Source organism: Arthrobacter sp. Y3225209, from assembly GCF_059090685.1.
Genome location: NZ_JBNHFW010000002.1, coordinates 56,318 through 169,488 on the forward strand (window position 1 = coordinate 56,318; position 113,171 = coordinate 169,488).

109 protein-coding genes (1 of these 109 cut by a window edge) are annotated in these 113,171 nt (G+C 65.5%); 35 read left to right on the forward strand and 74 right to left on the reverse strand.

Features of this window, described 5'->3' with window-relative positions; genetic code table 11:
• A protein-coding gene (locus tag AC5RVB_RS01725; RefSeq protein ID WP_227903011.1) for a formate/nitrite transporter family protein crosses the window boundary here: on the forward strand, positions 1-228 show its 3' end. Its footprint begins 612 nt before the window's first position; only the last 228 of its 840 coding nucleotides appear in the window; the start codon falls outside the window, past its left edge; its stop codon occupies positions 226-228.
• Here AC5RVB_RS01725 and AC5RVB_RS01730 read toward each other — a convergent pair.
• Positions 225-1,388 carry an MFS transporter gene (locus AC5RVB_RS01730; protein WP_494141793.1) on the reverse strand — a complete coding sequence of 388 codons (1,164 nt, stop codon included), beginning with the start codon at positions 1,386-1,388 and terminating at the stop codon, positions 225-227. The genes AC5RVB_RS01725 and AC5RVB_RS01730 overlap by 4 nt on opposite strands.
• 50 nt (positions 1,389-1,438) lie before the next feature.
• Here AC5RVB_RS01730 and AC5RVB_RS01735 point away from each other — a divergent pair, with 50 nt between their 5' ends.
• From AC5RVB_RS01735 to AC5RVB_RS01750, 4 genes are all read left to right on the forward strand, one after another.
• Entirely contained in the window at positions 1,439-2,017 is a 579-nt protein-coding gene (locus tag AC5RVB_RS01735; protein ID WP_290243569.1) for a TetR/AcrR family transcriptional regulator, read from the forward strand.
• Positions 2,018-2,298: 281 nt separating this feature from the next.
• Positions 2,299-2,811, forward strand: a complete 513-nt coding sequence (locus AC5RVB_RS01740) for a CarD family transcriptional regulator (RefSeq protein WP_494141794.1) — start codon at positions 2,299-2,301, stop codon at positions 2,809-2,811.
• Between the two features lie 551 nt (positions 2,812-3,362).
• Positions 3,363-4,724 carry a hemolysin family protein gene (locus tag AC5RVB_RS01745; protein WP_227903015.1) on the forward strand — a complete coding sequence of 454 codons (1,362 nt, stop codon included), beginning with the start codon at positions 3,363-3,365 and terminating at the stop codon, positions 4,722-4,724.
• Positions 4,717-5,757: a hemolysin family protein gene (locus AC5RVB_RS01750; protein WP_290243564.1), complete on the forward strand. Its 1,041-nt coding sequence runs from the start codon at positions 4,717-4,719 to the stop codon at positions 5,755-5,757. Before AC5RVB_RS01745 ends, AC5RVB_RS01750 begins: the two co-directional genes overlap by 8 nt.
• Before the next feature lie 3 nt (positions 5,758-5,760).
• Here AC5RVB_RS01750 and AC5RVB_RS01755 read toward each other — a convergent pair whose 3' ends face one another.
• From AC5RVB_RS01755 to AC5RVB_RS01765, 3 genes are all read right to left on the reverse strand, one after another.
• The gene (locus AC5RVB_RS01755; protein ID WP_494141795.1) at positions 5,761-6,351 is read right to left on the reverse strand and encodes a DnaJ family domain-containing protein; all 591 of its coding nucleotides are present in this window, start codon (positions 6,349-6,351) and stop codon (positions 5,761-5,763) included.
• A 90-nt stretch (positions 6,352-6,441) separates the two neighbouring features.
• Positions 6,442-7,017, reverse strand: a complete 576-nt coding sequence (locus tag AC5RVB_RS01760) for a hypothetical protein (protein WP_227903018.1) — start codon at positions 7,015-7,017, stop codon at positions 6,442-6,444.
• Positions 7,018-7,032: 15 nt separating this feature from the next.
• Positions 7,033-8,178, reverse strand: coding sequence for a zinc-dependent alcohol dehydrogenase (locus tag AC5RVB_RS01765; protein WP_227903019.1), 1,146 nt, complete (start codon positions 8,176-8,178; stop codon positions 7,033-7,035).
• Positions 8,179-8,640: 462 nt separating this feature from the next.
• On the opposite strand from AC5RVB_RS01765, the gene AC5RVB_RS01770 reads away from it, so the two are divergent.
• On the forward strand, positions 8,641-9,591 hold the full coding sequence (locus AC5RVB_RS01770) for a lantibiotic dehydratase C-terminal domain-containing protein (RefSeq protein WP_227903020.1): 951 nt from the start codon (positions 8,641-8,643) through the stop codon (positions 9,589-9,591).
• 61 nt (positions 9,592-9,652) lie between these two features.
• Positions 9,653-10,384 carry a GAF and ANTAR domain-containing protein gene (locus tag AC5RVB_RS01775; protein ID WP_227928218.1) on the forward strand — a complete coding sequence of 244 codons (732 nt, stop codon included), beginning with the start codon at positions 9,653-9,655 and terminating at the stop codon, positions 10,382-10,384.
• A 20-nt stretch (positions 10,385-10,404) separates the two neighbouring features.
• On the opposite strand, the gene AC5RVB_RS01780 is transcribed toward AC5RVB_RS01775, so the two are convergent.
• Entirely contained in the window at positions 10,405-10,605 is a 201-nt protein-coding gene (locus tag AC5RVB_RS01780) for a hypothetical protein (protein ID WP_227903022.1), read from the reverse strand.
• Between the two features lie 123 nt (positions 10,606-10,728).
• Positions 10,729-11,844, reverse strand: a complete 1,116-nt coding sequence (pstS, locus tag AC5RVB_RS01785) for a phosphate ABC transporter substrate-binding protein PstS (RefSeq protein ID WP_227928216.1) — start codon at positions 11,842-11,844, stop codon at positions 10,729-10,731.
• Positions 11,845-12,079: 235 nt separating this feature from the next.
• Here pstS and AC5RVB_RS01790 point away from each other — a divergent pair, with 235 nt between their 5' ends.
• Complete coding sequence (locus tag AC5RVB_RS01790; RefSeq protein WP_494141796.1) at positions 12,080-12,463, forward strand: DUF1304 domain-containing protein; 384 nt, start codon at positions 12,080-12,082, stop codon at positions 12,461-12,463.
• On the opposite strand, the gene AC5RVB_RS01795 is transcribed toward AC5RVB_RS01790, so the two are convergent.
• From AC5RVB_RS01795 to AC5RVB_RS01810, 4 genes are read right to left on the reverse strand one after another with little or no spacing between them, the layout of a single operon-like run.
• The gene (locus AC5RVB_RS01795) at positions 12,460-13,467 is read right to left on the reverse strand and encodes a DNA-3-methyladenine glycosylase family protein (protein ID WP_494141797.1); all 1,008 of its coding nucleotides are present in this window, start codon (positions 13,465-13,467) and stop codon (positions 12,460-12,462) included. The genes AC5RVB_RS01790 and AC5RVB_RS01795 overlap by 4 nt on opposite strands.
• Positions 13,464-14,150, reverse strand: coding sequence for an alpha-ketoglutarate-dependent dioxygenase AlkB family protein (locus AC5RVB_RS01800; RefSeq protein ID WP_494141798.1), 687 nt, complete (start codon positions 14,148-14,150; stop codon positions 13,464-13,466). Before AC5RVB_RS01800 ends, AC5RVB_RS01795 begins: the two co-directional genes overlap by 4 nt.
• On the reverse strand, positions 14,147-14,770 hold the full coding sequence (locus tag AC5RVB_RS01805; protein ID WP_227903027.1) for a methylated-DNA--[protein]-cysteine S-methyltransferase: 624 nt from the start codon (positions 14,768-14,770) through the stop codon (positions 14,147-14,149). The genes AC5RVB_RS01800 and AC5RVB_RS01805 overlap by 4 nt, the downstream gene beginning before the upstream one ends.
• Complete coding sequence (locus AC5RVB_RS01810) at positions 14,757-15,233, reverse strand: RNA polymerase sigma factor (RefSeq protein ID WP_494141799.1); 477 nt, start codon at positions 15,231-15,233, stop codon at positions 14,757-14,759. The genes AC5RVB_RS01805 and AC5RVB_RS01810 overlap by 14 nt, the downstream gene beginning before the upstream one ends.
• A 123-nt stretch (positions 15,234-15,356) precedes the next feature.
• Between AC5RVB_RS01810 and AC5RVB_RS01815 the strand changes: the two genes are divergently transcribed.
• Positions 15,357-16,907 carry a long-chain-fatty-acid--CoA ligase gene (locus AC5RVB_RS01815; RefSeq protein ID WP_494141800.1) on the forward strand — a complete coding sequence of 517 codons (1,551 nt, stop codon included), beginning with the start codon at positions 15,357-15,359 and terminating at the stop codon, positions 16,905-16,907.
• Between the two features lie 24 nt (positions 16,908-16,931).
• Here AC5RVB_RS01815 and AC5RVB_RS01820 read toward each other — a convergent pair whose 3' ends face one another.
• Entirely contained in the window at positions 16,932-17,912 is a 981-nt protein-coding gene (locus AC5RVB_RS01820) for an EamA family transporter (protein ID WP_494141801.1), read from the reverse strand.
• 392 nt (positions 17,913-18,304) lie between these two features.
• Between AC5RVB_RS01820 and AC5RVB_RS01825 the strand changes: the two genes are divergently transcribed.
• The 3 genes from AC5RVB_RS01825 to AC5RVB_RS01835 all read left to right on the forward strand — a co-directional run bounded on the left by AC5RVB_RS01825 (position 18,305) and on the right by AC5RVB_RS01835 (position 21,971).
• Positions 18,305-20,743: a trypsin-like serine protease gene (locus AC5RVB_RS01825; protein ID WP_494141802.1), complete on the forward strand. Its 2,439-nt coding sequence runs from the start codon at positions 18,305-18,307 to the stop codon at positions 20,741-20,743.
• 85 nt (positions 20,744-20,828) lie between these two features.
• Complete coding sequence (locus AC5RVB_RS01830; protein WP_227903032.1) at positions 20,829-21,473, forward strand: hypothetical protein; 645 nt, start codon at positions 20,829-20,831, stop codon at positions 21,471-21,473.
• Positions 21,474-21,572: 99 nt separating this feature from the next.
• Complete coding sequence (locus AC5RVB_RS01835; protein WP_494141803.1) at positions 21,573-21,971, forward strand: hypothetical protein; 399 nt, start codon at positions 21,573-21,575, stop codon at positions 21,969-21,971.
• On the opposite strand, the gene AC5RVB_RS01840 is transcribed toward AC5RVB_RS01835, so the two are convergent.
• From AC5RVB_RS01840 to gap, 3 genes are all read right to left on the reverse strand, one after another.
• On the reverse strand, positions 21,918-22,232 hold the full coding sequence (locus tag AC5RVB_RS01840) for a helix-turn-helix domain-containing protein (RefSeq protein ID WP_227903034.1): 315 nt from the start codon (positions 22,230-22,232) through the stop codon (positions 21,918-21,920). The two genes, AC5RVB_RS01835 and AC5RVB_RS01840, sit on opposite strands and share 54 nt — an antisense overlap.
• Positions 22,232-22,723, reverse strand: a complete 492-nt coding sequence (locus tag AC5RVB_RS01845) for a DUF2975 domain-containing protein (protein ID WP_494141804.1) — start codon at positions 22,721-22,723, stop codon at positions 22,232-22,234. Before AC5RVB_RS01845 ends, AC5RVB_RS01840 begins: the two co-directional genes overlap by 1 nt.
• A 513-nt stretch (positions 22,724-23,236) precedes the next feature.
• Positions 23,237-24,244 carry a type I glyceraldehyde-3-phosphate dehydrogenase gene (gap, locus tag AC5RVB_RS01850; protein ID WP_494141805.1) on the reverse strand — a complete coding sequence of 336 codons (1,008 nt, stop codon included), beginning with the start codon at positions 24,242-24,244 and terminating at the stop codon, positions 23,237-23,239.
• Positions 24,245-24,339: 95 nt separating this feature from the next.
• On the opposite strand from gap, the gene AC5RVB_RS01855 reads away from it, so the two are divergent.
• Positions 24,340-25,542 (forward strand): ROK family protein, encoded by a 1,203-nt coding sequence (locus tag AC5RVB_RS01855; RefSeq protein WP_494141806.1) that lies wholly within the window; start codon positions 24,340-24,342, stop codon positions 25,540-25,542.
• 133 nt (positions 25,543-25,675) lie between these two features.
• Here the strand turns inward: AC5RVB_RS01855 and AC5RVB_RS01860 are convergent, their stop codons facing one another.
• The 4 genes from AC5RVB_RS01860 to AC5RVB_RS01875 all read right to left on the reverse strand — a co-directional run bounded on the left by AC5RVB_RS01860 (position 25,676) and on the right by AC5RVB_RS01875 (position 28,526).
• Positions 25,676-26,173 carry a hypothetical protein gene (locus tag AC5RVB_RS01860; RefSeq protein ID WP_494141807.1) on the reverse strand — a complete coding sequence of 166 codons (498 nt, stop codon included), beginning with the start codon at positions 26,171-26,173 and terminating at the stop codon, positions 25,676-25,678.
• Between the two features lie 75 nt (positions 26,174-26,248).
• On the reverse strand, positions 26,249-27,541 hold the full coding sequence (locus AC5RVB_RS01865; RefSeq protein ID WP_494141808.1) for a sensor histidine kinase: 1,293 nt from the start codon (positions 27,539-27,541) through the stop codon (positions 26,249-26,251).
• On the reverse strand, positions 27,538-28,206 hold the full coding sequence (locus AC5RVB_RS01870) for a response regulator transcription factor (protein WP_290243531.1): 669 nt from the start codon (positions 28,204-28,206) through the stop codon (positions 27,538-27,540). Before AC5RVB_RS01870 ends, AC5RVB_RS01865 begins: the two co-directional genes overlap by 4 nt.
• 92 nt (positions 28,207-28,298) lie before the next feature.
• Positions 28,299-28,526: a hexameric tyrosine-coordinated heme protein gene (locus AC5RVB_RS01875; protein ID WP_227903041.1), complete on the reverse strand. Its 228-nt coding sequence runs from the start codon at positions 28,524-28,526 to the stop codon at positions 28,299-28,301.
• Between the two features lie 198 nt (positions 28,527-28,724).
• On the opposite strand from AC5RVB_RS01875, the gene AC5RVB_RS01880 reads away from it, so the two are divergent.
• Both AC5RVB_RS01880 and AC5RVB_RS01885 read left to right on the forward strand, forming a co-directional pair.
• Complete coding sequence (locus AC5RVB_RS01880; RefSeq protein WP_494141809.1) at positions 28,725-30,230, forward strand: acyl-CoA synthetase; 1,506 nt, start codon at positions 28,725-28,727, stop codon at positions 30,228-30,230.
• 36 nt (positions 30,231-30,266) lie between these two features.
• Complete coding sequence (locus AC5RVB_RS01885) at positions 30,267-31,610, forward strand: MFS transporter (RefSeq protein WP_227928195.1); 1,344 nt, start codon at positions 30,267-30,269, stop codon at positions 31,608-31,610.
• 63 nt (positions 31,611-31,673) lie between these two features.
• Here AC5RVB_RS01885 and AC5RVB_RS01890 read toward each other — a convergent pair whose 3' ends face one another.
• Complete coding sequence (locus tag AC5RVB_RS01890; protein ID WP_227928194.1) at positions 31,674-32,126, reverse strand: MarR family winged helix-turn-helix transcriptional regulator; 453 nt, start codon at positions 32,124-32,126, stop codon at positions 31,674-31,676.
• 172 nt (positions 32,127-32,298) lie between these two features.
• On the opposite strand from AC5RVB_RS01890, the gene AC5RVB_RS01895 reads away from it, so the two are divergent.
• Genes AC5RVB_RS01895 through AC5RVB_RS01910 form a run of 4 tightly spaced genes read left to right on the forward strand, consistent with a single transcriptional unit; the run spans position 32,299 to position 35,917 of the window.
• Positions 32,299-33,249 (forward strand): SDR family NAD(P)-dependent oxidoreductase, encoded by a 951-nt coding sequence (locus AC5RVB_RS01895; RefSeq protein ID WP_494141810.1) that lies wholly within the window; start codon positions 32,299-32,301, stop codon positions 33,247-33,249.
• A 17-nt stretch (positions 33,250-33,266) separates the two neighbouring features.
• Entirely contained in the window at positions 33,267-34,208 is a 942-nt protein-coding gene (locus tag AC5RVB_RS01900; RefSeq protein ID WP_494141811.1) for an amidohydrolase family protein, read from the forward strand.
• Complete coding sequence (locus tag AC5RVB_RS01905) at positions 34,205-35,401, forward strand: acyl-CoA dehydrogenase family protein (protein ID WP_494141812.1); 1,197 nt, start codon at positions 34,205-34,207, stop codon at positions 35,399-35,401. Before AC5RVB_RS01900 ends, AC5RVB_RS01905 begins: the two co-directional genes overlap by 4 nt.
• Before the next feature lie 39 nt (positions 35,402-35,440).
• Entirely contained in the window at positions 35,441-35,917 is a 477-nt protein-coding gene (locus AC5RVB_RS01910; protein ID WP_494141813.1) for a MaoC family dehydratase, read from the forward strand.
• A 40-nt stretch (positions 35,918-35,957) separates the two neighbouring features.
• Here the strand turns inward: AC5RVB_RS01910 and AC5RVB_RS01915 are convergent, their stop codons facing one another.
• A complete protein-coding gene (locus AC5RVB_RS01915; protein WP_494141814.1) occupies positions 35,958-36,518 on the reverse strand; it encodes a hypothetical protein in 561 nt (186 codons plus the stop codon).
• Positions 36,519-36,634: 116 nt separating this feature from the next.
• Here AC5RVB_RS01915 and AC5RVB_RS01920 point away from each other — a divergent pair, with 116 nt between their 5' ends.
• The 3 genes from AC5RVB_RS01920 (at position 36,635) to AC5RVB_RS01930 (ending at position 41,003) form a co-directional block, all read left to right on the forward strand.
• Complete coding sequence (locus AC5RVB_RS01920) at positions 36,635-37,504, forward strand: SDR family NAD(P)-dependent oxidoreductase (RefSeq protein ID WP_494141815.1); 870 nt, start codon at positions 36,635-36,637, stop codon at positions 37,502-37,504.
• 62 nt (positions 37,505-37,566) lie between these two features.
• Positions 37,567-38,736, forward strand: a complete 1,170-nt coding sequence (locus AC5RVB_RS01925; protein ID WP_290243524.1) for a serine hydrolase domain-containing protein — start codon at positions 37,567-37,569, stop codon at positions 38,734-38,736.
• Positions 38,737-38,759: 23 nt separating this feature from the next.
• Positions 38,760-41,003, forward strand: coding sequence for a cytochrome P450 (locus AC5RVB_RS01930; RefSeq protein WP_494141816.1), 2,244 nt, complete (start codon positions 38,760-38,762; stop codon positions 41,001-41,003).
• 38 nt (positions 41,004-41,041) lie between these two features.
• Here the strand turns inward: AC5RVB_RS01930 and AC5RVB_RS01935 are convergent, their stop codons facing one another.
• The 10 genes from AC5RVB_RS01935 to AC5RVB_RS01980 form a co-directional block, all read right to left on the reverse strand.
• A complete protein-coding gene (locus tag AC5RVB_RS01935) occupies positions 41,042-41,626 on the reverse strand; it encodes a TetR family transcriptional regulator (RefSeq protein WP_244802801.1) in 585 nt (194 codons plus the stop codon).
• 104 nt (positions 41,627-41,730) lie between these two features.
• Positions 41,731-42,513, reverse strand: coding sequence for an ABC transporter permease (locus AC5RVB_RS01940; RefSeq protein ID WP_494141817.1), 783 nt, complete (start codon positions 42,511-42,513; stop codon positions 41,731-41,733).
• Positions 42,513-43,316: an ABC transporter permease gene (locus AC5RVB_RS01945; protein WP_494141818.1), complete on the reverse strand. Its 804-nt coding sequence runs from the start codon at positions 43,314-43,316 to the stop codon at positions 42,513-42,515. The genes AC5RVB_RS01940 and AC5RVB_RS01945 overlap by 1 nt, the downstream gene beginning before the upstream one ends.
• 11 nt (positions 43,317-43,327) lie before the next feature.
• A complete protein-coding gene (locus tag AC5RVB_RS01950) occupies positions 43,328-44,143 on the reverse strand; it encodes an ABC transporter ATP-binding protein (protein WP_227903062.1) in 816 nt (271 codons plus the stop codon).
• Complete coding sequence (locus AC5RVB_RS01955; protein ID WP_494141819.1) at positions 44,144-45,217, reverse strand: ABC transporter substrate-binding protein; 1,074 nt, start codon at positions 45,215-45,217, stop codon at positions 44,144-44,146.
• Between the two features lie 131 nt (positions 45,218-45,348).
• Complete coding sequence (locus tag AC5RVB_RS01960) at positions 45,349-45,720, reverse strand: hypothetical protein (RefSeq protein ID WP_227903064.1); 372 nt, start codon at positions 45,718-45,720, stop codon at positions 45,349-45,351.
• Positions 45,721-45,780: 60 nt separating this feature from the next.
• The gene (locus AC5RVB_RS01965) at positions 45,781-46,356 is read right to left on the reverse strand and encodes a DUF308 domain-containing protein (protein WP_494141820.1); all 576 of its coding nucleotides are present in this window, start codon (positions 46,354-46,356) and stop codon (positions 45,781-45,783) included.
• A gap of 58 nt (positions 46,357-46,414) precedes the next feature.
• A complete protein-coding gene (locus AC5RVB_RS01970) occupies positions 46,415-47,782 on the reverse strand; it encodes an MATE family efflux transporter (protein WP_494141897.1) in 1,368 nt (455 codons plus the stop codon).
• Between the two features lies 1 nt (position 47,783).
• On the reverse strand, positions 47,784-49,046 hold the full coding sequence (locus AC5RVB_RS01975) for an MFS transporter (protein ID WP_227903067.1): 1,263 nt from the start codon (positions 49,044-49,046) through the stop codon (positions 47,784-47,786).
• A complete protein-coding gene (locus AC5RVB_RS01980) occupies positions 49,043-49,987 on the reverse strand; it encodes a DUF4031 domain-containing protein (protein ID WP_494141821.1) in 945 nt (314 codons plus the stop codon). The genes AC5RVB_RS01975 and AC5RVB_RS01980 overlap by 4 nt, the downstream gene beginning before the upstream one ends.
• A 178-nt stretch (positions 49,988-50,165) precedes the next feature.
• Here AC5RVB_RS01980 and AC5RVB_RS01985 point away from each other — a divergent pair, with 178 nt between their 5' ends.
• Complete coding sequence (locus tag AC5RVB_RS01985) at positions 50,166-51,269, forward strand: WD40/YVTN/BNR-like repeat-containing protein (RefSeq protein ID WP_494141822.1); 1,104 nt, start codon at positions 50,166-50,168, stop codon at positions 51,267-51,269.
• Complete coding sequence (locus AC5RVB_RS01990) at positions 51,259-51,636, forward strand: MoaD/ThiS family protein (protein WP_227903070.1); 378 nt, start codon at positions 51,259-51,261, stop codon at positions 51,634-51,636. Before AC5RVB_RS01985 ends, AC5RVB_RS01990 begins: the two co-directional genes overlap by 11 nt.
• Positions 51,637-51,738: 102 nt before the next feature.
• On the opposite strand, the gene AC5RVB_RS01995 is transcribed toward AC5RVB_RS01990, so the two are convergent.
• The 8 genes from AC5RVB_RS01995 to AC5RVB_RS02030 form a co-directional block, all read right to left on the reverse strand.
• Positions 51,739-52,467, reverse strand: coding sequence for a transglycosylase family protein (locus AC5RVB_RS01995; protein WP_494141823.1), 729 nt, complete (start codon positions 52,465-52,467; stop codon positions 51,739-51,741).
• 487 nt (positions 52,468-52,954) lie between these two features.
• The gene (gene mmsB, locus AC5RVB_RS02000) at positions 52,955-54,205 is read right to left on the reverse strand and encodes a multiple monosaccharide ABC transporter permease (RefSeq protein ID WP_494141824.1); all 1,251 of its coding nucleotides are present in this window, start codon (positions 54,203-54,205) and stop codon (positions 52,955-52,957) included.
• Between the two features lie 2 nt (positions 54,206-54,207).
• On the reverse strand, positions 54,208-55,716 hold the full coding sequence (mmsA, locus tag AC5RVB_RS02005; protein ID WP_231715999.1) for a multiple monosaccharide ABC transporter ATP-binding protein: 1,509 nt from the start codon (positions 55,714-55,716) through the stop codon (positions 54,208-54,210).
• 94 nt (positions 55,717-55,810) lie between these two features.
• Positions 55,811-56,932 (reverse strand): multiple monosaccharide ABC transporter substrate-binding protein, encoded by a 1,122-nt coding sequence (gene chvE / locus AC5RVB_RS02010; protein WP_227903074.1) that lies wholly within the window; start codon positions 56,930-56,932, stop codon positions 55,811-55,813.
• A gap of 41 nt (positions 56,933-56,973) precedes the next feature.
• A complete protein-coding gene (araA, locus tag AC5RVB_RS02015; protein ID WP_494141825.1) occupies positions 56,974-58,488 on the reverse strand; it encodes an L-arabinose isomerase in 1,515 nt (504 codons plus the stop codon).
• A gap of 1 nt (position 58,489) precedes the next feature.
• A complete protein-coding gene (locus AC5RVB_RS02020) occupies positions 58,490-59,215 on the reverse strand; it encodes an L-ribulose-5-phosphate 4-epimerase (RefSeq protein WP_494141826.1) in 726 nt (241 codons plus the stop codon).
• Entirely contained in the window at positions 59,212-60,897 is a 1,686-nt protein-coding gene (gene araB / locus AC5RVB_RS02025) for a ribulokinase (protein WP_494141827.1), read from the reverse strand. The genes AC5RVB_RS02020 and araB overlap by 4 nt, the downstream gene beginning before the upstream one ends.
• 158 nt (positions 60,898-61,055) lie before the next feature.
• Positions 61,056-62,096 carry a LacI family DNA-binding transcriptional regulator gene (locus AC5RVB_RS02030; protein ID WP_494141828.1) on the reverse strand — a complete coding sequence of 347 codons (1,041 nt, stop codon included), beginning with the start codon at positions 62,094-62,096 and terminating at the stop codon, positions 61,056-61,058.
• Between the two features lie 201 nt (positions 62,097-62,297).
• Here AC5RVB_RS02030 and AC5RVB_RS02035 point away from each other — a divergent pair, with 201 nt between their 5' ends.
• Complete coding sequence (locus AC5RVB_RS02035; RefSeq protein ID WP_227903079.1) at positions 62,298-64,301, forward strand: APC family permease; 2,004 nt, start codon at positions 62,298-62,300, stop codon at positions 64,299-64,301.
• Positions 64,302-64,465: 164 nt separating this feature from the next.
• Here AC5RVB_RS02035 and AC5RVB_RS02040 read toward each other — a convergent pair whose 3' ends face one another.
• From AC5RVB_RS02040 to AC5RVB_RS02105, 14 genes are all read right to left on the reverse strand, one after another.
• Complete coding sequence (locus AC5RVB_RS02040) at positions 64,466-65,107, reverse strand: hypothetical protein (RefSeq protein WP_494141829.1); 642 nt, start codon at positions 65,105-65,107, stop codon at positions 64,466-64,468.
• Between the two features lie 52 nt (positions 65,108-65,159).
• The gene (gene dnaB / locus AC5RVB_RS02045) at positions 65,160-66,542 is read right to left on the reverse strand and encodes a replicative DNA helicase (protein ID WP_227903081.1); all 1,383 of its coding nucleotides are present in this window, start codon (positions 66,540-66,542) and stop codon (positions 65,160-65,162) included.
• 608 nt (positions 66,543-67,150) lie between these two features.
• Positions 67,151-67,600 (reverse strand): 50S ribosomal protein L9, encoded by a 450-nt coding sequence (gene rplI / locus AC5RVB_RS02050; protein WP_227903082.1) that lies wholly within the window; start codon positions 67,598-67,600, stop codon positions 67,151-67,153.
• An 18-nt stretch (positions 67,601-67,618) separates the two neighbouring features.
• Entirely contained in the window at positions 67,619-67,858 is a 240-nt protein-coding gene (gene rpsR, locus AC5RVB_RS02055; protein ID WP_007269381.1) for a 30S ribosomal protein S18, read from the reverse strand.
• Between the two features lie 149 nt (positions 67,859-68,007).
• Positions 68,008-68,568: a single-stranded DNA-binding protein gene (locus AC5RVB_RS02060; protein WP_227903083.1), complete on the reverse strand. Its 561-nt coding sequence runs from the start codon at positions 68,566-68,568 to the stop codon at positions 68,008-68,010.
• A 36-nt stretch (positions 68,569-68,604) separates the two neighbouring features.
• Entirely contained in the window at positions 68,605-68,955 is a 351-nt protein-coding gene (gene rpsF, locus AC5RVB_RS02065; protein ID WP_227903084.1) for a 30S ribosomal protein S6, read from the reverse strand.
• 201 nt (positions 68,956-69,156) lie between these two features.
• Positions 69,157-70,437 carry a M18 family aminopeptidase gene (locus AC5RVB_RS02070; RefSeq protein ID WP_227903085.1) on the reverse strand — a complete coding sequence of 427 codons (1,281 nt, stop codon included), beginning with the start codon at positions 70,435-70,437 and terminating at the stop codon, positions 69,157-69,159.
• A 157-nt stretch (positions 70,438-70,594) separates the two neighbouring features.
• Positions 70,595-71,470, reverse strand: coding sequence for an ABC-2 transporter permease (locus AC5RVB_RS02075; RefSeq protein WP_494141830.1), 876 nt, complete (start codon positions 71,468-71,470; stop codon positions 70,595-70,597).
• A 4-nt stretch (positions 71,471-71,474) separates the two neighbouring features.
• Positions 71,475-72,428 (reverse strand): ABC transporter ATP-binding protein, encoded by a 954-nt coding sequence (locus AC5RVB_RS02080; protein WP_227903087.1) that lies wholly within the window; start codon positions 72,426-72,428, stop codon positions 71,475-71,477.
• Positions 72,429-72,543: 115 nt separating this feature from the next.
• A complete protein-coding gene (locus AC5RVB_RS02085; RefSeq protein WP_227903088.1) occupies positions 72,544-73,533 on the reverse strand; it encodes an ABC transporter ATP-binding protein in 990 nt (329 codons plus the stop codon).
• Between the two features lie 15 nt (positions 73,534-73,548).
• On the reverse strand, positions 73,549-74,394 hold the full coding sequence (locus AC5RVB_RS02090) for an ABC transporter permease (RefSeq protein WP_227903089.1): 846 nt from the start codon (positions 74,392-74,394) through the stop codon (positions 73,549-73,551).
• Positions 74,391-75,458 (reverse strand): ATP-binding cassette domain-containing protein, encoded by a 1,068-nt coding sequence (locus AC5RVB_RS02095; RefSeq protein ID WP_227928155.1) that lies wholly within the window; start codon positions 75,456-75,458, stop codon positions 74,391-74,393. Before AC5RVB_RS02095 ends, AC5RVB_RS02090 begins: the two co-directional genes overlap by 4 nt.
• Positions 75,459-75,525: 67 nt before the next feature.
• Positions 75,526-76,743, reverse strand: a complete 1,218-nt coding sequence (locus AC5RVB_RS02100; RefSeq protein WP_494141831.1) for an MFS transporter — start codon at positions 76,741-76,743, stop codon at positions 75,526-75,528.
• A gap of 14 nt (positions 76,744-76,757) precedes the next feature.
• Positions 76,758-78,440: an ABC-F family ATP-binding cassette domain-containing protein gene (locus AC5RVB_RS02105; protein ID WP_494141832.1), complete on the reverse strand. Its 1,683-nt coding sequence runs from the start codon at positions 78,438-78,440 to the stop codon at positions 76,758-76,760.
• Positions 78,441-78,525: 85 nt separating this feature from the next.
• On the opposite strand from AC5RVB_RS02105, the gene AC5RVB_RS02110 reads away from it, so the two are divergent.
• Positions 78,526-78,846 carry a putative quinol monooxygenase gene (locus AC5RVB_RS02110; protein ID WP_227903093.1) on the forward strand — a complete coding sequence of 107 codons (321 nt, stop codon included), beginning with the start codon at positions 78,526-78,528 and terminating at the stop codon, positions 78,844-78,846.
• A gap of 2 nt (positions 78,847-78,848) precedes the next feature.
• On the opposite strand, the gene AC5RVB_RS02115 is transcribed toward AC5RVB_RS02110, so the two are convergent.
• The 6 genes from AC5RVB_RS02115 to AC5RVB_RS02140 form a co-directional block, all read right to left on the reverse strand.
• The gene (locus AC5RVB_RS02115) at positions 78,849-79,118 is read right to left on the reverse strand and encodes a hypothetical protein (RefSeq protein ID WP_227903094.1); all 270 of its coding nucleotides are present in this window, start codon (positions 79,116-79,118) and stop codon (positions 78,849-78,851) included.
• 61 nt (positions 79,119-79,179) lie between these two features.
• Positions 79,180-80,415: a hypothetical protein gene (locus AC5RVB_RS02120; RefSeq protein WP_494141833.1), complete on the reverse strand. Its 1,236-nt coding sequence runs from the start codon at positions 80,413-80,415 to the stop codon at positions 79,180-79,182.
• Positions 80,416-80,504: 89 nt separating this feature from the next.
• The gene (locus AC5RVB_RS02125; protein ID WP_494141834.1) at positions 80,505-81,959 is read right to left on the reverse strand and encodes a phytoene desaturase family protein; all 1,455 of its coding nucleotides are present in this window, start codon (positions 81,957-81,959) and stop codon (positions 80,505-80,507) included.
• Positions 81,956-83,050 carry a lipid II:glycine glycyltransferase FemX gene (locus tag AC5RVB_RS02130; RefSeq protein WP_494141835.1) on the reverse strand — a complete coding sequence of 365 codons (1,095 nt, stop codon included), beginning with the start codon at positions 83,048-83,050 and terminating at the stop codon, positions 81,956-81,958. Before AC5RVB_RS02130 ends, AC5RVB_RS02125 begins: the two co-directional genes overlap by 4 nt.
• Positions 83,047-84,519 carry a glycosyltransferase family 87 protein gene (locus tag AC5RVB_RS02135; RefSeq protein WP_494141836.1) on the reverse strand — a complete coding sequence of 491 codons (1,473 nt, stop codon included), beginning with the start codon at positions 84,517-84,519 and terminating at the stop codon, positions 83,047-83,049. Before AC5RVB_RS02135 ends, AC5RVB_RS02130 begins: the two co-directional genes overlap by 4 nt.
• 88 nt (positions 84,520-84,607) lie before the next feature.
• A complete protein-coding gene (locus AC5RVB_RS02140) occupies positions 84,608-85,975 on the reverse strand; it encodes a hypothetical protein (protein WP_494141837.1) in 1,368 nt (455 codons plus the stop codon).
• A 209-nt stretch (positions 85,976-86,184) separates the two neighbouring features.
• On the opposite strand from AC5RVB_RS02140, the gene AC5RVB_RS02145 reads away from it, so the two are divergent.
• Positions 86,185-87,270, forward strand: a complete 1,086-nt coding sequence (locus AC5RVB_RS02145) for an inositol-3-phosphate synthase (protein WP_227903100.1) — start codon at positions 86,185-86,187, stop codon at positions 87,268-87,270.
• An 87-nt stretch (positions 87,271-87,357) separates the two neighbouring features.
• On the opposite strand, the gene AC5RVB_RS02150 is transcribed toward AC5RVB_RS02145, so the two are convergent.
• The 5 genes from AC5RVB_RS02150 to AC5RVB_RS02170 all read right to left on the reverse strand — a co-directional run bounded on the left by AC5RVB_RS02150 (position 87,358) and on the right by AC5RVB_RS02170 (position 93,627).
• Positions 87,358-89,037, reverse strand: a complete 1,680-nt coding sequence (locus AC5RVB_RS02150) for a formate--tetrahydrofolate ligase (protein ID WP_494141838.1) — start codon at positions 89,035-89,037, stop codon at positions 87,358-87,360.
• A 104-nt stretch (positions 89,038-89,141) separates the two neighbouring features.
• A complete protein-coding gene (gene mshA / locus AC5RVB_RS02155) occupies positions 89,142-90,386 on the reverse strand; it encodes a D-inositol-3-phosphate glycosyltransferase (protein ID WP_227903253.1) in 1,245 nt (414 codons plus the stop codon).
• A 152-nt stretch (positions 90,387-90,538) separates the two neighbouring features.
• Positions 90,539-90,661 carry a hypothetical protein gene (locus AC5RVB_RS02160; protein ID WP_494141839.1) on the reverse strand — a complete coding sequence of 41 codons (123 nt, stop codon included), beginning with the start codon at positions 90,659-90,661 and terminating at the stop codon, positions 90,539-90,541.
• A gap of 788 nt (positions 90,662-91,449) precedes the next feature.
• Complete coding sequence (locus tag AC5RVB_RS02165) at positions 91,450-92,106, reverse strand: histidine phosphatase family protein (RefSeq protein WP_227903103.1); 657 nt, start codon at positions 92,104-92,106, stop codon at positions 91,450-91,452.
• Complete coding sequence (locus AC5RVB_RS02170) at positions 92,107-93,627, reverse strand: CCA tRNA nucleotidyltransferase (protein WP_227903104.1); 1,521 nt, start codon at positions 93,625-93,627, stop codon at positions 92,107-92,109. It abuts the gene before it with no gap.
• A 194-nt stretch (positions 93,628-93,821) separates the two neighbouring features.
• Here AC5RVB_RS02170 and AC5RVB_RS02175 point away from each other — a divergent pair, with 194 nt between their 5' ends.
• The 6 genes from AC5RVB_RS02175 (at position 93,822) to AC5RVB_RS02200 (ending at position 100,464) form a co-directional block, all read left to right on the forward strand.
• On the forward strand, positions 93,822-94,301 hold the full coding sequence (locus AC5RVB_RS02175) for an NUDIX hydrolase (protein ID WP_227903254.1): 480 nt from the start codon (positions 93,822-93,824) through the stop codon (positions 94,299-94,301).
• A gap of 64 nt (positions 94,302-94,365) precedes the next feature.
• Positions 94,366-96,027 (forward strand): murein biosynthesis integral membrane protein MurJ, encoded by a 1,662-nt coding sequence (gene murJ / locus AC5RVB_RS02180; protein ID WP_227903105.1) that lies wholly within the window; start codon positions 94,366-94,368, stop codon positions 96,025-96,027.
• A gap of 165 nt (positions 96,028-96,192) precedes the next feature.
• The gene (locus AC5RVB_RS02185; RefSeq protein ID WP_227903106.1) at positions 96,193-97,695 is read left to right on the forward strand and encodes an ABC transporter substrate-binding protein; all 1,503 of its coding nucleotides are present in this window, start codon (positions 96,193-96,195) and stop codon (positions 97,693-97,695) included.
• A 173-nt stretch (positions 97,696-97,868) separates the two neighbouring features.
• Positions 97,869-98,909: a thioredoxin-disulfide reductase gene (gene trxB, locus AC5RVB_RS02190; RefSeq protein WP_227903107.1), complete on the forward strand. Its 1,041-nt coding sequence runs from the start codon at positions 97,869-97,871 to the stop codon at positions 98,907-98,909.
• A 25-nt stretch (positions 98,910-98,934) separates the two neighbouring features.
• A complete protein-coding gene (gene trxA / locus AC5RVB_RS02195; protein ID WP_227903108.1) occupies positions 98,935-99,261 on the forward strand; it encodes a thioredoxin in 327 nt (108 codons plus the stop codon).
• Positions 99,262-99,273: 12 nt separating this feature from the next.
• On the forward strand, positions 99,274-100,464 hold the full coding sequence (locus AC5RVB_RS02200; RefSeq protein WP_227928134.1) for a peptidoglycan-binding protein: 1,191 nt from the start codon (positions 99,274-99,276) through the stop codon (positions 100,462-100,464).
• 40 nt (positions 100,465-100,504) lie between these two features.
• Here the strand turns inward: AC5RVB_RS02200 and AC5RVB_RS02205 are convergent, their stop codons facing one another.
• Positions 100,505-101,401, reverse strand: a complete 897-nt coding sequence (locus AC5RVB_RS02205; RefSeq protein WP_494141840.1) for a LysR family transcriptional regulator — start codon at positions 101,399-101,401, stop codon at positions 100,505-100,507.
• Positions 101,402-101,473: 72 nt separating this feature from the next.
• On the opposite strand from AC5RVB_RS02205, the gene AC5RVB_RS02210 reads away from it, so the two are divergent.
• A complete protein-coding gene (locus AC5RVB_RS02210) occupies positions 101,474-102,529 on the forward strand; it encodes a DMT family transporter (protein ID WP_494141841.1) in 1,056 nt (351 codons plus the stop codon).
• Positions 102,530-102,537: 8 nt separating this feature from the next.
• On the opposite strand, the gene AC5RVB_RS02215 is transcribed toward AC5RVB_RS02210, so the two are convergent.
• A complete protein-coding gene (locus tag AC5RVB_RS02215; RefSeq protein ID WP_494141842.1) occupies positions 102,538-102,789 on the reverse strand; it encodes a hypothetical protein in 252 nt (83 codons plus the stop codon).
• A 109-nt stretch (positions 102,790-102,898) separates the two neighbouring features.
• Between AC5RVB_RS02215 and AC5RVB_RS02220 the strand changes: the two genes are divergently transcribed.
• The gene (locus AC5RVB_RS02220; RefSeq protein WP_494141843.1) at positions 102,899-103,879 is read left to right on the forward strand and encodes a hypothetical protein; all 981 of its coding nucleotides are present in this window, start codon (positions 102,899-102,901) and stop codon (positions 103,877-103,879) included.
• A 541-nt stretch (positions 103,880-104,420) separates the two neighbouring features.
• Here AC5RVB_RS02220 and AC5RVB_RS02225 read toward each other — a convergent pair.
• From AC5RVB_RS02225 to rpmH, 9 genes are all read right to left on the reverse strand, one after another.
• Positions 104,421-104,906 carry an immunity protein CdiI family protein gene (locus AC5RVB_RS02225; RefSeq protein ID WP_494141844.1) on the reverse strand — a complete coding sequence of 162 codons (486 nt, stop codon included), beginning with the start codon at positions 104,904-104,906 and terminating at the stop codon, positions 104,421-104,423.
• 2,157 nt (positions 104,907-107,063) lie between these two features.
• Positions 107,064-108,215, reverse strand: a complete 1,152-nt coding sequence (locus tag AC5RVB_RS02230) for a ParB/RepB/Spo0J family partition protein (protein WP_494141845.1) — start codon at positions 108,213-108,215, stop codon at positions 107,064-107,066.
• A 346-nt stretch (positions 108,216-108,561) separates the two neighbouring features.
• Positions 108,562-109,506, reverse strand: a complete 945-nt coding sequence (locus tag AC5RVB_RS02235) for a ParA family protein (protein ID WP_227903255.1) — start codon at positions 109,504-109,506, stop codon at positions 108,562-108,564.
• Positions 109,507-109,903: 397 nt separating this feature from the next.
• Positions 109,904-110,536, reverse strand: coding sequence for a 16S rRNA (guanine(527)-N(7))-methyltransferase RsmG (rsmG, locus tag AC5RVB_RS02240; protein ID WP_494141846.1), 633 nt, complete (start codon positions 110,534-110,536; stop codon positions 109,904-109,906).
• A 39-nt stretch (positions 110,537-110,575) separates the two neighbouring features.
• Complete coding sequence (locus AC5RVB_RS02245; RefSeq protein ID WP_227903117.1) at positions 110,576-111,121, reverse strand: Jag family protein; 546 nt, start codon at positions 111,119-111,121, stop codon at positions 110,576-110,578.
• Entirely contained in the window at positions 111,118-112,080 is a 963-nt protein-coding gene (gene yidC / locus AC5RVB_RS02250; RefSeq protein WP_227903118.1) for a membrane protein insertase YidC, read from the reverse strand. Before yidC ends, AC5RVB_RS02245 begins: the two co-directional genes overlap by 4 nt.
• 9 nt (positions 112,081-112,089) lie before the next feature.
• Complete coding sequence (gene yidD / locus AC5RVB_RS02255) at positions 112,090-112,461, reverse strand: membrane protein insertion efficiency factor YidD (RefSeq protein ID WP_227903119.1); 372 nt, start codon at positions 112,459-112,461, stop codon at positions 112,090-112,092.
• Between the two features lie 7 nt (positions 112,462-112,468).
• Positions 112,469-112,834 carry a ribonuclease P protein component gene (rnpA, locus tag AC5RVB_RS02260; protein ID WP_227903120.1) on the reverse strand — a complete coding sequence of 122 codons (366 nt, stop codon included), beginning with the start codon at positions 112,832-112,834 and terminating at the stop codon, positions 112,469-112,471.
• A gap of 63 nt (positions 112,835-112,897) precedes the next feature.
• A complete protein-coding gene (gene rpmH / locus AC5RVB_RS02265) occupies positions 112,898-113,035 on the reverse strand; it encodes a 50S ribosomal protein L34 (RefSeq protein ID WP_022892375.1) in 138 nt (45 codons plus the stop codon).
• Between the last annotated feature and the right edge of the window lie 136 nt (positions 113,036-113,171).

The window sequence follows — 113,171 nt, forward strand, 5'->3', positions numbered from 1 at the left end:
CTGTTCCACTCAATCCTGGATTCCCTGCTCGTGTTCGGCGCCATCCAGTCCGGCGCCGGGATCAGTTACCTGCAATGGCTGGGGTGGTTCGGATACACCCTGCTGTTCAACATGATCGGCGGCCTGGTCCTGGTGACGGCGCTGCGTCTGCTGCGCACCAAGGAACTGGTGGCCCAGCGGCGCAGGGAGGCACCTGATGACCCGGACGCCGCCCGCAAGGATGCCTAGGGACTCCGACGGGCCAGGCCGGCCAGGCCACCGGCGGCACACAGGGCGGCAGCCAGAGCCGCCGGGAGCGCCGGACCCCAGAGGTCCAGTGCCACGCCGAAGCCCGCCGATCCGGCAGCCTGCCCGGTAGCCAGGGCAATAAAGAGCATGGAAGTGCCCGCCCCGGCATGGTACGGCCAGACGGACCGTGCCCATAGGATGAGCACGGCCGACATACCCATGTATCCGGCGCCGAAGACGGCCAGCCCGGCATAGGCGGCCCAGGGATTGCCCGTTACGGCGGATAATCCGACGGCGGCTGTCGCCACGGCCAGAGACCCGGCGCAGAGGACCCATCCCGCCCGGAGGCCAATGCGGTTCACCAGCTTCCCGGTCAGCGTGCCAAACAGGCCGCCGGCCCCGAGCACGATCCAGAGCCACCCCACTTGCCCCCCGGCCACCGCTCCACCCTGGCTGACCAGCAGCGGACCGAAGGTCCACGCAAGGGCGGAGCCGGCACCGACAACCACCGCAGCAGCACTGGGAATACCCAGAAGCTTCCAGGAAGCAGCATCCGGGGACCGGGCGGCTGGGCGACGGGCGCCGGAGAGTGCGGCCGGATGGCGGACGGGGTACCAGGCAGCAGCTGCGGCCGCGGCACAGATCAACGCCATGAGCAGCCAGGCGAAACCGACCGAGGGCGCCGCGAAGGCTATGCCGCCGGCTCCGATGACTCCCACCGCGGTCCCGGCATTGGCAACGGACTGTGCCGTGCCCGCGGATCCCGGGTCCGTCACCGCGTCAATGACCGGCACCAGGGCCGGGGAGGCAAAGCCGCCGCCCATGCCACCGATCAGGACGGCCAGCACGAACATCAGCGGTTCTGTTGCCACGGCCACCCCGATACAGCCAGCCGTTGCCGTGGCCCCGGCCAGCAGCAGTCCGGTACGCGGGTGCCGATCCACGAGCCGGGCGGCGGCAAACGCCGCCAGGGAATAGGACGTGAACTGCGCCGCTGCGCCCCAACCCAGGGCACCGACCAGCTCCGGACGGACGGCCGCCAGCGCGGGGGCAAACAGACCCACCCCAAACCGGGCCATCCCGTACGTGGCGGCGATGAGCAGCATGCCGGCAACAGCGATCCCCGGGCCTGCGGCGGAGCTGAGGCGTGTCTGGCTCATGGGCACCTGCTTAACGATCGTTTCACTGTAACGAACGTTAAACTATAGGCATGGCATCCCCGCAGGACACCCAAACCCGGCTGCTCGACTCGGCGGAAAAGCTGTTTTTCCAGAACGGCATTGCCGTTTCGGGGGTGGACTCCGTGGCGGCCGACGCCGGCGTCTCGGTGGTGACCCTCTATAAACACTTCAAGTCCAAGGACAACCTCCTCCGCGAAGTCCTCGCGCGCAGGCTCAGCGACTGGACGGGACACTGGGATGCCGCCATAGCCGCTGCCCCGTCGCCCGCCGACCGCCTGCTGGCGGTTTTCGATGCGGTTGAGACCTTCCGCGCGGCATCCGGTCCCACCCAGTGGTGTTGCTTCCTTGCCACCGCATCCGAGCGTCCCATCCCGGCCGTGGGGGCATCCGACCCGGTGCAGGCACTGCTGGAGACGGACAGCCGGCTGGTCAGTGAACGGCTCGGGGAACTGGCCCGGGCGGCTGGCTGCCGGCAGCCTGCTGCCACTGCCTCAGCCCTGCTGCTGATCTACAACGGCGTTCTGGCCAGCCTGCTGCGCGGCCTGCCGGCGGACCCGATTGTCAGCGCCCGTGCAGCGGCCCGGGCGCTCCTGCGGGCCGAAGCATAGGGACTCTCCGGCCCCGTTCACGGACCGCACGCCGTGGCGGAGCCGGGAGCACTTGCCCCGGGAGGATATGCTGACGGCACAGCGTGGGACTGCGGAACCGCTGGCGGCGGTTAGTACCGGCGCCAGGCACTATCCACACACCCCGCGCCTGGGACTTGACTCCTTCTCTATTGCCCGCGGTCCAAGCTGCCACGGCCGTGTGTGAGCGGCCGGTGCAGGTCAGTGCGGTCTTTGGGAGCCCCGCTTCCGAAGCATGCCTACCTGAACAGAGGGACGTCATTTTGAATTTCACCGTCGGCCAGACCCTGGTATATCCGCACCACGGCGCCGTCACAGTCACAGATATCTCCCCCATGACCATCAAGGGGGTTGAACGGGAAACCCTTACCTTCCGCGTGCACGCCACGGAGCTGACCATCAAGCTCCCCGCGGACAACGCCGAGGACGTGGGGGTGCGCAGCGTCATTAACGACGACGGCGTTCAGGCCGTGTTCTCCGTGCTGCGCGGCCCGGCCGGCCTCGAACCGGACAACTGGTCCCGCAGGTTCAAAGCCAATGAGGGCAAGATGAGCACCGGCGAGCTCCACCTGATTGCCGAAGTTGTCCGCGACCTGTGGTCCCGCGAACGGACCCATCCGCTGTCCACCGGCGAAAAACGGATGCTCCTCAAAGCCCGGCAGCTGCTGGTTTCCGAACTTGCCCTGGCCCGCCAGGCCACGGCGGAAGAGGCAGGTGAACTCCTGGACGCGGTCCTTATGGAGGCTGCCGGGGAACCGGAGCTGGCCAGCAGCTGACCCCGCCGCCGGGTTCCCTGCCGACCGCAGCGGCGCAGGGAATCCGGGGGTCCCGGCAGGCCCGTTTCGGCCCCGGTGCACCGTTTTGAAACCGGGCAGCCCTGCGTTGTATCACGGTATATAGGACGGTTCCCGCCCCCGGGGCAGGCACCGTCCAACGGATCAAAGAGAACTTCGAGGGCCTTGATGCCTGGGCCCGGAAAGGCGCCCGTGAACTTCCCCTGCACCTGCTTTTACCAGCCTGTGCCCGGAACGGGCCGGCTGGGCATTGAAATGTATGATCCGTTCTGCCTGGTGCGGCAGCACCGGGTCGCCGGGTCCACTAACCGTGAACCCACCTATGGGCACGGCAGACGCTAATCCGTCCGGGCAACAGGCCGGCCGTTTCAGGCTGGGAGAATCCTTGGAATCCACTTCAGGGAGATCATGTATTATCTCTTGGACTATGGATGACCCTCCCTCACATAAACCCTTGCCCCTCCCCGTCCTGACCGACGTGCAGTCCGTGTTTACTCCGGCTGCACCGGCTATCACGAGAGAGGGGCAGCCCCATGTATGAATGGCTCATGGTCGGCGTAGGCTTGCTCCTCACCGTCGGCACCGGACTGTTCGTCGCCTCCGAGTTTTCACTCGTCAACCTGGACCGCACGGAGCTTGAAGCCCGGCGTGACCGTGGTGAGAAGCGGCTGAACCCCACGATCAACGCACTGAAGATCACGTCCACGCATCTTTCCAGTGCCCAGCTCGGCATTACGCTAACCACGCTGCTGACCGGCTACACCTTTGAACCCGCGATCAGCTCAATGCTGAGTTCCCCGCTTACCGCCCTGGGCGTTCCCGAGGCAGTAGTGCCGGGCGTCGGCGCGGTGATCGGCATCTTCCTGGCAACCATCTTCTCCATGATCATCGGTGAACTGGTTCCGAAGAACTTTGCCCTGGCCCTCCCCCTGGCCACCGCCAAACTGGTGGTTCCCTTCCAGTCGGTGTTCACCACCGTGTTCAAACCCGTCATTCTGCTGTTCAACAACACGGCCAACGCGATCATCCGGTCCTTCGGCATTGAGCCCAAGGAAGAGCTTTCCGGTGCCCGCAGCGCAGAGGAACTCAGTTCCCTCGTACGCCGCTCCGCACTGGAAGGCCTGCTGGATCTGGACCACGCGGTCCTCCTGAACCGCACCCTGCGGTTCGCTGACCATTCGGCCGCAGACGTTATGACGCCCCGTGTGCGGATGAAGACCGTCCATGAGGCGGATACTTCCGAACAGGTGGTGGCCCTGGCCACCTCCACCGGCTATTCCCGGTTCCCTGTGATCGGCCGGGATTCCGATGACATCCTGGGTGTCCTGCACGTCAAGCAGGCCTTTGCAGTGCCTTTGGCCTCCCGCGGCTCAGTAACCGCTGCCGAGCTGATGGTTGAACCGCTGCACGTGCCCGAGTCCATGGGCGTGGATACCCTGCTGGGACTGCTGCGCGCCCAGGGCCTGCAGGTGGCCATTGTCTCCGACGAGCACGGCGGCACAGCGGGCATCGTCACCCTCGAAGACCTCGTGGAAGAGATTGTGGGCGAGCTGGAGGACGAGCATGACCGCGCCCGGGTGGGTGTGGTCCGCACAGGCCGCGCCATCACCTTCGACGCCGCACTGCGGCCCGACGAACTCCTGGACCGCACGGGCGTAACCGTTCCGGACGGCGAGGAATATGACACCATTGCCGGGTTTGTCACCGACGAGCTGGACCGCATTCCGGAACTGGGCGACGAGGTGGAGATCAACGGCGGCACGCTCCGGGTGGAGCGTGTGGTCCGCAACCACATTGAACGCCTCCGGTTCACACCTTCCGGCACCTCGGAAGCTCCGAAGAGCGCCCATGACCGCATTGTTGACTCTCTGACCAAGGAACTGACCCATGAGTGAATACCTGCCCGGAATCATCTGGCTCGTAGTGCTGCTGGCGGTCAACGCGTTTTTTGTCGGCGCTGAATTCGCGGTCATCTCGGCCCGGCGGTCACAGATTGAGCCGAAGGCGGAAGCCGGAAGCAAGGCTGCGAAAACCACACTGTGGGCCATGGAACACGCCACGCTGATGCTGGCCACGGCCCAGCTGGGTATTACTGTCTGCTCGCTGGTCATCCTGAATGTCTCGGAGCCGGCCATCCACCACCTGCTCGAGATACCACTGGCACTGACGCCGCTGTCTCCGGACGCCATTGGTGTTATTGCCTTTATCGTGGCCCTGTTGCTGGTGACCTTCCTTCACGTGGTGGTGGGCGAAATGGTGCCGAAGAATATTTCCTTCTCGGTGCCCACCCGCGCCGCCCTGCTGCTTGCACCGCCCCTGGTGCTGGTTTCCCGTATTGTCCGTCCGGTGATCTGGTCCCTGAACGGGATAGCGAACGGCGTACTGCGCCTGTTCAAGGTGGAACCCAAGGACGAGGCGACCAGCGCGTACACCCTGGACGAAGTGGCCACCATTGTTGAGCAGTCCACCCGTGAGGGTGTACTGACCGACCGCAGCGGAACACTGACGGCCGCTTTCGAATTCACCGAGAAGAGAGTGGCCGACGTCGAGGTTCCCATTGCCCGGATGGTGCTGTTGCCGGAAACCGCCTCGCCGGCGGACCTGCAGCAGGCCGTGGATATCCATGGCTACTCGCGGTACATCCTGACCAACGAGGCCGGGGATCCCGACGGTTACCTGCACCTGAAGGACGTTATGGACCTGACTTCCCCGGATGAGTTCACCGCATCCGTGCCGGCCAAGCGCATCCGCCGCCTGGCCTCGGCCTACCGCGAAAGCGAACTGGAGGATGCACTGGCCACCATGCGCCGCACCGGCGCCCACGTGGCACGGGTCTTCGATGCCGAAGGCAATACCACCGGCGTGCTGTTCCTCGAGGACATCATCGAAGAGCTGGTGGGCGAAGTCCAGGACGCCACTACCGTCTAGGGCCTAGCGCTTCCGTCTCCACCATGGCCGCCGCCGCTCCTCTTCCGGGGCGGCGGCGGCTGTGCTTTGCGCCGCCGCTTTCCGTTCCCGCCAGCGCTGCAGCTCCAGTTCCACGTCCCGGGTGGGGGTGGTGACCGGAGGGCCGCCCTCAAGCTGGCGGCGGGCGTCGATCACCCGGGCATTGAAGTCCTCGAGGATTTCGCGAACCTGACTCTCGCTCCACCGGGTGTCCAATCTGGCATCCAGTTCCGCGTCCTCGGTACGCAACAGGATGGCCCTGGGACCCAGGCCGGTGACGTTTTCCCGCTGGAGCAGGCCCTTGATCCACCAGTCCGGATCGTGGGCGTCACCCAGTCCGGGAATCGGTTTGCCGGCATACTTCAGGTTGTCGAACTCGCCGCGGGCCATCGCATCACGGACAAGGTAATCCGCCCGCGCGGCGTCGTCGAACTGGCGGCGCTTGTGCTGCAGCTCTTCCTCCGCCGCCACGGCCCTGGCATCTTCAGCGTCGAGTTCCCCGCCAGCCGCGGCCGCCCTGAGCCGGGCTGCCCGTTCCATCCGGCGCCGATACTGCTCCACTCCGCTGCCGTCCATGCCCGGCCACCGCCTTACCTGCCTTGCTTTCGCATCCGACTCCACCAGTATTCCCACCGCCTGCGGCGGCCTGCAACGCACTCACGGTTTTTACTTCCGCAGCCGCCGGGCCGCTGCGCCAATGGCCGTGGCCAGGCCCGCACCGGCAAGCAGCCACGGGCCGCCCACCAGGAGGGGATCAATCCACTGGTGATTGGTGTCCGCCCGTTTCCTGCCGGCGCGGGACGCGTACCCGTGCCGGGAGAATTCGCTGAGCACCCCTGTCTCGGTGACCGGATTGTCCGGACGCAGGCTCACGAAGGATGCCAGGTGGCTTTCCACCGCATCCACCCGGTCCGCCGCCAGCAGGATCAGCCAGTGCGCAGCGCGGGCTTCGCTGTAACGGCTGTAGGCATAGCGCCGCATGACGCCTGATAATCCCTTCGGCGGACAGGAGGTGCCGAAAACGGGAGTGAGGAACTTGTGCTCCATGGACCGTTCCCGCGGGTACTTTTCCTCCTGGCGTTCCGGAAACTCCCAGTGGGCGCCGCTGAGCGTCGGATCGAACTGCAGTTTGGGCACTGCGGGCCGGTCCTTCGGGTCCAGGTCCGCGCCCCATCCCGGGATCCGTGCACGCAGCTCCTCACTGCTCGGCGTCAGGGCGGGCTTCTGCGGTGTGTAGGCCATGACTGTGTCCTTTCTTTAGGATCCGGGGACAATGACGGGCTTGATGCAGTTATCCAGCTTCGCCGAGAACATGTGATAGCCCTCCGCGATGTGTTCCAGGGGGATCCGGTGCGTGATGATTTCACTGGGCTTCAGGTACCCGGCACGGATATGTTCAAAGAGCCGCGGCCACTGCCGCTTCATCGGAGCCTGGTTCATATTCAGGGTCAGGCCCTTATTCATTGCGTCGCCGAACTTCACGGCACTGAACATGGGCCCGTAGGCGCCCATCACCGAGACAGTCCCCGCCTTGCGTACCGAGTCGATAGCCCAGTTCAGGGCCACCGGGGACCCGCCCTGCAGCTTGAGCTTGGCCCCGGTGACGTGCTGCAGGAAATTACCGTCAGCTTCCGCCCCCACCGCGTCGATGGCTACGTCGGCACCGAGATGGTCGGTGATCTGCTTCATGTGCACCACGATGTCCTGATGCTCGGTGAAGTTGTAGGTTTCCGCGTGTGCGAAGGTGCGCGCCTTTTCGAGCCGGTAATCCAGGTGGTCTATCACGATGACCCGCCCGGCACCCATCAGCCAGGCCGACTTGGCGGCGTACAGGCCCACTGGGCCCGCTCCAAAGACCACCACGGTGTCGCCCTCGACAATGTCTCCGAGCTGCGCGCCAAAGTATCCCGTCGCCAGGGCATCGGTGCACATCAGTGCGTCTTCCTCGTCCATCCAGTCAGGGATCACGGAGGGCCCGACGTCGGCAAACGGCACGCGCACGTACTCGGCCTGGCCGCCGTCGTACCCGCCGGTGGTGTGCGAATACCCGTACAGGCTCCCGACGGCGGTGGCGTTCGGGTTCACGTTGTGGCAGTTCGAGTACATTCCGCGGGCGCAGAAGTAACAGGAACCGCAGTAAATGTTGGCGGGAACCATCACCCGGTCCCCGACCTTCAGGTTCTGTACCGAGGGGCCTACCTCTTCCACCACTCCAATGAATTCGTGGCCGAAGGTGTGCCCGATCCGGGTGTCCGGCATCAGCCCGTGGTACAGGTGCAGGTCGGAGCCGCAGATCGCAGCCAGGGTGACCCGGATGATGGCATCGTTGGGATGCTCTATGGGCGGGCGGTCCTTTTCCTCAACCCGCACCTTGTAGGGTCCTCGGTACACCATCGCTCGCACAGGCCTGCCTCCTCGTCTCCGCGGATTCCGGGTCCGGGCGGGGCCCCCGGACGACACTGCCCGGCGAGGCCCTCACCCCAAGTCCCTTAACCATAAGCAGACTTAGTAACTTTGCAAATGTTGCAGGTCCGGCGGGTGCGCCGATCAGCGGCGCAATCGGCGCCGATTATGGCACTGCCCGGACCATTGCGGAAGTGCCGCAGCAGGCCTGGATCCCCTCCAAGGGAACCCTCCCGGGACGGGCCGAATGCCAAGGGATAGTACTCCACTTCGGCAGGATGGCGAGGTCTTCCGACAACCTTTCCGAACAGGTTCCGGGGACGGTGGACACGGCCGTTTGACTGGGGAAGACTTCCTACCCGGGACGCCCTGAAAAAGGGCATTCCGGACGGGGTGGTCCAGCATGAGCAGTCCTGAGTGGAATCACGAGTTATCCCGCACAGACAGCACGAAAGGATGGCTATGAGCCAGCCAACCACACTTCGCACCCCGTTCCGTTCCGCCCCGCATCCGGTGTGGTGGAACCTGTCCGTAGAGGCCGGCGGTTTTGAGCTGGCGGACCGCATTATCGGGGAATTGGTCACCCCGCTTGTTGCACAGGCTCGCAGATGGGGGGCCCAGCGATGGTTCTATACCCGGCGAATGCAGCCCGCGAACGCCCAGGTGCGGCTCAGGGTCCTCGCCCCGTCGGAAACCCTGGACAGGCTTAAACCCCTGCTGGGGGCGCTGCAGGACCAGTCCGGGGACCCGGTGCGCAGCATGCCGGTGGGGCATGAGTTCAGCGACCCGGTCCTGGACCGCACTGTGGGAACCGATCCGCTGCTGCCCTGGGTCGAAGCCGACCTGGCGCGGTATGGCGGCGTGGAAGGCCTGAGCCTCGCGGAAGAGGTCTTCGAGCTTTCCTCTGATTTGTGCCTGTGGGCAACAGCCCGGTTTCCCAAGGCACAAAACCGGTCCGCGCTGGCCTCGCTGCTGCTCTTCGATTCCGCCTACGCGATGATGAAGGGGCCGCGCGCCTCCACCTGGCCGGACCGGCGCCGGGTGTCCTGGGAATACTACTGGGACAGCCACCTGCACAGCTGCACCGCCTCGGATCCCCGGGCGGCCGGCGTGCAGAAAGCCACCGGCGCACAGGCACAGGCCCAGCTGATGCCGGTCCACCGCCTGATGATGGCCACCGCCTCCGAGTCGGCGGTAGCAAACTGGCGACGGCGCTGGCTGCGGGCCATAGACACCTATTTGTACCGGGCGGACAAGGCAGGGGCGAGCCGCAGCGCACAGCACCTCACCGTCTACCAGGCGCACGGATTGCTCAACCGGCTCGGGTTCACGCTCCGGCAGGAAGCCCTGATCGGGGTCTACGCCAGGACGTGGAGCCGGGAGAAGGAAGCGGAGCTCACAGACTCGCTTTAAGCCCGTCCGGCCGGCGCCGCCGAACCAGCGGGAACGGCGGCGTCGGCGATAGACTCGCATCATGAAACTTGCCCCGCAGCAGCATTCGGTCGCAGCCGAACTGCAGGCGTTAATCCTCGAGACCGAATCGATGGAGTACTTCCTGGAGGCGTTTGCGGCCCGTGCCGCCGAGCTTTTCAGTACGGACGCAGACATCCTGGTGGGCGTGACCCTGCTCCGCAATAAGCAGGGCGCCACGGTCGCCAGCAGCAGTGACGCCGCCAGGGTGCTGGATGAGGTCCAGTACGGTTACGGCGACGGCCCGTGCCTGCGTGCGGCGCGAACGGGAAAAACGGTGCTGATCCAGGATGTGAGCACCGACCCCCGCTGGCCGGAATACGCGGATGTCATTCGCGACCGCGGTTTCCATTCCATCCTCGGCGTACCCCTGGTTCTTGGAAACGACGGCGGGGCGGGGCTAAATCTCTATGCCCCTGAAGCGGAGTACTTCACCGAAGAGCGGATCGCGGCGGCGGAAGCCTTTGCCGGTGAGGCCAGCTCAGCACTGCAGCTGGCCGTGGAGATTGCCCGGCACAAGAACACGGCAGAGCACCTGCGGGCGGCCATGGAGGCTCGAACCACCATCGACCTTGCCGTGGGCATTGTTATGGCGCAAAACAAGTGCAGCCAGGACGCGGCCTTCGAGATCCTGCGGCGGGCCTCCAGCAACCGGAACGTGAAGCTGCGGGACCTCGCGGAGCGTGTGGTGGGCTCGATTACCTCGGAGTCCGTGGAAACGCATTTCGTTAACTAGTCGCGTTCACGGAGGTTCGATCACTCGACAGTCTGGGAGTCCAACTCGATGAAGGCCCAGTCGGGTTCGTTCAGAATGGGATCCATGACCGGCCCGCCGGCCTCCGCAATCCGGTCCTGCACCCTGGGCGGCAGACCGTCCTGGCGCAGGTTGTGCCTCAGCCAATCCTTGGCCGAACCGTCCAGGTACGGCCACCATCGTTCGATTCGGATAGGTTCCACAGCAGCCCCCTTCAGCGTCGCGTAAATCCACGGTGACACCGGTGTGCAGGCGGCGCAAGAGTGCGCCCAAAGAGCGGCGACGGAAGATACAGCTAACTGCAGACCGCCTCGATTGCAGTACGCCTAGTCGCGCACGGTAATGGATTTCACTGCGGCGAGGGTATCTTCGGCAAGTGCCGGCGGGATCGGTGCGCTCTTCGCGGCATCGGCGGAGGCGGCCTGTCCGGCCTCGCTGACCACGTACTCCCCGAAGGCCTTGACGCGTTCCACCAGGGCGGCGTCGTCGTAGGAGCTGCAGTAGATCTGGTAGGAGACCAGGACCAGCGGGTAGGCACCGGGTTCGGTGGTCTTCCGGTCCAGGTGCAGCGCAATATCGTGCTCGCTGCGCCCCGGTACCCGGGTGGACTGTTCGACGGCGGTGCTCGCCGCTTCGGCGCTGATCGGGACGAATTCCTCCCCGACCAGCAGGTTGGCGGTGCCCATGGATTCGTCGATCACCGAATCATCGGCGTAGGTCACGGCGCCTTCGGTCCGCGTGACGGTGCTGACTACACCGGAGTTACCCTGTGCGTTCTCACCTTCGAGGCCTCCCGGCCAGGTTCCCGACGGCGCATCGGGCCATGCGTCCGGTGCCACCTCGTGCAGGTACTCAGTGAAGTTTTCCGTGGTGCCCGAGTCATCGGCGCGGCTCACGGGGGTGACGCGGGTGGATGGCAACGCGACCCCGGGATTCAGGGCAGCAATGGCCGGATCATCCCAGGTTTCAATGCTGCCGCGGAAAATGGCCGCAATGGTCGCAGCGTCCAGATTCAGCGATTCGAAGCCTGGCAGATTAAACGCCACGGCAATCGGTGAAATGTAGGCCGGGATGTCCAGTGCGCCCTCCGGTCCGCAGACTTCCCGGGCAGCAGCCATTTCCTCTTCCTGCAGGTACGCATCCGACCCGGCGAAATCCACGGCGCCGGCCAGCAGCGCGCTGCGCCCGGCACCCGATCCGTCCGGAGAGTACTGCAGCTGCACCTTCGGATGCAGCGTCCCGAACCCGGCGATCCACGCGTCCATGGCGGGACCCTGGGCACTTGATCCGGCCCCGGACAGCACACCGCTGAGGGTCGAGTTGCTGTTTTCGGCGGCCTCGCGCTGGGCGTCGCCAAGAGGATAGTCGGATCCGCAGGCGGTGAGGGCAAGGGATGCCAGCACCACCATGGCCAGGGAACGGGCGGGGCGGATTGGGCGCAATGGGTTTCCTTCCGGGAAAGCGGCAGCGGCGTCCAACGCCGGTGGGGTGAGGGCCGGTACAACGGCCGCTCATTCAAGGCTAGCTCGCTTTTGGCCGCGCCCGCCAACCGAAACAGACACGCGGCCTTGAGGGCGGGACCGTGGGCTGTCAGGATTGACCGCACCGGCGGAGGTTACCGTCCCCGGCGCGGCAGTGCCGGACGGCTCTGCCCGGGCAATGCCAAGGGAGCCCCCCGTGCTGATAATCGCAGCCATCCTTGCCGTGGTCGCCGCTGCTGTGGCCTTCTACCTTTTTATGCTCGAATCCCTGAGATGGACGGACCCGGGGACCGTTGCGATCTTTCAGCTTCGGGGTTCAAGTTCCGCAGCGGCTACGGCACAGCTAGCCTACAACCTGGGTTTCCACAACCTCTTCCTCGCCGTGGGTGCCTGCCTCGGCGTGGTGCTGCTGATCGCCGGCAACGCGGTGGCAGGCCTGACGCTTATGAGCTTCAGCACGGCGTGCATGCTGCTGGCCGCCGTCGTCCTGGTGCTTAGCGACCGCAGGCTCGGCCGGCTGGCCGCGGTGCAGGGAGGCCCGGCAGGCGTCTCGCTGATGTTCTCCCTGCTGGGCGCCTAACCCGCGGCTTTGCCGACGGCGGCCTTCCCGACGGGAGCGTACGCAGCGGCGGTCCAGAGGTGGAACAGGGCATAGGACCGCCAGGGACGCCACGGCTGGGAAAGCAGCGCGGCCTCCCGTCCGGCACCAACGCCCAGCGAACGCTTGAGCACCAGGTCATCCGCCGGATAGGCGTCGCGGTCCCCGAGCACGCGGACAGCCAGGTAGTCCGCGGTCCAGGGACCGATCCCCGGGAGCGCCAGCAGTTCCCGCCGTGCCGTATTCCGGTCAGCGCCGGGGTGCAGTGCCAGCCCTTCCGCGGCAGCCCGGGCCACTGCGGATACCGTGCGTGCGCGGGCGTGGGGAATCCGGACGGCAGCCTGGATATCTTCGGCAGGCACGGCGGCCAGAGACTCAGGTGTCGGGAAGGTGAAAAGTCCGACCGGCCCGGGGCGGCCGAAGGAGGCAACCAGGCGCGCCCCGAAGGTCCGGGCAGCGGCGAGGGATACCTGCTGTCCCAGGACGGTGAGTACGGCAGTTTCGAAACCGTCAGTGGTACCCGGTACGCGCAGCCCGGGATGGCACCGCACCAGCGGTTCCAGGAGGTCAAAGCGGGACAGGAACGGATCAATCACCGTGTGGTCCGCCTCCAGGTCCAACCAGGAACGGACCCTTGCGGTCAGTTCGGCGTCCTCCGTGTCCGGCAGCTGCGGACGGGCCAGCACCACCTCGCCGTCCGGACGGAAACGGACGGCGATCTCCACGGGACCGGAGGGCAACGTCAGAAGCCGTTCCACCGCGGCTCCGTCGCTGCCGCGCGTGACCCTTTCCAGTCCGGGCACGGCGTGGGCGGCGAGGGCGTTGACCAGCGGCTCCCGCGCCAGCGGGCCCCGGTATGCCAGGGAGTCCTGCCGCACGGCACCGCCGCCGGCTCGGGGCACCGCGCCGTTTTGGACAACTGCGCCGTTTTGGACAACTGCGCCGTGTTGGACATCGGGCACTGCGCCGGGGCGGCCCGGGCTCATCCGCTCAGGCCGGTCATCCGGAGGGTGATGTTGATGCGGCCGGTGGCCAGCCCGCCCGCCGGGTCCGCGGTACCGGCATGGGTACGGGGTACTCCGTGATAGGCAAAGCGTGAGGGCCCGCCGAAGACAAACAGGTCCCCTCCCTCCAGTTCAAGATCCGTATACGGCCGGTTCCGCGTTTCCGGGTTGCCGAAACGGAACACGCATGTGTCACCAATACTGATGGATACCACTGGGGCGCTGGATTTCTCGTCCTTGTCCTGGTGCATGCCCATATGGGCGCCCTCGGCGTAGTAGTTGATCAGTACAGTGTCCGGCGTGTAGTTTTCCGGCCGGTAGTCATCCCGCTCATAGCTGCCGTCCGGCCGGCGGTACGCAGCACGCAGCGCATCGCGTCCCAGTTCGACCAGCCACTCGGGCACGTCCGCGACGCGGCCACCACCGACGTCGTCGGCGGTTCGCGTGTACTTGTACGGCTGCCAGTGCCAGCCCAGGCAGACGGTCTGGACGGACATCGGGTGCCCGCCGGGCAGCACCGCCGATCGCATGGGAACCGGCCCAACGGCCCACTGCCGGCAGGCATCCACTATCTCGCGCTGGCGCTGCGCGGGCAGCCAGCCGGGAACATGCACGGCCCCCACGGCCGGTTCTGTCCGTTCGCGGGGAAAGAGGGAGTTGCTCATGCTGCTGCTTCCAGATCGAGGAGAATCTTTTTCGCGGCCGGTCCTCCGCGGTACCCGCCGGTGGTTCCGTCCGAGCGCAGGACCCGGTGGCAGGGAATCACCAGCGGCAGCGGATTGCGGCCGCAGGCGGTGCCCACCGCCCGCACGGCACCGGGGTTGCCGGTGAGTGCGGCTATGCCTGCATAGGTCACCGTGTGTCCGTAGCCGATCCCCTGCAGGGCCTGGACCACGGTGCGCCGGTAACCGGATGTCAGGCGGAGATCCAGGTCCAGGTCGAAGCTATGCCGGGCGCCGTCGAAATACTCCTGCAGCTGCGCCACGGGAACGGCAAGCCGCTCCGGCGCCTCCAGGATCCGCGGGCTGATCCGGTCGCTGAGCACCTGCAGCACCTCGTCGACTCCCTCACATTCGAAGGCCACCCTGACCAGGCCGGCGTCCGTTGCGGCCAGGATCAGCCTGCCCACCGGGCTGTCCATCACCGTATACGCGAGGTCCAGGACTCCGGCGGACCCGGCGTCGGCGGCCAGGCGGGAATGCAGCCGCGCCAGGACTGCCGCGTCCGGCTCTCCGGCCGCCATGCCGGCCAGGAGGCCCGCTTCGGAAAGGTCAAAGGATGGCATTGCGGTCCTCCCTGTACAGCGTCCGTAGTTTCTTCATGCCATCTGCCGCCGAGCGCCGGCAGGCCGCTTCGCTACCGCCCAGCAACAGTGCCACCTCGGCGTACGGCAGCCCTGCCAGGTGGTGGTAGGCCAAGGCCTCACGCTGACGGACGGGCAGGGTTTTCAGCGCATGCCAGAGTCCGTCCAGCTCGGCGGCTCCCCCGGCAGGGGGCGGTTCCGGCAGCTGCTCCACCGGCAGCGGATTCCTGGCTGCTGACCGGTGCTGGTCGATCGCTTTCCGTTTGGCAATGGTGACCAGCCAGGCCTGGACGTTGGCACCCTCCGGCAGGGCAGGGTAGGCGCGCAGCGCGGCCAGGAATGTTTCCGACCACGCGTCTTCCGCGTCCTGCGGACCGAGCACGGCACGGCAGACCCTCAGCACAGCCGGGCCGTGCTCCTGCACAATCTGCTCAAAGGGTTTCACTTCCACATACGGTAGACGGTTTTGGGGAAACGTTCGTGAGCCGGTCCGGCAAAAAAAAGCTCGGCAGCACCCGTCCGCTGTGGCTAGACTGCCCACAACGTTGCACGATCAAAGGAGATCCCCATGGCCAACCTCGCCCGCGTCCTTACCGACACAGCTGCCCGTGTTCCGGAGCGGACCGCTCTGAAACTGGATGAGACCGTAGTGACGTACGCGGCGCTGGAGGCCATGAGCGCAAAAGTGGCGGGTGTCCTGGCTGCACGGGGCGTGGCTCCCGGCGACCGCGTGGGGCTGGTGATGCCGAACATTCCGCAGATGCCGTTCATCTATTACGGTGCGCTGCGGTACGGAGCCGTTGTGGTGCCCATGAATCCGCTGCTGAAGGCCCGGGAGATTGCCTATCACCTGCAGGATTCCGGGGCACGGATTGTTTTCGCCTGGGAAGGGGTGGCTGCGGAGGTAACCGCCGGAGCCGAAGAGGCCGGGAATGTGGACGTAGTCTCCGTGGACTCGGTGGAGTTTCTCCAGCTGCTGGCTGCCGCGGATTCCCGCCCTGAGGTTGCGGACGTAGATGATGAAGACATCGCGGTAATCCTCTACACCTCCGGGACCACCGGCCGCCCCAAGGGCGCGGCGCTCACCCACTGGAACCTGCTGAGCAATGCCCAGGTCTCACGCTCCCTGCTGGACACCCTCGAGACCGACGTCATCTTCGGTGGACTGCCGTTCTTCCACGTGTTCGGCCAGACCGCCGCCCTCAATTCCGCCGTCCTTGCCGGTGCATCCATCAGCCTGCTGCCCCGGTTTGATGCCGGCAAGGCACTGCAGATTATTGAGCGTGACGGCGTGACCATTTTTGAGGGGGTCCCCACCATGTACGTGGCGATGCTGCGCCACCCGGACGTGAAAACCACCGATCTGTCCTCGCTTCGCGGTGCCATCACCGGCGGCTCCGCCATGCCGCTGGAAATCCTGCATGAGTTCGAGGACGTTTTCGGAACCTACCTGCTGGAGGGGTACGGGCTCTCCGAAACCTCGCCGATTGTTTCCTTCAACCTTCCGGGCGGCGAGCGGAAGGCGGGGTCCATCGGCCGGCCGGTTGACGGCATGGAGGTGCGGATACTGGATCCCGAAGGCAGGGACGTGCCAACCGGTGAGATCGGAGAGCTCTCCATCCGCGGCGAAGGCGTGATGAAGGGGTACTGGCACAACGATGACGCCACGGCTGCCGCCATTCCGGACGGCTGGTTCCGCAGCGGGGACCTTGCCCGCCTCGATGAGGAGGGCAACATCTACATTGTGGACCGGAAGAAGGACATGATCCTGCGCGGCGGGTACAACGTGTACCCCCGCGAGGTCGAGGAGGTGCTCTACGGGCATCCGGCAGTGGCCGAAGCTGCGGTGATTGGTGTCCCCGATGACCTGCACGGCGAGGAAATCGTGGCCGTGGTGGGCCTGCGTGAAGAATCCCGGCCGGCTGATGACACCGCCCGGGACAAGCTGGTGGCGGAGATCGCCCAGTTCGCCAAGGACCGCCTGGCGGCCTACAAATATCCCCGCCGGATCCAGCTGACCGATGCCCTCCCCAAGGGGCCTACGGGCAAGATCCTGAAGCGGGAAATAACGGTGGAGCCGGTGGAAGCGCCGCTGGTAGGCGAGGCTCCGGGCGCCTGAGCGGCGCACCGGCGTCGGACCCGCTCAGGCGTAGGGTTCGACGTCGGCCGCTGCCTCACCGGGCAGTCCCGCCGGCTCATCGGAGCGGACCAGCACCACCCCTGCCACAATCAGGGCTCCGCCCGCCAGCTGCACCGGACGGGGCAGCTCCGCAAGCAGCAGCCACGCCCACAGAACCGCGAAGAGGACTTCCGTCAGCGAGACAAAGGACGCCACGCGTGAGCCCAGGGCGCGGGCAGCGATGATCCCGGTGACGTAGGCCAGAACGGTGGAGAACAGCACCAGGCCGGCCACCGGCACCCACCACGGGGTCCGCCAGCCGCCAAGATCCACATCGGCGGCGCTAAACCCCAGCGGCAGAATGCCGGTGAGGCCCAGAACCGCCATTGTTGCTCCGCCAACCAGCATGCCTCCGGTGGCCAGCACCAGCGGCGGCAGGGAATCATTCTGTTTGGCGGTAATAAAGAAGTACATGGCCAGGCACACGGCTGCCGCCAGGCCCCACAGCACGCCGATCGGATCAATCCGGGTGCTGCCGCCAAGGTCAAGCACCAGGACCAGCCCGGCAATTGCCGCCAAAGTCCCCAGCACGGTCCGCAGGCCGGGCCGCCGCCGGGTGGCTGCCCAGATCCAGAGCACCATCAGCACGGGGGCCAGGAACTCCAGCAACAGCGCCACTCCCACGGAAAGACGCTCCACTGCGTTGAAGTAGAAGAACTGGCATCCGGCCACGCCGATAAACCCGAAGAGTGCGATGGTGCGCCAGTTGTCCCGCACCTGGTGCCAGCGGCCCCGAAGCGCGATGGCGGCGGGAACCGCGAGGACCAGCGCTGCGCCAAGCATCCGAACCGCCACGGCTCCGGTGCTGGTCCATCCGGTCTCCAGCAGCGACTTGGCAAATGAACCGGAGAGGCCGAACACTGCCGAGGACGCGAGCGCCACCAGGATCCCCCCGGCCCCTGCCTGTGCCGCGCCGGAACCGGCCCCTGTGTGCCCTCGTCCCACGTTTCTCCTTGGGTCCGGGGCAGCGTGCGCGCCGTGGCTGGCATTGTCAATGTGACGCTACCCGGGCCGTGCGGCGGGATCAATATGTGCCCCCCGGCTCTGCCCGTCCACCCTTGCTATCTCCTCCCGGGGCCGCTATTCTCTCGAGTGCCTCCCCGTGTGATCTATGTCATTAACATTTTTGGGCGTGGGAACCGCGGCGGGCAGGAGTTATTCGGTACTATCAGTGGCGTTTTTTTAATCAGTTCACTGAGTAAAACCCGGCTACGGGCAGTTTCCGCATCACTCGCAGTAAACATTTGCAGTTCACAGTCTTGTCCCCTCCGCACTTCCAGCACCGCATTAGCGCCCGCATGGAAAGCCGGAGGCCAACGTCTATGGGGGAAAATTTCATGCAGGAAAGTCCACGCCCGCTCTACGCACGGGCAGGTGCCCTTGGCGCCGCCGCCCTTCTGGCGGTGAGCGGCGCCTTTATCGCCGGACCGGCGATGGCAACCACGGGGGAAACCCCGCAGCCGGCCGCCACGGAGGCACCGGCCGTTCCGGCTGTTGAAGGCACCGAAGCGCCTGTCGAGGACGGTGCGGCAACACTGGCCCCCGGCCTGAGCGAAGCGCTCCAGCGCGATCTGGGAATGACGGTCGAGGAGTTCCTGGCGGCCGGCGAGCGCGGCAAGAAGGCCTCGGACGCACTTGACCGGCTCAAGGCCACCGATGGCTTTGTCAGCATCGAACTGGTCGACGACGCCCTGGTAATCACCGGCAGCGGCGAGGACCTGCAGGCTCTGGCCACCGAACTGGATGCCACCGTGGTGGATCCCGCCCCGGCAACCGAAGCACCGGCTGAAGAAGCGCCGGCCGAGGAAGCACCGGTTGAGGAAGCGCCGGCACCGGAGCAGACCGAAGCTCCGGCACCCGCTGAGAACACCACTGAAGCTCCCGAGGAGGAAGCCGCTTCACCCCTGAAGCGCGCCTCCGACCTGCGAAGCCTCCTGCAGGATTACGCTGACGCCACCGGTGCCGCTGACAAGCTGCAGTCCGTGACCGGGAACGCCGGCAGCGGCTTCGTGCTGACCGTCGGTGAGCCGGCTACGGAGCTCGGCGGAGCCCAGGCCCGTGCCATGGCCGCACCCATGACGGCAGAGGAATTCGCCGCGACCTACGAAAACGTCACCGTCACCGACCCGCAGGGTCTGCCGGAGAACTTCGCGGAGACCGATATCCCGAACGGTCTCGGCTACCTCTTCGAAAGCGGCGACGGCCTGGCGTCAGCCTGCTCCATCGGCTTCAACGGATTTAATGCCGCCGGCGACGACGCCGTCATCAGCGCCGGTCACTGTGCAGAGGGAGCGGCCGGCCCGCTCACCATCCTTGAACACAACACTCAACTGCAGCTGGGCATGTTCGGCACGTACTCCTTCGACGGCACCGAAGCTAACCCGGGCACGGACATTTCCGTGATCGACAGCATCAACCCCGACCTGACCCTGCTGCCGGAAACCCTGCAGTGGGCGAACGCCGAGGACCTGGAAGCAACCACAGTCCAGATCACCGGCTCCACCACCCCTGTGGCAGGTGCGCCGATCTGCAAGTCCGGCCGGACCTCCTTCTGGACCTGCGGAACCATCCTCAGCGCCGATGCCCTCTTCAACGCCGAAGGCACCTGGACTGAAGGTTTCCAGGCTGAGCTGGACGCCGCTCCCGGCGACTCCGGCGGCAGCATGATCTCCGGCAGCCTGGCCGTCGGCCTCATCAGCGCCGGCGTCCCCGGATCCGGCAAGGTCTACGGCGTGGACCTGGCCCGCTCCATGGCTGCCATTCCCGGCTACTCCGTGGCGATCCACTTGGCCGCTCCGGCACTGACCAGCCCGGCGGACGGCGGCACGGTGGAAACCGATGCGCCCATCACCGGAACGGCTCCGGCCGGCAGCACCGTACAGCTCTCGCTCAACGGCGAAGAGTCCGAGGTACTGGCAGGTCCCGACGGGACCTGGTCCACCACGGCTCCTACACTGGTTCCCGAGGGCGCGAAGCTGGAAATCACGGCTCAGGCCGTGAACGGTTTCAACAAGTCGACCGTCAGCGAGTTCGAGCTGACCGTCAAGGAAGCGCCGCTTCCCGTTCCGGTGTTCACCACTCCCGCCACGGTCCTGAACTCCCTCAGCAGCATTGAAGGCACCGGCGTAGCCGGGGCCACGGTGTCGGTGTCCATCCCGGATGACCAGGTGGAGAACTTCGCCACCCGCACCGTAGAGGTTGATGAGGAAGGCAACTGGGCGTACACCCTCGAAGAGCCGCTGAGCTACGGCGTCTACGAAGTCACTGCCCGCCAGGGCGGCATTGAAGGCAAGGAAGATTCCGCTGCCGCCGAGCTGAACCTGACGGTTGCTCCGGAAGCACCGGTCATCACCAACCCGGCCGACGGCTCGGAGTTCACGCAGAGCGAGCTCCCCGACAACATCACCGGAACGGCCAAGCCCGGCGCCCTGGTGCTGGTCAGCTTCGACGGCCAGCCGGCCGTGGAACTGCAGGCTGACGACAACGGCAACTGGTCCGCTCCCATGGGCGACCTGGCGGTCAGCAGCCACGGTGTGGAGGTCACGCAGGTGTACCAGGGCGCTCCCTCGGCAGCTGCCTTCGTCTCCTTCATTGTCAACGCGGATCCGGCGCCTGTCGCACCGGTCGCACCGGCAGGAAACCCGGGAACGGGCGGACTGCCTGACACCGGTGCTTCCAACATCGCACTGCTGGCCGGAGGCGGAGCTACCCTGCTCGCCGCCGGTGCTGCTGCAGTGCTCTACACCAAGCGCCGCCGGGTACTTGCTGACGCGTAAGTGCACTAGCGAATAGTGGAACGGGTCCCGGCCAGCGGCCGGGGCCCGTTCCGGTTTAGGCTACAGTCACGCCGAGGAGGGAACCATGGAACCGAACACCCGTCAGCTCCACCCGAAAGCACGGCCACTGGCCGCGGCCGTCCTGGTAGCAGCAGTCCTCACCGCACTTGGCGGCTGCGGAACGGATTCCGGTGCGCGCCCCGACAACGCCCCTACGGCCGATCCGTCCGCGGCTTCATCATCCGCTGCGGCGTCCCCCGGTATCGGGGCAACGCCGGCAGACCCTGCCACCGGACCGGAAGGAAACATGGCCACGGACGAATACACCACACAGCTGCTCCTGCTGCATGAGCAGCTCAAAACCCAGCTGGGGCCTGCATACTCGGACGCCTGGGTCGACGGCGGTGTGCTGCACGTAGCGGTCACGGATTCCGCAGCGGAAGCCACCGTCCGCGACGCCGGTGCCGTTCCGGTGCTGGTGGGCTTCAACAGCACCGAGCTGCAGCAAGCCAAGGCACAGGTCCGGACCTGGCTGGCCCAACAGCCGCTGCCGGCTTTGGAGGTGCATTCCATCGCAGCCAGCGGCCGTGACGGTGCGGTGATTGTCGAAGTACCGGCGGATCAGGTCGCTGCCCTCCAGTCGGCGGCCGCTGATCAGGCGCCAGCCGGAGAGATTCCGGTAATTGTGAAGGAATCCCCCGGGATGGCAACCCCCTACTCCACGAAGTAGGGACAACCTCCTCAGAACCGCAAGCGGGCCCCGTGAATGGCCTAGGGTTGGTGCGTCGAGAAGACGGCACCCACCTCCTTTCGCCCAGGGACATTCACCATGGAGCAAAAGATCCTCTCCGTCGTCAGCCCCCGAACGGCCTGGATTGTCCTTGCCTGCTGCGTGGCTTTCTGGCTGGCCTCAGCCGCCGACCTTTTGGAGGCGCCGCTGGGCACCCCGCCGACCATGACGTTCCTCTGGCTCTACGCCAACCTGATGCTCGCTCTGGCCAGCACTCTGGTTCCCGTCGGAGCGGTGGCGGTCCTGGTGCTGCACCGGAGGGCTGCGGCCGGAAACCAGCCGGCTGTAGATATCCCGGCTGACGAGGATGCTGAGCCGTCAGATTCAGCGGACGCCCCCTCCGCAGTGCAAGCGGCCGTCCTGCCCGCTGGAGAGCACACCCCGTCAGCGCCTTTTCGCCTCGCCTCCCGCCTCAGGGACAGGGCCCAGCGCCGCTGAACCGGGCGCGACGCCCTCGGGGGCTCCATCGGCTGCCGGCTGATGGCTCCCGTTCGGATCCGGCTCCCAGCGCAGCAGGTCTCCGGGTTGGCACTCCAGCACTTCACACAGCGCAGCCAAGGTGGTGAACCGTACTGCCTTCGCGCGACCGTTTTTGAGCACTGCCAGGTTCGCAGGGGTAATGCCGATGCGCTCCGCCAGCATCCCTACGGGCATTTTCCGTTTTGCCAGCATCACGTCGATGTCCACGGTGATCGGCATCAGATCACTCCGCCGAGTTCGTTGCGCAGCTGGTACGCTTCCGCTGCAGTGGCGACGGCGGAGGCCAACAGCGCCCGCATCACCAGGACCAGCAGCGCGCCGGCGGCGACCGTCATACCCATGCCGCCGATGAGCAGGACAACGCCGGGTGCCACGCTTTCGCCCGGGGCCAGCACGGCTCCGAGCGCGAACAGCAGCAGGGCAGCCGCCGACAGTGCTCCGATCACGATGTCCACGTAGCGGAAGGCTCCGGAGGAGAACACGGTTCCCCGCCGGACCATGGTCAACAGGCGCCAGACACAGAAGAGGCAGACCTGGAAGGCGAGGATACCGAGCACCACTATGGCAAGCACCGGCACCCGGACGGCTTCCGCACCAGCCTCGGCCAGGTCGATGGCGAACAACGGCACCAGGACCGCTTGGACAAACAGGGTGCCCAGGAGCACCAGGACCAGCACTATCCGTAACGCCAGAACGGCTGCATTTCCCATGGCACACTCCCTGAGGGACCTCGACCCCCACCTGCTTCTATCGACGGACAGTCAATACTTATCGACAATCGAGAGGCCTTGCAAGGGGTTCCCGAAACCAGGAGCAGAACTTCCCACGCACTGTGACTGCTGTTTCAGAAGGGACCACACTGGCAACACAGGTATCAAAGCGTGGGAAACTCCCGCCCGCAGGTTCCCCTAGGGTGCCGAATCCACCACCGAGGTGGTGACGGCGGTCCAGCTGACGGCTGACCCGCCGGGATGCTGCCCTGGTCCTCGAGCAGGATTTCCCGTTCGCCAATCAGTTGGCCGGCGGAAGGGTCCCTGATCAGCTCCTTCCGGGCCTTGTACCCGGGGGTCTCCATCCCCAAGGAGATGCCTGTCCGGCCATCCAGGGTAGCTTCCCGATCCATCACGGTGACCGTGTGCAGCGACCAGCACATTAAACGACGACGGCGCCGCCCGGACTCGCAGGGAGTCCGGCGCGGCGCCGTCGGGCGGTTTTTCCGAAGACTAGAGCTTGGAGGCAACCAGGCCGGTGAGGTCCACCAGGCGGTTGGAGTAGCCCCACTCGTTGTCGTACCAGGCAACAACCTTGACCTCGTTGCCCATCACGCGGGTCAGGCCGGAGTCGAAGATGCTCGAGGCCGGATCGCCCACGATGTCGGAGGAAACAATCGGATCCTCGGTGTAGGTGAGGATGCCTTCCCAGCGGGGATCCTGTGCAGCCTTGGCGTAGGCGGCGTTGATCTCCTCAACCGTGGCTTCCTTTTCCAGCGTGACCGTCAGGTCGGTGACGGAACCGGTGGGCACGGGAACGCGGATGGCGAAGCCGTCCAGCTTGCCCTTCAGCTCCGGGAGCACCAGGCCGATGGCCTTGGCGGCACCGGTGGAGGTGGGCACCATGTTCAGGGCTGCGGCGCGGGCGCGGCGCAGGTCCTTGTGCGGGCCGTCCTGCAGGTTCTGGTCTGCGGTGTAGGCGTGCACGGTGGTCATCAGGCCCTTTTCGATGCCGAAGGCGTCATTCAGGACCTTGGCCAGCGGGCCCAGGCAGTTGGTGGTGCAGGACGCGTTGGAGATGATGTCGTGCTTCTCGGCGTCGTAGTCGCCGTCGTTCACGCCCATGACCACGGTGAATGCGTCACCCTTGGCCGGTGCGGAGACCAGGACCTTCTTGGCGCCGGCGGTGATGTGCTTGCGGGCATCCTCGGCGTTGGTGAAGAAGCCGGTGGATTCAATCACGATGTCCACGTTCAGGTCAGCCCACGGCAGGTTGGCGGGATCCCGCTCTGCAAAAACCTTGACGGTGTGCTCACCGATGACCAGGTTGCCGTCTTCCACGGTGACCTTCTCCGCCAGGCGTCCGGCAACGGAGTCGTATTTGAGCAGGTGGGCCAGCTGCGCGGGATCGGCGAGGTCGTTGATGGCAACTACCTCAAAGCCTTCACCGTGCTGCAGGGCCGCCCGCAGGTAATTGCGGCCAATCCGACCAAAACCATTGATTCCGACGCGTACCGTCACTGCGGCCTCCTAGAAGCTAGAGTAAATTTAGAGACTAAATTTAATGTCTTCTACAATTATGCTGTTATTGCCGCCACACGTCAAAGGCCACTTCCATGGACGCCTCCGCAAACACCCCGCAGCTGCTGCGCCGAACCAATCTGCGCGCCGTGCTCGAGGTACTGCGCTCCGTCCCGTCCGTCACCGGCACGGACCTGATTAATGCCACCGGACTGACCCGCGCAACGGTCATTGCGGTCTGCGATGACCTGATTGCCCGCGGCTGGGCCCGCGAAACCCCCTCCCTGCGCACTGACCGGCAAAAGGGGCGGCCCGCCCGGCGGTTTGAGTTCAACGAAAGTGCCGGGTACGTCCTCGGTCTCGACGTCGGCATTGCCACCGTCCGTGTGCTGGCCGCCGATCTCTCCGGCGCCGTCGTCGGCGGATCCGAGGCACGGTTCCCGCGCCACGGGGGACAGCCGGAGGAGCGCCGGGACGTGGTTACGGCCGCCGTCGACGCCGCACTTGCCGACGCCGGGATTGAGGCTTCGGCGGTCCTCTGCACCGGAATGGGGATCGCCGCGCAGGTTACGGGAAACGGCGACCTCGCCCCGGGGCAGGAAGTGGCACCCATGTTCGATCTGGGGCTGAGCCGGGAATTCGGCGACACGAGGGGGTGGCCCCTGCTGGTGGAAAACGATGCCAAGCTCGCCGCCCTGGCAGAACGCTGGCGCGGAGTGGGTGCCGGGGAGGAGAACCTTGCCGTGATCCTGGCCGGCGAGCGCCTCGGCAGCGGCATCATTGAGTCCGGCCGGCTGCTGCATGGCGCCTCGGGGGGCACCGGCGGCATGGGCGCCCTGCAGCTGGTGGAGGGCGTGGGCAACGAGGACGGCATAGCCAAGCTGGCCCGGCTGTGGGGCAGCGCCGCCCTCAGGGACGGGCACAACGGCAGAATCCGGGAGCTTGTGGGACCGGATACCAACCGGGCCTCGGCACGCCTGGTATTCGAAGCAGCAGCCGCCGGAGATCCGGTGGCCGTGGAGATCCTGAACCGCATCGCGGCCCGCATGGCCCGGGTGCTGGCGCTGGTGTCCTCCTTCTTCGATCCGCGGCTGATTGTCATCGGCGGTGCCGTTGCGGCGTCGGCCACGGCCCTGCTGCCGGCCATGACGCGGGAACTTGCACACTATGTGGCGGAGCCGCCGCGGCTGGCTGTCTCGGACCTGGGCAAAATGCTGGTCCCCACGGGCGCGGTCCGCCTGGCCCTGGATTACGTGGAGACCCACCTGCTGGACCTGGTCCCCGAGCCAAAACGCTAACGAGGCTGCACCGCCGGCGTTGAACCGGAAGGGCGGCTGCTGACAGGAAAGGGCCGGGCGCGTATGCGCCCGGCCCTTTCACCTCCGGTTCCGGTGCGGAGTCCGCTCCGGGGCCGGTTAAGGCCCTGCAGGATTATCCGTCGGTTTCGCCGTCGGCGGCGTCGTCCCCATCCCGGGGACCGTCGTGCCGTTCAGCGTGATGATCCCCGCGTCCGCGGTCCTCCCGTTCGGGCCGACCTTCACGTCCGTCGCGGTCCTGGTCGTCACCGTCCTGGTCCTGGCCGCCTTGGTTCGGGCCGTCCTGGTTCGGGTCGTCCTGGTTCTGGCCGTCCTGGTTCTGGCCGTCCTGGCTCTCATCACCTGGACCCTCGCCTTTGTGCCCCGGGCCCTTATGCTCCCGGGCCTCCCGGCCATCCTGATCCTGATCCTGATCCTGGTCCTGCAGCTCCCTGCCGTCCCGGTCTTCGGCGTCCCGGGTGTTTTCCTGTTGCGTCGTGGAACCTGCCTGCTCCAAAGCATCGTCCCCGCCAACGGCGGTACCGGCGAAAAAGCTGCCAACCAGCAGTCCGGCCCCGGCAAGGGCACCGGCGGTCCAGATCACGACCCGCTTGGCCTTGCTACCCAAAGCCATGGGTGTCTTCACCTCCATCAAGTGGTTTGCTGATAATTCAATCCTGACGCCGGATTCTTCGAGATTTCTTAGAAGTTATGCCTGGGAGCCAGGCGCGGACAGCGGCAGCCGGACCCTCAGGGATGTCCCGGCCCCCGGGCTTGATTCGGCCCGGATGGACCCGCCGAACCGGGCCGCGATTTCCGCCGCCAATGCCAGGCCCAGACCGTAATGCCGCTGGGGGCCGGCTCCCTCCGCCGGGTCCACCGGACTGGCTGCGCGGACGGATGAGAACCGCTCGAACAGGCGTCCTTCAAGTTCCGGCGGCAGGCCGGGTCCGTCGTCGGCCACCGTCAGCACCGCCTCCCGGCCGACCGGCTCCACGGTCAGCCGCACCGCCGATCCGGCGTAATCCACCGCGTTAGCCAGCAGGGAGGTCACCAGCCGCTGGAACGCCGCCCGCACACCGCGGACGGCCACCGGACCCTGAGGTGCCCGCACCTCCAGCTGAAGACCGCGCTCCCCCGCCATCGATTCGAAACTATCCGCAACGTCGCGGACGACGGCGGTCAGATCCACGGGTTCCACGGTTTCATTCCTGCGCGGGTCAGCGGAGACCAGCAGGTCCTCCAGGATGCCGGTCAGCACGCCGGCGTCGGAGACGATTTCCGCCAGCCCGTCCTGCAGCCACTTTTCCGGCTCCGGGCCTGTCCCGGTCCCGGCCCCGACTCCGGCACCCGAACCTCCCCCACTGCTCCCGCGGTCCAGACGCCGGCGCAGCAACTGTGCGCGGGTGCTAAGCAGGGTCAGCGGGGTACGCAGTTCATGACTCGCATCGGCAACGAAACGCCGCTGCAGCGCCAGCGCCCGCGCGAGAGGCCTGATGGCCGCACGTGCCGCCAGCACGGAGAAGGCCGCAGCGATCACCGCCGCGCCCAGGATGGTTCCCACCAGCACCAGCACCAGCCGCTGCAGTTCATTGCGGGATTCGCGGGTATCCACTGCCGCCTGAACCACGTCATTGCCCCGGCGGACGGTGAGCACCTGGTACGTTGCACCGCCCACCGAGACCGTCTCCTCACGGCTTCCGCCGCCGGCGGAAACCTCGGCGAGGGCGTCTTCAACCGGCAGCCCGGCGGGCATGTCACGCGAAACCGCCAGCCTGCCCCGGTCATAAACGGCCAGGAAAACATCAAGCGGAGCGTCCCGGGCATTCGAGAGGTCGACGGCGTTCTCCAGCGTTTCGCGCGCGGCGGCGGTGGATCCCGCGGCAGCGAGCGAATACACCAGCACCCCCACAAGGGAAAGGAGGACCACGATGAAGGCGGTGAATTGAAGGGAAAGCCGGATGGTCGCCCTCTGCAGTTCGGAGCTGTCCCGCCGGCTCATGGGCTCCTGCCCAGCCGGTAGCCCACCCCGCGCACCGTCATCACCACGGGGCGGCCGAGTTTCCGGCGCAGATAATGCACATAGGTGTCCACCACGCCGTCGTCGTCCGCGTCCGGGAACACCAGGTCCTGGAGCTCCATGCGGGGGTAGATCCGGCCCGGATGCCGGGCCAGGACCTCCAGTAGTTCCGCCTCGCGTTCGGACAGCTGGACGGCCTTGCCGGTATCCGCGGACACCGTCCTGGCTTCCGGGTCAAAGGTCCCGCCGGGAACGGGGAGCACCGGAATACGTTCCAGAGTGCGCCGGCGCAGGGCCCGCAGCCGGGCCAGGAGTTCGTCCATGTCGAAGGGTTTGGCCAGATAGTCCTCGGCACCGCGGTCCAGCCCCTCCACCCGGTCCGATGGGTTGCCCAGCGCCGAGAGCACCAGCACGGGGGTCAGCACGCCGCGGCTGCGCAGCCGGGCCATAACGTCGAGGCCCTCGATGGCGGGCAGCCCACGGTCCAGCAGCAGCACGTCGAAGTTCCCGGTGAGTCCCTCATGCAGTGCCCGCTGCCCGTCGTGGGCGAGAGTGACGGCATAGCCTTCGTCTTCCAGGATTTCAGCCAGCATCCCGGCCAGGCGCCGGTCATCCTCCACCACCAGGATCCGGGGTTGGTCCTCCATCCGTGAAGTATAGGACCGCGCGGGCGGGACGCTCCCGGAGGGGAACCGAATCTGAACCCCAAAGGGGAGATTCAGCTCACCGTCATCGCACCTTAGCGCCAGTAGTCATTGGCCGCGGCAATGGTCGCAAATTCGGTGGCCACCACCTGCGAGGCGGCAAGCAGGTCTTCCGGATTGTTCGCGTACGTAGTGCGGATAATCTCCTGGACGTGTTCGTCCGGCTGCATGGCAAAGGACGTCTGCAGCGCCAGGCTGATCGCCAGCCGGCGGCCGTCCTCAGGAGTGGTGCATTTCAGGGAATTGTTGGGAACAAGCTCCATGATGTCCGTCCTATCGACTGCGTCGCGGGCCGGCGCCCGTGCGGGCTGCCAGTTTCATTGTGGGCAGGGCATATTCCCGGCACAACCCCTGAACGCAACCGGAACTACCCGTGACATCTATAACCATTGACTTTGTCAATAGAACGCTGTTTCAATGGTTATAGAAAATGTGAAGTGCATCACGACAGAGGAGTCACGGTGAATCTCGGAATCGGTTCCTGGCCGGCACGGCGCGCAAAGGTGCGGCCGGACGATACTGCCATCACCTTCGAGAACCGGGAATGGACCTACGCCGAGGTGGACCGGCGCGTCCTGCGCCTGGCCAACGCCCTCCGCGACGCCGGCATCCGCAGTGGTGACCGGGTGGCCTACGCCGGTTTCAACCATCCTGCACTGCTGGAGACCTTCTTCGCCGCCGGACTCATCGGGGCGGCCTGCGTGCTGGTAAACCCGCGGCTGCGCGCTGCCGAGGTGGACTACATCCTGCACGACTGCGGAGCGCGCGCCGTGGTCTTCACCGAAGAGCAGCGGCCAAATGCCGAACAGCTTTCCACCGGACTCGACGGCGTCCAATGGCTCAGTGTCGACGGCGGCGGACCGGGCACGCTATTTGAGGATTTCCTGGCCGGCGGCAGCACGGCGCCGGTGACCGATGAGGTGGATCTGGAAGACCTCGCGCTGATCATGTACACCTCGGGCACCACCGGGCGGCCCAAGGGTGCAATGCTCTCCCACCGCAACCTCTTCTACCAGTACGTCAACGCCCTGATCGGCCAGGACCTGCGCCAGGATGAGGTCCATCTGGCCGTTGCGCCGCTGTTCCACATCGCCGGGCTGAACATGGTCACCCTTCCCACCTTCACCCTGGGCGGGCGGATCATCATCCACCGGTCCTTCTCGCCGGACACCGTGCTGCGCGAAATCGCCGAATCCGGTGTCACCTCCGCCTTTATGGTTCCCGCCATGCTGGATGCCCTCAGCCAGCATCCCGGATTTGCATCCGCGGACCTGGGCTCCCTCCGCGGGCTGATGGTGGGCGGCTCACCCCTGCCGGAACGCGCCATCCGCACCTGGGCGGAAAAGGATGTGGCCATCATGCAGGGCTTCGGCATGACCGAAACGGCACCCGGCGTGTGCATGCTCGAGTCCCGGGACGGACTTGCCAAGGCGGGCTCGGCCGGGCGGCCGCACTTCTTCACCGAATACCGGCTCGTGGATCTGGACGGCAAGGACGTTCCCCCCGGCGTCGCCGGCGAAGTGGTGATTCAGGGCCCCAATGTGATGTCCGGGTACTGGAACAAGCCCGAGGAATCCGCAAAGGCGCTCGACGGCGGCTGGTACCACTCCGGCGACGTCGCGCTCCGGGACGAGGACGGTTACCTGTACATCAAGGACCGGATCAAGGACATGTACATCTCCGGCGGAGAGAACGTCTACCCCGCCGAAGTGGAAAACGCCCTGTTGAACATTCCGGGCGTGCTCGACGCCGCCGTCATCGGCGTCCCCGACGAAAAGTGGGGAGAGACCGGGCAGGCCTTTATCACCCTCGCCGAAGGGGACCCCCGCGGCGGCGAGGATTTCCGCGCCCTGCTGCGGGAACGCCTGGCAACCTACAAGCTTCCGCGCGATATCCAGGTGGTGCGCGAACTTCCCCGCACCGCCACCGGCAAGATCCAGAAACACATCCTCCGCTCCGGCGCCTAGGCACCGATTCCCATCACCCACCCTCAAGGAACCGCCATGTCCGTAACACCCGACGCCCCCGCGCCATCGGGGCAGCGCACCCAAAGGAATGAAGCCCGACGGGTCATTCTTTCCAGCTACCTTGGCTCCACCATTGAGTTCTACGACTTCCTGCTTTATGCCTCGGCCGCAGCCCTGGTCTTTCCGCACGTCTTCTTCACCGATCTCGATCCATTGGCGGGGGCGATCGCCTCCTACGGCACGTTCGCCGCCGGCTACCTCGCGCGCCCCTTGGGCGGCGCCATCTTTGGACACTTCGGAGACCGGCTGGGCCGGAAGAAGATGCTGATCCTCTCCATGCTGATCATGGGCATTGCCTCAACACTGATCGGCCTGATCCCGGGCGCGGACATTATCGGATCCTGGGGCGCCGTCATCCTGATCCTGCTGCGCGTCTGCCAGGGCATCGCCGTCGGCGGCGAATGGGGCGGGGCCGCACTGATGGCCCTGGAGCACTCCGCAAAGGGCAACCGCGGGTTCGCTGCCTCGTTCACCAACGCGGGCGCTCCCACCGGCGCCGCCCTGGGCACCTTCATTCTGGGGCTTTTCGCCGCCATGCCTGAGGATCAGTTCCTGGCCTGGGGCTGGCGGATACCGTTCCTGCTCTCGGCACTGCTGCTGGGCGTCGGCATCTTCGTGCGCTCCAAGGTCTCGGAAAGCCCCATCTTCAAGGAAGCCGTGGAGCGGGAGGAAGCCAACAAGGCTGCCAACAGGACCAAGCCCAAACTGCCCATCCTGCAGGTCCTCCGCCGCCCAAAGGCACTGATCTTCACCATGCTGGCCGGAGCCTCAGGCTTCGCCCTCCAGGTTTTCCTGGCTACCTTCGCGGTGAGTTACGCAGTGGAAAACGGTGCTGAGCGACAGGCTGTGCTGTATACCTTCGCGATTGCCTCCATCCTCAGCGTGGCCTTCGTAGTGGGCATGGGCAGGCTTTCGGACCGGCTGGGGCGCCGCCCGGTGATGCTGGCCGGCCTGGCGCTGTTCATCGCGCTGATCTTCCCGATGTTCAGCTGGCTCGCCACCGCCAACTCCTGGCTGATTTTCACCACTTTTATGGTGGGCCTGCTCTGCCACGCGGCAATCTACGGCCCGCTGGCCGCGTTCATTTCAGAGCAGTTCGGCACGTCCTCCCGTTACACCGGAGCGTCCCTGGGCTACCAGTTTGCCACTCTGCTCGGAGCCGGATTCACGCCGAGCATCCTGTCCTCCATCTACGCCTCCAGCGACCGGTCCACCGGTCCTGTGGTCTGGTACCTGGCCGGGATGGCACTGGTCAGCGCCATCTTTATCCTGCTGACCCGCGAGTCCAAGGACTACGATCTGGCGACCCACGAGCACTGACGGAACGGCGCGTTGTGGCCGCTTCGGATTCCCGCAGATCCGAAGCGGCCACTGGCGTAAGCGCTAGAAAGCCACCCGCTGCAGCAGCCGGGACAGTTCCTGCCGCTCCGCCGCGGAGAGCGCTGCCAGGGAGGATTCAGTGGCTCCTGCCACCAGTTTTCGCGCCTGTGCGTAGAGCTCCCGGCCCCCTCCGGTGGGCATGATGACCTTGGAACGGCGGTCCCTCGGGTCCGTCCGGCGCTCGACGGCGCCGCGCTGTTCCAGTTCATCCACGATGGCCACAATCTGGCTGGGGTCCAGCACCAGGAACTGGCTCAGCTCCCGCTGCGTGGGCGCTCCGCCGCTGCAGGCCAGCGAGAGTACCGAATAGTGCCGCACTTTCAGCCCCAGCTCGGCAAGGCTCCGGTTAGCCTGCGCGGATCCGATCGAGGCCGCGCGGGCCATCAGGAACACCGGTTCCGCACCGAGGTCGGATTCCGTGAAACGCACGGCGGGGCCATCAGGGGTGGTGGTCATGGGGAGGTGTCCTTCGGCGGAGTTGGATATGGGCCCACAGCAGCTGTCGCCCCCAGTATAGGTGAGAAACATAACCGTTGACATTTTCAACGATATGGCGTGGAATAGGAGCACGTCGCCGCCAACGTGGCCGGAGTCACAACAGGCCCCGGCCCAGCAGAAGGAGCAACACATGAGCAACGAATCCGCAGGTGCACTGGCCGGCAAGGTCGCCGTCGTCACCGGATCCGGACAGGGCCTCGGTCTGGCCTACGCACAGGAACTGGCCCGCCACGGGGCGGCCGTAGTGATCAACGACGTTGTGCAGGAGACCGCCGAACGTGCCGTTGAGGCCATCACCGCCGCCGGCGGCCGGGCGGTTGCCGTGGTGGCCCCGGTCGGAAGCACTGAAGCTGCCACCGCACTCGTCGAGGGCGCCGTCGCCGCCTTCGGACGCCTCGACATCCTGGTCACCAACGCCGGCGTACTGCGTGATAAGTCGATACTGAAGATGACCGATGAAGACTTCGACCTGGTCATTCAGGTACACCTTCGCGGCACCTTTACCTGCGCCCGGGAGGCATACCGCCACTTCAAGGAAAACAACGTGGCCGGGCGCATCATCACCATCGGCTCCCCCACCGGACAGTACGGCAACTTCGGGCAGACCAATTACGCCGCCGCCAAAGCCGGCATCGTGGGCATGGTCCGCACCTGGGCACTGGAAATGAGGAAGGCCGGCGTCACTGCCAACGCCGTCATTCCGGTAGCAGCTACGGCCATGACCGAAACCGTGCCGTTCTTCCGCAGCGCGGTGGAGGCGGACCGCCGGGGCGAACCCATGCCGGACTTCTTCCGCAAGGACCTCGGTTTCGGCACCGCGAACGACGTCGCCGGCCTAATCGCCTACCTGGCTTCCGACGAAGCCGCGGATATCACCGGCCAGGCCATCGGCGTCGGCGGAGACCGTCTGCAGATTTTCTCCCACCCGCAGCCTGTCGTGACCGAATACCGGGACGGCGGCTGGGATTTCGACAGCCTGCGCGAACAGTTCCCGGCCGTCGCCGAAGGAAACCTGCAGCGCGTGGGCGAGAAACTGCCGCCGCTGCCCGAGGAACTCCAGACCGCACCGCAGGCACGGTAGGAAAAGGGAAAATTCACATGGTTTACGAATACGGGCTGGATCTGGCCACCCTGGATGCGATCGACATGCACGTCCACATCGAGTGTTCCGACCACGGACATGCCTCCCTGCCCCCGGCCCTGACCGAGGCATCGGCCAAGTACTTCAAGTCAGAGGACCGCAGTCCGTCCCTGGACACCATTGCCGAACGCTACCGCGAATGGCGCATGGCCGCCGTCGTGTTCACCGTGGACGCCACCACCGCACTTGGCCACGAGCCGAACCCCATCGAGGAGATCGCCGAGGGGGCAGCCCGCAACAATGACGTGCTTATCCCCTTTGGATCGGTTGATCCGCTGCAGGGTGCCAGGGCCGTGGACCGTGCCCGGATGCTGGTGGAGGACTACGGCGTAAAGGGCTTCAAGTTCCACCCCTCCCTGCAGGGTTTCGACCCGTCGGATCCGCAGTTCTATCCGATCTATGAGGCCATCCAGTCCCTGGGCGTACCTGCCCTCTTCCACACCGGGCAGAACGGCATGGGCGCCGGGCTGCCGGGCGGGTACGGCATTAAGCTCGCCTACTCCAACCCGATGCTGCTCGACGCCGTCGCTGCAGACTTTCCCGAACTCCAGGTGATAATGGCCCACCCCTCCGTCCCATGGCAGGACGAGGCGAACTCCATTGCCACCCACAAGGCCAACGTGTGGATTGATCTGTCCGGGTGGTCCCCTAAATACTTCCCCGAGTCCCTGGTCCGCGCCTCAAACTCGATGCTGCAGGACAAGGTCCTCTTCGGCACGGACTATCCGCTGATCTCCCCGCAGAAGTGGCTCGGGGCCTTTGAACAGCAGAGCTTCAAGGACGAGGTCCGGCCCAAGATCCTCAAGGAGAACGCCATCCGCCTGCTCGGACTGGATGCACTCCCCGGGCCGGCCGTCCCGCAGGACGCACTGGGCACGGCAGGCGGTCCGGTGGCATGACGGCCCTAACCACAGATGAACGGCTATACCCGGACTGCGACCCCCTGAATGTCGAAGGCCGGCTGACCGAGGAGGAAAAGGCCCCGCTGCGCCGCCTGCGCCGGATGCTCGACGAGACGGCACGGCCCCTGCTGGAGGAGTATTGGGAAGCGGGGGAATTTCCCCACCAGCTGGACGGCCCGCTGCGGGATTTGAACCTCATGGCACCGGAGGAGCTCACCGTCGGCGGCGGCGAGCCCCGCGCCCTGTACCACGGCTTCCGGATCTTCGAGCTGGCCCGCACGGATGCTTCACTGGCCACGTACTACACCGCGCAGGCCGGGCTGTTCCGCACCGCCTGCCGGGTGGGGGGAACGGCCGAACAGTTCGCGGCCTGGGATCCCGCCATTACCACCTTCGAGATGACCGGCGTCTTCTGTCTGACCGAGCCGGAGCACGGCTCCGACATTGCCGGCGGCCTGGCGACCTCTGCCCGCCGTGAGGGAGACGAATGGATTCTGGATGGTGCCAAACGCTGGATCGGCGGCGCCTTCAGCGCCGATTACCTGGCCGTCTTTGCCCGGGATACCGCCGACGGCCAGGTCAAAGGCTTCCTCGTGGAGCGCGGGGCCGAGGGAGTACATCTGGAAAAAATCCGCGGAAAGACCTCGCTGCGAATGATGCAAAACGCGCACATCGCCCTCGACGGTGTCCGGGTACCGGAAAGCCTGCGGCTGGGAAACGTCAATTCATTCAAGGACGTTGCCGCCATGCTGCGCGCCATGCGCTCGGACGTCGCGTGGATTGCCACGGGCATCCAGGCGGGAGCGTATGAAGCCGCACTGCGGTACGTGCGCAGCCGCGAACAGTTTGGCCGGTCCCTGGGCAGCTTCCAACTGGTGCAGGAGAAACTGGCCCGCATGCTCGGCAACGTCACCGCGTCACTGAGCCTGGTGGCCGGACTCGCGGAACGGCAGCAGGAGGGGATTTTCCGGGATGAGGATTCAGCCCTGGCCAAGATGTGGATCAGCCTGCACATGCGCGACACCGTGGCGCTGGCCCGCGAAGTGGTCGGCGGCAACGGCATCACGCTCGCTACCGACGTCGCCAGGTTCCACGCCGACGCCGAGGCGGTCTACTCCTACGAGGGAACCCACGAAATCAATGCGCTGGTGGTGGGCCGTTCCATCACCGGCAAAAGCGCCTTCGCCTGACACCCATCAGCACACCCAACAGCAACCAAGGAGATACCCATGACTGCAGCAGCATCCCCGGCCAAGACCGTTGTCGACTTCAGCGAGGTACCCGGCCTCGTAGGCCGGAACCTCGGCTACTCCGAGTACCGGGTCGTCACCCAGGACCAGGTGGACACCTTCGCCGATGCCACGGATGACCACCAGTGGATCCACGTGGACCCCGAACGGGCCAAGGACGGACCCTTTGGCGCACCCATCGCCCACGGCTTCCTCACCCTGTCCCTGCTAATCCCGATGTGGACCGAACTTTTCGATGTCACCGGCGCCGGGACCAAGGTCAATTACGGCCTGGACAAGGTCCGGTTCACTTCACCGGTGAAGGTCGGTTCCCGCATCCGCATGACCGTCACCATCGCGGATGTCCAGGAGGTCAAGGGCAACGGACTGCACGTGGTGGCCGATGCCACCATAGAGATCGAGGGCGAAGAGCGGCCCGCCGTCGTGGCCCGGTTCCTCAGCCGGCTGTACCCCTAACCTCCCGGCTTCCGTTCCGGCGACTGCCGGGACGGAAGCTCTAGTCCCGGCGGCTGCGGGACCGCTCGTAGTTAAGCGCGTGGATGCCCAGCAGGGCGAGGGCGCCTGCCAGGCCGAACGGCAGCAGGTTGGGACCCATCATCTGGAAGTTGACCATCACCATGCTCTTGCGTGTCATGACCTGCGTGTTGACACCGTACAGAGAGTCCATCTGGAGGCTGCCGAAAAACCAGAGCAGCCCAACCCCAAGCATCAGCGCCACCACCGCCCAGGCCCCACAGAGATAAGGGTTGACCCGCCGCGAGTCCGGGGCGCCGGCCGGCAGAAAACCAGGGCTTTCCTCCCCGCTGCCGCGCGGATCCTCTTCCCTGAAGATTTCCCCGGAGACCCGGCCGACCCCGGCCGCTGCCGGCATTGGCCCGGTGCTGTGCCGCCTCAACCCGCGCGCACCGGCATCCGCTGCAGTACCGCCGTCGTCGTCAGCCCACGTCCCGGCTTCGGTGCTGCCGGCCTGCCCCGCCGCCCAGCCGCCGCTGCCGCCCGCCTCGGGACGGGCGTAGAGCCGGTAATCCGCTGCGTGTGTGTCTCGTCGCTTCCCCATGTCCGGAGCCTACTGGAGACCTGGCGTCTGGTCATCCGCCCCGCCGGGAATACCGCGCAGGCGCAGGTTCCGAGACAAGACCCGAATTTCACTAGACACCTGTCCAGTGAAATGGCATGATGTGGATCACATTCATGGACCACACCGCCGTGGTCGGAGCAAAAGGGGTACCCGTGCAACTGCAGGACAAAATCGCCGTCATCACCGGAGCCGGCTCGGGCATGGGGCTCGCGGCAGTGCGGACCTTCGTAGCCGAAGGCGCCACCGTCTACGCCCTCGACATATCCCAGGCCGCCCTGGACCGCGAACTGGCAGACCTGCCCGGGGCCACGGGCATTGCCGTTGACATTGCCGATTCCGCTGCCGTCAACGCCGCGTTCAAACGCGTTGCCGATGAACACGGCCGGCTGGACGTACTGATCAACGCCGCCGGCGTGAACACCCCCCATCGGCTGGCGACGGAATGGCTGGACGGCATCAACCACAGGATGCTGGACGCCATGAAGGCGGGCGAGCCGTTCACCCCCGAATTCATCACCGAAATCCCGGACGAGGACTTTGACCGGGTCATGCGCATCAATGTGTACGGCACGTTCTACTGCCTGCGCGCAGCCGTGCCCCTGCTGAAGGCAGCCGGCGGCGGCGCCGTCGTCAACTTCGCTTCCGTGGCCGGCCTGGTGGGCCTGCCCATGCCCACCTACTACCCCGCGTCCAAGGCCGCCGTCGTCGGCATGACGCGCACCACCGCCGGTGAACTGGCACCGTTCGGGATCCGGGTCAATGCCCTGGCCCCCGCCGGAATCAACACACAGCTGATGACCCAGTCCGGTGAGGACCATGTCCAGGCCCTGCTGGCACTGCAGCCGCTCAAACGTCTGGCCGAACCGGAGGAGATCGCCGGAACCTTGGTCTTCCTGGCCTCCGACGCGGGCGCCCACTACACCGGCCAGGTGCTCTCGCCCTCGGGCGGGGCCCTGATGTCCTGACCCGCCCTCTCCCCGCAGTTCACCGGCGTTTCCCGCCGCAGCGCCCACCCCCGAAAGGCACCATGATCACCAATGTTGAGGGCCTAAACCCCGCAGCCCTGCAAACCCTCGAAGACACCATCGCAACGGATATTGACCGCCGCAGCTACGACGGAGCCAACATCATCGTCGCCCGGAACGGCCGGATCGGACTGCAGGGCAGCTACGGGTTCGCCGACCGGGCCGCCGGCCGGCGCACGGACCGCGGGGATGTTTACCGGATCCTGTCCATGTCCAAGGCCTTCACCAACACCCTGGCCTACCGTGCCCTGGGCGAAGGGAAACTCGCGCTGTCCACCCGCGTAGTGGACCTGATTCCGGAGTTCTTCGGCACCGACCGGTTCCGGGCCGTGCGCAAGGACAAGATCAACCTGGGCCACCTGCTCACGCACCGCTCCGGAATGCCCGCCACCCCCGATCCCGGGCTGCCCGCGGACCGGTTCGGTGTACTGGCTGACGTGATCGAGGCCCTGGGCGGCGTGGACGTAGTGAACGAGCCGGGCAGCAACCTCAACTACGCACCCTCCATCAACCACGCACTGATCGGCGAAATGGTCCGGCGCGCTTATGGCTACGACCATTTCCGGGACCTGGCCCGGGATCTGGTCTTCACTCCGCTGGGCATGGGCGACACAGCCTTCGGGCTGCCCGCCGATCGGGCCGAACGGGCTGTTCCGCTGAAGGTCTATGTTCCCGAAGACGGTTGGCTCTCACCCGAGGACATTGAGTGCCTGAACACCTACATCACCGAAGACGCTGAAATGCCCTGGGTGGGGGCGACCTCCACCGTTGACGATGTGTTCCGCTTCGCCGAAATGTTCCGCAACCAGGGCCGGGCCGACGGGGTCCAGTTGGTGGCCCCGGCGGTGGTGGATGCAGCCACCACCCTGCAGACCGGGGACATGCCCAATGACCTGTATTCGGGGATCGCCGCCATGCGCGGCTGGGAAGCGCCCAACGGCAACTTCGGCCTGGGCTTCTCCCTCTCCGGCACCGGCACCGCGCCCACGTTCTTCGGTCCGTTCACCAGCCCGCGGACGTTCGGCAACTACGGTGCCGGGTCCACGCTGTTCTGGGTGGACCCCGTCCGGGACCTGACCTTCGTATTCCTCTCCTCCGGCGTCATGGACGAGGGCGAGAACGTAGCCCGGTTCCAGAAGCTCTCCACCCTCGCCGTCGCCGCAGCACTCTAAACCCCCTTTCAAGGACGCCCCCCATGACCGCCACCAGTTCCGCCCCCGCCAAATGCCCCGTGGCCCACGGCTTCGATGCCATGGGCGATGCCTACTACCGCGACCCTGCCGCGCACTTCGCCGAAGTGCGCGACGCCACGCCTACGTTCTTTTACCCGCACCTGAATGCCTGGATTGTCACCCGACGCGAAGACGCACTGACCGTGCTCTCGGACTGGCAGAAATTCTCCTCCGCCTCCAACGGCGGCCTGATCAAGGTGCCCGAGGAATACCGGTCCACCATTCCAGCGGAACTGATGTCCCGCATCCTGGTCGGGTCCGATCCGCCCGGGCACACCACGGCGCGCGGCGTGGCCCAGCTCGGCTTCCTGCAGGAACGGATGGACGCCCTGCAGCCGGAAATCGAAGCCCGGGCACACCGCATCATTGACCGGTTCGAGAACAACGGTGCCGGCAACCTGCTGGAGGACTACTGCCTGGAGCTGACCACCCAGACGCTCATGGCGCTGATGGACCTGGACTACGAATACGACCCGATGATGCGCCAGCTGCGCGACGATTTCTTCCAGATCCTGGCCTCCGCGCAGGAGCCCTTCCCGGAGCCCCGGCGCTCCGAGGTATGGAAGCGCTACACCGAGGCCAACCTGGTACTGCGCGGCATCATTGAATCCCGGCGCACCTCAAAGGCGGAGGACCTGATTTCCGTGATGGCCTCGGCCCGCGACGAGAAGGGAAACTATGCCCTCGGTGCGGACCAGATTGCCATCCACCTGACCGAGTTCGCCGCAGCGGGCACCGATACCACCGCCCAGGCCATGGCCAACGCCGTGCTGTTCCTGGACGGCAGCCCCGAGGCCCGCAGTGACGCGCTGGCCGAACCGGAACTCTGGCCGCGGGTCTTCGAGGAAACCGTCCGGCGCCGACCCTCCTCCACCTTCGCGTCCCGGCGCGCGAACATCGACATTGAACTCGGCGGGGCGCAGATCAGGGCCGGGGACATGGTCTGGCTTGCGCTGGCGGCAGTGAACACCGATCCCGACTACGTGGAGCACCCCTTCACCTTCGACATCCACCGCACCGACCCCGCCGACCACCTGGGCTTTTCCACCGGGCGGCACAAGTGCCTGGGCAATCCGCTGGCGCGGGTGCAGGGTGCTGCCGGGCTGAAGGTCCTCTACGAACGGCTGCCGTCCCTGCGCCCGGATGACGCCGAGGCGCTGGACTTCGTCCGGTTCGCGCTGCTGCCCGCCCGCCGCTCGCTGAACGTACACTGGGACGTCGCCGACGTCGCCCGTTCCAAGGAACGCGCCGTGCGCACCTTGAACCTGCGGGTGCTGCAGCGCCGCGAGGAGTCCGACGGCGTGGTCTCACTGCTCCTGGGCCACCCCGACGGCGGGGAGCTGCCCCGCTGGAAGGCCGGGGCGCACATTGACCTGCACCTCCCCGGGGAACCGGAGCAGCTGGTGCGCCAGTACTCGCTGTGTTCGGATCCGGAGGACACCACCGCCTACCGGGTAGGGGTGCTGCGTGCCGACGCCGGCCGCGGCGGCTCGCTGGCGGTGCACCGGACCCTGCGCGAAGGTGCAGCGGTCACCGTGTCCTGGCCGCGGAACAACTTCCGCTTCACCGCCGCCCGGAAGTACCTGTTTATTGCCGGCGGTATCGGCGTCACCCCCATCCTCGCCATGATCCGCGAAGCTGAACGGGCGGGCGCGGACTGGGAGCTGGTCTACGGCGGAAGGACCCGCAGTTCCATGGCCTTCCTGGATGAGCTGGCACCCTACGCGGAGCGGGTGACCCTGGTGCCCCAGGACACCCACGGGCTGATGGACCTGCCGAACCTGCTGCGCGAGCCGCGGGAGGACACCCTGATCTACTGCTGCGGTCCCGAACCGGTGCTCCGTGCCGTGGAAACCCTGTCCGAGCACTGGCCCAAGGGCTCCCTGCGCCTGGAGCGCTTCGCCGCCAAGGAAGTGGAGATCACCGGACCGGAACACGGTTTCGAGGTGGAATTCGCGGCATCCGGAGTCAGCGTGCAGGTGGGCACCGGCGAGAGCATTCTTGACGCTGCGGAGCGTGCCGGGCTGCCGGTCATCTCCTCCTGCAAAACCGGCACCTGCGGCACCTGCGAAACGCGGCTGCTCTCCGGGCGGGCCGAACACCGGGACTCGATCCTCACCGCCGACGAGCAGGACGCCAATGAAACGCTGATGATCTGCGTTTCCCGGGCCGAGCGCGGCTGCCCGCGGCTGGTCCTGGACCGGTAGGCACCCGGCGCTAGCGTGCCGGCGGACCAGCCGGCACGCTAGCGCGGTTCGAACAGGGTCAGCAGCTGCCGGGCCAGGGCGTCCAGTACCAGCTCATGCCGGTCCTGGTGGCCCCGGACATAAAGGAAGTAGAAGTTGCGGTCCAGGCTCATCATGAAGGTGACCAGGTGGGTCTGGCGTTCCTCGCGCTCCTGTTCCGAGGCGCAGGTGGAATACAGCCGCTGCATGGAACCGCTGACCCGGCGCAGCATCCCCAGCCACTCATCCGCCACCGCCGTGTCCGCGGCCATCGCCTGCTCCATGGCGGCGAACTCAATGGAGTAGGTATCCCACAGCTCCCGGATCTCGACCAGCCAGGCGCGCAGGACGGTGAAGTCGTAGCCGGGCAGCGCGTCCAGCCGCCGGTACCCGGCAGCAATTTCATCTTCGATGTCGCGCATTTTCGCCATGACCAGTTCGGGCTTGTTGCGGAAATGCAGGTACAGGTTGGCGCGGCTGCCCCCGGCAGCCGCGGCAATCTGGTTCATGCTGGTGGCCGAAAACCCGTTATCCAGGAACAGGCGCATGGCAGTGTCAATAAAGCGCTGCCGTGTCTCGCTGCGCTGCTGCTCGCGAAGATTCATTGCCGGACCGCCGCGCGGCAGGAGGCGCTGCCCGCGGCGGCGGAAAGCGAAGGGGCGGCAGTGCAGATGTCCATACCCTGACCTTATCCGCAGCCGCGCGCCACCTACGTCCCCGTCCGCCGCTTCACCGCTGCCTCCACGGCCGAGACTGCGGCGTAGAGCAGGATCGAGGCCAGGGTCACCACCACGACGCCGGCCCACACCTGGTCATACCGGGCCCGGGACACGGCGGAGACAATTCCGTAGCCGATGCCCTGCCCGGTGGCCAACCATTCGGCCAGCAGCGCGCCGGTGAGTGCCCCGGGGATGGAGACCCGCAGCGCGGTGAACAGCGCCGGTGCCGCAGAGGGCATGGCCACCTTGCGGAAGGCGTCCAGCCGGCTGCCGCCGTAAACCTGCACCACCTCCAGCATGGCCGGCGAGGCCGAGCGCAGCCCGAAAACGATGGTTACCAGGGCCGGAAAAAACACGACAATCCCGCCCATGGCCGCCACTGCCGCTTCCTGGCGTCCAAAGATCAGGATGATCATCGGGGCCAGGGCCACCAGCGGCACGGACCGCAGCAGCATCGCCACCGGCATCAGGGCATGTTCCACGCCCCTAAAGAGGGTGAAGAGACAGGCCGCGGCGAGCGCGGCCGCCATGCCGGCGGAGAACCCCATGCCGGCGTCGAGCAGGGTCTGCCCCAGCTGTCCCAGCACCAGGTCGCGGTGGGCGGCGGCCTCCGGGTCCCGTACCAGGTAACTCCACACCGCCAGGGGGCCCTTGCCAATGTAGGAGGAGACGTTAAAGACCTGAAGCAGGCCCACCCACAGCACCCCGACGACGGCCAGGGAGAGTGCCAGCCCGAGCAGCGTCCGCGCGGCGGACTGCAGTGCCGCCCCCATCAGAGGCTCCCCGCCCGGACGCCGGATGCCCACGGCGCGGCGATCCGGGACACCAGTCCCAGCAGCGCGTAGGCCGCACCCGCCAGGAGGGCGCAGGCAAACGCCACACCCCACACCCGGGCCACTTCCAGCGTCTGCTGGGCGTTGACCATGGCCGGTCCGAGGCCGCGGTCCACCCCGCCCACGTATTCACCCAGGATCGCGCCCAGCAGTGCCGCCGGGGCCGCGATCTTCAGGGCCGCCAGGACGGCCGGCAGCGCAGCAATCAGCCGCACCTTGACCAGCTGGTGGATCCGCCGTCCCCCGAACACCGTCACAATGTCCAGGCAGGCCCGGTCGGCAGCCTTCAGCCCGGCCAGGGCGCTGACCATGGTGGTGAAGAAAACGGACAGCGCGGCCAGGGCGACGGCGGTGCCGGAGGATTCCCCGGAACGCGGCGGCCCCAGCACAATAAAGATGACCGGACCCACCGCCACTACCGGCAGGCAGTAGGTGATCACCGCCAGCTGGGTGGCAAGGCGTTCCAGGCCCGGCAGCAGCAGCACCACAAACGCCAGGATCAGGGCCAGGGCATTACCCCAGGCATATCCGGCTCCGGCTTCCGCCAGCGTCACGGCGGCATTGCGCCAGTAAAAGCCGGCGCCGTCCGCCCCCATCTGGCTGAGCACCTGCCACGGTGTGGGGATGGCCCCGGGCCCGCCGCCGGGCGGTGCACCGATTCCGCGCAGGAACGTGGCGGCGCCGATCCACCACAGGGCCAGCACCGCCGCCGTGCCCGCTGCACCTACGGCCCAGGGTGGCACCCTGCGCCCGTTCACCGCGCCTCCAGCCCGGCCGGTGCGGCAGCCTGGCGCGGGCTCTCCGGCCCGGCGAACAGCAGTTCGGATGCGTGGTCATGCAGGGCGTGGAACTCGGGGCTGCGCATCATGTCCGGTGTGCGCGGGCGGGGCAGGTCCACGTCAATGACTTCCTTGATCCGGCCGGGCCGCGGGCTCATCACCGCCACGGTGTCGGAAAGAAAGATCGCCTCGGAAATCCCGTGCGTGACCATCAGCGTGGTGGCCGGTTTCTCTGTCCAGATCCGCAGCAGCTCCAGGTTCAGGCGCTGCCGGGTCATGTCATCCAGTGCCCCAAACGGCTCATCCAGCAACAGCACCGAGGGTTTGAGCACCAGTGCCCGCGCAATGGACACACGCTGGCGCATGCCGCCGGACAGCTGCGCCGGACGGGCCTTTTCGAAGCCCTCCAGCCCCACCAGCGCAATGAGCTCGCGAATGTATGCATCATCGGCGGGCAGTCCGGATACCTCCAGCGGCAGCCGGATGTTCGCGTAGACGCTGCGCCAGGGCAGCAGGGCGGAGTCCTGGAAGGCAATGCCCAGTTCGTGGCCGCGGCGCAGGTCCTGCGGGGTTTTCCCGTCCACCAGCACGTCTCCGGTTGTGGGGTTCTCCAACCCGGCCAGGATGCGCAGCACCGTGGACTTACCGCACCCCGAGGGGCCCAGCAGGGACAGGAAGGAGCCGCGGTCAGTACTCAGGTTGGCCGCTTCCAGGGCCACTACCGGGCTGCGGCCGGCAGCGTAGGTTTTGCCGAGGTTCTGCAGGCTGATCCCGCTTCCGGTGCGCGGCATTTATTTCAGCTCCGGGTTTTCCTCGTAGACCTCCGCCAGCAGGCTCATGTCAAAGACCTCTTCGGCTTCCAGGTCATATCCGGCCAGCTTCAGGATGGACAGGTTCTCCTGGATCAGCTCATCGCTGACCGTGAAAAGCCCGTTGGCGTCCGTCTCCGCGGAGACCACGAGTTTGGTGTTCTGTTCCTCCGCCTGGCGGATTTCCTTGGCCATGTCCAGGTTCAGGTCCGAGCCGTAAACCTCCACGGCCAGCCGGGCGGATTCCTCGGGATCCGCCACTGCGTCCTGCCATCCCCGCAGGGTGGCTCGCAGGAAGGCCTTCAGTTCTTCGCGGCGGGTCTCAATGGCCTCATCGGTGGTGACAAAGCTCTCGGCAATAAACGGCAGTCCGTTATCGGCGAACGGCAGCACCGCGGTGGCATGCCCGGCCTGCTCCAGGGTCAGCACCTCATTGGTCAGGTAACCGAAGAAACCGTCCACGTCACCGTTGACCAGCGGCTGCGGATCATATTGGACCGGAACCTTCTCCACGGACCCCGGATCAATGCCGTTGACCTCCAGCAGCGCGTCGAAGATTGTTTCGTTCACGCCGGCCTGTACACCGATCCGCTGGCCGGCCAGCTCCGCGGGCGTGGTGATGGGATTACCGTCCAGGGAAATGATGACGAACGGGTTCTTTTGATAGGTGGTGCCGATGATCTTCAGCGGCGCGTCTTCCTCCGCGATGACCGGTGCAACCCCCATGGGGCTGGAGGTGCCTACCAGTGCGCCGCCGGAGAGGACCATGGTCTCGGTGGAGGTGCCGCCCGGGCCGCCCGCAATCAGGTTGACGTCGGAGAACCCGGCTTCCTTGTAGTAGCCGGAGGCATCCGCAAAATACTCGCCGGCAAACTCCGCGTTTTTGATCCAGGACAGGTTCAGGTCCAGGGTGCCGTAGTCAGCGGTGCCGCCGCCGGTGTCAGCCTCGGTGGATCCTCCGCACGCTGTGACCAGCAGGACCCCGGAAAGAGCCAGGGTTCCCGCGAGGATCCGTGCCGACGTCGAACGTGCCCTGAGGCGGGTGCTAAGGCTCATGGGGACCAGCGCTTTCAATAGAAACGGGTGAATACCCAGAGCCTAAAAAGGCATTGTTTCTATCGGCGGCACCGGTTGTTACGGTGCGGTAAATCCGGGAACCGGACCCGTGGTCCGGCTTGTGGCGCGGCTCAGTTCGTGGGATCGGCCGGGCGGGACGTGCCCGGATCCTCATCGCGCGGGGCGGACGACGGCGCCGGCTTGCCGACGCTGCCTGCTCCCCCGGGGATCTTGGCCGAGCTGCGGTGGATACCCGAACCCTCGCTGAGGTAGTCCGGGTTGGGCTTTTCCGTCATCAGCAGCAGGGAGGAGATCAGCAGGGACGCGATGAAGGCGATTCCCATGGCCGTCAGGCCCAGATCAACCCGGAGTTCCTTCTCGGCTCCGCCGGTGGCGAAGATCATGGTGCAGACACCGGCGACCACCGCCAGCACAGCGGAGAAGATCAGCGGTGCCTTCACGGAGTTCCGCCTCTGCGGGCCGCCGGTTGAGCTCTTCGCCACGTTAGATCCTCCTGCTGGGTTGGGGTTGCGCGGGTCGGTGCAGAATGCACTGCCGCGTCTCTAGTTTACGGCCTTTGCGGGATCCCCCTGGGCGCTGCGGGCATCATGCCGGGCCCCCAGGGCCGAAAGCGCCAGGATCACGGCAATGATGATTGCGGATCCGCCGGTAACCCCGAGCAGGGCGCGGGAGCCCAGGTCCTGGAACACCAGCACCAGCACACCCGCACCAGCGGCCGCTGCGCCGGTGATGAGCCCGTCACGGACCGGCAGGAAGGTCTTCCGGTCCCTGAACCACAGGAACAATTCAATGGCGCCGCCGACTATCAGGGCGGTGGACGCCGCCGCCGGGAAGGCCTGCATGGTTCCGGCCGCAGCCGGAACCACGGTGAGCGCACCTGCCAGCACGTAGAGTACGGCCTCGGCCGACAGGAAGGTTTTGGTGCTGCCGTGGCCGCGGGCCGTGCCGGCCAGGAGCAGGAGCGCGGCACCGGTCAGCAGCAGATAAGCACCGCCGGCATAGGCCAGGACGGAATCATCGGGTTCCTGCCAGAAGATCGTCAGCACGCCGTAGACCGCCGCTACCGCTGAACGCAGCAGCATGGGTACCCATGGTGCTCCGGTGTTGGATGCGCCCACTGCAGAGCCTCCGCTTTCATTTCGCCGTCATGGAGTAGCCGGTTGGCCACCGTCCAGCTTAGTCGCTGGCTGTTCCCGATGCCGCACCGGTAACCATCCAGGCATCCTGCCGTACGCGCCAGGAGAGCGTGGCTGCCCGGGCACACATGTACCCCAGGCCGAAGGCAGCCCACAACCAGGCGATGCCGACGGAACCTGCAAGCTGCGAGGCATGCACCCAGATCAGCAGCGGCAGGTAGACCGCCAGGTTTATCAGTCCGGTCAGCGCCAGGTAGCGGGCGTCCCCCGCCCCGATCAGCACACCGTCCAGGACAAACACCAGCCCGCAGATCGGCTGGGACACGGCCAGGACCCACAGGCCGGCCGTCATGGCCTGCTGCACGCCGGCGTCGCCGGTGAAAAGCACGCCGGCCACCGGGGCGGCAATCGCCAGCAGGCCGCCGGTAATGACGCCGAAGCCCACGCCCCACACCACCATCCGGCGTGTCAGGGCACGGGCCAGCGCGGTGTCCCCGGCCCCCAGTTCCTTGCCGATCATGGCCTGCGCGGCAATGGCCAGGGCATCCAGGGCAAAGGCCAGGAAGGTAAACACGGTCATTACCAGCTGGTGGGCCGCCAGGGATTCCGGGCCCTGCGCCGTGGCAACCAGCACCGTGGCCAGCACGGCTGCCCGCAGGCTGAGGGTGCGCAGCATCAGCCAGGACCCCACGTGCGCGGTGTTGCGGATCCCCGCCGCCGTTGGCCGCAGCGGCACGCCCCGGGCACGGGACATCCGGGCCACTGCCGCAAGGTAGAAAACGGCCATGCCCCACTGGGCGATGCTGGTGCCCAGTGCGGAACCCGCCACCGAGAGGGAGAAGCCGTACACCAGAAGGTAGTTCAGCCCGATGTTTGCGGCGAAGCCCACGGTGGCAACCACCAGCGGTGTCCGGGTGTCCTGCAGTCCGCGGAGCACACCCGTAGCGGCGAGGACCACCAGCATGGCGGTGAGTCCCGGCATGGAAAAGCGCAGGTAGTCCACGGCATACCGGTGCACATCCCCGGTGGCGCCCATAACGGTGCACAGTTGCGGCGCGAAGATGTAGCCGGCCGTGGAGAGCACCGCGCCCAGCCCCAGGGCCAGGGCTATTCCGTCCCGGCCGGCGGCGAGCGCGTCCGAGTGCCGGTTGCCGCCGAGGTAGCGGGCAACGGTACCGGTGGTGGAGTAGGCGAGGAAAACCATAAGTCCGACGGCGGTCTGCAGCACGGTGGAGGCGAGGCCGACGCCGGCCAGCTGGTTCACGCCCAGATGGCCGACAATCGCCGAATCGGCGAGCAGGAAAAGCGGCTCCGCAATCAGCGCGCCCAGCGCCGGCAGGGCCAGGGCCAGGATCCGCCGGCTGAGCCGCCGTGAGGAAAGGTCGGCTGGGGTATTCACAGCATCCAGCCTACGTTTTCACCGGCCCGGCCGCGGCGTTTCCACCGCCGTCGTCGGCGCGCAGGACCAGACCGGCCACCAGTGCCGCCGCCAGCAGCAGCGCACCCACAAACAGCACCAGGGCCGGCCAGCCGTTGTGTTGGAAGCAGTAGCCGCCGGCCCAGCCCAGCACGCTGGAACCCGTGTAATAAAAGAGGTTGTACAGCGAGGATGCCTGGGCGCGGCCCACCGGGGCCAGCAGCGGCGTCCAGCCCGAGGCAATCGCGTGGGCACCGAAAAACCCTGCGGTGAATACCAGCAGACCGGCCACGATGGCCGCCAGATGATCGGCAAGGGTCAGGGCCAGGCCCGCCCCCATGGCGCCCGTGGAGAGCAGCAGCACCAGCTTGCGCCCGCCGCGGCCTGCCAGCCGGGCCGCCAGGGTGCCGGCTGCCCGGGAGGACCAGGTGCCGGCGAGGTAGGCCAGGAACAGGGCGCTTGCCAGGGACTGCGGCAGTCCGAAGGGCGGGCCGCCCAGCCGGAAGCCGAGGTAGTTGTAGACCGCAACAAAGCCGCCCATCAGCAGGAAACCCTGCAGATAGAGGGCCAGCAGGCGGGGGTTGCGGAGATTTGTGCCCAGCCGGGCCGCCAGCTCGCGGCCGGGAGCGGCAGCCCGTTCCGGAACAAACCCGTGCTGGCGTGGCGCGGTCAGCATAAAAACGACGGCGGCGCACGCGGCGAGAATACTTACGGCAGCCACACCGGCCCGCCAGTTGATCAGTTCGGCCACGGGGGCCGCCAGGATCCGGCCGGCAAGGCCGCCGAGGGTAGTGCCGGAGACGTAGGTACCCGCGGCCACCGCAGCGTGGAGGCGGCTCACCTCTTCGCTGAGGTAGGCCAGGGCCACGGCGGGAATGCCGCCCAGGGCGGCGCCCTCAAGGAAGCGCAGCACCAGCAGGACCGGAAGGGTGGGGCTTAGCGGCACCGCCAGTCCCAGCACCACCGCAGCCAGGATCGCCACCCGCATTACCGGCAGCCGGCCGAAACGGTCCGCCGCTGCGGACCACGGAATCACCGTCACCGCGAGGCCGAGCGTGGCGGCGGAAACGGTGAGGGCGGCCGACGACGCCGAAATTCCCATCCCGGCCGCAAGCTCCGGCAGGACGCCCTGCAGGGAATACAGCTGGGCGAAGGTGGCCACGCCGGCCGCGGCCAGGCCCACCAGCACCCCCCGGTAGCCGCGGGTCCCTTTGGCGTGCCCGGTGAAACCGGCGGGCCCGGCCGGCACGCTCATGGCCGGTCCCGGTGGGGTGCGCCGGGGCCCGGCCTACCTTCATTTCCCTGGCCGGCGGGAGCGGTTCCCTCCAGCATCCCGGTGAGTTCCGCGCTGAGGTTTCGGCGTGCCTGCTCTTGCCAAAGCTTTCGGCCGGAGGCCGTGCGGAACAACGGATCCGCGGCCATGAACTGCCGTATCACCCGCTCACGGCCCGCGGCGAATTCCTGATCCGAGAGGTGGGCATACTCGGCGCGGACCTCCGTTACGTAGGCGCGGTACCGGTCCGGCTGACGGGCCAGCACCGAGAGGTCGGCGTCGGCCAGGAGCTCGCCGTGCCGGTCCCCGGGCCGGGGATCATGCCCCGCCGTGAGGCGGACCAGGCGGGCACATTCGGCGGTATCTGCCGCGGTCACGCCCGCAGCAGGCAGCAGGGCCTCAGCGAGCCGGGCAGAGGCTTCCTCATCCTTACCCGGAGCCCCGGAATAGACGGCGTCATGGAACCAGGCGGCAAGGGCCACCGGGACCGGAACCCCGGAACCGGCAAGCAGGTCCAGGGCCTCCAGCACCTGCAGGAGGTGGCGGCGGTCATGGTAGCGGCGGTGCGGTTCATTCCAGTGCTCCAGCAGGCGCTCCCCCAGGTCCGGGGCGCCGGGCAGCAGCCGGTTCCAGCGGTGCATCAGGGGCCGGGCGAGCGCTGAGGGCCGGTCCCGTGCCGGAATCCGGAGTCCGCTGGCAATCAGGATGCGCACCAGGTTCCCGCCGGTGACGGGCACCGCGCCGCGCCGGACCAACGCGTCGTAGCGCTGCTGCGGGACGTCGTAATGGTCGCCGTCGAACGCACGCGGCGAGATACCGGCGGCCCGGGCAAATGCGTGCAGCTCGCCCAGCCCGGCATCGGAAATGAGGTGGGAGAAAAGGGTGTTGTGTGCCGGCCACATCGGCGGATCGATGTAGATCATGGGTCCATGGCGTTCAGTGGCAACAACTGCATCGTTTATGTGTATCGCACGCGCGGCCCCCATTTCCATGTGGGAGCTGGACGGGGTGCCCCGGCATACCGGGCAGGACGCCGGTCCGGGTACGGGAAACTTCAGGAACCCCCTTGTTCTGCCTGTGCCGCAATGCTGCAATAACGGCATGGATGAGGTCACAGCCGGTCACCCCGTGCCCGCAGTGGTTGCCATAGGAACCCGGAAGGGCCTCTGGCTTGCCACCAGCAGCGACCGCCGGAACTGGACGCTGAGCGGGCCGGAATTCGCGATGGCCGAGGTTCCCTCCCTGGCCTTCGATACCCGCACGGACACTCCGCGGCTGCTGGCCGGGGTGCGGTCGGAGTGGTGGGGCACCAACGTTGCCGTCTCGGATGATCTCGGCAAGACCTGGCAGGAACCCGAGGCCCCGGCCATCGCCTTCCCCGCGGACACCGGGGCCACACTGGAGCGGATCTGGCAGCTAAGGCCGGACACCGAAGACCGCCCCGGGGTGGTCTGGGCCGGCTGCGAGCCCATTTCCGTGTTTCGTTCCGCGGACGGCGGGAAGCACTTCGAGCTGGTCCGCGGACTGTGGGACCATCCGCACCGGACCCGGTGGGGTGCAGGGTACGGCGGTCCGGCGGCGCACACCGTACTGCCGAGCCCCGCGGATGATTCCGTCCATGTGGCCATCAGCAGCGGCGGCGTATACCGCTCCGATGACCGCGGCGAGAGCTGGGATGCCTTCAACACCGGGATCATTGCCGATTTCATGCCGGAGCATTACCCCGAATTCGGACAGTGTGTGCACAAGGTGGCCCGTGATGCCGGCAATCCGCAGCGGCTCTATGCGCAGAACCACGGCGGGGTCTACCGCAGCGACGACGCCGGCGGGCAGTGGGTGTCCATTGCGGACGGGCTGCCTGCGGATTTCGGTTTTGTGATGCTCGCCCACCCCACCCGTCCGGACACCATCTGGACCATCCCGCTGGGTTCCGCCGGTGAGCGCAATCCTCCGCAGGGGCGTCCGGCGGTGTACCGCAGCACCGACGCCGGCAGCAGCTGGGAGCGGCACGACGCCGGCCTTCCCGCCTATGACTTTAACGCGGTGCTGCGCGATGCCGCGGATGTGGACCGGGCAGATCCGGCGGGCATCTACTTCGGCACGCGCGGCGGCGAGGTGTACGCCAGCTCCGATGAAGGGGAAAGCTTCAGCCTGCTCACCGCCAACCTTCCGGATGTGCTCTGTGTCCGGGCGCTTGCCCTCTGACGCGCAGGGCGCCGCCTCCGCCGTCGAGCTTCTGCTGCCGGCGGCGCTGGCTGAGGCTGCCGGCGGCAGCCGCAGCCTGGTGTTCCGTCCCGGCTCCCCGGGCCATTCTGCCGGGACCGCTGGCGGTGCGGGCGCTGGCGGTGTGGGTGCTGGCGGTGACCGGGCCCCGACCATCGGCGTGCTTTTGGAACTGCTGCGGGACCGGCATCCCGGGGTGTACCGGCGCATTGTGGACGACGCGGGAGACATCCGCCGGCACGTGAACCTGTATGTGGACGGTGATGACATCCGGGACCTGGCCGGTTCCTCAACTGTGCTGGGCCCCGGTGCCGTGGTGCTGGTGCTGCAGTCGATTGCCGGCGGCTAACCGCGGTTAAACGCGTGCGGGCGCCCCGCTTGGTAGCGGGGCGCCCGATGCGTCGGCAGCCGGCCGTCGTCGGTCCGGTGCCGAAGCTGTGTACTCCGGTGGTTAGGCCGGCAGCTGCAGGGTCTGACCGGTGAAGATCAGGTCCTGGTGAATCACGGTGTCGGCGTTGGCGTTGTACAGCGCCTGCCAGCCGCCCTCAATGCCCAGCTTCTCGGCAATGGTGGACAGCGTGTCGCCGGCCTGGATGACGTAGGTCTCGCCGGACAGGGCCGGGGCAGGAGCCTGCACCGGTGCAACAGCCTGGACCTCAACGTTGGTCGGGGCCGGCAGCTGCTCCGGAAGGGCCTGCGGCTCAACATAGGTCGGTGCCGGAGCGGCTTCAACCGGAGCGGTTTCAACCGGGGCGTAGGTCTGTGCCGGCGCCTGGGTTTCCACCGGGGTGGTCGCGGGGGCCGGGGTGGCGGCCTGCGGGTTGGCAGTGGCACCGGTCAGGCCCAGCTTGGCAGTGCAGGCAGGCCATGCGGCGGGACCCTGTTCGGCCAGGACCCGCTCAGCTACGGCAATCTGCTGCTCGCGGCTGGCGTTGGCCGGGTCACCGGTTCCGCCGAAGGCGGCCCAGGTGCTGGGGGTGAACTGCAGGCCGCCGGAGAAACCGTTACCGGTGTTGGTAGCCCAGTTTCCACCGCTTTCGCACTGTGCAAGCGCGTCCCAGTCCATTGAGCTGGCGTTGGCTGGTGCCGCAAGGCCTGCGAGGCCGGCAGCGCCGACACCGGTGAGGGCAGCGGTGGCCAGTCCACGACGTACGATACGACGGATCTTCTGGTTCTTCATCGGTTCTTGTGCTCCCAAGGGTTCCACCTGCGCTCAACCCGTCCCCGGGCTTCCGCGCGCCGTCGCCTACCCCGACTGATAGAGGTCTTTTTCGGTACCACGCAGCGGCGACGTACAGTGGACGCGTGGTACTTAGTGCGATTCATGCATCGGCCGCACCAGCTTTGGGTGCCGACCGCGCCGGCCTTCGAAACGGCCGGCAGTCCAGCCCTCGATCCGGGCTCATAAACAACCTAAAGCAGTCATTTGTCGAGATCAAATCGCTACCTAATCGAAACCTAATCGTTACCGGCCGGGATCCGCGCCAATAAGCCGATCGAGGCGGGTCTTGTAGGGTTCATCACAATCAGTTACGGGTAACGCTGGACACACGTCGATTTGCGTTCTATTTTGCTTTCTGCGTCGACGCTCACAGCCGGATTCGGCGGCCCTTAACGATCGGCGGCGGGCCCCCTCCCGGGAACCCGCCACCTGTTTTATGCATGGTTCATTTCAAGGCATTGGAGGCCTTGCGCTTGTTGAAGACGTCGAAACCGACCGCAAGCAGCAGGACCAGGCCCTTGATGAACTGCTGATAGTCGATCCCCACGCCCATCAGGGACATTCCGTTGTTCAGGACACCCATGATCAGGCCTCCGGTGATCGCGCCAACAATGGTCCCCACTCCGCCGGTGACAGCGGCGCCGCCGATAAATGCCGCGGCAATCGCGTCAAGCTCGAAGAGGTTTCCGGCACCCGGGCCCGCCGAGTTCAGGCGTCCGGTGAAGATCAGTCCGGCCAGTGCGGCCAGCACGCCCATATTCACGAAGAGCAGAAAGTCCACCCGTTTGGTGTTGACGCCCGAAAGCTGGGCCGCCTGCAGGTTCCCGCCGCGCGCATAGACATGGCGGCCAAAGACCGAGCGGTTCATCACGGCACTGTAGGCCACCACCAGCACACCCAGGACAACGAGCACTATGGGCGTTCCGCCCCTGGAGCTGGCAAGCAGGTAGGTCAGTCCAAGGACAACGACGACGCTGAACAGCAGGCGGGTGAAGAACCATGCCTTCGGTTCGTCATCCAGGTTCAGCTTCATCCGGGCAGCCCGTCCGCGGAGCTGGCTGAGGACCAGCAGGATAGTGGCCAGCAGGCCGAGTCCCACGGTGGTCCAGTCCAGCAGGTTGGTTTCCGCCGGGAACAGCCCGGGAAACAGGGACCCTCCGCCAAGCTGGCGGTATTCCTCCGGGAAACCGGTGATCCGCTGGTTCCCCAGGATGATCTGGGTGAGGCCGCGGAAAACGAGCATGCCGGCCAGTGTGACGATGAAGGCGGGGATCCCTACGTACGCCACCCAGAATCCCTGCCAGGCGCCGACCAGCGCACCCACCACCAGGGAGGCCACCAGCGCAGCCCACCATGGCATTCCCCAGTCGCGGATCATGATGCCGGACATGGCACCCACAAAGGCCGCGACGGATCCCACGGACAGGTCAATGTGGCCGGCCACGATGATCATGACCATACCGATGGCCAGCAGCAGGATGTAGCTGTTCTGCACAATGATGTTGGCCACGTTGTCCGGCTGCAGCAGTGCCCCGCCGGTCAGGACCTGGAACAGGGTGACGATCACCAGCAGGGCCAGGAAGATGCCGATCTGCCGCAGCCGGCCGGCCAGGAACCGTCCGGCGTCGGCCAGCGGGGACGGTTTGGGGGTCCTGGTGCCGAGTGCCGGATCCTCACCGGCGAGAGTGGTAGCCATGGCTATTCCTTTTCCTGTGTCATGTGCTGCATAAGTCGTTCGGGGGTTGCCTCGGCAATCGGAACCTCGGCGGTGATGCGGCCCTGGGCAAGGGTGTAAATGCGGTCACAGATGCCAAGGAGCTCCGGAAGTTCGGAGGAAATGACAATCACCGCCTTACCCTGTGCCGCGAGCCGGTTGATGATCGTGTAGATCTCGTATTTGGCTCCGACATCGATCCCCCGGGTGGGCTCGTCAAGGATGAGGACATCCGGATCCGCGAACATCCATTTGGAGAGGACCACTTTCTGCTGGTTGCCGCCGGACAGCTTGCCCGCAACCGCACTGACGGACGGGGCCTTGATGTTCATGCTGCGCTGGTAGTCCTGCGCCACCACGGTTTCCCGGCCGCCGTCCACCCACCCCCGGGTGGCGAGCTTGGTCAGGGCGGAGGCTGAGACGTTCCGCTTGATGTCCTCGATCAGGTTCAGGCCGTACCGCTTCCGGTCTTCGGTGGCATAGGCGATGCCGTGCCGGATCGCCTCCTGTACGGTGCGCGCGGTGATTTCCCGTCCGTTCTTGTACAGCGTGCCGCTGATGCCGGTGCCGTAACTGCGTCCGAAAATGCTCATGGCCAGTTCGGTACGCCCGGCGCCCATCAGCCCGGCGATGCCGACAATCTCCCCGGCGCGCACGGACAGGTGCGCCCTGTCGATCACGACACGGGCGTGTTCCGCGGGGTGGTGCACGGTCCAGTCCTCCACCCGCAGCACCTCCTCGCCAATCTCGGGGGTGCGGTCCGGGTAACGGCTGGTCAGTTCCCGTCCCACCATGCCCTTGATGATGCGTTCCTCGGTGACGGACCCGTCATCGAGGCTGAGCGTCTCGATGGTCTGCCCGTCCCGCAGGATGGTGACCGAGTCGGCAATGGCCCGGATTTCGTTGAGTTTGTGGCTGATGATGATGCAGGTGATGCCGTCCTCGCGCAGGCCGCGGACCAGGCCCAGCAGGTGGGCGGAGTCCTCATCATTCAGCGCAGCCGTGGGCTCATCCAGGATCAGCAGCTTCACGTCCTTGGACAGCGCCTTGGCAATCTCCACCAGCTGCTGCTTTCCGACGCCGATGTCCCCGGCCCGGGTAACCGGGTTCAGGTCGAGTCCGACCCGGCGCATCAGTTCTGCCGCGCGGACATTGGTTTCGTTCCAGTTAATGAAGCCGCGGGCCGAGCGTTCATTGCCCAGGAAGATGTTTTCGGCCACGGAGAGGTACGGCGAAAGCGCCAGTTCCTGGTGGATGATGACGACGCCGCTGCGTTCGCTGTCCTTGATGTCCCGGAAGGCAACGGGCCGGCCGTCCAGCAGGATCTCGCCGTCGTAGCTGCCGTGCGGGTAGACACCGGACAGCACTTTCATCAGGGTGGACTTGCCTGCCCCGTTCTCGCCGCAGATGGCATGGACCTCTCCGCGGGCCACGGCAAGGGTGACGTCCTGCAACGCCTTGACGCCGGGGAATGCCTTGCCGATCCCGGTCATTTGGAGAATGTAGTCACTCACGCGGACCTCCCTGTCCTGGACTCTCGATGGTGGTACAGGTGGCGGCCGGTACCGGGCCGCCACCTGCCGGGTGTCACTTAAGGTCGGAGGCCTCGTAGTAACCGCTGTCCACCAGGACTTCCTCATAGTTGTCGACGGTGACGATCTGGCTTTCGAGCAGGTACGCCGGCACTACCTTCGCGCCGTTGTCGTAGGTCTCCTCGTCATTGGTTTCCGGTTCCTCGTCCTTCATCAGGGCATCAACCATCAGCACGGCGCGTTTGCCGAGCTCGCGGACGTCCTTGAAGATCGTGGAGTACTGCTCGTCGCTCATGATCGACTGCACCGAGCCCACTTCCGCGTCCTGGCCGGTGATCACGGGCAGGTTCTCCCCGGAGTAGCCGCCGGAGCGCAGGGCGGAGATGATGCCGATGGACAGCCCGTCATACGGGGAGAGCACGCCGTCGATCTGTGCACCGCCGCCCACGGTCAGCAGGTCCTCCATCCGGTCCTGGGCGGTATCCGGCAGCCAGCGCAGGATCGCAGCCTGCTCGAAGGCGGTCTGCCCGCTGGGGACCTTCAGGGTTCCGTCATCAAGGTAGGGCTGCAGGGTGTCCATGGCGCCGTCCCAGAAGAACGTGGCGTTGTTGTCATCCGGGCTGCCCGCGAACAGTTCGACGTTGAACGGACCCTTTTCCCCGGTCGGCTGCCCGGCGTCGTCCAGGACGCCCAGACCGGTGAGCAGTGAGGTGCCCTGCTGCACCCCCACCTCGTAGTTGTCGAAGGTGGTGTAGTAGTCCACGGTGTCGGACTCGTTGATCAGCCGGTCATAGGCGATCACCGGGATGTCCTGGGCTTCGGCGGTATCCAGCACACCGGTCAGCGTGGTGCCGTCAATGGAGGCAATGACCAGGGCCTCGGCGCCGCCGTTGATCATGTTCTCGATCTGGGAGACCTGGGTGGGGATGTCATCGTTGGCGTACTGCAGGTCCACCTCGTAGCCAAGTTCCTCAAGCTGGGACTTGACGTTCTCACCGTCGGCGATCCAGCGTTCGGACTGCTGCGTGGGCATGGCGACGCCGATCTTGGCGCCCTCGTTGGAGTCCCCGCCGGCGTCCCCGCCGCCGCGGTTGCCGGCGCAGGCGCTCATGCTGAGGGCCAGGCTCAGCGAGACTCCGCCGATAAGTACCCGCTTCAGTGTGGGTTTGCGTGTCATGGTCATGCCTTTCGTGGTTGCCGTGCCTTGGTGAGGTGGGTTCAGAGTTTCTGGGCGAGCCGGTAATAGGCCGCATTCCAGCGGACTTCCCGCTGGAAACCGCGCAGGTCCGTGGTGTTGTCGATCAGCAGCAGTTCCACGCCGGACATCTCCGCAAAGTCGGTGAGCACGTCCGCCCCGAGGGCGGTGCTGAGCACGGTGTGGTGGGCGGCGCCGGCGGTGAGCCAGGCGGCCGCGGAGGTGGCCAGATCGGGATGCGGCTGCCAGACGGCGCGGGCCACGGGGAGGTTCGGCAGCGGGGCGTCCGGAGGAACCACGTCCACCGTGTTGGCGGTCAGCCTGAACCTGTCGCGCATGTCGGACATGGCCAGGACGACGCCGGGGCCCGGGTCTGTGTTGAACACCAGGCGGACGGGGTCTTCCCGTCCGCCGATGCCCAGCGGGTGTACTTCCAGGCTGGGTTTGTCCGTGGTGAGGCTGGGACAGATCTCGAGCATGTGGGCGCCAAGGATTTTCTCCTCGCCGGGCACCAGATGGTAGGTGTAGTCCTCCATCAGGGAGGCGCCGCCGGGCAGGCCGGCGCCCATTACCTTGGCCGCCCGCACCAGCATGGCGGTTTTCCAGTCCCCTTCGGCGCCGAAACCGTAGCCGCTGAACATCAGCCGCTGGACGGCGAGTCCCGGCAGCTGCCGCAGTCCGCCCAGATCCTCGAAATTGGTGGTGAAGGCGCCGAAACCGCCTTCTTCAAGGAACTGGAGCAGGCCAAGTTCCTGCCGCGCCCCGTAGCGCAGGGATTCGTGCCGGCTTCCGCCGGGCCGCAGCTCCGGGGAAACGTCATAGATGTCTTCGTACTCGGCGATCAGTTTGTCCACGCTGTCCTCGGACTGCCCGTCCACCACCTCCACCAGGTCATTGACCCCCCAGCTGTTGATGGAGACGCCAAAGCGCAGTTCGGCTTCGGTCTTATCCCCTTCGGTGACGGCAACGTTGCGCATGTTGTCGCCGAAACGGGCAACCCGCATGCCCTGCATGGCTGCCCGGCCGGCACAGGCACGCTGCCAGGAGGCAATCTGGGCAATAACGGCGGGGGCGGAAACGTGCCCGACGACGGTCTTGCGGGGCACGTCCAGGCGGGCGGAGATATAGCCGAATTCCCGGTCCCCGTGCGCAGCCTGGTTCAGGTTCATGAAATCGAAGTCGATCTCCGCCCACGGCAGTTCCACGTTGATCTGCGTGTGCAGGTGAAGAAGCGGTTTGCGCAGCGCGTCCAGCCCGCGGATCCACATTTTCGCGGGGCTGAAGGTGTGCATCCAGGCAATCACGCCTATGACGTTTTCCGCTGCATTGGCGGCGAGCGCTGCCGCATGGATGGAGCCTGTGTCCGTGAGTGTCGGTTTCCAGACCGCGCGCACCGGCAGGCCGGCGTCGTCGAGCATGCCGACAATGGCCTTGGACTGTTCGGCTACCTGGCGCAGCGTGTCTTCTCCGTAGAGGTCCTGGCTGCCGGTGAGGAACCAGACCTCGTAGGGTTCGAGCGTGGTGTTGAGGGGACTCACGTCAGTGCACTCCTGAATTTGATGGGGTTGCTGCCGGCTGCTGGCCGTACACGTTCTGGTAGCGCTCGAACAGGGCGTCGATGTGCGCCGGTTCGATGGGCAGGGGTTCCCCGAGCTGGCGGGCGAAGTGGACCGTGCGGGCAACGTCCTCGAGCATGACAGCTGCCTTGACGGCGTCGCGTGCGTCCCGGCCGATGGTGAAGGGACCGTGGTTCCGCATCAGGACCCCGCGGGACCGGTGGCCCTGAAGGGTGGAAACGATGCCGCGGCCAATCGAGTCATCGCCGATGATGGCGAAGGGGCCCACGGGGATCTCCCCGCCGAACTCGTCAGCCATGGCGGTAAGCACGCAGGGAATCGATTCACCGCGCGCCGCCCAGGCCGTGGCATACGGAGAGTGGGTGTGCACTACTCCCCCGGTTCCGGGCATGTTGCGGTACACGTAGGCATGCGCTGCCGTATCGCTGGACGGAGACAGGCCTGCGTCCTGGCTTCCGGCCACGGGACCCCCGTCGGGGTCGCATAGGATCAGGGATTCCGGACTGAGGTCCGCATATCCGACGCCGCTGGGCTTGATGACGAAGTATCCGGTGCCGGGAATCCGGCCTGAAACGTTTCCGGCCGTCCACGCCACCAGCCCGTACCGCACCAGTTCGCCGTGCAGGGCTGCCACCTCTGCGCGAACGCGTGCAACTGCCTGCTCGAAACCGTTCCCTGGAATGCTCATGCGCTCACCTCACGGACCAGGCGGACTGAGCGGCGTATGGCCTTCAGCTTCCGCATGACGTCGTTGCCGCCCCGGCCGAAATAGTCATGCAGCGCGGTGTATTCCGCGTACAGCGCGTTATAGGCCTGCGAACGCTCCGGATCCGGCAGGAACTCGTTGCGGTGCACCCTCCCCATGGCAGCCGCGGCGTCCCGCACGTGCGGGTAGGCACCGGCGGCCACGGCAGCGTGGATGGCGGAGCCGAGTGCCGGGCCCTGGTCGCTGCCAATGACGGAAATCGGCATGCCGAGGACGTCGGCGTAGATCTGCATCAGGAACCGGTTCCGAACGAGTCCCCCCGCCGCGACGAACTCCGTCACCGGAATGCCCGAGGAGGTGAACGCCTCCACAATGGTGCGGGTGCCGAAGGCCGTGGCTTCCAGCAGCGCCCGGTACACCTCGTGCGGGCGGGTTGCCAGGGTCAGTCCCACGAGCAGGCCGGAAAGCTCATGGTCCACCAGGACGGAGCGGTTCCCGGACTGCCAGTCCAGGGCCAGGAGCCCGTGGGCGCCTACCTCCTGGCCGGCAGCCTGTTCGGTGAGCAGTTCATGCACGCTCATCCCGCGGTCGTCCGCCTCCCGGGTCAGTTCGGCGGGGACGAAGTGTGCGGTGAACCAGCCGAAAATGTCTCCGACACCTGACTGGCCGGCCTCGTAGCCGTAGAGGCCCTCGACAATGCCGCCGTCCACCACACCGCACATTCCCGGCACGTCGCGCAGGATTTCGGCGTTCATCACGTGGCAGGTGGAGGTGCCCATAATCGCGACCATCCGGCCCGGGCCGGCCACCCCGGCCGCCGGTGCACACACATGGGCGTCCACGTTGCCGACGGCCACCGGAATTCCGCCCGGCAGGCCGGTCCAGGCCGCTGCCTGCTCGCTGAGCGTCCCGGCGGCTGAGCCCAGGCTGCCCACCGGGTGTTCGAGCTTCCCGGAAACAAACCCGGAAAAGTCCGGGTTCAGTGCCGCCAGGAAATCCCGGTCCGGGTATGCGCCGTCCTGCAGTATGCCTTTGTACCCCGCTGAGCAGGCGTTTCGCACATAGTTACCGGTCAGCTGCCAGACAATCCAGTCCGCGGCTTCCACCCAGTGATCCATCCGTTCGTACAGCTCGGGGTCCTCTTCCAGCAGCTGCAGCCCCTTGGCAAATTCCCATTCGCTGGAGATCAGCCCGCCGTAGCGCGGCAGCCAGGAAACGTTGCGCTGCCCGGCGAGTTCGTTAATCCGGTCCGCCTGCGCCTGCGCCGCGTGGTGGCGCCAGAGCTTCACGTAGGCGTGCGGACGGTCCTGGAGCCCGGGAAGCTCATTCAGCGGGGTGCCGTCCTTGGTGACGGGAACCATGGTGCACGCGGTGAAGTCGGTACCCACCCCGATGACTGATGCCGGATCGATGCCCGCAGCCCGGATGGCCGCCGGTACCGCGTGCTGCAGGACCTCTATGTAGTCCGCCGGGACCTGCAGCGCCCAGTCGGGCGGCAGTGGTGCACCGGTGGCAGCCAGGTTCGTGTCCATCACTCCGTGCCGGTAGGGGTGCACCGCGGACCCGAGTTCGGCGCCGTCATCCACCCGTACGACGACGGCCCGCCCGGAGAGGGTGCCGTAGTCGATGCCCACTACATGGGCGGGATCATTCCTCTGCTGCACGGTGACCTCATTGTCGTAGACCGGTAGACCCGTGACCGTGGCCGGAACCGTGGAGGTCCGTTAATGTGAACGGTCACATTTCGTTGTTGCAGTCACGCTACTCCCGAAAACGTGACGGGGACCACAAAAGTTGGTAACGGTTTGGTAACGCCGCGCAGTTAGGCAAAAGAGGCCGGCGGCGCCGCAGTGGAACCGCGGCGCACCAGTTTCGGCGCCACATCACCGGTCTTTACCGGATCCCGGCCCTGCAGCTCGCCCAGCAGGACGGCAACGCAGCGCCGGCCCAGTTCGGGGAAGTCCTGCCGGACGGTGGTCAGCGGAGGAAGGAAGTGCGCTGCCTCGGGCACATCATCAAAACCAACCACGCTCACATCTTCGGGGACCCGCAGTCCGGCCTCAGCGAAGGCATGCACCAGACCCAGGGCAATGTGGTCATTCCCGGAGAACACCGCACTGAACTGCAGGCCATTGCGCAGTTCAGCGCCTACCCGGTACCCCGACTCCGCGGTCCACTCCCCTGCCGAAACAACTGCGGGCGCGAGGCCCCATGCCGCCATCTCCTCCAGGTACCCCTGGCGGCGGGCTTCGGTTTCCACCCATCCTTCCGGCCCGGGAACATGGACCACCTTCCGGTGCCCCAGTTCCAGCAGAGCGCGGGTGGCCAGCCGCGCCCCCGCGAGCTGGTCCACTGACATACGGTGGTCCTCGCTGTGCAGCGAATGCACGGTGACAAACGGAATCCGGATGGAGAGCTGTTCAATCACTTCCAGTGTCCTGGACTGCGGGGCAAGCAGCACCAGCCCTTCGACGGCATGGCTCATCAGCCGGTCCAGCGCTTCCTCAATGGAGGAACGGTCTGCGTTGTCGATGTGCACGGCGTCCACCACGTACCCGGCCTCATTCGCCGCATTCTGGACCGCCTGCAGGGTGGCCGTGGGCCCGTACTCCGCCCCGGAAGCCACCAGTGCGCCGATAATGCGTGATTCCCTGGTGACCAGGGCACGCGCAGCACGGTTTGGCCGGAACTGGAGCTGCTCCATCGCCTCCAGCACCCGTTGCCGCGTCGAGTCCCGCAGGCTCGGGTGTCCGTTGATCACCCGTGAAACGGTCTGATAGGAGACTCCGGCAGCTGCTGCCACGTCCCGGATATTGGAGGCACGCCGAGGGGATAGGGAATCCGTCCTGCCCTCATTGGTCATAGTCAGAACCGTACTGCACCGGCGGCCCGGGCGGCATCCAACGCTGCAGGACCGCGTTCTCCGGCGCACCCCGGCACGCCGCCGGATCCACGGATCATCCGCTTGGAAACCGGGGCGCCCGTTCCGCCCCGGCGGAGCCCGCGGGCGCCCGCGCGGGAACTTCTGGACAGTGCCCGCAGCGCGGGTCTAACGTTGGACCTCGTGCTCACATTCTTCAATGCGTTCAAGCGCATTTTGGTCGGGCGTCCGTACGGGAACGAGCGCCTCGCGCACACCCTTCTTCCCAAACGGATTGCGCTTCCTGTTTTTGCCTCGGACGCTCTTTCATCGGCTGCCTATGCACCCGATGAAATTCTGCTGACCCTGGCCCTCGCCGGCGTCACCGCCGTAACGGTCTCACCGTGGGTGGGACTGGCGGTAATGGTGGTCCTGCTCACCGTGGTGGCCTCCTACCGGCAGAACGTGCACGCGTACCCGTCCGGCGGCGGCGACTACGAAATTGCAAGCGCCAATCTTGGAAAGTCCGCCGGCCTGACCGTCGCTTCCGCGCTACTGGTGGACTATGTGCTCACCGTGGCCGTGTCCATGTCCTCGGCGGCGGCCTATCTGGTTACCGCGGTTCCCGCCCTGCACGGCAACCAGGCAACCATTGCGGTGATCGGCGTTGCCCTGCTGGTACTGATCAACCTCCGCGGCATCCGGGAGGCAGGGTCCGTGTTCGCGCTGCCGGCCTACATCTTCATGGCCTCAGTGCTGGGCATGTGCGTCACGGGTGCCGTCCAGTTCTTCTCCGGAAACCTCGAACAGGCGCCCTCCGCTGCCCTTGACCTCGTGCCGGAGGCCGGACTCGACAGCGGCCTGGTGGGCCTGGCCGGTGCCTTCCTGCTGCTGCGTGCCTTCTCCTCCGGCGCGGCAGCGCTGACCGGGGTGGAGGCCATCAGCAACGGGGTCCCCACCTTCCGCAAACCCAAGAGCACCAATGCAGCCACAACACTGCTGCTGCTGGGCGTGATTGCCACGGCCATGCTGGCGGGAATCCTGGCCATGGCCAACCTCACCAAGGTTCATGTGGCACAGGACCCGGCCACACAGCTCACCCTCAACGGTGAACCGGTGGGCGAGGGGTATGTGCAGCACCCGGTGATCAGCCAGCTGGCGGAGACCATTTTCGGGGGCGGCAGCATCCCCTTCTACATTGTGGTGGCAGCCACCGGGCTGATCCTGGTGTTCGCCTCCAATACCGCTTTCAACGGTTTCCCGGTCCTCGGCTCCATCCTGGCCAGGGACGGCTATCTCCCCCGCCAGATGCGCACCCGCGGGGACCGCCTCGCGTTCAGCAACGGCATCATCTCCCTGGGACTGGGCGCCCTGGTGCTGATTGTCGCCTTCGACGCGGATGTGACCCGGCTGATCCAGCTCTACATTGTGGGGGTTTTCGTCTCCTTCACCGCCAGCCAGCTGGGCATGATCCGGCACTGGACGGGGAAACTGCGCACGGAACGGGACAAGGACGTTCGACGCCGGATGCAGCGTTCGCGGGCCATCAATGCCCTCGGTTTCGGGATGACAGCCCTGGTGCTGCTGATTGTCATCATCACCAAGTTCACCCACGGCGCGTGGATTGCTCTGCTCGCCATGGCGGTCCTCTACGCGATCATGTACAGCATCCGCGTCCACTATGACACCGTGGCCCGGGAACTCACGCTCCGGGAGGATGAGCACGGACTGGCCCTGCCGTCCCGGGTGAACGCCGTGATCCTGATTTCCCAGATCCACAAGCCGGCACTGCGGGCCATTGCCTATGCCCGCGCCTCGCGCCCGTCCAGCCTGAATGCCATCACCGTGGATATTGATCCGGAAGAGACCCGGCGGACCATGGCTGAATGGGACCGCCTGCAGATTCCCGTGCCGCTGACCGTGCTATCCTCCCCCTACCGAGAGACCATCTCCCCCGTGCTGGCGTATCTGCGCGAGGCCCGCCGCAACGCGCCGCGGGAGCTGTTCGTGGTGTACATCCCTGAATATGTGGTGGGCCGCTGGTGGGAGCAGCTGTTGCACAACCAGACCGCCCTGCGGATCAAAGCGCGGCTGCACTTCGAACCCTCGATCATGGTCGCCAGTGTGCCGTGGCAGCTCGCCTCCAGCCATGACGCCCAAGGGGAGCCTGCCGGCGGTCCCGGCGCGGGCCCCGGAAACCGGGGTTAGCCGGGCCGGCCGGAGCTAGCCGGCCGCCGTGGTCAGCCGGGCGCCGCGGTCAGCCGGGCGCCGCGGTCAGCCGGGCGCCGCGGTCAGCCGGGCGCCGCGGTCAGCCGGGCGCCGCGGTCAGCCGGGGCTATTTGAGACCAGGGCTACTTTGGGGCCGTCCGTGGTTAGTCCAGGGCAGTGCCTGCGGGTCCGGCGGTATTCCGGCCGCCCAGCACGGAACGGTAGGCGTATTCCGTCAGCCTGCCGTCCTGTACCGCCTGCTCCACGGCAGCGAAGGAACGCGGGCCTTCTTCTGCGTAGGGGAAGTGGATGAGCTCGGCAATGAGCTCCCATTCTTCCGTGACCGAATCGATCAGGTCCGCCGGCGTCTCCTCCTGGGAGGGGCCGCCGTTCAGGACCGTCCAGGCGTCCTCGGGCACCCGGAAGGCCTCGAGCCGCTCCAGGTCGGCTTCAAGCTCGGCCAGGGTCGCGTACTCGGTCTGGGCTTCCGGCGGCACGGAGCCATCCGGGGTGGCAAGTTGCGCCACGAAGGTTGTCTCGGAGGACGGGTAGACGGAGGTGGGGACCGGTTCCCCTTCCTCCAGATAGGCCGGCAGCTGCGAGGGCATCCAGTACCAGGCATCCCCCTGGTCGGGGCCGCCGGGCTGGTCCCGTTCGCTGATCCAGCCGCGGGCAGTCAGCAGCGCCTCTGCCTCGTCGCTGAAGTACACGGTTTCCCCGCGAAGCATGGCGTTGACTTCGTGCTCGGCCCGGCGGGCCTGCTTTTTCTTGCTGACGGCCTTCTTGCGGGGCTTGGATTTGGGCACGGCTGATCTCCTGGGGATGTGGGGGAAGGCGGCTGGAACTGCGGAACCGGGGTTAGAACCCGCTTCCGCCTTCCACTGCCATATTCGAGAATCGGGAGTAATGGCCCTGGAAACCAACAACGATGGTTTTCGTGGGACCGTTACGGTGCTTGGCAACAATCACATCGGCCTCGCCGGCCCGCGGGGATTCCTTGTCATAGATATCCTCGCGGTGCAGCAGGATGACCATGTCGGCGTCCTGCTCAATGGAGCCGGATTCACGGAGGTCCGAGACCATCGGCTTTTTGTCAGTGCGCTGCTCGGAGCCACGGTTCAGCTGCGACAGCGCGATGACCGGGACTTCGAGTTCCTTGGCCAGGAGCTTCAGCGCACGGGAGAACTCGGAGACTTCCTGCTGGCGGGATTCCACGCGCTTGCCTGAGGACATCAGCTGCAGGTAGTCCAGCACCACGAGTTTGAGGTCATGGCGCTGCTTCAGGCGCCGGCACTTGGCGCGGATTTCCATCAGTGACATGTTGGGGCTGTCATCAATGAACAGGGGCGCGTCGTTCATGCGGCCCATGGTGGTGGCAATCTTGCCCCACTGCTCATCCTTGATGGTGCCCTTGCGCAGATCCTGCAGGCCAATGGTGGCCTCGGCAGACAACAGACGCATGGCAATCTCGTTTCGGCCCATTTCCAGCGAGAAGAACACCGTGGTCATGTTGTTCTTGATGGCCGCGGAACGGGCGAAGTCCAGCGCGAAGGTGGATTTACCAACGGCGGGGCGGGCCGCGATGACGATCATCTGGCCCGGGTGCAGGCCCTGGGTGAGCTCATCGAGTTCATAGAAGCCGGTGGGAACCCCGGTCATGCCCTCCCCGCGGTGCCCGGCGGACTCAATCTCGTCCACGGTGCCTTCGATGATGTCCTTCAGCGGGACATAGTCCTCAGCGGTGCGGCGTTCGGCCACTGCGTAGACTTCCGCCTGGGCGGCGTTGACGATGTCATCAACTTCCATGCCGTCATTGGAGTAGCCCAGCTGGACAATCTTGGTGCCCGCATCCACGAGCCTGCGCAGCACGGCACGTTCGCGCACAATCTCGGCGTAGAACCCGGCGTTGGCTGCGGTTGGAACCGACTGGATGAGCGTGTGCAGGTAGGCCGGTCCGCCAATGCGGCTGATTTCCCCGCGCTTGGTGAGCTCATCCGAGACAGTGACGGCGTCCGCCGGCTCACCGCGGCCGTAAAGGTCAATGATGGCCTCGTAGATGGCCTCGTGGGCCGGACGGTAGAAGTCGATGCCCCGGAGCACCTCGACACAGTCGGCGATGGCATCCTTGGACAGCATCATGCCGCCAAGCACCGACTGTTCGGCAACCAGGTCCTGGGGCGGTGTCCTCGCGAAATCCGGACTTGATGATGATGCCTTGGAGTCCGTATGCGTGAGCGACACTGTGACCCTTTCCGTTCCTGCGTAAGACGTTAGATCCCTGCCCTGCCGGAGCATTGGATTATCTCTATCAGCCGGCTCTGACATCCGTTGGGAGCCTGCTGTACTGATTGATCCGGATTCGGCGGGCATGCGTCTGATGAAGGGATTCACCGCAACGTTATGCCCACCCGCACCGGCTCGACAAACGAGTTATCCACAGCTCCTGTGGATAGTTTGTGCATAACGCGGCGTGTCTTGTGCACAGGCTGGGCATAAGGGTGTGGATAAATAATTAGTTTTGGCCCAAACATGGCTCTGACTAGGACAAATGCTTGTCCACACCTGTGTAAACAGACTATTTTTCCGGCGCGCCCGGTGAGCGGCCGCGTGTTGACAGCTCGGAAAAACAGGCATAAGGGGCTGCACTATCCACATTCGGTGCGCGGGATATCCACAAGACGGAGGTATTCAGCTGTGGACAACACACATCCGCTGCTGCCTGCCTCTAATCTGTGCTCTGTTGGGCCGGGTGAAAGCATCCGGCCGATGGCGCCGGCACGCCGTCCTGACAATAAAAAACACCCCCCGGTCCAAGGACCGGGGGGTGTTTTATCCGTCTGCGTCAGACGCTAGCCGGCAACGACCTGAAGGTCGATGACAGCTGCGACGTCGTCGTGCAGGCGCACGTTGGCCTGGAAGGAACCAACCGACTTGATGTGAGTCGGCAGTTCAACCTTGCGCTTGTCGATGGCGCCGAGACCGGCAGCTTCGACAGCAGCAGCAACGTCGGCGGGCTTGACGGTACCGAAGAGGCGTCCGGACTCCCCGGCCTTGACGGTCAGCTTGACCGGCTTGGCGGAGAGAGCTGCAGCCTGCTTCTGAGCATCTTCCAGGGAAGCGTGCTCACGGGCAGCGCGGGCAGCCTTGATGGATTCAACCTGCTTCTCGCCACCCTTGGTCCAGGTCAGAGCGAAGCCGCGGGGCAGGAGGTAGTTACGTGCGTAACCGTCCTTAACCTCGATGACGTCGCCGGCAGCGCCGAGACCGGTTACTTCGTGGGTCAGAATGAGCTTTGCCATGAGTTAGGTTCCTTTCCTTTAGCCGCGGCCAGCGCCGGAGTACGGCAGGAGAGCAACTTCGCGGGCATTCTTGATTGCCTGGGCGATCTTGCGCTGTTCCTGCACGGAAACGCCAGTTACGCGACGAGCGCGGATCTTTCCGCGGTCGGAAATGAACTTGCGCAGCAATGCTACGTCCTTGTAGTCGATGACAGTGATGTCAGCGGCCTTCAAGGGATTGGACTTTGGTTTGGGCTTGCGAAGTTCAGCCTTAGCCATCGTGGAGCTCCTTATGTCTGGTGGAGCCCGTGGATACATTTCCACGGGATGGGCTCGACGGCGGTTGCCGTCTGAGGGTGGCGCCCAAGGGCGCCGGGTGAAGGGCCGCTGCCACCCGGAAGGGGAAGCCGCTCTTCGGGTGAAGAGGTTTAGAAGGGCGGATCGTTCGAATCCGGACCGTTGCCCCATCCGCCGGAGTTGCCGCCCGCAGGGGCGCCCCAGGGATCGTCAGCGGGTGCGGACTGCGTCTGCTGCTGCTGGCCGCCGCCCCAACCGGAGTTGGAGTTGCCGCCGAAGCCGCCACCGCCGCCGCTGTTGCCGCCGAATCCGCCGCCACCGCCGGAGCGCTGGGTGCGGGTGACCTTGGCAGAGGCATAACGCAGCGAGGGGCCGATTTCGTCGACCTCAAGCTCCATTACGGTGCGCTTTTCGCCTTCTTTGGTTTCGTACGAACGCGACTTCAGGCGGCCCTGGCAAACTACGCGGGTTCCCTTGGTGAGGGACTCGGCGACGTTTTCAGCAGCTTCACGCCAGACAGACGCGCGGAGGAACAGCGTTTCGCCGTCCTTCCACTCGTTGGACTGACGGTCGAAGGTCCGCGGGGTCGAAGCAATGGTGAAGTTCGCCACTGCCGAACCGGACGGAGTGAACCGCAGTTCCGGGTCGTTGGTTAGGTTACCGACGACGGTGATTGTTGTCTCGCCTGCCATGAAAGCCTCCTGATATCTGTACGGGTTGTCCGAAAATTACTCTGCGGAAACCTTTGCAGCGTCCTTTGCGGCCTTCTTGGCATCCTTCTTCGAGATCTTCTGCTCTTCCGGGCGGATGATCTTGGTGCGCATGATGGTCTCGTTCAGGCTCAGCTGGCGATCAAGCTCGGCTGCTGCTGCAGGCGTACCGGTGAAGTTAACCACCGCGTAGATGCCTTCAGACTTCTTCTGGATTTCGTAGGCCAGGCGACGACGGCCCCAGATGTCTACCTTGTCGATGGTTCCACCATCGTTGCGGACGACATTGAGGAACTTATCGAGCGAAGGCTCGACGGTACGCTCTTCGACCTCGGGGTCGATGATTACCATCAGTTCATAAGCACGCATTTGTGAACCCACCTCCTTTGGGCTGTACGGTCACGGTATTTCCGTAACAGGAGGTTCTTTTGCGTTGTCTCCCCATCGCATGCGGCTGATCCGCAGCGAGGGGGAATCTGCCGGCCGAAGCCGACAGCACAGACTTTCCTATCCTATCCGATTTCCGCAGGCGGAAATGACACGCCGGTGTCCGCCGGGCGGGACACTGCCCTACGAGGCTCCGGCAGCGAAGAACAGTTCCGCGACGGTTGCCAGCCGCAGGGGGTCCTGGACGCCGGCCATTTCGCGTGCCGAGTGCATGGACAGGACGGGCATTCCGACGTCGATGGTCCGTATGCCGAGCCGGGTGGCGGTGAGCGGGCCGATGGTGGATCCGCAGGGCACCGAGTTATGTGAGACGAACTCCTGGTAGGGCACACCGGCCGCTGCGCAGAGGCGTGCCCACTTCGCAGTTCCCGGGGCGTCCGTGGTGTAGCGCTGGTTGGCATTGATCTTCAGCAGCGGGCCGCCGTTGAGTACCGGGTGGTTGGCGGGGTCGTGCCGCTCGGCGTAGTTGGGGTGGACGGCGTGCCCGACGTCGGCGGAGATGCAGAAGGACGCGGCCAGGGCGCGGGCCCGTTCCGCCGTGGTTGCGCCGAGTCCGTCGCCGATGCGCAGCAAAATGTCTTCCAGGAATGGTCCGGCGGCTCCGGACCGGCTGCCGCTGCCTACCTCTTCATGGTCGAAGGCTGCCAGCACGGCGACGGGTGCTCCGGGCGCAACGTCCGCGGCGATCAGGGCGGCTACGCCGGCGTGGACCGAGGAGAGGTTGTCCAGCCTGCCGGAAGCGAAGAACTCACCCTCGGCGCCGAAGACCTGCGCCTCCTGGGTATCTGCGGCCACAATGTCGTAGCCGCCGATCTCTTCCGCGGCCAGGCCGGCTTTGGCAGCAAGGAATTCCATCAGGTCCGCGGTGGACGGGTCCCCCTGCCCCCAGACGGGGTTCATGTGCTGCTGCTTGTCCAGTTTCAGGCCGTCATTGACGGCCCGATCCAGGTGGATGGCCAGCTGCGGGAAACGCAGCAGCGGGCCGGTTTCCACCAGGTGTTCCGTGCCGTCGAGGGTCACTATGCGGCCGGCCAGCTGGAGCTCGCGGTCCAGCCAGGAGTTCAGCAACGGACCGCCGTAGACTTCGACGCCGGCCTGCAGCCAGCCGTCGCGGCCGGTGGTGGGGCGGGGCTTGAGTTTGAAGGTGGGCGAATCAGTGTGCGTACCGAAGATGGAGAACCCCGTGGTGGGACCGGCGTCCTCGGGAGCCACCCACGCAATGAACGCACCGTCGCGGACCACGAAGTATTTGCCGGCGGTCCGCGGGAAATCCTCCGTTTCAGCGACTTCGGAGAAACCTGCCCCGGCAAGGCGGCGGGCGCTTTCCCGGACGGCATGGAAGCTGGAGGGCGAGGCGCTGACAAACGCGCCGAGATCTTTTACGTGGGCCAATGCGTCAGACATGCTCCGATTCAATCAGAGGAGTCCGGACAGGCGTAACCGGCGTCCGGCTGTAGACACAAAAATCCCCGGCAGCGGTGCTGCCGGGGATTGTGGAGGAGATGTCCGGTGAAGACGCCGGCGGCCGTTCTTCCGCCGCCGCCCTCACCGAAGTCTTTGGCTAGACGTCGCGGCGCTTGGTGACGACCAGGGAGATGATGAGCAGCACCAGCGCCCAGGCTGCGAGCACCAGTCCGCCCTCGAGCTGGGTGAGTGCTCCGTCGGCGACGGTCCCGGCGGTTACCAGCTGGGTGCCGGCGTTGCTCGGCAGGAAGCGGGCTGCGTCGGGGATCCAGTCGGCGATGCCCTCGACAATGCTGACCACCAGGGGCAGCACGAAGATGATGCCGATGGCGGTCACCACTCCCCCTGCCGTGTTCCGCAGCAGCGTACCGATCGCCATGGAGAACACGGCAATCAGTGCCAGGCAGGTGCCGGTGTTCAGGATGCTGGCAAGGACACCCTGGTCATCCAGCGACAGGCTGAGGTCACCGCGGTTCAGGATCGGCTGGGCTACGAGATAGGAAATGAACGCGGCGCCGGCGCCGATGACGAAGGAGATGACGGCGATGACAAGGTTCTTGGCCAGCAGCGCAGGAATCCGCTTCGGGACGGCGCTGAAGGTGGAGCGGATCATGCCGGTGCCCCATTCCGAGGCAATCAGCACTACCGCCAGCGAAGCGATCAGCAGCTGGCCGAAGAACAGGCCGCTGGCCGGGATTTCCGGGATCAGATCCTGGTATATCTGCGGGTCGCCGAAGGTCATGGCCTCTTCGGGGGTGCTTGCTCCCTTGATCATGTCCAGCACAACCACCACCTGCCAGGCGGCGAGGGCTGCCAGTCCGACCATCACGACTACGGTGATGGCCAGCAGGATGACGGTGGAGGGGACCGTGTTGACCTTGATCCATTCGGACTTCAGGACGCGCATGAAGTTGACGCCGGTGCCGGCCGGAGCGGGGGTGCGGTGGTTTTTGGATGTTGTTGCGGTACTCACGCTGCTAGTTCCCCTTCCCGGAGGCGGTTCCCGCAGGAACAGGTTCCTGCACCAGGTCCTGGGACCGGTATTCGACGTCGTCTCGTGTCAGTTCCATGTAGGCGTCCTCCAGGGACACCTGCTGGGGTGTCAGTTCGTACACCAGGATCCGCCGTTCCAGCGCCGTTTCGGCGATACTGCGCGGATCCGCACCGGTGATTTCCAGCAGGCCGCCTTCCTTCTCGACGCCGGCAACGCCGGGCGCGTCCAGTGCCAGAAGGAGATCGCGCGGGTTGTCCGTGCGCACCAGCGTCCGGATCTTGTCCTGGCCGGCGATGATCTCAGTGATCGGGGCATCGGCAATGATCCTGCCGCGGCCGATGACGATCAGGTGATCGGCCGTCTGTGCCATTTCGCTCATGAGGTGCGAGGAGAGGAACACGGTGCGGCCCTCCGAGGCCAGGCCCCGGGCCAGGTGGCGGACCCAGAGGACACCCTCGGGGTCCAGGCCGTTGACGGGTTCATCCAGGATGACGGTATGCGGATCGCCCAGCAGTGCCACGGCGATGCCGAGGCGCTGGCCCATGCCGAGGGAGAAACCGCCCACCCGCTTTTTCGCTACGGGACCAAGACCGGTCAGCTCAATAACCTCGTTGACCCGCTTGGCCGAAATACCGTGGGTGGCCGCCATCGCACGGAGGTGGTTGTAGGCACTGCGCTTGGTATGCACGGCCTTGGCGTCCAGCAGGGCCCCCACCTCGCGCAGCGGTGCCTTATGCCGGGCATACGGCTGGCCGTTGACCAGCACCTTGCCGGAGGTGGGCCGGTCCAGGCCGACAATCATCCGCATGGTGGTCGACTTACCTGCGCCGTTCGGGCCCAGGAAGCCGGTAACTTTACCCGGCTGGACAGTAAAGGAAACATTGTCGACGGCGGATTTGGCGCCATAGCGTTTCGAGAGGCCGTGTGCCTCGATCATGGTGATCCTCACGTAGGAACGGAAAGCAGGTTCTGGGGGCTGTCTCCAGACTAGGCCAGCACGGCGGGTCCCGGACCGTTCCAAGGGATGATTCAGGCTAAATCAGTAGTCCCCCTTAGGGATGACTCGGGGTTTCCCCTGAGTCATCGGGGGCATTGGCGGCCGCCCGCCGCGGGGATCGGGCGGGTTCCGCGTCCCGGCCGGGGCGTTGTGACTCGTATTCCACTTCTCCCCGGGTCAGTTCCATGTAGGCGTCCTCCAGGGATTCCTGCTGCGGGGTGAGTTCGGTGACCAGGATCCTGCGGGCGAGGGCGGTCTCGGCAATGGCCCGCGGCGGCAGGCCCAGGACGTCCAGCAGGCCCGGCGCGGTCCGGCGGACCTCCACGTCCGCGGAACCGAGTGCGGCCGCCAGGGCGTCGGCGTCGTCGGTGCGGACCAGTGTGCGTATCCGGCCGCCGCCGATCACCTCCTGAATGGGTGCGTCCGCCAGGATCCGGCCCCGCCCGATCACAATCAGGTGGTCAGCGGTCACTGCCATTTCGCTCATCAGGTGCGAGGAGATGAACACGGTGCGGCCCTCGGCGGCCAGGCCGCGGACCAGGTGCCGGACCCACAGCACGCCTTCCGGGTCCAGGCCGTTGACCGGTTCGTCGAAGATCAGGGTCTGGGGATCCCCCAGCAGCGCCACTGCGATGCCCAGCCGCTGCCCCATGCCCATGGAGAAGCTTCCTACGCGCCTGCGTGCCACCGGCCCCAGGCCGGCGATGTCGATAACCTCGTTGATCCGCCGGTTCGATATGCCGTGGGTGGCCGCCATGGCCCGCAAATGGTTGTACGCCGTGCGTTTGGGGTGCACCGCCCGGGCTTCCAGCAGTGCGCCGACTTCATGCAGGGGTGCCTTGTGGCTGGCGTAGGGACGGCCGTTGACGGTCACCGCGCCGGCGGTGGGGTGGTCCAGCCCCACGATCATGCGCATGGTGGTGGACTTCCCGGCACCGTTGGGGCCGAGGAATCCGGTGACCTTCCCCGGCTGGACCGTGAACGTGACGCCGTCGACGGCGGTCTTCTCACCGAACCGCTTCGCGAGATCTGCTGCCTCAATCATGGTGTCCTTTCACAGCTACCGGGAGCTGACCGAGGCGAATTTGCGCACGGACAGGGGAACGAAAACAACCAGCAGCACCAGTGATCCAATCACCACGGTAGGGATGGCGTGCTGCATCGGCCAGGTGTCCGGGACGGGAGCGGTGCCCAGATTGCCAAACAGTTCACGGGCCGCCTGTACCAGCGCGGACACCGGGTTCCAATCAGCAAAGATCCGCAGGGGTGTCGGCAGGGTGGAACTCTGCACAAAGGCATTCGAAATGAACGTGATGGGAAACAGGATGATGAAGGACGCGTTGTTGATGGTCTCCGGCGACCGCACGCTCATGCCCAGCAGGGCCATCACCCAGCTGAAGGCGTAGGAGAAGAGCAGCAGCAGGCCTACGGCCGCCAGGAAGGACGCGAAGTTTGTGTTGACCCGCCAGCCCACGAGCAGCCCGGTGCCCATCATGATGAGCATGGAAATTCCGTTCAGCGCCAGGTCGGAGTTAGTCCGTCCGATCAGCACGGCTGAGGGGCTCATGGGCAGGGTCCGGAAGCGGTCAATGATGCCTTCCTTCAAGTCCTGGGCCATGGCCGCCCCGGAAAACGTGGAACCAAAAACCACGGTCTGGGCAAAAATCCCGGCCATCAGGTACTGGGTGTAGTCCGTGCCCGCCACACTGATGGATCCGCCGTAGACCTGGCTGAACAGCAGCACAAACATGATCGGCTGCAGCACGGCAAAGACGATCATGTCCGGGGAGCGCTTGATCTTGATCAGGTTGCGCTTGGTGACGGTCCAGCCGTCGTCGACCCAGTTAAGCGCCGACGACGGTCCGCGGCCCGTCGCCGCCGGAAGACCGGTGGCGGTGGCGCTCATCGGTGCGCCCCTTCTCCGGCTTTCGCCGTTTTCCCGGTGCCGGCTCCTGCTTCGGCGGCCTCCGGGGCAGGTTCCTCCTCGGCCGGGCGGCCGGTGAGCTGGAGGAACACGTCGTCCAGGGTGGGCCGGCGGATACCGGCGTCGTGCAGGCCGATGTGCTGTTCCTGCAAATCGGCGAGGACCTGCTGCAGGGACGCCGGTCCGTTCTGGACGGCGACCTCCAGGGTCCTGCCGTCATCGGAAGTGTGCGGGGATCCCGCGCCGTGCAGGGTGAGGATGGCCCGCGCGGCACCGGCATCGTTGCCGTCAATCAGGGCCACGGCAACGCTGTGCCCGCCGATGCGCGATTTCAGCTGGTCCGAGGTGCCTTCGGCGATCACCACCCCGTGGTCGATCACCGCTACCGTGTCAGCGAGCTGGTCGGCTTCCTCCAGGTACTGGGTGGTGAGCAGCAGGGTGGTGCCGCCCGCAACCAGGTCCTTGATGACCTGCCACAGGGCCAGCCGGCTTCGCGGATCCAGTCCGGTGGTGGGTTCATCGAGGAACAGCACCCGGGGACTGTTCACCAGCGCTCCGGCCAGGTCCAGGCGCCGGCGCATGCCGCCGGAGTAGCCCTTGACGGGACGGTTGCCCGCGTCCGTCAGCTCGAACATATCGATCAGTTCCGCTGCGCGGGTACGTGCCTGTTTCGGCGTCAGGTGGTAGAGCCGGCCAACCATCCGCAGGTTCTCCTGGCCGGTGAGGTTCTCATCAACGGCAGCGTACTGCCCGGAGACACCGATGATCCGGCGGACAGCCTTCGGATCTGCCAGCACGTCAATGCCGTCAATCCGGAGGGTACCGGCGTCGGGTTTGATCAGGGTGGTGAGGACCTTCACCGCCGTGGTTTTACCGGCACCGTTGGGACCGAGCAGCGCCATCACGGTGCCTTCGGGAACCGCAATGTCCAGGCCGTCCAGGGCATGTACGGGACCGCTCTTGGACTGGTAGACCTTGGTGACCCCGTTCGCCTGGATCAGCGGAGCCCGGTCTGCGGAGGAAGGAGGCTGCAGAGAAGGGGACATGCGTCGAGAGTAGGACCGGAGGGTGCCCCGGCGCCGCCCCTTTGAGGACAATTCCGGTCCGCGGTGCTCAGGTTGTTTCGGAGACCGGCTTCCGTTCAGCAGCCGCCGGGGCAAAAACGATGGAGACGAGCATGGCCACGCCCACCACCAGCAGCGCGTTCCGCACGCCCCAGAGTTCCCCCAGGAAGCCCAGCACGGGCGGGCCGAGGAAGAACGCGGTGTAGCCGATGGTGGACACCACGGAGATGCGCGCCGGTGCGTGCGCGGGGTCCTCGCCTGCTGCGGACATGCCCATCGGGAAGCCCAGTGCCGCGCCAATCCCCCACAGCACGGCACCGGTTCCTGCCATCCAGAGGTTCGGTGCCAGCACAAAAAGCAGCAGGCCGGCCAGGGAAGCGCTCATGCAGATCCGCAGTGCCCGGACACGGCCCATGCGGTCAATCAGTTTGGCGCCGAACCAGCGGGTGAGGGTCATGGCGGCCACGAAGACGGCAAACATCACGGCACCGACGGACTCGGTGGTTCCCAGTCCGTCCACGGTGGCCTTGGCCACCCAGTCATTTGCCGCACCCTCGGTCAGGGCGGCGCCCAGCACTACGACGCCGATCAGCAGGGTCCGGCCCTCACGCCAGGCTCCAAACCGGGAGACCGGGCCCGGTGCAGCGCCGCCGGGTGCTCCCTCAGGCTGGTGCGGCAGCTGCAGGAAGTTTCGGGGGACAATCAGCACGATCACACAGACCACCGTCAGGATGGCCAGCAGGTGCAGGGACAGGGACACTCCGGCGAAGGAGAGCAGCGCGCCGATCATCGCCCCGGTAAACGAACCGGCACTGAAGGCACCGTGGAAACGCGGCATGATGTTGCGTCCGAGCCGGCGTTCAACGTCGGCGCCTTCGAGGTTCATGGCCACGTCCCACCCGGCGATGCCGACACCGAACACCAGCAGCCCGGCGCCGGTGAGCGGGATGGAGCCCAGGTAGAGTCCGGCGGCGATCGCCAGGGAGGCCGCCGACGTCGTCATGCCGCCGGCGCGCACGGTGCCTGCGGTGCCGATCCGCTGCGCCACGGAACCGGCCAGCGGCAGCGCCGCCACCGATCCGATGGCCGAGAACAGCAGCAGCAGGCCGACGCCGGCCGCGCCGATGCCCAGGTCCTGTGCCGCGGCCGGAATCCGGGCCGCCCAGCTGGCGAAGACCAGCCCGTTCAGCCCGAAACAGACGAAGACCGCGATCAGTGCTTTATTCAGGGATGATTCGTTGACTTCACGCACGGCAGTATTCTCCACTATCGAATTCCCTACTATCGAACCCGGTCAACCCGTTTTTCGTCCCACACCGGCGTCTCGGATTCATAGACCCTGCCGTCGGAGCCGAAGACCAGGAAACGGTCAAAGCTGCGGGCAAACCAGCGGTCGTGGGTGACGGCCAGGACGGTGCCTTCGAAGGCGTCAATCGCTTTTTCCAGCGCTTCGGCGGAGTGCAGGTCCAGGTTGTCGGTGGGCTCGTCCAGCAGCAGCAGGGTGGCGCCGGAGAGTTCCAGCAGGAGGATCTGCAGCCGGGCCTGCTGGCCGCCGGACAGGGATTCGTATTTTTGTTCCGAGGACGCGGCCAGGCCGTATCGGTCCAGTGCACCGGCAGCGGCTTCGCGGCCCAGCCCGGAACGGTGCTCGTCGCCGCGGTGCAGGATGTCCAGCAGGGTGCGCTCGGCCAGGTCGGGGCGCATCATGGTCTGGGCAAAGAACCCGGGCCGGATGCGGGCACCGAGTTTCACCGTGCCTTCGTGCGGAACCGGGGCGATCTCCACCTCGGACACGGGTTCGTGTTCCCGGTCCGGGTCGGTGCCGCCCAGGGCGAGCAGGCGCAGGAAGTGGGACTTGCCGGACCCGTTGGAGCCCAGCACCCCCACCCGGTCGCCGAACCAGATTTCGGTGCTGAACGGCTTCATCAGCCCGGTCAGCTCCAGCTTCTCCGCCACCACGGCGCGCTTGGCGGTCCGGCCGCCGCGCAGCCGCATCTTGACGTTCTGTTCAATCGGCAGGGCTTCGGGCGGCCCGGCTTCGAGGAATTTCGCCAGGCGGGTCTGTGCCGCCTGGTACCGGTTGGCCATATCGGAACGGAACGCGGCTTTGTTCTTGTACATGTTGACGAGTTCCTTGAGCTTGAGGTGCTCCTCGTCCCAGCGCCGCCGCAGCTCCTCGAACCGGGCATTGCGGTCCTCGCGGGCCGTCACGTAGCTGCCGAATCCGCCGCCGTGGATCCAGGCCGAGGCGCCGTTGATGCCCGGCTCCAGGGTCACGATCCGGGTGGCGGCGTTGTCCAGCAGTTCCCGGTCGTGGCTGACGAACAGCACTGATTTCCGGGACTCCGCGAGCTTGGCCTCGAGCCAGCGTTTGCCGGGTACGTCCAGGTAGTTGTCCGGTTCATCGAGCAGCAGCAGCTCGTCGGGGCCCGCGAAGAGGGCTTCCAGGACCAGGCGTTTCTGCTCGCCACCGGAAAGGGAGGCGGCCTTGCGGTATTGGGCGCGGTCGAAGGGCAGGCCCAGTGCGGCCATGGTTACCTCGTCCCAGACGGTCTCCTGCTCATAGCCGCCTACGTCGCCCCAGTCGGTAATGGCGGTGGCGTAGCGCATCTGGGTGGGCTCGTCGTCGTGCTCCATCATGGCTGTTTCGGCGGCGTCGACCTCCCGTGCCGCGGCTGCCAGGGCCGGCGGGGCGGCGGAAACGAGCAGGTCCCTCACCGTGCTGTCGTCGCGGACCTGGCCGACGAACTGGCGCATGATGCCCATGTTGCCGGACCGGGAGACGGTCCCCTCATCCGGGGCGAGGTCGCCGGAGATAATCCGCAGCAGGGTGGTCTTGCCGGTGCCGTTGGGTCCGATGAGGGCGGTCTTGTGGCCGTCCCCCACTTTGAAGCTGACACCGTTGAGCAGCTGCCTGCCGTCGGAGAGGAAGTAGTCAATGTTGGATACGTCGAGATGCGCCACGTCTCCATACTCGCATCTCCGCCTGCCCGGCCCGGGCGCACCGGCCGCCGTTCAGGGCCATGCCTGCGGGGCATACGATAAAACCATGATTTTTATTACCGTCAAATTCCTTGTTAAGCCCGAATGGACCGAACGCTGGCCGGAGCTGACCGCCGATTTCACCGCCGCAACCCGGCAGGAGCCGGGCAACCTGTGGTTCGACTGGTCCCGCAGCCTGGAGAACCCGAACGAATTCGTGCTGGTGGAAGCGTTCAAGGACGACGCCGCGGAAGCCCACGTGGGCAGCGCCCACTTCCAGCAGGCCATGAAGGACATGGTCCCGGCGCTGGTGGAAACGCCGAAGATCATCAACACGGTCATCGACGGCGAAGAGTGGTCCCGGATGGGTGAACTCACCGTCGAATAGGACTACTTTCGATCCGGTTCGTAGCCGGCACGGCGCAGCATTTTGCGCAGGTCAACCACGGTCTGCTCGCTGATGTCCTTGCCGTGCGGGACGGACAGGTAGTCGGTCTGTCCGGCCAGGGTCACCTCGTACTTGCCGTTGTGTTCCCGGGTAGTGTCCGCCACGGTCTCCAGCAGGGAGACCACGTCCTTCCACTCGATGTTGCCGCTTGAGGGATGCCGCAGGATCCTGTCCAGCGTGTCCCGGTGGTGATTGTTCAGATGCTCGGTCATGGGGAACCTCCTAGCTATTAGTTCCCCATGACCGGCACCTGAGCGCAAGGCATACGCCGTCCTACTCGAAAATAAGCTCCAGCTTGTCGCCGTCGATCTTCGCTTCGGCGAACTCGGTGAAGGTGTCGCTCTCCTCGAACGGTTCCCATTTGCCGTTTCCGCCGCGGTTGACCTCGCAGTTCAGCGTGATCTTGATGTCCGTGGCGAGGAAGCCGAAGGTCTCATCCAGGGCGGTGGTTCCGGCTACCGGATCGATGCTCGGGCCGGAGGCCAGGGACCACTTGATGTTGCGGTACCGCTCCGGGTATTGCATGTCGGGGACATTGTTCAGGCAGCCCGGGTTCACCAGCTTGGTCGATGCCAGGCAGCTGTCCAGCCAGGCCGTCATCTCCGTCTTCAGGGCCTCGTCGGCGTCGTCGCTGAGCTTAGGCCAGTAGCTGATGATCTGCTGCGGGGAATCCAGTTCCACCTCCACGGTTTCGTTCTCCCCGTAGTTGATGAACTTGCTTCCCGCGATGGGCTCAATCCTGTAGTCACCCGGAAGCACGGCAAGATCGACTGTCTGCAGTCCGCCGTCATCCTTGAACTCCGGCAGTGCCACGGTCACGCCGTTGACGGTCATTTCCTGGGGCCGGTAGGAATTCTCCGGAATATCCAGGGTCACTGACCAGTCCATCAGGTCATCCTCGATCTTCCACTTCGGGAAGAGGAGGTTCTGCCGGCCGTCCTTCACCACGCGGATGGTGTGCTCGGCGGTGGATCCGGCCCGCGTGACATCCGCGGTGACAACTCCGCCGTTGGCGCCGTCGAACCCGGTGATCCTGTATTCGGAGATGCGGTTCTCGGCCGCCTGGTACACCTCGTTGTTGATCAGGACCGTGTCCAGCCCGTCACCCGCGGGCAGCAGTTCAACGGCCTTTTCGGCATTCCCGTCCTTCAGCGCGCCGAGGTATTCCTCCACCACGCCTTCCGCACCGTACACGTTCTTCGCCAGATAGGAATATGTGGCAATTCCGGCGGCGAGCAGCAGCACCAGCACGCCGCCAAGGATGGCGAGCAGGGTGAGCTTCTTCTTTTTCTTCGGATCCATCGGCGGGCGCGGTGCGGTGCTTCCCGGCGGGTTCCAGTCTCCCCCGTTGGATCCGGGCGGCGGCGGGGCCGGCGACTGCGGCGGGCCCGGCGGCGGCGACTGCGGGTAGGCGGCCGTTCCCGTGCCGTGTCCTGTCGGCGTTCCCTGGCCTCCCGGCTGCGCTCCCTGCCCTGCAGGCGCGGCTCCGCCGAAATTCTCGTTGCTCAATGTAGTTGTCCCCCCATTAGTGTTCCCCCGGTTTATCTCTCCGGCGCGTACACCGGAAAGACAAACCTACAATTATTTGGCGAGCTGCGTCACACCGCTCCCGCGGAGGGAGACAGATCCGGGACCGGCATGCCGAAAACGTCCTTCAACGCCAGGTGGGCCGCGTGCAGACCGCCCATGCCGTGGACCCCGGGGCCGGGCGGGGTGGAGGCGGAGCTGAGGTACACGCCGGGCAGGGCCGTGCGCCAGGGAGACGGGGAAAGCACCGGGCGCCTCAGCATCTGGGTCAGCGTCACGGCGCCGCCGCCGAAATCCCCACCCACATAGTTTTCGTTGTAGCGGGCCAGATCCGCCGCCGTCGTCACCGATGAATCCACCACGACGTCGCGGAAGCCGGGCGCGAAGCGTTCAATCTGTGCGGTCACGGCCTCGGTCATATCCACGGTGGACCCGGCGGGGACATGGCAGTAGGACCAGAGGATATGGCGTCCGGCAGGGGCGCGGGTGGGATCAAAACCGCTGGGCTGGGACGCGAGCACATAGGGCCGGCGCGGGTGCCGCCCGGCCGCGACATCGGCCTCGGCAGCCGCCAGCTCGGCACGGGTACCGCCCAGGTGCAGTGTTCCGGTCCCTGCGAGTTCCGGGTTGGACCAGGGCACCGGGGCGGAGAGGATGAAGTCGACTTTGCAGGCGGCGTTGCCGTACCGGAACTGCTCCAGCGCCCGGGCGTAGCGGGCCGGCAACCGGTCACCGCCCAGTTCCAGCAGCACCGAGGGAGAAACGTCCAGGATGACTGCCTGCGAGCCGGCCACTTCGTCCAGGGAGGAGACCCTGTGGCCGGTGACAATACGCCCGCCGTGCGCCCGGATATCCTCGGCCAACGCGTCGGCAATGGCTTGCGAGCCTCCCACGGGAATGGGCCAGCCGACCGAGTGGGCCAGCGTGCCCAGCATCAGTCCGCCGCCGGCCGAGGGCAGCGAGGGCATCCGCCCCACCGGATGCGCCGCAACACCGGAGAGCAGTGCCGGAGCGGCGTCCTCCACGAACCGGCGGTTCCACAGCGGCGTGCCCTGGTCCAGGACGGCGAGGCCGAACCGGGCCATTGCGATGGGGTCCTGCGGGATGTTCAGCAGCGATCCCATCAGCAGTTCCGTGACTGCCTCGCTGCGTTCCACCAGGGGTTCCAGCAGCCGGCGGTAGGCTTCCCCGTCCCGTCCCAGTCCGTCTACCGTCCGGTCCAGGTCCTTGTAGGCCAGTGCTGCGCGGCCGCCGTCCAGCGGTGAGGCGTAGGAAACTTCCGGCACCACCAGATCGATCCGCTGCCCGAGCCCGAAGCTGCGGAAAAACGGGGAGGCGAGCGCCATCGGGTGCACCGCCGAGCAGATGTCATGCAGGTGGCCCGGTTCCATCAGCTCTTTGGTCCGGCTGCCGCCGCCCACCGTTTCGCCGGCCTCGAAAACCTCGACCGACAGCCCGGCACGTGCCAGAACCACCGCTGCGGCCAGTCCGTTGGGACCGGCTCCGACCACGCTGACGTCGCTCATTGAGGTGCCTGTCCGCCCTTCCGTCCGGTGATCGCGGCTGCACGCGCCTTGACCGACGCCGGCAGCGCACGCAGTTTCTGCGGTGCTTCCCGGCGGAGCCTGAGCGCCGCTGCTACCAGAGCGTACCGGCGCGGGTGCAGCGGAATGTCATAAGTGGTGGGAATGGTGACCACGGTCTTGGAGAAATTCCGTTTGAACGTGGTGACGTTGATCAGCCCGGGATAGTTCTCGCTGACAATGCCGGTGAGCCCGCAGGCCGTGTTGCCGGCTTCCTTGAGCACTTTGAAGGCTTCCCACAGCAGCAGATACGGGGCGTTGGTCTTACGGGCACTGTGCGAGCTGGCGGCGAAATAGTAGACCGAATAGCCGCGGTACTCGGTGGTGATCAGCCAGGACACGGGCCGGTTGTCCACGTAGGCCACCATCAGCCGCAGGTACTGGCCGAGCTCGGTCAGCAGTGTCTCGTAGAAGGTGGACTCGAAGCTGGAGAATCCGTCGCGGGCGGCGGTTTCCTGCATGATCGGGAACAGCTCCGTGCGGAAGACCTCCGCCCAGCGCTCCGGCTCGATGGTCCGCACTTCGACGCCGAGCTTCTCCGCCTTGCGGATCAGGTTGCGGGCGTTGGAACGGAAGGAGGCGAAGATGGCGTCCGTGTCCGGGGTCAGGTCCACCACGATTTCCCGTTCATACCAGCCGTGTTCCAGCGGTCCCGTGACCGGCGGCTGGGGGTGGGCCACCTGCATCCGGATGTAGAGCGGATCCACCGCCGGGTCGGCACGGAACTGTTCCTGCACCGTGGCCACCAGCCGGGCTTCGGCGTTGTGCGTGCGGGTGGTGAACCAGGTCGGTCCGTTGACCACCACCAGGGAGGGACGCAGCCGGCGGTCCGAGCGCAGGTAGCTGGCAACGGCCACCAGGGTGCCGCCGTCGTAATACGCCCAGATGCCGTAGGGAGTGCGGCCGAGTTTCCGCTCAAAATCCGCCCAGTAGGGGGTCTGCTCCAGCGGGATCACCACATCGGGATGCGCGGCGGCAAGGGCCTCGAATTCCTCGTGGGAAAGCTGCTCGGAACGGTATGGAACGGGGGTCACTGTGCTTCTTTCGACGGGGCCGCGTGCGCTTCCAAGGGTACCTGAACGCTCTTGGCGCGCCTGAGGACCCAGCGATCGGGGGCGCCGTTGAACGGGCCTCCCTGCGGATCGTCCACACCGTTGCGCCGCACCGGATCTCCCGCGGGATTGAGGATGTCGGACACCACTGCACCCATGAGATAAACCGTGGCCAGCACGTGGCCCAGGACGGCCAGCACGTAGTAGGGGGAATCGATGTTGTTCTGCGCCGCACCGCCGGAGGTTTCCCGGGCCAGGTACATCCAGATGGCCCACCAGTGCATCACTTCGAAGAACTGCCAGATGAGGAAGTCCCGCCAGCGCGGCCGCGCCAGCGCCACCAGGGGCAGGAGCCACAGGACAAACTGCGGCGAATAGACCTTGTTGGTGAGGATGAACGCGGCCACGATCAAAAAGGCCAGCTGCGCCAGGCGCGGTCGCCGTTCAGCACTCAGTGCCAGCACGGCTATGCCGGCGCAGGCCAGCGCGAACAGCAGGTAGGCCCACACATTGATGAAGGCGGCGTCCACCGTGGCTCCGCCGTAGCGTTCCACGGTCAGGTTCCAGCCAAACCAAATGGAGGAATAGCCGGCCGGCCGGTCGGAAGTGAAGCTGAGGAAGTACCGCCAGGACTCGTAGTCCCGCAGCAGGAAGGGCAGGTTGACGGCCAGCCAGGCGGCGCCGGCGGCGGCGAAGGTGAGGACGGCCGGCCGCAGGCGCAGGGTCCGCAGCGCCAGGACCAGCACTGCGCCGAGGATCAGCACGGGGTAAAGCTTCAAGGCGGTCCCCAGCCCAATCAGGATTCCTGCTGCCACCGGTTTGTTCCGGGCGAACGCCAGCATGCCCGCGGTGGCCAGCAGTACTGCCCAGATGTCCCAGTTGATAAAGACCGCAAGGACGGCTGTTGGCGCCAGGGCCACCATGGCCGCGTCCCAGGGCCGGCGGCCGGACATCCGCATGGTCAGCACAACTGTGGCAATCCAGGCACCGGTGGCCAGCAGCGCATTAACGTCGAAATACTGAAGCGAGCGCAGCGCGGTGGCGCCGTCCTCCTGCCCCGGAATCAGCAGTGCGGTGGCCCCCGCGAGCAGCCCCAGCAGAACCGGGTATTCAAAGAAGGCACCCTCCGTGAGGAAGGGGAAGACCCCCTCCCCCAGACCGCGGGTGCGGAACAGTTCGGGCCAGTCGGAATAGCAGGCCTGGTAGAAGTGGTCGGGGGTGCTCCAGCCCCCGGCGCGGCAGGGCATTTTGACCAGTACGGCGAGCAGGGCGGAGAGGGTGGTGAACAGAATCAGCACGCGCTCCACCGTAAAAAACCCCGGGGTGACGATGCCCGGCGCCGTAAAGCGTCCCAGCGGCCCGCCGATGACCTCGCTGAATTTGCGCAGGAACGGGTCATTTCGGCTGGGCGCCACTATCCGCATGGGGCGGCGCCGGGGGCTCGGATCCATGTCTCCCAGTATCCAGCAACCCCCGGCCTCCGGTCAGCACCGGCATCTGCACTGCCGCGGCGGCCGGGGCGGTCGGCTTTTCCGGAAACTACTGCGGTGCCAGGCTGCCGCCCTGGCCAAGAGTGTAGGTGCCACCGTCAAGGTAGGCATTCTCCGCGGCAGAGGGATCGTAGGTCAGTGTGTGGCCGTTGCCGGTAATATTGCTGATTTCCCTGCCGGCAATCAGGGCTCCTTCCACTGTCGTGGCGGTGGAGTCCGCCTGCAGGAGCACCCGGGAGGTGGTATCCAGGCTGATCCCCACGTTGCTCAGGGCGCCCGAGACGGTGCTGTTGGAAGTCAGGGAAACCACCAGGCTGCTGTCCGGGTCCGCCGTGAGGTTGCCGTCCAGTTCCGTTTCGGCCACGTTCACCGTCCCGGCACCCCCGCTGGTCGCCGCAATCAGCGCCTCCGAACCGGCGCTGAGCTTCGCGCCGTCACTAATGGCTACCGTTCCGGGAACGCCTTCAATCAGGACGGCGTTGCCATTCTGCCCGGTCAGGCTTCCGCCCGAGACGGTCAGGGAACCGCCGCCGGACCCGCCGGGGGTGCTGCTGTACAGGTAGGCCCCGTGGGTGGCGCCGGTGAGTTCACTGCCGGTGCTGATCAGCGTGTTCGCGCCTTCCACCACGGCGCCCTCGGCGGCACGGGACGTCCCGATCACGCCGCAGAGGGAGATGTCTCCGGTGGAATACACCGCTGCGGACAGGTCCCCGGCCGCCGTGGCCGTGGCCCGGTTGATGGTGATCTCCCCGCCGCCGCGGTCGGTGGCAATGGTGCTGGAGTGGTCCCTGGCGGTGGTCAGGGTCAGGTCCGATCCGGTTACGGCACCGCCCGCCGTTGCCTCGACGGCGTGGGCAAAGGAACCGTCGGTGTTCACGGTGGTGTTTGCCAGTTCAATCAGGGATCCGGTTCCGGTGCTGAAGACGGCGTTGGCCCCCGTTCCGGAGGTGTTCACCGTTGCATTGTTCAGGGAAAGCCGGCTGCCGTTGGAGACCAGGACTGCCGCATTGAGGCCGTCAAAGCTGGAGGAATCCACGTTCGAGGATGCCCCGCTTTTGGTGACAGTGGCGTTGGCGACGGCGGAGGTTCCGCCGTCGGCACGCGTCAGGGCTGAGGAATCAGGATCGGAGGCGGTGAAGGTTCCACCCGCGGGATTATCGGTGGGAACGGTTGCGGAGAGCGGCGGGCATTGGGCTGCCGACCCGGCGCCGGCAGAGGATTCGGACGCAGCGGGGCTGGTGGCTGACGGGCCGCCGCTGCCCTGGTTCTCCGGGGACGGCGAGCTGCAGCCCGCGGTTGCCAGCAGCCCGGCCAGGGCCGTGGCGACAAGGCTGCGGATGGGCAGTCGGGGCCTGTGTGCCCGGGTGCCGCGTACCTGAATACCGCGGGGAAACACTGCCTTCCGGAAAGCGGACATCTTCGACTCCCTTGGTCGGGGCGCGCCCGTGGCAGGGGCGGGGTGTCGTTCGCGTTTCCAGTGTAGGCTTGCGGCCGCCCCTGTACTCCCCCTGGGGCCCATATGCGATTGAGTTCGGCATCGGGCCAAAGATGTGAGTGCCAGCACGTAGACTATGGGGGTTGTCTGCGCCGGGCGCGCAGCGTTCAACATTTCTTCAAAGGAGAACCGTGTCCGAGAACCCCATCCGGGTGGCAATTGTCGGTGTTGGAAACTGCGCAGCTTCGCTGGTGCAGGGTGTCCAGTACTACCGAAACGCCGACCCCAACGAGATTGTCCCTGGCCTGATGCACGTGAAGTTCGGCGACTACCACGTCAATGACGTGCAGTTCGTGGCGGCTTTCGACGTCGACAGCAAGAAGGTCGGCCTGGATCTGGCCGATGCCATTGGCGCCAGCGAGAACAACACCATCAAGATTGCCGACGTTCCGGAAACCGGCATCACGGTGCAGCGCGGACACACCCTTGACGGGCTGGGGAAGTACTACCGGGAGACCATTGTCGAGTCCGACGCCGCTCCGGTGGACATTGTCGCCGCACTGAAGGACAACGCCGTTGACGTAATGGTCTGCTACCTTCCGGTCGGATCGGAACAGGCTGCCAAGTTCTACGCCCAGTGCGCCATTGACGCCGGCGTGGCCTTCGTCAACGCCTTGCCCGTCTTCATTGCCGGCACCAAGGAATGGGCGGACAAGTTCACCGCTGCAGGTGTTCCCATTGTCGGTGATGACATCAAGAGCCAGATCGGCGCCACCATCACGCACCGCGTGATGGCCAAGCTGTTCGAGGACCGCGGCGTCGTGCTGGACCGCACCTACCAGCTCAACGTCGGCGGCAACATGGACTTCAAGAACATGCTGGAACGCGAACGGCTGGAATCGAAGAAGATCTCCAAGACCCAGGCGGTCACCTCCAATACCTCCGCGGACCTCAAGGCGGATGACGTGCACATCGGCCCGTCGGACTACGTCGCCTGGCTGGATGACCGCAAGTGGGCCTTCGTGCGCCTCGAAGGCCGCAACTTCGGCGACGCCCCGGTCTCGCTGGAATACAAGCTTGAGGTCTGGGATTCCCCCAACTCCGCCGGTGTCATCATTGATGCCGTCCGTGCCGCGAAGATCGCCCTGGACCGCGGTGTGGGCGGACCCATCCTCTCGGCGTCGAGCTACTTCATGAAGTCCCCGCCCGAGCAGTACAACGACGATATTGCCAAGGAAAAGGTGGAGCAGTTCATCCGCGGCGAGGTCGAACGCTAAGTCGAACGCTAAACACGCTTTCGCAGAACGCCCCCGGGTGCCGGTCTTGTCGGTCCGGGGGCGTTGCTGTGTCCGCGGCGAAGGGGTTCAGATAAGGCCCGAGGGTGTGCCGTCCGCGTCAACCTTCATGTTCAGGGCCGCCGGTGCCTTCGGGAGTCCGGGCATGGTCATGACCGCCCCGGTCAGCGCCACGACAAAGCCGGCGCCGGTTTTGATGGACAGGTCCCGGACATGGATGGTGAAACCGGACGGTGCGCCGAGGGCCGTTGCGTCGTCGGAGAACGAGTACTGCGTCTTGGCCATGCACACCGGAAGGTGCTCCAGGCCGCGGGCGGCAATCTCATCCAGCCGGCGCCGGGCCGGCAGCGCAAATTCGACGTCCGCCGCACCGTAAATGTCCCGGGCAACTGTGCGGATCTTCTCCGCTACGGGCAGCTCGTCCGGATACAGGAACCGGAAGTCGACGGGCCGGCCGAGGGCTTCCAGTACCGTTGCAGCCAGCTCATCCCCGCCCGGCCCGCCGCCGCCGTTCGCCCAGACGTCAGCGACCGCGGCACCCACTCCTTCGGTGGCGCACCATTCTCGCAGCCAGTGCAGTTCCGCCTCAGTATCGGTGGCGAAGCGGTTCACTGCGACCACCGGATTAATGCCGAACCGGCGGATGTTTTCCAGATGCCGCCGCAGGTTGGCCGTGCCGGCCTCCAGCGCGGGCAGGTTCTCCTCCGCCAGTTGTTCCCGCGGCAGTCCTCCGTGCATTTTCAGTGCGCGTACGGTGGCAACCACCACCACCGCATCCGGGGCGACGTCGGCCACCCGGGACTTGATATCCAAATACTTCTCCGCCCCCAGGTCCGCTCCAAAGCCCGCTTCGGTCACCACAATGTCGGCGAGCCTGCGGGCGGTGCGGGTGGCTATGACGGAGTTGCAGCCGTGCGCGATATTGGCGAAGGGTCCGCCATGGACCAGCGCGGGCGTCCCGGCCAGGGTCTGTACAAGGTTTGGTTTCAGGGCGTCACGCAGCAGCAGCGTCATGGCTCCCTCGGCGCCCAGGTCCGCCACCGTCACCGGCCGGCGGTCATAGGTATAACCCACGGTGATCCGCGCCAGGCGTTCGGTGAGGTCGGTGAGGTCACGGGCCAGGCAGAAGACGGCCATCACCTCCGAGGCAACCGTGATGTCGAAGCCGTCCTGCCGCGGCACTCCCTGCGCGGGGCCGCCCAGGCCAATGACGATCTCCCGCAGGGCGCGGTCATTCATGTCCAGGACGCGTTTGATGGTGATCCGCCGAGGGTCCAGCCCCAGGGGATTGCCCTGGAAAATCGAGTTGTCCACCAGGGCGGCCAGCGCATTGTTGGCCGAGGTGATGGCATGGAAGTCGCCGGTGAAGTGCAGGTTGATGTCCTCCATGGGCACCACCTGGGAGTACCCGCCGCCGGTGGCTCCGCCCTTCATGCCGAGGACCGGACCCATGGACGGTTCCCGCAGGGCGATAAAGACGTTTTTGCCGGCGCGCTGCAGGGCGTCGGCCAGGCCGACAGTGACGGTGGATTTCCCTTCCCCGGCCGGGGTGGGGCTCATCGCCGTCACCAGCACCACCCGCCCCGGAACCCGGTTCCCCGGCAGCAGCGCCGGGTCCACCTTGGCCTTGTAACGGCCGAAGAGCTCCAACGCGTCCTCGGGAATGCCGGCCGCTGCGGCCACCTCGGCAACGGGCAGGAGCCGGGCCGACCGGGAAATTTCCAGGTCCGATGGAACATTGGTGCGCATATGCCGCGTTTCCTTCCGCTGCGCCGGCAACGGATCGCGTTGGCGGCGGGTCATTGGATGGAAGCCAAGCTATCAGCCGGGCAGGCGTGACGCGCCCTTACCGGCTATTTCCGGACCGACCGGCTGGCGAACTGGTCAGCTGCCTCACGGTAGCTCTCTGCGGTGAGCATCGCTGTGCGGCGCCAGCCAAAGGCCTGCGCGTGTGCGGCCGCTCCTTCACCGAGGGCACGACGGCGCTCGGTCCCGTCGTAGAGGGCCTCGAGTTCCTCTGCCCAGCGTCCGGGGGCGTGTCCGTTGACCAGCACGCCGCTGCGTCCGTGCCGCACCGCCTTGGGCAGGCCGCCCACGTTGGCGGCCAGCACGGGCGTGCCGCAGGCCTGGGCTTCCAGGGCCACGAGGCCGAAGGACTCGCTGAAGGAGGGTACCGCCACCACGTCTGCGGAGCGGAACCAGTCCGCCAGCTGATGCGGTTGCACGGGGGGCCGCAGCGAGACGGTGTCCTGGAGCCCGAGACTGCGGATCAGCGGAGCCAGGTCAAGGACCTGCGAGCCGCTGCCTGCACCCAGGATGCTCACCCGCAGGGGAATGTCCGGGCGCCGGCGCCGCAGTTCGGCAGCAGCCTCCACCAGGACCTGCGGGCCCTTCATCCGCTGGATCCGGCCGGCAAACACCACGTGGAACACCCCGGGCAGGAATCCCCTGCCGGCCTGCACGCCCGGCCTGCCGCGGGGCGAGAACACGTTCAGGTCCACTCCCGGTGCCACTACGTCAACGGTCCGCGGATCCGCGCCGTACAGGGTTTCCAGCTCGGCGGCTTCGGTGCTTGTGTTGGCGATAAGCCGGGTGGCACCCCGGACTATTTGCTGCTCGCCGTCGATACGGATCTGCGGCTCGGGGGACTCCCCCGGCTGGGCCTGGAGATTCTTGACCCGCGCCATGGTGTGCATGGTGTGCACCAGCGGCAGGTCCCACTGCCGGGCCACGGCCAGGCCGGCTGTGCCGGAAACCCAGTAGTGCGAATGGACAACGTCGAAGCCCCCTTCCAGGAGGAAGGGCTGCGCCTCGGCAACGGCAGTGGCCAGGTCCAGGAAGGGCAGTTGTTCCTTGGGTACCCTGCGAACCGGGCCGGCAGGCACGTGCCGGACCTTCACACCCGGTGCCAGCTGCACATCGGCGCGCTGTTCCGGATCCGTGGCGCGGGTAAAAATCTCCACTTCGGTGCCCGAGCGGGCCAGTTCAAGGGCCACTGAACGGACGTAGACGTTCATGCCCCCGGCATCGCCGGAGCCGGGCTGCTCCAGCGGGGAGGTATGAAGGGAGAGCATGGCCACACGTTTGACCTGGGGCACTTTGCTCCCTTCCATCCTGAAATCTTCTCTATCGACTTTATAACGCCGCGGGCTTCAGCTTTGTTTCCTGTCGGCTAAAACACGTCCGCCGGGCACCTGCAGGTGCCCGGCGGTGCCGGTGCCCGAGCGGATCGGATGGCGATGCACTCCGCCTACTTCGCGGAGTGGAAGTAGTGCAGCAGCAGGTGCCCCTGTTCCCCGCGCAGCGCCGCGTCCAGCCGTGCGTCGTGGACCGCGCTGGAACGCAGGTAGGAACTGTGCAGGCGCTTCAGCATTGAATACACCTCCTTCAGCGGGTGATGTCGGACGGGCGGATGTTCTGCCGGGAGGGTCACAGCCCGTGGTTCAGGCAGCAGGCCGGCATGCGAGGTGGACGTGAAACTGGTTTCGGGCATGGCTGTACTGGGCAAGGGATATTCAGGCACTGGATTCTCCAAAAGGGGAGCCCAAAATGGGCAGGGGAAATAAGGAAAAGGAAATGTCGGAAAAGAGACAGGAGAAAGCCGGAAAGGCGTCGACTATTTACGTCAGGGCGATTTGCGGGAATACATCCCGACCAGGACGCGATGATGCCTTCAGGAAAAGGCCTGCCTATTGACCGCGACGCCCGGTGCCTGGCTTCTCCGTGCAGAGCAGCCGGGGGGCAGGAAGCGGGGGTGGCCGGAAGCTGGAGCTATCCGGTGCGGGCCGCGCAGTGAGGGGTAAGGCGGCGGCGCTTAGGCGGACACAGCCGGCCAGTGGCCAGCAATAGACCGGTGCGCGGCGTAGAGCCGTCCGGAAAGAACCGAGGACGGTGCCCACGGAGCCCGGAACCGCGGCCGGAGGTTATGACCGGCAACGCCGAAGCCGCCATTAATGTTCATATTCATAACTCTCCACCTCCTGTTCGCGGTGACCTGGATACTTCGGGTCTCTTAAGGGTTTACGGTTCTGCCTGGGGCGGGCTGCAAAAGTGCCCGCAAAAGAAAGGTACAACAGTTTTCCCGGCCCTGCCAAGTACTTTTTAATAATTCTTTGGAATTATTTCTTAAACCGGGGCGGGCGGGCCGGGAGAACCTGCAGGTCAGAGGTTCCAGCCGACTACGGCAGGGGTGTGCTTGTCCCAGCCGAGGGTGCAGACGGCAGCGGTGCTGAGGGCAAAGTGGCGGCCGAATTCCGGAGGCAGTCCCAGCCAGCGGGCGGCCAGGATGCGCAGGAAGTGCCCGTGTGCCACCAACAGGACCTTTTCCACCGGGGTGGCTTCCGGATTCCGGTCCATCTCGGTTCCGGAGCCGGCCTGGACGGCGGAAATGATGCGGTCCGCGCGCTCGGCCACCTGGGCCAGGGATTCGCCGTTGGGCACCCCGTCCTTCCAGATCAGGTAGCCCGGGTTCTCTTCGCGCACCTGCCGGCTGTTGCGGCCCTCATTGTCGCCGTAATCCCACTCGTGGGCGTGGGGAACAATCTCCGCGTCCGGGTAGCCCACCAGTTCCGCGGTCCGCCGGGCGCGGATCAGAGGTGAGGTGAGGACCCGGTCAAAACTCACGGGTCCGATCTTCTCCAGCGCAGCCCTGGCCTGGGCTTCGCCTTCGGGCGTCAGTGGAATATCCGTCAGTCCGGTGTAGTTGCCCTCACGGCTCCACTCGGTTTCTCCGTGCCGCAGGAGCCATAGGCGGGGCAGCCGGGTCCCGGACGGGGTCAGGTCCGGTACTGCCGGTCCGAAGTTGTCCCCGTTGCTCATTTATTTGTCCTTCGCGTTTGTACCTGATCCATCCTGCCCCCGCAGGCTTTCTTTTTCCGTTGTATCAGGTGACAGGCCAGTATCCTGCATTGAGCTCTCCGGTTGTGCGGACCACCACGTCCGGAGCAGCTCGGCGGCTTCCGCCTCACTGCGCGGCCCGTTTTCCATCCGTTCCTCCAGGAGGAACCGGTAGGCGCGGCCCACCACGGGCCCGGGACTCACGTTCAGCAGCGCCATGATGGCCTCCCCGTCCAGGTCCGGACGGATGGCAGCAAGTTCTTCCTGTTCAGCGAGCGCGGCAATCCGCTGCTCAAGGTCGTCATAGGCGAACGCCAGCCGTTCGGCCTTGCGCCGGTTCCGGGTGGTGACGTCGGAACGGGTCAACCGGTGCAGGCGCTCCAGCAGCGGCCCGGCGTCGTTGACGTATCGGCGCACTGCGGAGTCGGTCCAGCCGGCGTCGCCATACCCGTAGAAACGCATGTGCAGTTCCACCAGCCGGGCCACCGACTTAATGGTGTCGTTGTCGAACCTCAGCGCCTTCATCCGTTTGGCTGTGAGCTTGGCGCCCACGGCGTCGTGGTGCAGGAAGCTCACGGAACCGGACGGTTCAAAGCGCCGCGTGGACGGCTTTCCCACGTCATGCATCAGTGCGGCAAAGCGCAGCACAAAGTCCGGGCCGGGCACTGCGCCGTCGGCATCCGTTTCCAGTTCGCAGGCCTGGCGCAGGACGGTCAGGGAGTGCTGGTAGACATCCTTGTGCCGGTGGTGCTCATCGATCTCCAGTTTCAATGCCGCCACCTCGGGCAGCACATGCTCGGCCAGGCCGCTCTCCACCAGCAGGTCCACACCGGTCCACGGTGCCTTGCCGTTGATCAGTTTGGTCAGTTCGTCGCGCACCCGTTCCGCGGAGATGATGCCAATCCGGCCGGCCATGTCCCGCATGGCCTCAAATACCTCCGGTGCCACCTGTACCTGCAGCTGCGAGGCAAAGCGTGCCGCCCGCATCATCCGCAGCGGATCATCGGAGAACGACGTCGACGGCGCACCCGGCGTCCGGACCATGCCGGCGTGCAGGTCCCGGGCTCCCCCGAAGGGGTCCACCAGTTCCATGGACGGCAGCCGCAGCGCCATGGCGTTCATGGTGAAATCCCGGCGGAACAGATCGTCTTCAAGTTTGTCGCCGAACGCGACGGCGGGTTTGCGGGAGGACGGATCATAGGCGTCGGCCCGGTAGGTGGTGATCTCCACCTGGAACCCGCCCTTGCGCATGCCAATGGTGCCGAATTCGCGGCCGATTTCCCAGAAGGTGTCAGCCCAGCCCCTGATGATCCGGATGATGTCATCCGGTCGGGCGTTGGTGGTGAAATCCAGGTCCGGGGAAACCCGGCCCAGGAACAGGTCCCGCACGGGTCCGCCGACGAGGGAAAGCTCATAGCCGGCGTCCTCGAAACGGGTGCCCAGCTCCGGGATAACGCCGGGCAGCGGGGACTTTAAAGCAGAACTATCAAAAAGGTGCGCCATAGTGCTTTAAGCGTGCCAGATAAAACGGCGGGGACCGACAAGGGCACCGGGTTCCCGGGCGGACACGCCGAGGGTTCCCGCTTCCTCTCCGGCAGCCTGCCCAACAGTCATCATCCCCGGGGAAAGATCGTTACAGTGGGAGTATGGCCCATCCCGTACCGAGCGCCCCCAAGCGGACCCCATTGACTGCGTCAATGGGTGGCCTCGGTGCGCATTCGGTACATGCTCCCCTGCCCACGGTCGAAGAGGTCTCCGCCGGCGGCATCGTGGTGGACACCGCCGATGAACAGCTGCCCGTGGCCATCATTGCCCGGCTGAACCGCGGCGGACGGCTGGAGTGGTGCCTGCCCAAGGGACATCCCGAAAACGATGAGGACAACCCGGCGGCTGCCATCCGGGAAATCGCCGAGGAAACCGGCATCGATGGCCGGATCCTTGCTGCACTGGGCAGCATTGACTACTGGTTCACCGTCAGCGGGCACCGGGTGCACAAGACCGTGCACCACTACCTCCTTGAGGCCTGCGGCGGACACCTGACCATCGAAAACGATCCGGACCATGAAGCCGTGGACGTTGCCTGGGTTCCGCTGGCGGAACTGGGCCGCAGGCTTTCCTTCCCCAATGAGCGCCGCATCGCGGACCTCGCCCGGGAGATCCTGCCCCGCCACCTCTGAACCCCGCCGGTTCGGGCGGGCCGGTTAAGGCAATCCGGACCGGAAGTGAGAACATAGGGTCACGATGGCCGAAAAGAATATAGCCCCCAGTACTGCGCGTTCCAGCGCGGTCATGGCTGCGGGGACACTGGTATCCCGAGTCCTGGGACTGGTCCGCACTGCCCTGCTGGCAATCGCCATTGGCAATACCGGGCTGGTCACCGACATCTTCAGTTCAGCGAACGTGCTGCCGAACTTCATCTACCTGATGGTGGCCGGCGGTGTGTTCAACGCGGTGCTGGTTCCGCAGATCATCAGGGCCAGCAAACGCCCGGACCGCGGATCCGAGTACGTATCCCGGATACTCACGCTCTGCCTGCTGGTGCTGGGCTGCATTGCCGCCCTCGCCACGCTGGCGGCGCCATTGATCCTTCCCCTGGTCACGGCGCTGAACCCGGCCCAGCTGCCGCTGGCCACCACCTTCGCCTACTGGCTCTTCCCGCAGATCTTCTTCTACGGCGCCTACGCCGTCATCGGACAGATCCTCAATGCCAACGGCCGGTTCGGCGCCTATATGTGGGCTCCCGTCGTAAACAACATTGTTGCCATCGCCGGACTGCTCATCTTCATTACCTTCATCGGCCGCGAAGAGACCTCCTCTTTCTCCCCGGAAACCTGGACCAGCCAGGCAACCATCCTGCTGGCCGGAAGCACCACCCTGGGCATCGTGCTGCAGGCCGTAGTACTGCTGATCCCGCTGCGCCGGCTCCGGCTCGGGCTGCGTCCGTCCTTCGGCCTGCGCGGGGTGGGGCTGCGCCAGACCGGCAAGGTGGCCAAGTGGACCATCCTCACCATGCTGATCGGCAACGGCGCCTATCTGGTCTACACCAAGGTGGCGACCATCGCCTCCTCCGCCCGGCCTGAATACCAGGCCATGGGACAGGAGATTGCCGGGCACCTGAACCTCGAGACGGCCTCAATGCTGTACATCATTCCGCATTCGGTCATCACCCTTTCGCTGGCGACGGTGCTGTTCAACACCATGTCCCATGCCTACGCGGAGAAGGACTACGACGGCGTCCGGGCCACCCTTTCGCAGGGCCTGCGGGCCATCGGTGTGGCCACCGTTTTCTGCTCCGCGGTGCTGATAGTCCTCGCCGGGCCCATCAGCATCTGGTTCAGCGGCGGCTCGAATGTTTCGGCAACACTGCAGGCACAGGTCCTCGTCCTCCTGGCCTGCACTGCCCCCTTCCTCAGTGCGACGTTCCTGATGAACCGTGCGTTCTACGCCAATGAGGATGCAAAAACCCCGCTGATCATGCAGGTCATCCTCTCGGCGTTCGGTGTGGCCCTCGCGCTGGCCGCTGCCAGCCTGCCCGCGGACACGATCATCTTCGCCCTCGCCGTGGCGTACTCGCTGGGCAATATTGCCGCCGTCGTCGTCAGCCACATCTTCCTCACCCGCCGCCTGGGCAACTATGGTGCGGCCCGGGTCTTTGATGTCCACGTCCGGCTGGTCGTCGCCGCCCTCGGTGCCGCCGCCGTCGGATCGGCGGCGCTGCGGATGATGGGCGGTTATGCTGTGGACGGTTTCGCGTGGCAGTCACTGGGCGCGGCCACTGTGGTCATGCTGGTCTGCGGGGTGCTGATGGCCGGAACGTACTACCTGATGCTGCGCTGGCTGAAGGTCACCGAACTGGATGCTTTCCTCAAACCGGTCCTTGCCAAAATCCGGCGGACTGCCTAAAGTGCCGACGCCGGCATTCGGCGCGGACGCGGGTAGCATGGGAACAAAGCAGGCAGTTCAGGGCTGCGGCAGACTGCCGCGTACCGTGTCCGTGAACGAACATCCATATACGCAGTTGTCAGCTCGACTGACGCAGTCTTATTGCCGTTTTCATGGGAGGAACACGTGCCACAGTCGGTAGACGTCGGTTCAGTGCTGGGCGGACGGTACAAAGTGACCGCGCAGGTGCTGGCCTCAGCGGAGCAGGACCTCGTACTCGATGGTGTGGACCAGGTCCTCAACCGTTCCGTCAGCATCCTTGTGGCTGCCCCCGTTAACGCCAGCCAGGTCTCGGCCAGCGCCCGTGAAATTGCCACGGGTGAGCGCCACGGCAATGTCCAGGTCCTGGATCTCGGTGTCAGTGACGGCCGCACGTACCTCGTCACCAACAACGCCAACGCCGCTGATCTGCTGGACCTGGTCATCGAGCGCAACGAAGCCCCCTATGTTGAACCGTTCTTTACCGACACCCTGGGCTCGGAAATCTTTGGCATGCCCCGCTCCCGCGAACCGGAAACGGTCGAGGATGACCGTTATGTGGAGGAAAAGGCACCCCGTAAACCCCTGATCAGCGGCGGGCACATGCCCAAGCTGCCCCGCTTCGGCCGCAGCGGCGCAGCGGGGGGCGCTCTCGGGGGTGCCGAATCCGCTGCCGCCCAGCGTGACCTCGAATTCGGCGAAGCCGAAGACGCACCTGCCGAGGCAGCCACCGGCGGCGCAAATGTTCCCCCTCCCCCCACCAGCCGGCCGGGCGCTTACACGGCGCGCACACCGAAGGTCACCAAGTGGGAGGACGAGGAACCCGTAGAGGCTCCGGCCGCTGCGCCCGGCGTCCGTTCCGCCTCGAACTTCCCGAAGTCCGCCCTGGCCGCGGGCAACTACGACTCCGATTATGAGTACGGTTCAACCGACACCGACGACGGCGATACCGGCTATGCGGACGACGACGGCGACGGCAGCGAGGACCGGAAGGACAACCGCAAGTCCGGCCGCGTGCTGATCGGCGCCATCCTGAGCCTGGTCCTGGTGCTGGCCGTGGTCCTGGCCGTCAGCCAGCTCGGAAAAATGGGTGAGCTCTTCAGCTCCACTCCGGAAGCCGGATCCGCCACCACCGCACCTCCTTCCGAGGCACCTGCCCCGGCGGAAAGCGAGGCAGCGCCCGCCGCTGCCCCGGAGATCGCCGGCATCACCCGGCTGGTCCCCGGCAATGAGCTGCTGGACTCGGCCAATGACGGTGCCCTGCCCCAGATCGTTGACGGCAACCCGTCCTCCTACTGGTCCAGCTACGTCTACGCCAGCGATACCTTCGGCGGGCTCGCCCCGAGCCTGGCACTGGTAGTGGATCTGGGCACTGAATCCGCGGTGAACGAGGTGAAGATCACCCAGCTCAACGGCACCGGCGGAAGCTTCTCGGTGATGCTTAATGACACACCGGACCTCGAAGGTGCGCGGACGGTAGCCCAGACGGGCTTCACCGGTCCCACCACCAGCATCCCGGTGCCTGAAGCTGACGGAACCGCCGCCACGGCGCGCTACGTCATCGTCAACTTCACTCAGCTGCCCCGGCTCAACGGCGTCCAGGCCGCCTACCCCTGGGGCCTGCGGATCGCCGAAATCGGCGTGTCCTGACCCACATGGCCAAACCTGCTCTCCGGCAGTCCGGGAGCAGGGCCTGAGCATGTCCCCGGCACCACTGCCGGAATAAGCTGGACCCGGCAGTGGTTGTGCCGGGTGATCCATATGGAGCGGTCCCGCAAGGGACCCCGTCCGCAAAGTTCAACAAGGAAGAGGTTCACCGCCCAGTGAGCACCGCAAACTCCGTCGCCACTGACGGCTCTGCTGCCGGCAACGTCCGGGACGTCATCATTGTCGGTTCCGGACCCTCCGGTTACACCGCTGCCATCTACACGGCCCGCGCCAACCTCAAACCGCTGGTGATCGCGGGTTCGGTGACCGCCGGTGGCGAGCTGATGAACACCACGGATGTGGAGAACTTCCCCGGTTTCCCCGAGGGCATCATGGGCCCGGACCTGATGGCCAATTTCGAGAAGCAGGCAGCCCGCTTCGGTACGGAAATCCTCTTTGAAGACGTCACGAATGTTGAGCTTGAGGGGGATATCAAGCGGGTAACCATCGGTACCGGTGAGACCTTCGAGGCGCGCGCCGTCATCATCTCCACCGGCTCCGCGTACCGCGAACTGGGCCTGGCTGATGAGAAGCGGCTCTCCGGCCGCGGCGTCAGCTGGTGTGCCACCTGCGACGGCTTCTTCTTCAAGGGACAGGACATCGCCGTAATCGGCGGCGGCGACTCAGCCCTCGAAGAAGCCCTCTTCCTCACCAAGTTCGCTGCGTCGGTGACCGTGGTGCACCGCCGTGACAGCCTGCGTGCCTCCAAGATCATGCAGGACCGTGCCCTGGCGCACGAAAAGATCCGGTTCGCCTGGGATTCGGAAGTGGCCGCCATCCACGGCGAGGACAAGGTCACCGGCCTGACCCTGCGGAGCACCAAGGACGGCACGGAGTCCGAACTGAACGTCACCGGCGTGTTCGTGGCCATCGGCAACGATCCCCGCGTGGACCTCGTCCGCGGCCAGCTTGAACTCACCGAAGAGGGCACCATTGCCGTCCTCGGCCGCACGTCCAAGACCTCGCTGCCGGGCGTCTTCGCCGCCGGCGACGTCATCGATCCCACGTACCGTCAGGCCATCACCGCCTCCGGCTCCGGCTGCGTGGCCGCCGTCGACGTCGAACACTACCTTGCCGACCTCGGCGACTCCGTGCCCACGGCTGCGGAGGTTCCCACCCCGCCGGCCGAGGCCGTTTCCGAACACGCAGCCCTTTAGTCCCGTTCCTCGTAAGGAGAGCAAAATGAGCAGTGCAAAAGCAGTAACCGACGCTTCTTTCGGTACCGACGTCCTGCAGGCGGACAAGCCGGTCATCGTGGACTTCTGGGCCGAATGGTGCGGTCCGTGCCGCATGCTGTCCCCCATCCTCGATGACATTGCCGCCCAGTACAGCGAGAAGGTGGATGTGGTGAAGGTGAACGTGGATGACAATCCCGCCATCGCCGCCCAGTACGGCATCACCTCCATTCCCGCCGTTTACGTCTTCCAGGGCGGTGAAGTGGCTGCAACGTCCATCGGCGCGAAGCCCAAGCAGGTCCTGGAGCAGGAATTCGCGGCCTTCCTGAAGTAAAGACCAAGAACCATGCACGGCGATAGCCTGCGGAGGCTGGATGCCAGCCGGCGCGTAGTGACGCTTCGTGAAGCGTTGCTGCGCGCCGGCGTCACCCTGTCCTATCTGGCACCGGATTCCGTTAACGACCCCACGATTTTCGATGACCACGTGGATGCCGCCGTCCGAGCCTTCCAACAGAGCCGCGGCCTCATTGTGGACGGCGTAGCGGGCCCGGACACCCAGCGGGCGCTGCAGGAAGCACAGTTCAAGTTCGGGGACCGTACCCTGAGCCACATTGAGGGTTCCCCGCTGCGGGGCGACGACGTCGCTGAGCTGCAGCGCCACCTTTCGCACCTGGGGTTCTACTACGGGCATATCGACGGCAGTTTCGGTGTACGCACCCGCTATGCCGTTGCCGAACTGCAGCACAACCTGGGCCTGCCCGGCAGCGGCGTCTGCGACGGCGACACCATGACCGCCATGTCCCGGGTCAACCGGGCCATTTCGCCCAGCCAGGCGTTTGCCCTGCGCGACTACGAGCGGCTCGACCGCTCCACCGCTGCCCTGCGCGGCCGGCTCATATCCGTGAACATTGGCCGCTCCGCGCTGGCCTCCCCGCACACCGCCGAACGCCTCAGCGGGGAACCGCTTACCGAGCAGCTCGTCACCACTGACATAGCCGGCCGGGTGGGACGCATTCTCAGGGAGTTCGGCGCCCGGCTGGTTCCACCCGTGTCCGAAGTGGCATCCGACTCCCCCGGAGCCCGGTCAGGTGTGCCCAGCCTTAACCTGGATATCCACTGCGACTGGCTGGACCAGCAGCCCGCCTCCGGCATTGCCGCCTACTACTGGGGCCTGCCGGGCACGGGCGAGGCTCGCTCCCCCATCGGGCACCGCGCCGCCGTACTGCTGATGAAGGAACTTAGCGCCCGCACCGACATGGACAGCCTCGGGGTCCATGCGCGGACCTGGGACACCCTGAAGGTCCCCGGTGTTCCGTCCGTGGGACTGGATCTGGGCTACCTGAGCAACGCGCACGACGCCGAGCGCCTCGCCGATCCGGTGTTCCGGCAGACGGTGGCCGATTCCATTGTCATTGGTATCCAGCGGCTGTACCTGCTGGAGGAAGAGGACCAGCCCACGGGCACCCTGGCCCTCGATGACGTGCTCAAGTTCAACCCCATGGAAGACGCCGATTCCCGGCGGGTTTCCGGCCTCTGATCCCTCTCCTCGCGTTTCAGCCGGCTGCAGGCGCGCACTCCTAGGCAGAGACCGCTATCTGCCTCAGCGCATCGACTACCTGCCGGACAGCCGTCCGGTGGAGGGCCTCGGGCCTGCAGAGGATGTCCACGTGCCTGGCCAGGGGCAGGTCATGGATCGGTTTGAGCACCACACCGCTTCCTTGCCGCGGGGATGCCGTGTGGCGGGGCATCAGCGCAATGGCGGAACCCGCCGCCACGATTGCGGCCGCGATGAAGAATTCATTGATCCGGTGCGTGATGTTGAGCGGTTGCCGCGCGTGAACGGCAATAGCCTCCAACGCCGGCATGAGGGGAAATCCGTCCTGGACTGACACCCAGTCCTCATCGGCCAGGTCACTGACACTGACGCTCGGTGCCCCGGCAAGCCGGTGACTGTCCGCCATGGCGACATCCAGGGGTTCCCGCAGAAGCGGAAGGACACTGATCGATTCGGGCCAGGGACTGGTGTGCTCGAGGCGGTGCGCGACCACCAGATCGAAGTCGGCAGCCAGGGCCGGGAAGCTTTCCTGCCCCACGTCGCGGTCATGGCAGATCAGCCGCGGGCTTCCTTCTGCGGACAGGGCGTGGAGCAGGGGGCCGAAGAAGGTAAGGCCGGCACTGTTGAAGGCGGAGATCCGGACCGTCCCACGGGGGTTCTGCAGGTAACCCGCTACTGCCTGTTCGGCGGTGCTCATCGCAATACTGATGTCCACGGCCGCACGCGCCAGTGCCTCACCGGCCTCGGTGAGGACGAGGTTGCGTCCCCTGCGTTCGGTCAGGGGAACCTCCGCGCGACGCTGCAACGCGCTGAGCTGCTGGGAGACGGCCGACGCGGAGACATGGGACGCGCGGGCGACGGCGGCGAGGCTGCCCCGCTCGCCCAGCTCGCGGAGAAGTTCCAGCTGATGAAGATCCATAAGCAAAGGCTAAACCTATCTTTCAGAAGTTGCCCTCTAGTCTTACGAATCGGTCTCCCCCAGACTCGAAGGGTGCCTTTCTCACCAGGAATTTCAGCGATCAAAACGCCCGGCGGACAACAACGCCGGGTTGCCTCGCTTTTTGCTGACCGCAAGGTGGACCTGTTGCTGCTCCTGGTCGCCATCGTGTGGGGCAGCAGCTATCTGGCTGCCAAAAACCTCACCGGCACCGTGGGGGTCAGTGTCATCCTGTCGCTGCGTTTCCTGATCACGTCCCTGGCGCTGTCGATGATCTGGCTAATCTGGCAGCGCCGCCGGACGACGCGCCGCGAACTTATTGTCGGCGTCGTACTGGGTTTGACCCAGGCAGCAGTGCTCATCCTTGAGACGCACGGGATTGCCGGCACCAGCGCTACGAACGCCGGGCTGATCATCAGCCTCGTCATCGTTTTCACTCCGGTTACCGAGAGCATTGCCTTCCGGGTGAAGCTGCCCCGCACGGTATTCGTCGCCGGCATTGTCGCAGTCACAGGGGTGTGCCTGCTCGTCTCCGGCAACGGCTTTGTGGCGCCCGGCCCCGGGGACATGCTCATGCTCGCTGCCGCCGCCGTACGCTCCATCCACGTCACCGCCGTCTCCGCCCTGACCAGGGGCCGCGGGTACAGTGCGCTGAATCTGACAGTGGTTCAAAGTGCCGTCTGCGCCGTGCTCTACACGCTCGCGGATTACCGGGGCGTGCTCCGGGCCGTGCAGGGCTTCGACCTACGTGAATGGGGCGGGGTGCTCTACCTCGGCCTGGCATGCAGCGTTTTCGCGTTTCTGGTCCAGACGTGGGCCATCCAACAGACGTCAGGCTCCCGGGCCAGCCTCCTTATGGGAACCGAGCCCATTTGGGCTGTCCTCATTGGAATCACCATCGGACAGGAAACCCTCGCTGTGCCGGGCTTCATCGGGGCCGCGCTCATCATCATCGGCACGTACATCGGTCTGAGGGCGGAAGCACGGCACCGTTCCTTGCACCCCCCTGTATCCGGCGGGATACCTGAAGCAGCAGCACCGCAGGCCACCGGCAGCGGGGCTCTGCCGGATACCCTCTCTGTGCAGCCAGCGCCGCAGAGGGGTCCCTGAGCGTGCTGCTAACCGGAGATCTGCCCTGCCCAGGCCGGCCAGGACCCGGCATCCGCGTCCGGATCGATCCCCTGCAGGCGAACCAGGCAAACGTTGCCGGGCGGCCGGGTTGTGGCCCACAGGCTGTAGGACCGGCCGCGGGCCGTGGAACGTATCCATTCGAGCACCTCATACAGGTCAGCCCCTGAAAGCTCCCACTCTTCCTTAGCCCGGCTGCCTGGCCAGCAATACACCCGGTAGGACGGAGCATCCTTTTGCATGGTTTGGTCCCTCGGGTCAATCAGTTCTGGTCGTATCCACCGAGGGTACTCCGGGCGCCATAGCGTGCGGCTCTGTGAGGATCATGGTGAGGAGGTCGTCCAGAGTTCCGTGGCACTTTTCCACTTCAGCGAGGTGGTAGAACGTACTGGTGGTCCCGGGGTTCCAGATGCTTTTGGTCGGGGAATGCAGAATGATCCTGCTGCGCTGCGCGATCGCAATGCCAAGCTCAACATGTGTGCCCTTCCCGCCTGGAAGGAGGATTACAACGATGTCCGCACCTATTACTGCATCTCTTTCATGCTCACCGATGGAGCGCAGATCGCCAGGGCTGACTGTGCCCCCATCGCGCTCGGTCGCGTTCCGGGTCCAGTCATAGGTATTGACGTAACCTTGGCTTTCCAAGGCCTGGGCCACGTACCGGACGTTGACGATATTGCTGATGGCCGACGCAACATAGAATTTCTTCACTCCTCGTTCCTCCTTTTGTGCACTGCGTTCATTGTTCCCCACCGGGCCCCGGATGCGGGGTACTGTTCAGCCATGAGTGCACCTGTGGCCAGTGGTTACCCTGTCCCATCCCCTTCCGTGATCATCGGGTTGATGGAGCGGATGGTGAGTGAGCGGTGGCCTTCAGGATTGGAGCATTTGGCCGGTTACTTCGCCCGGCTCGGCTGCGTTCTAGGTCCGTCACGGGAACCGGACGAAGACTGCCCGCCAGGTGTGGCCCGAGGAGAGTTTTTCGTGCCAGGTGTGGCAGTAACCAACGCTTCCTGGTCCGCGTTGAATTCTGATCTCTTTACCCTCACCCTGTTTGCCTATGCGGATTCCCCGCCCGGGAATGTCGATGCCGGCTATGACGCGATTCGGACGGGCCTTGTTGATGTGTTCGGTCCGGCTCTCGATGAGCGTACTGACCCACACGGCAATCGGTCTGCCGTCTGGCTGGTTCAGGAAGCCGTTGTCGAGTTGTATGCACACCTAAATCTGGCTCCGGCTGTGCAGGCCGCGGTTTCCCACGAGGGACGTACGGCAGATTTCCAGCGGCTCATCGCGCAACGGCCCGGGCACCCCGGGCACCCCGGGTATTGAGTGGGGCCGTTCAACGCCGGTCGGTGCCCGGGCGCCGAGATAGATTCCCCGGGCAACGGAATGCGCGATGTAGATCGCCAACAGAATTACGGCCGGGGTGGGTCCAGTTCTCCTCGGCGCGGAGAGCAGCGGAGCCGCTCCGGCGGAAGACAGCCGATTCAAGACCCGGTTCCCATTCTTTCGTGGGAGGCCGGACGACCGGCGTCGGACGCTTCGGTACGGTGGAACGTCTACGCAGTGTCAGCAGTCAGCGATCACGCAGTGGGACTCACTGGGTCCTTTCAACCCCGGCGACAGCGAGGGGCAGTGTGATAACTCCAGCGGCATTGTCGCCGTTGCCCGCTCCGCCCACATCCGCGCACATCCGCGCACATTCCTGCGTAATGACGGATTCGGTGTAGCCGCAGCTGCCGCATGGGAAGTGCAGCACCGATGGCTTGATGCCTGAACGGCGGAGGTCTTCGGCGTTGGCAGGTAGCTTGCTTGCTGCGAGCTCTAATGCTGCATGGTCGCAGTCGTGACCGGGCCGTTACCTGCAGCGTCAGCGCCTGAAGAAGTTTCCCGACAGCGGAGCCCATGCGTACCACCCCTTCCCCCGCTGCCGGTCGGCCTGGGCTTGGTTACCCTCGTCCTCCTGTGCCTGCAGTGCGATCACTAAGGCATTGAACCTGGCAACCGCATCAGCGTTGCGCGCAGGCCCGGATGAGCGGAATACGCCGGCAGGCGCCCCGCCCTTTTCGTACGTGGTGAACTCGATCTGGTAATCCTCGCCGAGCTCGTCCGCCAAACACCTTGCCAGCTGTACGCCGTTAGTAGTGAACCGTTTGGCTGCTTCTGCAGACACCCACTGCTTGTCCGGGGTCAACGACCGGTAGTAGGACTCTTCCCATGACCGGAGAGCACGGATGAGTCCCGACGTCAGTCCGGAGGCCTCGTAGTCCACGGGGCCGCTCATCCAAAGCACCGTTCCTGCATAGTCCGGAAACAGTCGCACAGTCACCGGTTGGCCAGAATCCGTGGCTGTCATGACAGAAGCGTACTGCCACAGCCACACATTTGGTGCAGTGACCGGACCTGATGCTCCGAGAAGTCCTACCGGATTGCAGGCTTACATTTCCGGCACACGCGGCGGGGATGAGCTCTCTGCCTGCAACGTTCCCCAAGAGGTGAGAGTGATAGTCCGTCTGTACCGAGCATGAAGCAAACGCAAGACCGGTTGCAGTCATTTGCGTCGCCTGTCGATAGGCACGCTGTGGAGCAGTATTTCCGATAGGAGCGTTTGCTCGATCATCGGTTGCCCTCGCACGCAAGGGCAACCGGGCCGCGAATGGCGACCTGCGGCCGCGGCTACTCTCCAGATATACTCGGGCTGTGACACGCCAATACTCCGCTTGGCAGGAGTCGTGGCATGTCGTTTCACGTGAAACCAGCCCCATCGGCGGTCCACTGCCTTGGCCTCGCCCGAATGCGTCGCCCGTGCGGGTAGAGAGAAGTGGAAGCACCGGTAGGACCCATATGCCAGGCTGGCCCCCAGGCCGGATGAGCTGGAACCGCGGCATCGCAATTCCGCAGACTACATCCTCTATACCCCTCTACACACTGGCCCGCGGGCGGCTTTAGCCTAGCCCCAGATGCAGGCTCTCAGGTCCGTTTCGAGAGATTGTTCCACGTGAAACAGGTGCCACATTCACCGGACGACTCCCTCCCCTTTGTCCTTAAAGCAGGCCCCAGACAATCCACAAACACCACATTTTGGAACCGCGAACAACCATGGCACTCCCGCTCCAGGGTTGCACCCGCGCACGAGCGGTCCCGATTCTCTACCCGGCAGTCCGGCGTATCCGTGAATACCTCGAAACACCCTCGGTATGAAGGTACGAACTATGGAGAGCGGACCGTGGGGACCGGTAGGGGCTCACGGCAATCAATACGGGCAAACCGTGGTTGTTTTGAGCGTTCCACGGAGGGGTTCTGCATCACCGGATCGCCGGTAGCTTTGCCCGCGGCCGCTGCGTAACCGTCCGAACCTCCAGCTGCGACGTGCGCGCTCGTGCCGGCACCTGAACAACTAACAGACGCCGTATCCCGACTTTCGATCATCGCGCGTGGATGCTCCTTGGCTGTTTCACGTGGAACAACATGCTTCTGCGCGGCCGCGTGAGCCCGACTTCTACGACCTCAGTGCTCTGGCGGACCAGTGCTACCGAGCGCAGCCGGTCGGGGTACGGCTTTCAAGGTGGGCTGGAACCACCTTGCGTGGCGCACACGTTCCTGACATACGTCCCTGGCCCACGTCCCTGACGTACGGCCCTGGCGCGCACCCCTGCCGGGCGATCACCGGAACGGCAGAGTAGATAGAACTTGCCAGACTGACAGGCCGCCGCCCAGCTCCGGGTATTGGTAAGGCCGTCGTCACAAATGCACGCGAGAGTTCGACAAATGTCGCTCTACCTATTTGGGTATCGCATGCGTTACCGAGAACGATAGGCAGTAGCGGCAAGCCGAACCCCATGATGGATGAACGTCCTCACTGTTAGCGGCGATTGAGGCTACTCCTGACTCGCAAGTGTCTTCTGCACAGGCTGTAGTTTCACGTGAAACCATATCTGCCTAGCTCATGTCCAGTGCATATCTATAGAGCGACCTTCAGCTGGCGCGTCGCCTAAATCGAATAATCAACACACATCCGCACTGGACCGACTCGCCGGGACCCTTAGGTATGTCGGGCAAGATCACTCAACAGCGGACCAGGACGGGTTCTTAATTTCCGAGTCCGTGGCTGCTATTACTGACAGATCGGCGTGTTTCGACTCTGCGAACCAGAGGTGAGGCCTTTGTGTCGGCTGGCCAGTCCTGACATAGCTCATCCCAGCAGGGATCAGAGTGCCTTTAGGTTCCTGAGGAGCGCAGACAGATCACCATTTAAGTCCGGCCCCTACGAGGGTTTCACGTGAAACGTGTCTGCGGCGGTACCTGCGGTACCGCCGCTGAGCGGCGAATCCGGAATATCGTGCCTGCCGGTTTTGTACCGAGTCGAATCGGAGAACCCGACCTGCCAGCTACCGAATCAACCAGTACCGACGGCAAGCCCCCTTCAAGCTGCCTGCTCTGCCACATGCCCAAAACGTAATGGCCACTGTTTCACGTGAAACGGTGGCCATTACGATACGCGAACCAGCGGAAGCTACGAATTCGGGGGCGTCAGTACTCCCATAATGCGATTGAGATCGTCAACACTGGCGAATTCAATGCTGACCTTGCCCTTCCGGGCGCCGAGCGTGATCTTTACGTTCGTGTCGAGCCGGTCTGAAAGCGAGGTGGCAAGGTAGTCCAGGCGTTCGTGGCGGGCACCCAGCTTCGGCTTCGCATTCTTTGCTGGCTTCTTTAATCCATCTGCGAGCGACACTATCTCCTCAGTCGCACGGACAGACAACCCCTCGGCGACGATCCGCTGAGCCAGTTTCTCCATCTCAGCAGGATCGCCGAGCCCAAGCAGCGCACGGGCGTGACCTGCGGAGAGCACACCTGCCGCGAGTCGCCGCTGCACCAGCGGAGGAAGCTTCATCAACCGCAGAGTGTTGGTTACCTGCGGCCTGGACCTGCCGATGCGGTCCGCAAGCTCTTCGTGGGAGCATTCAAAGTCGTCCAGCAACTGCTGATAGGCGGCCGCCTCTTCGAGAGGATTCAGCTGGCTGCGGTGCAGGTTCTCCAGGAGTGCGTCGCGCAGAAGATCAACGTCCTGCGTGGAACGGATGATTGCCGGAACAAACTCCAATCCCGCCTCTCGGGTGGCACGCCACCGGCGCTCACCCATAACCAGTTCGTAGGGGTGATCCGGGTCGCCTTCAGCAGACGGACGCACCACAATCGGCTGGAGAACGCCAATTTCACGAATGGAATGCACCAGCTCGGCCATGTCGTCTTCATCAAAGACAGACCTGGGCTGCTTGCGGTTCGGATGAATGGAATCAATAGGAAGTTCCGCGAACGTGGCGCCGGGGACCTGCACCAAACCTTCGGGCAACTGGGCTGATTCGGCAAGGCCGGTAGATGTTTCACGGGAAACATCACTGCTTGCCGGCTCCAGACCCGAGTCAGCCGGGTCGGCCGTGCCGGCCGCCCGCCTTACCGGCTGCTTGGCGGACCTATCAGCCTTTGCAGTGGACTTATTTGCAGTTGCCGCACTCTTTGTACTACCGGAGCCCTCCCGGGCCTCTGCGGGCCGCGTAGCGGCCTTCCGCGTCGACTTGCCAGGGGTGGAACCCACAGCCTTGGCGTTCCCGGACGCGGTGTCGGGAGTCTCCTCAGATACTGCCTCCGCCGCTGACTTGGCCACCGAACCGCGTGTAGTGGTTCGCTTCGAAGGTCCGCGAAGTGCCTCTTTGTTAATCCCGGCACCGCGCCGGGGCCCCGCACCCCCGACCTGGTTACGGGAATCATCCGCGGCCGCAAAAAACAGATCCACGGGTCGTCCACTGCCCGAGGGGGACAGCCCGGTATTCGATGATTCTTCGGGCTCCGCGCTGCTAGGAATCAAAGCTCCCAGACCGCGGCCTAAACCACGACGCTTTTCGGCCATGGGTAAGTCCTTCCCTTATGCACACTACAAGCGGCACGGATTGATTGTGAGAGTATTCTAAGCCGCGGTTGGACGTTGTCCGGTGAACCGGGCCGGGGTGTCTCTAGGCGCGCTGGGCGATTTCGGCTGCGGCTTCGAGGTAGGACAGCGCACCGCTGGACGACGGGTCGTAAGTCATCACGGTCTGCTGATAGCTGGGGGCTTCCGAGATCCGCACGGAGCGCGGAACCACGGCGCCGAGTACCTGCTCCGGGAAATGCTCACGGACTTCCGCCGCCACCTGGGCCGCGAGGTTCGTCCTGCCGTCGTACATGGTCAGCAGGATCGTGGAAACAACCAGATCGGCGTTGAGGTGCTTCTGGATCATTTCAATGTTCTTCAGCAGCTGGCTAAGGCCTTCCAATGCGTAGTACTCGCACTGGATAGGGATCAGCACCTCGCGGGCGGCAACAAATGCGTTGACGGTCAGCAGTCCGAGGCTGGGCGGGCAGTCAATGAAGATGTAGTCCAGCCGCTCAAGGCCCTGCTTTTCCCGCTCTGCGGCGTACACATCGATGGCCCGGCGGAGGCGCTGTTCGCGGGCCACCAGTGAAACCAACTCGATTTCGGCACCAGCCAGGTGAATGGTGGCCGGTGCACAAATGAGGTTATTGATGTCCGGGCAGGGCGCAACGACATTCGCCAGGGGGAGGTCGTTGATCAGAACATCGTAGATGCTCTCCACGTCGGCACGGTGGTCGATGCCGAGTGCGGTTGATGCGTTGCCCTGCGGATCGATATCGATCACCAGCACATTCTGGCCGGCCGTCGCCAGGGCGGCGGCAAGGTTCACCGTGGTTGTGGTTTTACCCACGCCGCCCTTCTGGTTGCTGACGGTCATGATCCTGGTCTGGGCAGGGCGCGGCAGTACCCGTCCGCGCAGTTTTTCCCGGCGCCTGCTTTCGCTGGCCAGTTCACGTGCCAGCGGGGTGCTCTCGTCCATCAAGTCCATAACGTCTACCGACGATGACACCGCCAGGGCGTCTTCCTCGGATACACCACCTTCGATAGCTTGGGGCGCCGGCACGAGTTCGGCACTGCTTTCAGTTTGGGCGGGCTGTCGCGGTTCGGGTGTTTCGGTTTCACGTGAAACAACAACAGCCGGTACTTCCTGCTCGACAACCTCAGGAGCGGGTATTTCCTGTTCGCTGACCGCCGGGCTGGATCCGGTGGAAACCGGAACATCCTGCTTAGCAATCACCTGGGGTTGCTTCCTGCCAAATGAGAAGGCCGAACCGAGTGCGGCGAAAGGGGGAATTCGTTTTGCGGCAGAATCGCGCACACTCACCGGGTCTTGCTCACTTTCCAACATAAAGCGTTAAGGCATTAGTCCATCTAGACTATCTGCTCCCCGCCCAATAGCAGGGATCAGCACCGGTGTGTGCAAAGACCCGCGCGCGGGCAGGTCAGCCTACTGTGATGCGCACCACAGTAGTGGGTTCTTCCAGCAGATCGCTGCCGGCCGTAACGACGGCGGTTTCCCGGCCGCCCAGCTTCCGGATGGCCTTGGCTGCCTTCTGCACTTCCTCTTCCGCGCTGCGGCCCTTTATCGCCAGGACCTGTCCCTTGCCGTGCAGCAGAGGGATGGTGAGCCCGGCCAGCCCGCCCAGTGCGGAGACAGCACGTGCGGTGGCAACGTCCACATCGACGTCGTCCACTACCTGCTCCGCCCTTCCCCGCAGGATACGTACGTTATCCAAGCCGAGATCTTCCACCACTTCGTTCAGCCAGATCACCCGGCGTTCCAGGGGCTCGATCAGGGTCATGGAGATGACGGGACGTGCAATCGCCAAACATAGGCCCGGCAGCCCGGCGCCGCTGCCGACGTCGGCAACTGTGGCACCCGCCGGAATCAGTTCAGCCACCACTGCACAGTTGAGCACATGCCGGCTCCAAAGCCGCGGCACCTCCCGGGGACCAAGCAATCCGCGTTCCATGCCCGAGGTAGCCAGGTGCTCTACGTACCGCTCGGCTAGCTCCAGGCGGTCGCCGAAAATCTTCCGGGCGGCGTCCTGTTCGGCGGGTGTTGATTCGACCACTGGCTCTGGTATTCCTTGTCTGCGCTGCTGGGTGATTGTCTAGGATGCAGGCAGGGAAACCACGATGTGGCGGCTTGCGCCTTCACCTTCGGATTCACTGACCAGGCCGAGCTCGGCCACTGCGTCGTGGACGATCTTGCGTTCGTAGGCGCTCATGGGCGCCAGCGAGATTTCCTCCCCGGAGTCCTTGGCACGCCGGGCGGCATCTTCAGCGATGGACTGAAGCTGCTCTCCGCGTTCCACACGGTATCCGGTGATGTCCAGCACCAGGCGGGACCGGTTTTCGGTGGCCGTGAGTACAGACAACCGCGTCAGTTCCTGCAGTGCTTCGAGCACTTCTCCGTCACGGCCTACCAGGGCCTGGAGGGCGGTGTCGCCTTCTTCCTCGGAGACCACGGAAATGTACGTCCGGCCGTTGCGGACCTCTATGTCGATATCGCCGTCGATATCAGCAATGTCCAGCAGTTCCTCGAGGTAGTCAGCGGCAACATCGCCCTCTTCCTCCAGCCGGCCCGGGCGCTCCCGGCCTGCTTCTACCGCGTCTTCGACAGCCACTGCAGGCTCATCCACGTGCTCCGGGGTCATCTCTTTTTCCTGTTCTTCCGCTGGGGCTGAACGCGCTGGCCTTTGGCTGCCGCCGGAACCTCGACGGGGACTTCGCCCTTCTTCTCTCCGAGCAGGGGAACCATCGGAAGGCCCTTGCGCGCACGGCGCTCGGCCATGGCCTTGGCGGCGGGGGAACCCGGCGTCGGCATGCGGCGGATGACGAAGAACTGCTGGCCCATGGTCCACAGGTTGGTGGTGGTCCAGTAGATCAGAACACCAATGGGGAAGTTGATGCCACCTACGCCGAAGACGATCGGCAGTACGTACAGCATCATCTTCTGCTGCTTCATGAAGGGGCTGGCGAGGGCCTCTTCGGACATGTTCTTGGACATGATCTGCTTCTGCGTAATGAACTGCGAAGCGGTCATGGCCAGAATCATCACGATGGAGAGGATGACAACGGCAACCTGTCCGTCACCGCCGCCGCCGTGCAGCAGCGAGGAGGAAAGCGGTGCGCCGAGGATGGTGGCCTCGTCGAACTGCTGGATGGCCTGAGAAGACAGGGCGCCAATGTGTTCGCCGTTGTCGCTGGCCTTGGAAACACCGTTCAGCACCTGGAACAGGGCAAAGAAAAACGGCATCTGGATCAGCATGGGCAGGCAGGCCGCAAACGGGTTGGTGCCGTGCTTCTTGTACAGCGCCATCTGCTCCTGCGTCATGGCCTGACGGGAGAGCTGATCGGTCTTGCCCTTGTACTTCTGCTGCAGCTTCTTCAGGTCCGGCTGCAGCGACTGCATGCCTCGCTGAGCCTTGATCTGCTTGACGAAGACGGGGATCAGCGCCGCGCGGATCACAATCACCAGGCCGATGATGGACAACGTCCACGTCCAGCCGGATGCTTCATCCATCCCGAGGAATACAAACCCCTCGTGGAAGATCCACATGATCCATGACACTACCCACTTAAAGGGGAACAGTATCGTCTCGAAGAAACCCATTTACTCTCCTCAGGCCGCCGAGCGGCTGTCTTCGTCGGCTGGAATCACGGGGTGATTCAGCACAATGATCCTCGGGACCTTCTTCGTGTCCCAAATCCGGTGTCCCTCAGGTACATGGTCCACGCCGCCGCTGTTCCAGGGATGGCAGCGGATCAGCCGTCGGAAAGCCAGCCAGGAACCCTTAACGGCTCCATGCACGGTGACTGCTTCGAGGGCATAGGCGGAACATGAGGGAAAGAATCGGCAGACCGGGCCGTAGAGCGGCGACACAAGCCTGCGGTAGGTGATGAGGAGGCCAATCAGGACCGTCCGTGGAAGATTCCACAGAAAACGGGCAACGGCGATCAAGGCCCTCAACGGATACGATCCGGAGTCCCTCATCGCTGGCTCATCCTCCCTGCCTGGCATGTTTCTGCGAAAGTTTGGCGGTACAGGTACTCAAGGCACTGCGGTAGTCAGCGCTCAGCTCAGCCCACGACGCCGAAGCCGACGGAGGCAGAGCCCGCACCACTATGTCCAGTCCCGTTGGGTTCAGAGCAAGGCTCTGCGCTGCCGCTTCCCTCAGTCTTCTCTTAACGAGGTTGCGTGTCACCGCGTTCCCAACGGATTTGGCCACGATAAAGCCAAAGCGGGTCGGCTGATCGCCGGTTTCCACTGCGTATAGCACTACGTTCCGGCGCCCACTTCGGGCACCGGAACGTACAGTACGAGAAAAGTCCGCCGATACCCTTACCCGATTCCTCACGGCCAGCATTTAGACCACCTGGAATCCGGGCTAGAGCTGCTTAGTGGCAGCATCGACAAACTTTGAGGTTATTTAGGCCGACAGTTCGGTACGGCCCTTGCCACGGCGTGCGGAAAGGATGGCACGGCCGGCACGGGTACGCATGCGAAGGCGGAAGCCGTGCTTCTTGGCACGACGGCGGTTATTCGGCTGAAAAGTCCGCTTGCTCACGGTAGTTACTCCAAGACAATCTTGAGTCGCGCCGGCACTTGTTGCGACAAGGGGGAAGAACAAGCGGCGCTTTTTTCATGTGTCTGTCTGTACTCGCCCGGACCTGGACCCTGATTTCCAGAACCCCTGCAGGGCA

Excerpts from the sequence above, each read along its gene's own strand:
- AC5RVB_RS01730 (WP_494141793.1), bottom strand. The coding sequence starts at position 1,388 with ATGAGCCAGACACGCCTCAGCTCCGCCGCAGGCCCGGGGATCGCTGTT.
- AC5RVB_RS01735 (WP_290243569.1), top strand. The coding sequence starts at position 1,439 with ATGGCATCCCCGCAGGACACCCAAACCCGGCTGCTCGACTCGGCGGAA.
- AC5RVB_RS01745 (WP_227903015.1), top strand. The coding sequence starts at position 3,363 with ATGTATGAATGGCTCATGGTCGGCGTAGGCTTGCTCCTCACCGTCGGC.
- AC5RVB_RS01750 (WP_290243564.1), top strand. The coding sequence starts at position 4,717 with ATGAGTGAATACCTGCCCGGAATCATCTGGCTCGTAGTGCTGCTGGCG.
- AC5RVB_RS01755 (WP_494141795.1), bottom strand. The coding sequence starts at position 6,351 with ATGGACGGCAGCGGAGTGGAGCAGTATCGGCGCCGGATGGAACGGGCA.
- AC5RVB_RS01760 (WP_227903018.1), bottom strand. The coding sequence starts at position 7,017 with ATGGCCTACACACCGCAGAAGCCCGCCCTGACGCCGAGCAGTGAGGAG.
- AC5RVB_RS01770 (WP_227903020.1), top strand. The coding sequence starts at position 8,641 with ATGAGCCAGCCAACCACACTTCGCACCCCGTTCCGTTCCGCCCCGCAT.
- AC5RVB_RS01775 (WP_227928218.1), top strand. The coding sequence starts at position 9,653 with ATGAAACTTGCCCCGCAGCAGCATTCGGTCGCAGCCGAACTGCAGGCG.
- AC5RVB_RS01795 (WP_494141797.1), bottom strand. The coding sequence starts at position 13,467 with ATGAGCCCGGGCCGCCCCGGCGCAGTGCCCGATGTCCAACACGGCGCA.
- AC5RVB_RS01800 (WP_494141798.1), bottom strand. The coding sequence starts at position 14,150 with ATGAGCAACTCCCTCTTTCCCCGCGAACGGACAGAACCGGCCGTGGGG.
- AC5RVB_RS01805 (WP_227903027.1), bottom strand. The coding sequence starts at position 14,770 with ATGCCATCCTTTGACCTTTCCGAAGCGGGCCTCCTGGCCGGCATGGCG.
- AC5RVB_RS01815 (WP_494141800.1), top strand. The coding sequence starts at position 15,357 with ATGGCCAACCTCGCCCGCGTCCTTACCGACACAGCTGCCCGTGTTCCG.
- AC5RVB_RS01825 (WP_494141802.1), top strand. The coding sequence starts at position 18,305 with ATGCAGGAAAGTCCACGCCCGCTCTACGCACGGGCAGGTGCCCTTGGC.
- AC5RVB_RS01830 (WP_227903032.1), top strand. The coding sequence starts at position 20,829 with ATGGAACCGAACACCCGTCAGCTCCACCCGAAAGCACGGCCACTGGCC.
- AC5RVB_RS01835 (WP_494141803.1), top strand. The coding sequence starts at position 21,573 with ATGGAGCAAAAGATCCTCTCCGTCGTCAGCCCCCGAACGGCCTGGATT.
- AC5RVB_RS01840 (WP_227903034.1), bottom strand. The coding sequence starts at position 22,232 with ATGCCGATCACCGTGGACATCGACGTGATGCTGGCAAAACGGAAAATG.
- AC5RVB_RS01845 (WP_494141804.1), bottom strand. The coding sequence starts at position 22,723 with ATGGGAAATGCAGCCGTTCTGGCGTTACGGATAGTGCTGGTCCTGGTG.
- AC5RVB_RS01855 (WP_494141806.1), top strand. The coding sequence starts at position 24,340 with ATGGACGCCTCCGCAAACACCCCGCAGCTGCTGCGCCGAACCAATCTG.
- AC5RVB_RS01860 (WP_494141807.1), bottom strand. The coding sequence starts at position 26,173 with ATGGCTTTGGGTAGCAAGGCCAAGCGGGTCGTGATCTGGACCGCCGGT.
- AC5RVB_RS01865 (WP_494141808.1), bottom strand. The coding sequence starts at position 27,541 with ATGAGCCGGCGGGACAGCTCCGAACTGCAGAGGGCGACCATCCGGCTT.
- AC5RVB_RS01870 (WP_290243531.1), bottom strand. The coding sequence starts at position 28,206 with ATGGAGGACCAACCCCGGATCCTGGTGGTGGAGGATGACCGGCGCCTG.
- AC5RVB_RS01875 (WP_227903041.1), bottom strand. The coding sequence starts at position 28,526 with ATGGAGCTTGTTCCCAACAATTCCCTGAAATGCACCACTCCTGAGGAC.
- AC5RVB_RS01885 (WP_227928195.1), top strand. The coding sequence starts at position 30,267 with ATGTCCGTAACACCCGACGCCCCCGCGCCATCGGGGCAGCGCACCCAA.
- AC5RVB_RS01890 (WP_227928194.1), bottom strand. The coding sequence starts at position 32,126 with ATGACCACCACCCCTGATGGCCCCGCCGTGCGTTTCACGGAATCCGAC.
- AC5RVB_RS01895 (WP_494141810.1), top strand. The coding sequence starts at position 32,299 with ATGAGCAACGAATCCGCAGGTGCACTGGCCGGCAAGGTCGCCGTCGTC.
- AC5RVB_RS01900 (WP_494141811.1), top strand. The coding sequence starts at position 33,267 with ATGGTTTACGAATACGGGCTGGATCTGGCCACCCTGGATGCGATCGAC.
- AC5RVB_RS01905 (WP_494141812.1), top strand. The coding sequence starts at position 34,205 with ATGACGGCCCTAACCACAGATGAACGGCTATACCCGGACTGCGACCCC.
- AC5RVB_RS01910 (WP_494141813.1), top strand. The coding sequence starts at position 35,441 with ATGACTGCAGCAGCATCCCCGGCCAAGACCGTTGTCGACTTCAGCGAG.
- AC5RVB_RS01915 (WP_494141814.1), bottom strand. The coding sequence starts at position 36,518 with ATGGGGAAGCGACGAGACACACACGCAGCGGATTACCGGCTCTACGCC.
- AC5RVB_RS01920 (WP_494141815.1), top strand. The coding sequence starts at position 36,635 with ATGATGTGGATCACATTCATGGACCACACCGCCGTGGTCGGAGCAAAA.
- AC5RVB_RS01925 (WP_290243524.1), top strand. The coding sequence starts at position 37,567 with ATGATCACCAATGTTGAGGGCCTAAACCCCGCAGCCCTGCAAACCCTC.
- AC5RVB_RS01930 (WP_494141816.1), top strand. The coding sequence starts at position 38,760 with ATGACCGCCACCAGTTCCGCCCCCGCCAAATGCCCCGTGGCCCACGGC.
- AC5RVB_RS01935 (WP_244802801.1), bottom strand. The coding sequence starts at position 41,626 with ATGAATCTTCGCGAGCAGCAGCGCAGCGAGACACGGCAGCGCTTTATT.
- AC5RVB_RS01940 (WP_494141817.1), bottom strand. The coding sequence starts at position 42,513 with ATGGGGGCGGCACTGCAGTCCGCCGCGCGGACGCTGCTCGGGCTGGCA.
- AC5RVB_RS01950 (WP_227903062.1), bottom strand. The coding sequence starts at position 44,143 with ATGCCGCGCACCGGAAGCGGGATCAGCCTGCAGAACCTCGGCAAAACC.
- AC5RVB_RS01955 (WP_494141819.1), bottom strand. The coding sequence starts at position 45,217 with ATGAGCCTTAGCACCCGCCTCAGGGCACGTTCGACGTCGGCACGGATC.
- AC5RVB_RS01975 (WP_227903067.1), bottom strand. The coding sequence starts at position 49,046 with ATGAGCGTGCCGGCCGGGCCCGCCGGTTTCACCGGGCACGCCAAAGGG.
- AC5RVB_RS01980 (WP_494141821.1), bottom strand. The coding sequence starts at position 49,987 with ATGATCTACATCGATCCGCCGATGTGGCCGGCACACAACACCCTTTTC.
- AC5RVB_RS01985 (WP_494141822.1), top strand. The coding sequence starts at position 50,166 with ATGGATGAGGTCACAGCCGGTCACCCCGTGCCCGCAGTGGTTGCCATA.
- AC5RVB_RS01995 (WP_494141823.1), bottom strand. The coding sequence starts at position 52,467 with ATGAAGAACCAGAAGATCCGTCGTATCGTACGTCGTGGACTGGCCACC.
- mmsB (WP_494141824.1), bottom strand. The coding sequence starts at position 54,205 with ATGGCTACCACTCTCGCCGGTGAGGATCCGGCACTCGGCACCAGGACC.
- mmsA (WP_231715999.1), bottom strand. The coding sequence starts at position 55,716 with ATGACCGGGATCGGCAAGGCATTCCCCGGCGTCAAGGCGTTGCAGGAC.
- chvE (WP_227903074.1), bottom strand. The coding sequence starts at position 56,932 with ATGACACGCAAACCCACACTGAAGCGGGTACTTATCGGCGGAGTCTCG.
- AC5RVB_RS02020 (WP_494141826.1), bottom strand. The coding sequence starts at position 59,215 with ATGAGCATTCCAGGGAACGGTTTCGAGCAGGCAGTTGCACGCGTTCGC.
- AC5RVB_RS02030 (WP_494141828.1), bottom strand. The coding sequence starts at position 62,096 with ATGACCAATGAGGGCAGGACGGATTCCCTATCCCCTCGGCGTGCCTCC.
- rplI (WP_227903082.1), bottom strand. The coding sequence starts at position 67,600 with ATGGCAAAGCTCATTCTGACCCACGAAGTAACCGGTCTCGGCGCTGCC.
- rpsR (WP_007269381.1), bottom strand. The coding sequence starts at position 67,858 with ATGGCTAAGGCTGAACTTCGCAAGCCCAAACCAAAGTCCAATCCCTTG.
- AC5RVB_RS02060 (WP_227903083.1), bottom strand. The coding sequence starts at position 68,568 with ATGGCAGGCGAGACAACAATCACCGTCGTCGGTAACCTAACCAACGAC.
- rpsF (WP_227903084.1), bottom strand. The coding sequence starts at position 68,955 with ATGCGTGCTTATGAACTGATGGTAATCATCGACCCCGAGGTCGAAGAG.
- AC5RVB_RS02070 (WP_227903085.1), bottom strand. The coding sequence starts at position 70,437 with ATGTCTGACGCATTGGCCCACGTAAAAGATCTCGGCGCGTTTGTCAGC.
- AC5RVB_RS02080 (WP_227903087.1), bottom strand. The coding sequence starts at position 72,428 with ATGATCGAGGCACACGGCCTCTCGAAACGCTATGGCGCCAAATCCGCC.
- AC5RVB_RS02085 (WP_227903088.1), bottom strand. The coding sequence starts at position 73,533 with ATGATTGAGGCAGCAGATCTCGCGAAGCGGTTCGGTGAGAAGACCGCC.
- AC5RVB_RS02090 (WP_227903089.1), bottom strand. The coding sequence starts at position 74,394 with ATGAGCGCCACCGCCACCGGTCTTCCGGCGGCGACGGGCCGCGGACCG.
- AC5RVB_RS02095 (WP_227928155.1), bottom strand. The coding sequence starts at position 75,458 with ATGTCCCCTTCTCTGCAGCCTCCTTCCTCCGCAGACCGGGCTCCGCTG.
- AC5RVB_RS02110 (WP_227903093.1), top strand. The coding sequence starts at position 78,526 with ATGATTTTTATTACCGTCAAATTCCTTGTTAAGCCCGAATGGACCGAA.
- AC5RVB_RS02115 (WP_227903094.1), bottom strand. The coding sequence starts at position 79,118 with ATGACCGAGCATCTGAACAATCACCACCGGGACACGCTGGACAGGATC.
- AC5RVB_RS02125 (WP_494141834.1), bottom strand. The coding sequence starts at position 81,959 with ATGAGCGACGTCAGCGTGGTCGGAGCCGGTCCCAACGGACTGGCCGCA.
- AC5RVB_RS02135 (WP_494141836.1), bottom strand. The coding sequence starts at position 84,519 with ATGGATCCGAGCCCCCGGCGCCGCCCCATGCGGATAGTGGCGCCCAGC.
- AC5RVB_RS02140 (WP_494141837.1), bottom strand. The coding sequence starts at position 85,975 with ATGTCCGCTTTCCGGAAGGCAGTGTTTCCCCGCGGTATTCAGGTACGC.
- AC5RVB_RS02150 (WP_494141838.1), bottom strand. The coding sequence starts at position 89,037 with ATGCGCACCAATGTTCCATCGGACCTGGAAATTTCCCGGTCGGCCCGG.
- AC5RVB_RS02160 (WP_494141839.1), bottom strand. The coding sequence starts at position 90,661 with ATGCTGAAGCGCCTGCACAGTTCCTACCTGCGTTCCAGCGCGGTCCAC.
- AC5RVB_RS02165 (WP_227903103.1), bottom strand. The coding sequence starts at position 92,106 with ATGAGCAACGGGGACAACTTCGGACCGGCAGTACCGGACCTGACCCCG.
- AC5RVB_RS02170 (WP_227903104.1), bottom strand. The coding sequence starts at position 93,627 with ATGGCGCACCTTTTTGATAGTTCTGCTTTAAAGTCCCCGCTGCCCGGC.
- AC5RVB_RS02175 (WP_227903254.1), top strand. The coding sequence starts at position 93,822 with ATGGGTGGCCTCGGTGCGCATTCGGTACATGCTCCCCTGCCCACGGTC.
- murJ (WP_227903105.1), top strand. The coding sequence starts at position 94,366 with ATGGCCGAAAAGAATATAGCCCCCAGTACTGCGCGTTCCAGCGCGGTC.
- trxA (WP_227903108.1), top strand. The coding sequence starts at position 98,935 with ATGAGCAGTGCAAAAGCAGTAACCGACGCTTCTTTCGGTACCGACGTC.
- AC5RVB_RS02200 (WP_227928134.1), top strand. The coding sequence starts at position 99,274 with ATGCACGGCGATAGCCTGCGGAGGCTGGATGCCAGCCGGCGCGTAGTG.
- AC5RVB_RS02205 (WP_494141840.1), bottom strand. The coding sequence starts at position 101,401 with ATGGATCTTCATCAGCTGGAACTTCTCCGCGAGCTGGGCGAGCGGGGC.
- AC5RVB_RS02215 (WP_494141842.1), bottom strand. The coding sequence starts at position 102,789 with ATGCAAAAGGATGCTCCGTCCTACCGGGTGTATTGCTGGCCAGGCAGC.
- AC5RVB_RS02225 (WP_494141844.1), bottom strand. The coding sequence starts at position 104,906 with ATGACAGCCACGGATTCTGGCCAACCGGTGACTGTGCGACTGTTTCCG.
- AC5RVB_RS02245 (WP_227903117.1), bottom strand. The coding sequence starts at position 111,121 with ATGACCCCGGAGCACGTGGATGAGCCTGCAGTGGCTGTCGAAGACGCG.
- yidC (WP_227903118.1), bottom strand. The coding sequence starts at position 112,080 with ATGGGTTTCTTCGAGACGATACTGTTCCCCTTTAAGTGGGTAGTGTCA.
- yidD (WP_227903119.1), bottom strand. The coding sequence starts at position 112,461 with ATGAGGGACTCCGGATCGTATCCGTTGAGGGCCTTGATCGCCGTTGCC.
- rnpA (WP_227903120.1), bottom strand. The coding sequence starts at position 112,834 with ATGCTGGCCGTGAGGAATCGGGTAAGGGTATCGGCGGACTTTTCTCGT.